The sequence below is a fragment of the Streptomyces sp. NPDC090499 genome, assembly GCF_044769305.1.
In the GTDB taxonomy this organism is placed as follows: Bacteria; Actinomycetota; Actinomycetes; order Streptomycetales; family Streptomycetaceae; genus Streptomyces.
Window position 1 is genome coordinate 172,078 of the sequence record NZ_JBIVXP010000011.1, and the last position, 113,038, is coordinate 285,115.

The 113,038-nt window shown below is 72.0% G+C and carries 99 protein-coding genes, 2 tRNA genes, 4 pseudogenes and 1 riboswitch (2 of these 106 running past the window's edge); of the genes and pseudogenes, 61 read left to right on the forward strand and 44 right to left on the reverse strand.

Translation table 11 applies throughout. The features are described from left to right. Window positions 1-55, forward strand: partial view of a VOC family protein gene (locus ACIQVL_RS34110; RefSeq protein WP_403437209.1) — the end only. 308 nt of this gene lie to the left of the window's left edge; 55 of the gene's 363 nt are visible here — the last part of the coding sequence; its start codon lies off the left edge, out of view; it ends in the stop codon at window positions 53-55. 77 nt (window positions 56-132) lie between these two features. Further along, the gene (locus ACIQVL_RS34115; RefSeq protein WP_403437211.1) at window positions 133-306 is read left to right on the forward strand and encodes a CsbD family protein; all 174 of its coding nucleotides are present in this window, start codon (window positions 133-135) and stop codon (window positions 304-306) included. A gap of 32 nt (window positions 307-338) precedes the next feature. Here the strand turns inward: ACIQVL_RS34115 and ACIQVL_RS34120 are convergent, their stop codons facing one another. Beyond that, window positions 339-1,013, reverse strand: a complete 675-nt coding sequence (locus ACIQVL_RS34120; protein ID WP_351710660.1) for a TetR/AcrR family transcriptional regulator — start codon at window positions 1,011-1,013, stop codon at window positions 339-341. Continuing rightward, window positions 1,010-2,020, reverse strand: a complete 1,011-nt coding sequence (locus ACIQVL_RS34125; RefSeq protein WP_403437212.1) for an acyl-CoA desaturase — start codon at window positions 2,018-2,020, stop codon at window positions 1,010-1,012. Before ACIQVL_RS34125 ends, ACIQVL_RS34120 begins: the two co-directional genes overlap by 4 nt. A 308-nt stretch (window positions 2,021-2,328) precedes the next feature. Between ACIQVL_RS34125 and ppc the strand changes: the two genes are divergently transcribed. After that, window positions 2,329-5,073, forward strand: a complete 2,745-nt coding sequence (gene ppc, locus ACIQVL_RS34130; protein ID WP_403437214.1) for a phosphoenolpyruvate carboxylase — start codon at window positions 2,329-2,331, stop codon at window positions 5,071-5,073. A gap of 73 nt (window positions 5,074-5,146) precedes the next feature. Here ppc and ACIQVL_RS34135 read toward each other — a convergent pair whose 3' ends face one another. The 6 genes from ACIQVL_RS34135 to ACIQVL_RS34160 all read right to left on the reverse strand — a co-directional run bounded on the left by ACIQVL_RS34135 (window position 5,147) and on the right by ACIQVL_RS34160 (window position 10,065). Beyond that, window positions 5,147-5,644: a hypothetical protein gene (locus ACIQVL_RS34135; protein ID WP_403437216.1), complete on the reverse strand. Its 498-nt coding sequence runs from the start codon at window positions 5,642-5,644 to the stop codon at window positions 5,147-5,149. 75 nt (window positions 5,645-5,719) lie between these two features. After that, a complete protein-coding gene (gene pth, locus ACIQVL_RS34140) occupies window positions 5,720-6,322 on the reverse strand; it encodes an aminoacyl-tRNA hydrolase (protein ID WP_382724548.1) in 603 nt (200 codons plus the stop codon). Between the two features lie 180 nt (window positions 6,323-6,502). After that, complete coding sequence (locus tag ACIQVL_RS34145) at window positions 6,503-7,096, reverse strand: 50S ribosomal protein L25/general stress protein Ctc (RefSeq protein ID WP_403437218.1); 594 nt, start codon at window positions 7,094-7,096, stop codon at window positions 6,503-6,505. Between the two features lie 209 nt (window positions 7,097-7,305). Then, the gene (locus ACIQVL_RS34150) at window positions 7,306-8,286 is read right to left on the reverse strand and encodes a ribose-phosphate diphosphokinase (protein WP_362596192.1); all 981 of its coding nucleotides are present in this window, start codon (window positions 8,284-8,286) and stop codon (window positions 7,306-7,308) included. A gap of 141 nt (window positions 8,287-8,427) precedes the next feature. Beyond that, on the reverse strand, window positions 8,428-9,876 hold the full coding sequence (glmU, locus tag ACIQVL_RS34155; RefSeq protein ID WP_403477280.1) for a bifunctional UDP-N-acetylglucosamine diphosphorylase/glucosamine-1-phosphate N-acetyltransferase GlmU: 1,449 nt from the start codon (window positions 9,874-9,876) through the stop codon (window positions 8,428-8,430). A gap of 114 nt (window positions 9,877-9,990) precedes the next feature. Next, window positions 9,991-10,065: transfer RNA gene (locus ACIQVL_RS34160), tRNA-Gln, on the reverse strand. Window positions 10,066-10,352: 287 nt separating this feature from the next. On the opposite strand from ACIQVL_RS34160, the gene ACIQVL_RS34165 reads away from it, so the two are divergent. Beyond that, a complete protein-coding gene (locus ACIQVL_RS34165; RefSeq protein ID WP_403437221.1) occupies window positions 10,353-11,675 on the forward strand; it encodes a sensor histidine kinase in 1,323 nt (440 codons plus the stop codon). 18 nt (window positions 11,676-11,693) lie between these two features. On the opposite strand, the gene ACIQVL_RS34170 is transcribed toward ACIQVL_RS34165, so the two are convergent. Next, the gene (locus ACIQVL_RS34170) at window positions 11,694-12,191 is read right to left on the reverse strand and encodes an SUKH-3 domain-containing protein (protein ID WP_403437223.1); all 498 of its coding nucleotides are present in this window, start codon (window positions 12,189-12,191) and stop codon (window positions 11,694-11,696) included. 79 nt (window positions 12,192-12,270) lie between these two features. Next, complete coding sequence (locus ACIQVL_RS34175; RefSeq protein WP_403477281.1) at window positions 12,271-12,810, reverse strand: YwqJ-related putative deaminase; 540 nt, start codon at window positions 12,808-12,810, stop codon at window positions 12,271-12,273. Window positions 12,811-13,109: 299 nt separating this feature from the next. Here ACIQVL_RS34175 and ACIQVL_RS34180 point away from each other — a divergent pair, with 299 nt between their 5' ends. The 5 genes from ACIQVL_RS34180 (at window position 13,110) to ACIQVL_RS34200 (ending at window position 19,414) form a co-directional block, all read left to right on the forward strand. Continuing rightward, complete coding sequence (locus ACIQVL_RS34180) at window positions 13,110-14,105, forward strand: SMI1/KNR4 family protein (protein ID WP_403437227.1); 996 nt, start codon at window positions 13,110-13,112, stop codon at window positions 14,103-14,105. Between the two features lie 8 nt (window positions 14,106-14,113). Beyond that, window positions 14,114-16,684, forward strand: a complete 2,571-nt coding sequence (locus tag ACIQVL_RS34185; RefSeq protein ID WP_403477282.1) for an SUKH-4 family immunity protein — start codon at window positions 14,114-14,116, stop codon at window positions 16,682-16,684. A 103-nt stretch (window positions 16,685-16,787) separates the two neighbouring features. After that, a complete protein-coding gene (locus tag ACIQVL_RS34190; RefSeq protein ID WP_403477283.1) occupies window positions 16,788-17,711 on the forward strand; it encodes an RNA polymerase subunit sigma-70 in 924 nt (307 codons plus the stop codon). A gap of 91 nt (window positions 17,712-17,802) precedes the next feature. Further along, window positions 17,803-18,369, forward strand: a complete 567-nt coding sequence (locus tag ACIQVL_RS34195) for a dihydrofolate reductase family protein (protein ID WP_403437232.1) — start codon at window positions 17,803-17,805, stop codon at window positions 18,367-18,369. Window positions 18,370-18,526: 157 nt separating this feature from the next. After that, window positions 18,527-19,414, forward strand: coding sequence for a cellulose-binding protein (locus ACIQVL_RS34200; protein WP_403437233.1), 888 nt, complete (start codon window positions 18,527-18,529; stop codon window positions 19,412-19,414). Window positions 19,415-19,429: 15 nt separating this feature from the next. On the opposite strand, the gene ACIQVL_RS34205 is transcribed toward ACIQVL_RS34200, so the two are convergent. Beyond that, window positions 19,430-21,040, reverse strand: a complete 1,611-nt coding sequence (locus tag ACIQVL_RS34205) for a cation acetate symporter (protein WP_403477284.1) — start codon at window positions 21,038-21,040, stop codon at window positions 19,430-19,432. Next, a complete protein-coding gene (locus tag ACIQVL_RS34210; protein ID WP_403477285.1) occupies window positions 21,037-21,501 on the reverse strand; it encodes a DUF485 domain-containing protein in 465 nt (154 codons plus the stop codon). The genes ACIQVL_RS34205 and ACIQVL_RS34210 overlap by 4 nt, the downstream gene beginning before the upstream one ends. Before the next feature lie 333 nt (window positions 21,502-21,834). Here ACIQVL_RS34210 and ACIQVL_RS34215 point away from each other — a divergent pair, with 333 nt between their 5' ends. Next, window positions 21,835-23,001, forward strand: coding sequence for a hypothetical protein (locus tag ACIQVL_RS34215; protein WP_403477286.1), 1,167 nt, complete (start codon window positions 21,835-21,837; stop codon window positions 22,999-23,001). Window positions 23,002-23,119: 118 nt separating this feature from the next. On the opposite strand, the gene ACIQVL_RS34220 is transcribed toward ACIQVL_RS34215, so the two are convergent. Next, the gene (locus ACIQVL_RS34220) at window positions 23,120-24,655 is read right to left on the reverse strand and encodes an MFS transporter (RefSeq protein ID WP_403477287.1); all 1,536 of its coding nucleotides are present in this window, start codon (window positions 24,653-24,655) and stop codon (window positions 23,120-23,122) included. 468 nt (window positions 24,656-25,123) lie between these two features. Here ACIQVL_RS34220 and ACIQVL_RS34225 point away from each other — a divergent pair, with 468 nt between their 5' ends. Together ACIQVL_RS34225 and ACIQVL_RS34230 are read left to right on the forward strand one after the other, a co-directional pair. Further along, a complete protein-coding gene (locus tag ACIQVL_RS34225; RefSeq protein ID WP_403437239.1) occupies window positions 25,124-25,912 on the forward strand; it encodes an ABC transporter ATP-binding protein in 789 nt (262 codons plus the stop codon). Beyond that, window positions 25,909-28,488, forward strand: coding sequence for an ABC transporter permease (locus tag ACIQVL_RS34230; RefSeq protein WP_403477288.1), 2,580 nt, complete (start codon window positions 25,909-25,911; stop codon window positions 28,486-28,488). The genes ACIQVL_RS34225 and ACIQVL_RS34230 overlap by 4 nt, the downstream gene beginning before the upstream one ends. A gap of 125 nt (window positions 28,489-28,613) precedes the next feature. Here the strand turns inward: ACIQVL_RS34230 and ACIQVL_RS34235 are convergent, their stop codons facing one another. Further along, window positions 28,614-29,021: a RidA family protein gene (locus ACIQVL_RS34235; protein WP_403437242.1), complete on the reverse strand. Its 408-nt coding sequence runs from the start codon at window positions 29,019-29,021 to the stop codon at window positions 28,614-28,616. A 106-nt stretch (window positions 29,022-29,127) separates the two neighbouring features. Here ACIQVL_RS34235 and ACIQVL_RS34240 point away from each other — a divergent pair, with 106 nt between their 5' ends. The 4 genes from ACIQVL_RS34240 (at window position 29,128) to ACIQVL_RS34255 (ending at window position 35,245) form a co-directional block, all read left to right on the forward strand. Next, window positions 29,128-29,508, forward strand: a complete 381-nt coding sequence (locus ACIQVL_RS34240; RefSeq protein ID WP_403437243.1) for a winged helix-turn-helix transcriptional regulator — start codon at window positions 29,128-29,130, stop codon at window positions 29,506-29,508. A gap of 209 nt (window positions 29,509-29,717) precedes the next feature. Continuing rightward, the gene (mfd, locus tag ACIQVL_RS34245) at window positions 29,718-33,263 is read left to right on the forward strand and encodes a transcription-repair coupling factor (RefSeq protein WP_403437244.1); all 3,546 of its coding nucleotides are present in this window, start codon (window positions 29,718-29,720) and stop codon (window positions 33,261-33,263) included. A 130-nt stretch (window positions 33,264-33,393) separates the two neighbouring features. Then, window positions 33,394-34,308, forward strand: coding sequence for a hypothetical protein (locus tag ACIQVL_RS34250; RefSeq protein WP_403437245.1), 915 nt, complete (start codon window positions 33,394-33,396; stop codon window positions 34,306-34,308). Between the two features lie 259 nt (window positions 34,309-34,567). After that, window positions 34,568-35,245: an HNH endonuclease family protein gene (locus tag ACIQVL_RS34255; RefSeq protein WP_403477326.1), complete on the forward strand. Its 678-nt coding sequence runs from the start codon at window positions 34,568-34,570 to the stop codon at window positions 35,243-35,245. A 24-nt stretch (window positions 35,246-35,269) separates the two neighbouring features. Here ACIQVL_RS34255 and ACIQVL_RS34260 read toward each other — a convergent pair whose 3' ends face one another. From ACIQVL_RS34260 to ACIQVL_RS34270, 3 genes are all read right to left on the reverse strand, one after another. Then, entirely contained in the window at window positions 35,270-36,394 is a 1,125-nt protein-coding gene (locus ACIQVL_RS34260) for a hypothetical protein (RefSeq protein WP_403477289.1), read from the reverse strand. Continuing rightward, window positions 36,391-38,268, reverse strand: a complete 1,878-nt coding sequence (locus tag ACIQVL_RS34265; protein ID WP_403477290.1) for a M48 family metalloprotease — start codon at window positions 38,266-38,268, stop codon at window positions 36,391-36,393. The genes ACIQVL_RS34260 and ACIQVL_RS34265 overlap by 4 nt, the downstream gene beginning before the upstream one ends. Before the next feature lie 171 nt (window positions 38,269-38,439). Beyond that, entirely contained in the window at window positions 38,440-39,147 is a 708-nt protein-coding gene (locus tag ACIQVL_RS34270; RefSeq protein ID WP_403477291.1) for a hypothetical protein, read from the reverse strand. Window positions 39,148-39,313: 166 nt separating this feature from the next. On the opposite strand from ACIQVL_RS34270, the gene ACIQVL_RS34275 reads away from it, so the two are divergent. The 15 genes and pseudogenes from ACIQVL_RS34275 to ACIQVL_RS34345 all read left to right on the forward strand — a co-directional run bounded on the left by ACIQVL_RS34275 (window position 39,314) and on the right by ACIQVL_RS34345 (window position 57,602). Then, the gene (locus ACIQVL_RS34275) at window positions 39,314-41,548 is read left to right on the forward strand and encodes an N-6 DNA methylase (protein WP_403477292.1); all 2,235 of its coding nucleotides are present in this window, start codon (window positions 39,314-39,316) and stop codon (window positions 41,546-41,548) included. Between the two features lie 231 nt (window positions 41,549-41,779). Then, window positions 41,780-42,391 (forward strand): hypothetical protein, encoded by a 612-nt coding sequence (locus ACIQVL_RS34280; protein WP_403437256.1) that lies wholly within the window; start codon window positions 41,780-41,782, stop codon window positions 42,389-42,391. A gap of 38 nt (window positions 42,392-42,429) precedes the next feature. Next, window positions 42,430-43,917: a protein kinase gene (locus ACIQVL_RS34285; RefSeq protein ID WP_403437388.1), complete on the forward strand. Its 1,488-nt coding sequence runs from the start codon at window positions 42,430-42,432 to the stop codon at window positions 43,915-43,917. Window positions 43,918-44,005: 88 nt separating this feature from the next. After that, window positions 44,006-44,817 (forward strand): annotated as a pseudogene (locus tag ACIQVL_RS34290) (glycoside hydrolase domain-containing protein). 182 nt (window positions 44,818-44,999) lie between these two features. Next, window positions 45,000-45,647 (forward strand): SurA N-terminal domain-containing protein, encoded by a 648-nt coding sequence (locus ACIQVL_RS34295; RefSeq protein WP_403477293.1) that lies wholly within the window; start codon window positions 45,000-45,002, stop codon window positions 45,645-45,647. A gap of 115 nt (window positions 45,648-45,762) precedes the next feature. Continuing rightward, entirely contained in the window at window positions 45,763-46,782 is a 1,020-nt protein-coding gene (locus ACIQVL_RS34300) for a nucleoside triphosphate pyrophosphohydrolase (RefSeq protein ID WP_403477294.1), read from the forward strand. Further along, complete coding sequence (locus tag ACIQVL_RS34305; protein WP_403477295.1) at window positions 46,779-48,035, forward strand: cytochrome P450; 1,257 nt, start codon at window positions 46,779-46,781, stop codon at window positions 48,033-48,035. The genes ACIQVL_RS34300 and ACIQVL_RS34305 overlap by 4 nt, the downstream gene beginning before the upstream one ends. Before the next feature lie 177 nt (window positions 48,036-48,212). Then, window positions 48,213-49,208 (forward strand): transglycosylase family protein, encoded by a 996-nt coding sequence (locus ACIQVL_RS34310; protein WP_403437261.1) that lies wholly within the window; start codon window positions 48,213-48,215, stop codon window positions 49,206-49,208. Window positions 49,209-49,402: 194 nt separating this feature from the next. Continuing rightward, a riboswitch (cyclic di-AMP (ydaO/yuaA leader) is annotated at window positions 49,403-49,576 on the forward strand. A gap of 4 nt (window positions 49,577-49,580) precedes the next feature. Further along, a complete protein-coding gene (locus ACIQVL_RS34315) occupies window positions 49,581-50,267 on the forward strand; it encodes a transglycosylase family protein (RefSeq protein ID WP_403477296.1) in 687 nt (228 codons plus the stop codon). A 446-nt stretch (window positions 50,268-50,713) separates the two neighbouring features. Further along, window positions 50,714-52,000: a phosphopyruvate hydratase gene (gene eno, locus ACIQVL_RS34320; RefSeq protein WP_133045929.1), complete on the forward strand. Its 1,287-nt coding sequence runs from the start codon at window positions 50,714-50,716 to the stop codon at window positions 51,998-52,000. A 108-nt stretch (window positions 52,001-52,108) separates the two neighbouring features. Further along, window positions 52,109-52,585, forward strand: a complete 477-nt coding sequence (locus tag ACIQVL_RS34325) for a septum formation initiator family protein (protein ID WP_403437263.1) — start codon at window positions 52,109-52,111, stop codon at window positions 52,583-52,585. A gap of 29 nt (window positions 52,586-52,614) precedes the next feature. Next, on the forward strand, window positions 52,615-53,139 hold the full coding sequence (locus tag ACIQVL_RS34330; RefSeq protein WP_403477297.1) for a DUF501 domain-containing protein: 525 nt from the start codon (window positions 52,615-52,617) through the stop codon (window positions 53,137-53,139). A 174-nt stretch (window positions 53,140-53,313) separates the two neighbouring features. Beyond that, a complete protein-coding gene (locus ACIQVL_RS34335; protein WP_403477298.1) occupies window positions 53,314-54,255 on the forward strand; it encodes an exopolyphosphatase in 942 nt (313 codons plus the stop codon). A 441-nt stretch (window positions 54,256-54,696) separates the two neighbouring features. Then, the gene (locus ACIQVL_RS34340; RefSeq protein WP_403437266.1) at window positions 54,697-56,076 is read left to right on the forward strand and encodes an NAD(P)/FAD-dependent oxidoreductase; all 1,380 of its coding nucleotides are present in this window, start codon (window positions 54,697-54,699) and stop codon (window positions 56,074-56,076) included. Window positions 56,077-56,312: 236 nt separating this feature from the next. After that, a complete protein-coding gene (locus tag ACIQVL_RS34345) occupies window positions 56,313-57,602 on the forward strand; it encodes a class I SAM-dependent methyltransferase (protein ID WP_403437268.1) in 1,290 nt (429 codons plus the stop codon). 84 nt (window positions 57,603-57,686) lie between these two features. Here ACIQVL_RS34345 and ACIQVL_RS34350 read toward each other — a convergent pair whose 3' ends face one another. Together ACIQVL_RS34350 and ACIQVL_RS34355 are read right to left on the reverse strand one after the other, a co-directional pair. Next, window positions 57,687-60,215, reverse strand: coding sequence for an ABC transporter permease (locus ACIQVL_RS34350; RefSeq protein ID WP_403437269.1), 2,529 nt, complete (start codon window positions 60,213-60,215; stop codon window positions 57,687-57,689). Next, entirely contained in the window at window positions 60,215-60,988 is a 774-nt protein-coding gene (locus tag ACIQVL_RS34355; RefSeq protein WP_403437270.1) for an ABC transporter ATP-binding protein, read from the reverse strand. Before ACIQVL_RS34355 ends, ACIQVL_RS34350 begins: the two co-directional genes overlap by 1 nt. Window positions 60,989-61,400: 412 nt before the next feature. Here ACIQVL_RS34355 and ACIQVL_RS34360 point away from each other — a divergent pair. Both ACIQVL_RS34360 and ACIQVL_RS34365 read left to right on the forward strand, forming a co-directional pair. Further along, window positions 61,401-61,483: transfer RNA gene (locus tag ACIQVL_RS34360), tRNA-Leu, on the forward strand. A 462-nt stretch (window positions 61,484-61,945) separates the two neighbouring features. After that, window positions 61,946-62,941, forward strand: a pseudogene (locus ACIQVL_RS34365) (AMP-binding protein); the annotation flags it as partial. A 58-nt stretch (window positions 62,942-62,999) separates the two neighbouring features. On the opposite strand, the pseudogene ACIQVL_RS34370 reads toward ACIQVL_RS34365, so the two are convergent. Further along, window positions 63,000-63,245: pseudogene (locus ACIQVL_RS34370) on the reverse strand (long-chain fatty acid--CoA ligase); the annotation flags it as partial. Window positions 63,246-63,382: 137 nt separating this feature from the next. On the opposite strand from ACIQVL_RS34370, the gene ACIQVL_RS34375 reads away from it, so the two are divergent. Next, window positions 63,383-64,903 carry an MDR family MFS transporter gene (locus tag ACIQVL_RS34375; RefSeq protein WP_403437271.1) on the forward strand — a complete coding sequence of 507 codons (1,521 nt, stop codon included), beginning with the start codon at window positions 63,383-63,385 and terminating at the stop codon, window positions 64,901-64,903. Between the two features lie 298 nt (window positions 64,904-65,201). Here ACIQVL_RS34375 and ACIQVL_RS34380 read toward each other — a convergent pair whose 3' ends face one another. Continuing rightward, entirely contained in the window at window positions 65,202-65,789 is a 588-nt protein-coding gene (locus ACIQVL_RS34380) for a TetR/AcrR family transcriptional regulator (RefSeq protein WP_403437273.1), read from the reverse strand. A 120-nt stretch (window positions 65,790-65,909) separates the two neighbouring features. On the opposite strand from ACIQVL_RS34380, the pseudogene ACIQVL_RS34385 reads away from it, so the two are divergent. Both ACIQVL_RS34385 and ACIQVL_RS34390 read left to right on the forward strand, forming a co-directional pair. Further along, window positions 65,910-66,436: pseudogene (locus tag ACIQVL_RS34385) on the forward strand (DsbA family protein); the annotation flags it as partial. Between the two features lie 141 nt (window positions 66,437-66,577). Beyond that, a complete protein-coding gene (locus ACIQVL_RS34390) occupies window positions 66,578-66,916 on the forward strand; it encodes a tetratricopeptide repeat protein (RefSeq protein ID WP_403477327.1) in 339 nt (112 codons plus the stop codon). Window positions 66,917-66,970: 54 nt separating this feature from the next. On the opposite strand, the gene ACIQVL_RS34395 is transcribed toward ACIQVL_RS34390, so the two are convergent. The 3 genes from ACIQVL_RS34395 to ACIQVL_RS34405 form a co-directional block, all read right to left on the reverse strand. Beyond that, window positions 66,971-67,192 carry a response regulator transcription factor gene (locus tag ACIQVL_RS34395; protein WP_403437276.1) on the reverse strand — a complete coding sequence of 74 codons (222 nt, stop codon included), beginning with the start codon at window positions 67,190-67,192 and terminating at the stop codon, window positions 66,971-66,973. 153 nt (window positions 67,193-67,345) lie between these two features. Next, window positions 67,346-67,606, reverse strand: a complete 261-nt coding sequence (locus tag ACIQVL_RS34400) for a hypothetical protein (protein ID WP_403437278.1) — start codon at window positions 67,604-67,606, stop codon at window positions 67,346-67,348. Window positions 67,607-67,753: 147 nt separating this feature from the next. Further along, window positions 67,754-68,155: a helix-turn-helix domain-containing protein gene (locus ACIQVL_RS34405; protein WP_403437279.1), complete on the reverse strand. Its 402-nt coding sequence runs from the start codon at window positions 68,153-68,155 to the stop codon at window positions 67,754-67,756. A 231-nt stretch (window positions 68,156-68,386) separates the two neighbouring features. Here ACIQVL_RS34405 and ACIQVL_RS34410 point away from each other — a divergent pair, with 231 nt between their 5' ends. The 6 genes from ACIQVL_RS34410 to ACIQVL_RS34435 all read left to right on the forward strand — a co-directional run bounded on the left by ACIQVL_RS34410 (window position 68,387) and on the right by ACIQVL_RS34435 (window position 74,133). Beyond that, complete coding sequence (locus tag ACIQVL_RS34410) at window positions 68,387-68,602, forward strand: hypothetical protein (RefSeq protein WP_177233064.1); 216 nt, start codon at window positions 68,387-68,389, stop codon at window positions 68,600-68,602. Between the two features lie 75 nt (window positions 68,603-68,677). Then, window positions 68,678-68,896, forward strand: a complete 219-nt coding sequence (locus ACIQVL_RS34415; protein WP_362596268.1) for a hypothetical protein — start codon at window positions 68,678-68,680, stop codon at window positions 68,894-68,896. A gap of 88 nt (window positions 68,897-68,984) precedes the next feature. Then, window positions 68,985-70,895, forward strand: coding sequence for a hypothetical protein (locus tag ACIQVL_RS34420; RefSeq protein ID WP_403437280.1), 1,911 nt, complete (start codon window positions 68,985-68,987; stop codon window positions 70,893-70,895). 89 nt (window positions 70,896-70,984) lie between these two features. Beyond that, window positions 70,985-71,659, forward strand: coding sequence for a hypothetical protein (locus ACIQVL_RS34425; RefSeq protein ID WP_403437282.1), 675 nt, complete (start codon window positions 70,985-70,987; stop codon window positions 71,657-71,659). Between the two features lie 242 nt (window positions 71,660-71,901). After that, window positions 71,902-73,080: a 4-hydroxybenzoate 3-monooxygenase gene (locus ACIQVL_RS34430; RefSeq protein ID WP_403437283.1), complete on the forward strand. Its 1,179-nt coding sequence runs from the start codon at window positions 71,902-71,904 to the stop codon at window positions 73,078-73,080. A gap of 195 nt (window positions 73,081-73,275) precedes the next feature. Next, window positions 73,276-74,133 carry a Bax inhibitor-1/YccA family protein gene (locus ACIQVL_RS34435; RefSeq protein WP_403437285.1) on the forward strand — a complete coding sequence of 286 codons (858 nt, stop codon included), beginning with the start codon at window positions 73,276-73,278 and terminating at the stop codon, window positions 74,131-74,133. Window positions 74,134-74,217: 84 nt separating this feature from the next. On the opposite strand, the gene ACIQVL_RS34440 is transcribed toward ACIQVL_RS34435, so the two are convergent. Next, a complete protein-coding gene (locus ACIQVL_RS34440) occupies window positions 74,218-74,448 on the reverse strand; it encodes a DUF4287 domain-containing protein (protein WP_093502087.1) in 231 nt (76 codons plus the stop codon). A gap of 137 nt (window positions 74,449-74,585) precedes the next feature. Between ACIQVL_RS34440 and ACIQVL_RS34445 the strand changes: the two genes are divergently transcribed. Then, the gene (locus ACIQVL_RS34445; protein ID WP_403437286.1) at window positions 74,586-74,897 is read left to right on the forward strand and encodes a hypothetical protein; all 312 of its coding nucleotides are present in this window, start codon (window positions 74,586-74,588) and stop codon (window positions 74,895-74,897) included. A gap of 154 nt (window positions 74,898-75,051) precedes the next feature. On the opposite strand, the gene ACIQVL_RS34450 is transcribed toward ACIQVL_RS34445, so the two are convergent. The 3 genes from ACIQVL_RS34450 to ACIQVL_RS34460 all read right to left on the reverse strand — a co-directional run bounded on the left by ACIQVL_RS34450 (window position 75,052) and on the right by ACIQVL_RS34460 (window position 78,742). Beyond that, window positions 75,052-75,834 (reverse strand): hypothetical protein, encoded by a 783-nt coding sequence (locus tag ACIQVL_RS34450; protein WP_403437288.1) that lies wholly within the window; start codon window positions 75,832-75,834, stop codon window positions 75,052-75,054. 280 nt (window positions 75,835-76,114) lie between these two features. Next, the gene (locus ACIQVL_RS34455) at window positions 76,115-77,335 is read right to left on the reverse strand and encodes an acetyl-CoA C-acetyltransferase (RefSeq protein WP_403437289.1); all 1,221 of its coding nucleotides are present in this window, start codon (window positions 77,333-77,335) and stop codon (window positions 76,115-76,117) included. A 354-nt stretch (window positions 77,336-77,689) separates the two neighbouring features. After that, window positions 77,690-78,742 carry an SGNH/GDSL hydrolase family protein gene (locus ACIQVL_RS34460; protein WP_403437290.1) on the reverse strand — a complete coding sequence of 351 codons (1,053 nt, stop codon included), beginning with the start codon at window positions 78,740-78,742 and terminating at the stop codon, window positions 77,690-77,692. Between the two features lie 150 nt (window positions 78,743-78,892). Between ACIQVL_RS34460 and ACIQVL_RS34465 the strand changes: the two genes are divergently transcribed. After that, window positions 78,893-80,284 (forward strand): cystathionine beta-synthase, encoded by a 1,392-nt coding sequence (locus ACIQVL_RS34465; protein WP_403437292.1) that lies wholly within the window; start codon window positions 78,893-78,895, stop codon window positions 80,282-80,284. 376 nt (window positions 80,285-80,660) lie between these two features. Here ACIQVL_RS34465 and ACIQVL_RS34470 read toward each other — a convergent pair whose 3' ends face one another. Beyond that, window positions 80,661-81,506 carry a helix-turn-helix transcriptional regulator gene (locus ACIQVL_RS34470; protein WP_403477299.1) on the reverse strand — a complete coding sequence of 282 codons (846 nt, stop codon included), beginning with the start codon at window positions 81,504-81,506 and terminating at the stop codon, window positions 80,661-80,663. A 147-nt stretch (window positions 81,507-81,653) separates the two neighbouring features. On the opposite strand from ACIQVL_RS34470, the gene ACIQVL_RS34475 reads away from it, so the two are divergent. After that, on the forward strand, window positions 81,654-82,415 hold the full coding sequence (locus ACIQVL_RS34475; protein ID WP_403477300.1) for an SDR family oxidoreductase: 762 nt from the start codon (window positions 81,654-81,656) through the stop codon (window positions 82,413-82,415). Between the two features lie 22 nt (window positions 82,416-82,437). Here the strand turns inward: ACIQVL_RS34475 and ACIQVL_RS34480 are convergent, their stop codons facing one another. From ACIQVL_RS34480 to ACIQVL_RS34505, 6 genes are all read right to left on the reverse strand, one after another. Then, entirely contained in the window at window positions 82,438-82,851 is a 414-nt protein-coding gene (locus tag ACIQVL_RS34480) for a hypothetical protein (RefSeq protein WP_403437297.1), read from the reverse strand. 72 nt (window positions 82,852-82,923) lie between these two features. After that, complete coding sequence (locus ACIQVL_RS34485) at window positions 82,924-83,547, reverse strand: carbonic anhydrase (protein ID WP_403477301.1); 624 nt, start codon at window positions 83,545-83,547, stop codon at window positions 82,924-82,926. Between the two features lie 144 nt (window positions 83,548-83,691). Further along, window positions 83,692-84,621, reverse strand: a complete 930-nt coding sequence (locus ACIQVL_RS34490) for an ABC transporter substrate-binding protein (protein ID WP_403437300.1) — start codon at window positions 84,619-84,621, stop codon at window positions 83,692-83,694. 11 nt (window positions 84,622-84,632) lie between these two features. Beyond that, window positions 84,633-85,295, reverse strand: coding sequence for an ABC transporter permease (locus tag ACIQVL_RS34495; protein WP_403437301.1), 663 nt, complete (start codon window positions 85,293-85,295; stop codon window positions 84,633-84,635). 1 nt (window position 85,296) lies between these two features. Next, on the reverse strand, window positions 85,297-85,938 hold the full coding sequence (locus tag ACIQVL_RS34500; RefSeq protein ID WP_362600220.1) for an ABC transporter permease: 642 nt from the start codon (window positions 85,936-85,938) through the stop codon (window positions 85,297-85,299). After that, window positions 85,935-86,972: an ABC transporter ATP-binding protein gene (locus ACIQVL_RS34505; protein ID WP_403477302.1), complete on the reverse strand. Its 1,038-nt coding sequence runs from the start codon at window positions 86,970-86,972 to the stop codon at window positions 85,935-85,937. Before ACIQVL_RS34505 ends, ACIQVL_RS34500 begins: the two co-directional genes overlap by 4 nt. A 141-nt stretch (window positions 86,973-87,113) precedes the next feature. Between ACIQVL_RS34505 and ACIQVL_RS34510 the strand changes: the two genes are divergently transcribed. From ACIQVL_RS34510 to ACIQVL_RS34520, 3 genes are all read left to right on the forward strand, one after another. Continuing rightward, window positions 87,114-88,622 (forward strand): aromatic amino acid ammonia-lyase, encoded by a 1,509-nt coding sequence (locus tag ACIQVL_RS34510; RefSeq protein ID WP_403437304.1) that lies wholly within the window; start codon window positions 87,114-87,116, stop codon window positions 88,620-88,622. Next, on the forward strand, window positions 88,619-89,461 hold the full coding sequence (locus tag ACIQVL_RS34515; RefSeq protein ID WP_403437305.1) for a MurR/RpiR family transcriptional regulator: 843 nt from the start codon (window positions 88,619-88,621) through the stop codon (window positions 89,459-89,461). The genes ACIQVL_RS34510 and ACIQVL_RS34515 overlap by 4 nt, the downstream gene beginning before the upstream one ends. Window positions 89,462-89,556: 95 nt before the next feature. After that, complete coding sequence (locus tag ACIQVL_RS34520; protein WP_403437306.1) at window positions 89,557-90,159, forward strand: hypothetical protein; 603 nt, start codon at window positions 89,557-89,559, stop codon at window positions 90,157-90,159. 7 nt (window positions 90,160-90,166) lie between these two features. Here ACIQVL_RS34520 and ACIQVL_RS34525 read toward each other — a convergent pair whose 3' ends face one another. The 5 genes from ACIQVL_RS34525 to ACIQVL_RS34545 all read right to left on the reverse strand — a co-directional run bounded on the left by ACIQVL_RS34525 (window position 90,167) and on the right by ACIQVL_RS34545 (window position 93,843). Further along, entirely contained in the window at window positions 90,167-90,541 is a 375-nt protein-coding gene (locus tag ACIQVL_RS34525) for a hypothetical protein (protein WP_403437307.1), read from the reverse strand. A 16-nt stretch (window positions 90,542-90,557) separates the two neighbouring features. Next, a complete protein-coding gene (locus ACIQVL_RS34530) occupies window positions 90,558-91,070 on the reverse strand; it encodes a roadblock/LC7 domain-containing protein (RefSeq protein WP_403477303.1) in 513 nt (170 codons plus the stop codon). 31 nt (window positions 91,071-91,101) lie between these two features. After that, entirely contained in the window at window positions 91,102-91,893 is a 792-nt protein-coding gene (locus tag ACIQVL_RS34535; protein ID WP_403437310.1) for a transcriptional regulator, read from the reverse strand. Then, window positions 91,890-92,279, reverse strand: a complete 390-nt coding sequence (locus ACIQVL_RS34540; RefSeq protein ID WP_046731666.1) for a hypothetical protein — start codon at window positions 92,277-92,279, stop codon at window positions 91,890-91,892. The genes ACIQVL_RS34535 and ACIQVL_RS34540 overlap by 4 nt, the downstream gene beginning before the upstream one ends. A 172-nt stretch (window positions 92,280-92,451) precedes the next feature. Then, the gene (locus ACIQVL_RS34545) at window positions 92,452-93,843 is read right to left on the reverse strand and encodes a diaminopimelate decarboxylase (RefSeq protein WP_403477304.1); all 1,392 of its coding nucleotides are present in this window, start codon (window positions 93,841-93,843) and stop codon (window positions 92,452-92,454) included. A 130-nt stretch (window positions 93,844-93,973) separates the two neighbouring features. Between ACIQVL_RS34545 and hutU the strand changes: the two genes are divergently transcribed. The 4 genes from hutU (at window position 93,974) to hutI (ending at window position 99,619) form a co-directional block, all read left to right on the forward strand. After that, window positions 93,974-95,638, forward strand: a complete 1,665-nt coding sequence (gene hutU, locus ACIQVL_RS34550; protein WP_403437313.1) for a urocanate hydratase — start codon at window positions 93,974-93,976, stop codon at window positions 95,636-95,638. Between the two features lie 182 nt (window positions 95,639-95,820). Beyond that, entirely contained in the window at window positions 95,821-97,023 is a 1,203-nt protein-coding gene (locus ACIQVL_RS34555; RefSeq protein WP_403477328.1) for an allantoate amidohydrolase, read from the forward strand. Next, the gene (locus ACIQVL_RS34560) at window positions 97,014-98,360 is read left to right on the forward strand and encodes a formimidoylglutamate deiminase (RefSeq protein WP_403477329.1); all 1,347 of its coding nucleotides are present in this window, start codon (window positions 97,014-97,016) and stop codon (window positions 98,358-98,360) included. Before ACIQVL_RS34555 ends, ACIQVL_RS34560 begins: the two co-directional genes overlap by 10 nt. A 44-nt stretch (window positions 98,361-98,404) precedes the next feature. Next, entirely contained in the window at window positions 98,405-99,619 is a 1,215-nt protein-coding gene (gene hutI, locus ACIQVL_RS34565) for an imidazolonepropionase (RefSeq protein WP_403477305.1), read from the forward strand. 1 nt (window position 99,620) lies between these two features. Here hutI and ACIQVL_RS34570 read toward each other — a convergent pair whose 3' ends face one another. Both ACIQVL_RS34570 and ACIQVL_RS34575 read right to left on the reverse strand, forming a co-directional pair. Next, window positions 99,621-101,141, reverse strand: a complete 1,521-nt coding sequence (locus ACIQVL_RS34570; RefSeq protein ID WP_403477306.1) for an RICIN domain-containing protein — start codon at window positions 101,139-101,141, stop codon at window positions 99,621-99,623. 159 nt (window positions 101,142-101,300) lie between these two features. Continuing rightward, window positions 101,301-102,194 carry an RNA polymerase sigma factor SigF gene (locus tag ACIQVL_RS34575; RefSeq protein ID WP_403437316.1) on the reverse strand — a complete coding sequence of 298 codons (894 nt, stop codon included), beginning with the start codon at window positions 102,192-102,194 and terminating at the stop codon, window positions 101,301-101,303. A gap of 305 nt (window positions 102,195-102,499) precedes the next feature. On the opposite strand from ACIQVL_RS34575, the gene ACIQVL_RS34580 reads away from it, so the two are divergent. From ACIQVL_RS34580 to ACIQVL_RS34605, 6 genes are all read left to right on the forward strand, one after another. Further along, on the forward strand, window positions 102,500-102,910 hold the full coding sequence (locus ACIQVL_RS34580) for an STAS domain-containing protein (protein ID WP_403437317.1): 411 nt from the start codon (window positions 102,500-102,502) through the stop codon (window positions 102,908-102,910). 184 nt (window positions 102,911-103,094) lie between these two features. Further along, window positions 103,095-103,613, forward strand: coding sequence for an ATP-binding protein (locus ACIQVL_RS34585; RefSeq protein ID WP_403477307.1), 519 nt, complete (start codon window positions 103,095-103,097; stop codon window positions 103,611-103,613). Window positions 103,614-103,847: 234 nt separating this feature from the next. After that, window positions 103,848-104,555, forward strand: coding sequence for an LPXTG cell wall anchor domain-containing protein (locus tag ACIQVL_RS34590; RefSeq protein WP_403477308.1), 708 nt, complete (start codon window positions 103,848-103,850; stop codon window positions 104,553-104,555). 28 nt (window positions 104,556-104,583) lie between these two features. Further along, window positions 104,584-105,462 (forward strand): hypothetical protein, encoded by an 879-nt coding sequence (locus ACIQVL_RS34595; RefSeq protein ID WP_403477309.1) that lies wholly within the window; start codon window positions 104,584-104,586, stop codon window positions 105,460-105,462. Window positions 105,463-105,545: 83 nt separating this feature from the next. Then, the gene (locus ACIQVL_RS34600) at window positions 105,546-106,580 is read left to right on the forward strand and encodes a hypothetical protein (protein ID WP_403477330.1); all 1,035 of its coding nucleotides are present in this window, start codon (window positions 105,546-105,548) and stop codon (window positions 106,578-106,580) included. A gap of 2 nt (window positions 106,581-106,582) precedes the next feature. After that, a complete protein-coding gene (locus ACIQVL_RS34605; RefSeq protein ID WP_403437321.1) occupies window positions 106,583-107,896 on the forward strand; it encodes a hypothetical protein in 1,314 nt (437 codons plus the stop codon). A 144-nt stretch (window positions 107,897-108,040) separates the two neighbouring features. Here the strand turns inward: ACIQVL_RS34605 and ACIQVL_RS34610 are convergent, their stop codons facing one another. Next, a complete protein-coding gene (locus tag ACIQVL_RS34610) occupies window positions 108,041-109,537 on the reverse strand; it encodes an oligopeptide:H+ symporter (RefSeq protein WP_403437323.1) in 1,497 nt (498 codons plus the stop codon). A gap of 490 nt (window positions 109,538-110,027) precedes the next feature. Here ACIQVL_RS34610 and ACIQVL_RS34615 point away from each other — a divergent pair, with 490 nt between their 5' ends. Beyond that, complete coding sequence (locus ACIQVL_RS34615) at window positions 110,028-110,705, forward strand: response regulator transcription factor (protein WP_089102314.1); 678 nt, start codon at window positions 110,028-110,030, stop codon at window positions 110,703-110,705. A gap of 127 nt (window positions 110,706-110,832) precedes the next feature. Continuing rightward, window positions 110,833-112,104 (forward strand): ATP-binding protein, encoded by a 1,272-nt coding sequence (locus tag ACIQVL_RS34620; protein ID WP_403437324.1) that lies wholly within the window; start codon window positions 110,833-110,835, stop codon window positions 112,102-112,104. 17 nt (window positions 112,105-112,121) lie between these two features. Here ACIQVL_RS34620 and ACIQVL_RS34625 read toward each other — a convergent pair whose 3' ends face one another. Further along, window positions 112,122-112,625 carry a GtrA family protein gene (locus ACIQVL_RS34625; protein ID WP_403437325.1) on the reverse strand — a complete coding sequence of 168 codons (504 nt, stop codon included), beginning with the start codon at window positions 112,623-112,625 and terminating at the stop codon, window positions 112,122-112,124. A 217-nt stretch (window positions 112,626-112,842) separates the two neighbouring features. On the opposite strand from ACIQVL_RS34625, the gene ACIQVL_RS34630 reads away from it, so the two are divergent. Next, a protein-coding gene (locus tag ACIQVL_RS34630) for a 5-(carboxyamino)imidazole ribonucleotide synthase (RefSeq protein ID WP_403437326.1) crosses the window boundary here: on the forward strand, window positions 112,843-113,038 show its 5' end (the start). 944 nt of this gene lie beyond the right edge of the window; the window shows 196 of its 1,140 coding nt (coding positions 1-196); it begins with the start codon at window positions 112,843-112,845; the stop codon falls past the right edge of the window.

The window sequence follows — 113,038 nt, forward strand, 5'->3', positions numbered from 1 at the left end:
CTTCTCCCAGGACCCGGTCGGCAACCGCCTGGAGTTCCTGGAACCGGCTCCCTGAGCCGCTGTTTGCGCCGACCCGGTCAGGGTTACCCGGAGTGCCGAGATCCGATTACCAGCGGTCAGGAGTGATCGACTGTGGCACGAGAGCAGAAGGCCAAGGCCAAGAAGGAACAGATCAAGGGCAAGGCCAAGGAGGTCGGCGGACGCGTCACGCACGACGCGCCCAAGGAGGCCGAAGGACGCCTGGAGCAGTCGAAGGGCGACGCCCGCCAGGCCAAGGAGAAGATGAAGGACATCTTCAAGCACTGACCCGCACCAGCCCCGAGCACCCGGCTCAGGGCTCACGCCTTGCGGTGCCCTATCAGCCGCGGCTTCTGCTCCAGGCCGTCGAGGCCGTGCCAGGCCAGGTTCACCAGGTGGGCGGCGACCTCCGCCTTCTTCGGGCGGCGCACGTCCAGCCACCACTGGCCGGTCAGCGCGACCATCCCGACCAGCGCCTGCGCGTACAGCGGGGCCAGCTTGGGGTCGAAGCCGCGGCTCTTGAACTCGCGGCCCAGGATGTCCTCCACCTGGGTCGCGATGTCCGAGATGAGAGACGCGAAGGAACCCGTCGACTGCGGGATCGGAGAGTCCCGGACCAGGATCCGGAACCCGTCCGTGTACTCCTCGATGTAGTCGAGCAGCGCGAACGCGGCCTGCTCGCACAGCTCCCGCGGATGGCCGGCGGTCAGCGAGCCGGTCACCATGTCCAGCAGGCGCCGCATCTCCCGGTCGACCACCACCGCGTACAGCCCCTCCTTGCCGCCGAAGTGCTCGTACACCACCGGCTTGGACACCCCGGCCTTCGCCGCGATCTCCTCCACCGACGTGCCCTCGAACCCCTTCGCCGCGAACAGGGTGCGACCGATCTCCAACAGCTGCTGGCGGCGCTCCGCACCGGTCATACGGGTACGACGCGCCCGCCGCTGCTTGTCGGTACTGGGGGTGCTGGAGTCGGTCGCCACGCCGTCAATCATGCCGCCTTCGCGGCCTGAGCCCCCTGCGGGGAGCCGCCTTCCCCGGTGTTACGGCGCGAATCGATACGTGAGCGTGACGGCCAGCGCACGTCGTACGCCCAGCCCAGCTGCTCGCACCAGCGGATGATCCGCGCCGACGAGTCGATCTGGCCGCGCTCCACCCCGTGCCGCGCCGACGTCGGGTCGGCGTGGTGCAGGTTGTGCCAGGACTCGCCGCAGGACAGGACCGCCAGCCACCACACGTTGCCCGACCGGTCCCGCGACCTGAACGGCCGCTTGCCCACCGCGTGACAGATCGAGTTGATCGACCAGGTCACGTGGTGGAGCAGCGCCACCCGCACGAGTGACCCCCAGAAGAACGCCGTGAACGCACCCCACCACGACATCGTCACCAGCCCGCCGATCAGCGGCGGCAGCGCCAGGGAGACGACGGTCCAGTAGATGAACTGGCGGGAGATCGTCCGGATCGCCGGGTCCTTGACCAGATCCGGCGCGTACTTGTCCTGCGGGGTCCGCTCCTCGTCGAACATCCAGGCGATGTGCGCCCACCACAGGCCCTTGATCAACGCCGGCACGGTCTCGCCGTACCGCCACGGCGAATGCGGGTCGCCCTCGGCGTCGGAGAACTTGTGGTGCTTGCGGTGGTCGGCCACCCAGCGCACCAGCGGCCCCTCCACCGCCATCGACCCGGCGATCGCCAGCGCGATCCTGAGCGGCCGCTTCGCCTTGAAGGAACCGTGGGTGAAGTAACGGTGGTAACCGATCGTCACACCGTGACAGCCCAGGTAGTAGAAGAACACCATCAGGCCCAGGTCGAGCCAGCTCACGCCCCATCCCCACGCCAGTGGCACCGCCGCCAGCAGCGCGAGGAACGGCACGACGATGAACAGCAGCAGGGTGATCTGCTCCAGCGAACCCTTCCGCTCACCCCCGAGGGTGGCGGATGTGAGCCCGGTGTCGGCCGCCTTCCGGGGGTCTTCGATCACATCGGAACTAGACGAGGTCATGCGCGTCCCCTGTGGGGTCGAGGGTTGAGAGATGCGCCGATCCGCGGCGACCGAACGGGACGGCAAAGGAGCTTCCCTACGGTTCCGTAACCTACGGCGACGTAAGTATGGCAGTGGGGCGTCTCACGGCAAGAGCCCCAGCACCTGCGCGTCCTCATGGACACCTATCCTTGGAGTCGGTCGGACAGCGCGGTCCGCTCTGTTTCCTTCCCTGATGTCCGGCCGCTATGCGGACAGGCGCCACCTGCCGCTCGGCCGACGGACGGGTTCCCTCCAGACGAGCTTCAACACTGCAAGGAGCCGCACCTGTGAGCAGTGCCGACGACCAGACCACCACGACCGGCAGTGAGCTGCGCGCCGACATCCGCCGGCTGGGCGACCTCCTCGGCGAGACCCTCGTCCGCCAGGAGGGCCCCGAGCTGCTGGAGCTCGTCGAGAAGGTCCGCCGTCTCACCCGCGAGGACGGCGAGGCAGCCGCCGAACTGCTGCGCGGCACCGAACTGGAGACCGCCGCCAAGCTGGTCCGCGCCTTCTCCACCTACTTCCACCTCGCCAACGTCACCGAGCAGGTGCACCGCGGCCGCGAGCTGCGCGCCCGCCGCGCCGCCGAGGGCGGCCTCCTCGCCCGCACCGCCGACCGGCTCAAGGACGCCGACCCCGAGCACCTGCGCGAGACCGTGCAGAACCTCAACGTCCGCCCGGTGTTCACCGCGCACCCCACCGAGGCCGCACGCCGTTCGGTCCTCAACAAGCTCCGGCGCATCGCCGCGCTCCTGGACACCCCGCTCATCGAGGCCGACCGCCGCCGCACCGACATCCGCCTCGCCGAGAACATCGACCTCGTCTGGCAGACCGACGAGCTCCGCGTGGTCCGCCCGGAACCCGCCGACGAGGCCCGCAACGCCATCTACTACCTGGACGAGCTGCACGCCGACGCGGTCGGGGACGTCCTGGAGGACCTCACCGCGGAACTGGAGCGGGTCGGCGTCAAGCTCCCCGACGACACCCGCCCCCTCACCTTCGGCACCTGGATCGGCGGCGACCGCGACGGCAACCCCAACGTCACCCCCCAGGTCACCTGGGACGTCCTGATCCTCCAGCACGAGCACGGCATCAACGACGCCCTGGAGATGATCGACGAACTCCGCGGCTTCCTCTCCAACTCCATCCGCTACACGGGTGCCACGGAAGAGCTGCTGGAGTCCCTGCGGGCCGACCTGGAGCTGCTCCCCGGGATCAGCCCCCGCTACAAGCGCCTCAACGCCGAGGAGCCCTACCGCCTCAAGGCCACCTGCATCCGGCAGAAGCTCACCAACACCAAGCAGCGCCTGGCCACCGGCACCCCGCACGAACCCGGCCGCGACTACCTCGGCACCGCCGAGCTCCTCGGCGACCTGCGGCTGATCCAGACCTCGCTGCGCGCACACCGCGGCGGCCTGTTCGCCGACGGCCGCCTGGCCCGCACGATCCGCACCCTCGCCGCCTTCGGCCTCCAGCTCGCCACCATGGACGTCCGCGAACACGCCGACGCCCACCACCACGCCCTCGGCCAGCTCTTCGACCGCCTCGGCGAGGAGTCCTGGCGCTACGCCGACATGCCCCGCGAGTACCGCGCCAAGCTCCTCGCCAAGGAACTCCGCTCGCGCCGGCCGCTCGCCCCCACCCCGGCCCCCGTCGACGCGGCCGGCGCGAAGACCCTCGGCGTCTTCGAGACCGTGAAGAAGGCCCTGGAGATCTTCGGCCCCGAGGTCGTCGAGTCCTACATCATCTCCATGTGCCAGGGCGCCGACGACGTCTTCGCCGCCGCCGTCCTCGCCCGCGAGGCCGGGCTGATGGACCTGCACGCCGGCTGGGCCAGGATCGGCATCGTGCCGCTCCTGGAGACCACCGACGAGCTCAAGGCCGCCGACACCATCCTGGAGGACATGCTCTCCGACCCGTCGTACCGCCGCCTGGTGGCACTGCGCGGAGACGTCCAGGAGGTCATGCTCGGCTACTCCGACTCCTCCAAGTTCGGCGGCATCACCACCAGCCAGTGGGAGATCCACCGCGCCCAGCGCCGGCTGCGCGACGTCGCCCACCGCTACGGCGTCCGGCTGCGCCTCTTCCACGGCCGCGGCGGCACCGTGGGCCGCGGCGGCGGCCCCTCCCACGACGCGATCCTCGCCCAGCCCTGGGGCACCCTGGAGGGCGAGATCAAGGTGACCGAGCAGGGCGAGGTCATCTCCGACAAGTACCTGATCCCCTCCCTCGCCCGGGAGAACCTGGAACTGACGGTCGCGGCCACCCTCCAGGCCTCCGCCCTGCACACCGCCCCCCGCCAGTCCGTGGAGGCCCTGGCCCGCTGGGACGCCGCCATGGACGTCGTCTCCGACGCCGCCCACGCGGCCTACCGCCGCCTGGTGGAGGACCCCGACCTGCCGACGTACTTCCTCGCGTCGACGCCGGTGGACCAGCTCGCCGACCTGCACCTGGGCTCCCGGCCCTCCCGCCGCCCCGGCTCCGGCGTCTCGCTCGACGGCCTGCGCGCCATCCCGTGGGTGTTCGGCTGGACCCAGTCCCGGCAGATCGTCCCCGGCTGGTTCGGCGTCGGCTCCGGCCTCAAGGCGCTGCGCGAGGCGGGCCTGCGGCAGGAAGGGGACACCGTCCTCGACGAGATGCACGAGCAGTGGCACTTCTTCCGCAACTTCATCTCCAACGTCGAGATGACCCTCGCCAAGACCGACCTGCGGATCGCCCAGCACTACGTCGACACCCTCGTCCCCGACGAGCTCAAGCACGTGTTCGACACCATCCGCGAAGAGCACGCCCTGACCGTCGCCGAGGTCCTGAAGATCACCGGTGAGGCCGAACTCCTCGACGCCACCCCGGTCCTCAAGCAGACCTTCACCATCCGCGACGCCTACCTGGACCCGATCTCCTACCTCCAGGTCACCCTGCTCAAGCGCCAGCGCGACGCGGCAGCGGCGGGCGAACCGGCCGACCCGCTCCTCGCCCGCGCCCTGCTCCTCACCGTCAACGGCGTGGCGGCGGGCCTGCGCAACACCGGCTGACGCCGGCCCGGCCGGACATGACGGTGCCCCCGGGGTCGTACACCCCGGGGGCACCGGCCGTGCTCCGCACGGCTCACTGCAACGCCGCGAACGCCGCCGTGAGCAGCGCGAACCCCGAACCCCCCAGCACCCACGCCACCCGCCTCAGCCGCAGCCCCCCGGCCACCACCACCGACGCCAGCAGCAGCGCACCGCCGAGCGGCACCCAGGCGTACAGGACCCCGGCGGGACCGGACCGCACCACATCACCGGTACCGGGCTTCACGATCACGTCGTACGTCTGCCCCTTGCGCACCCCGACCGACTTGTCGAGGACGACACTCGCGCGCTTCGCCGCACCGGTCGAGGCGGGCGCGAACGGCCCCGTGCAGGTGTCGGCACCGCACGCCGTCACCGTCACCGTGCCCCGCTCCTTGCCCTTCGTCAGCATCACGTCCTGCGCGGTGCCCCACGACCCCCACACCCCGGCGACCAGGATCAGTACGGCGACCGCACCCATCGACAGAACACGCAACGCGTCGACCGGAGCCGTACGGGAGGAAGCGGAGGCAGCAGGCATGGCCGGGATCATTGGCCATGTCCCTACGGCCGGTCAACTTCCGTAGCGGACGGGCAGGGGACAGGCAGGGGAGAAGTGGGGGACAAGTCAGGAGTTGTACGAGCTTTGCGCCCGCTCCAGCCCCTCCGCGACCAGCGCCTCCACCGCGTCGGCGGCCCGGTCCACGAAGTAGTCCAGCTCCTTGCGCTCGGCCGAGGAGAAGTCCTTCAGCACGAAGTCCGCGACCTGCATACGGCCCGGAGGCCGCCCGATCCCGAACCGCACCCGGTGGTAGTCCGGGCCCATCGCCTTCGTCATCGACTTCAGCCCGTTGTGCCCGTTGTCCCCACCGCCCAGCTTCAGACGGAGCACCCCGTAGTCGATGTCCAGCTCGTCGTGGACCGCCACGATGTTGGCGACCGGCACCTTGTAGAAGTCGCGCAGCGCGTTCACCGGGCCGCCGGAGAGATTCATGAACGACATCGGCTTGGCCAGCACCACCCGCCTGCTGCCCGGCCCCGGCGCCCCGAGCCGCCCCTCCACGACCTGCGCCTGAGCCTTCCCGGCCCGCTTGAACTTCCCGCCGATCCGGTCGGCGAGCAGGTCCGCGACCATGAACCCGACGTTGTGCCGGTTCATCGCGTACTCGGGCCCGGGATTACCGAGCCCCACGATCAGCCAGGGGGCGCCTGCGGGGGTCGTCACGTCCATCTCTCCTCACACATGCCACAGCCGCCGCTCCGCTGAAAGGAGCGGCGGCTGGAGCTTAACTGCTGTGGGCGGGCGTTCCGCAGGGCGATGGGGGTCCCCCCGCGCGAGCGAAGCCGAGCGTGGGGGAAGGTGGGCACAGCCACCAGCGCCGGGCGCCTATGAAGCAGACGGCACCTGAACTCAGGCCTCGGCAGCCTCTTCGGCCTCGCCCTCGCCCGCCTCGGCCTCCTCCGCCTGCGCAGCCAGCACCTGGAGGACGACCGTGTCCTCCTCGACGGCCAGCGTCACACCGGACGGCAGCGTGATGTCCTTGGCGAGGACGGAGGCGCCGGCCTCCAGGCCCTCGACGGAGACGGTGACGGCCTGGGGGATGTGAGTGGCCTCGGCCTCGACCGGCAGCGCGTTGAGCACGTGCTCCAGCAGGTTGCCGCCGGGGGCCAGCTCGCCCTCGGTGTGCACCGGGATCTCGACGTTGACCTTCTCGCCGCGCTTGACCAGCAGCAGGTCGACGTGCTCCAGGTAGCCCTTGATCGGGTCGCGGACCACGGACTTCGGGATCGCCAGCTCGTTGGACTTGCCGTCGATGTCCAGGGAGATGAGGACGTTCGAGGTACGCAGGGCGAGCAGCAGCTCGTGACCCGGGAGGGTCAGGTGGATCGGGTCCGAACCGTGGCCGTACAGGACACCGGGGACCTTGTTGTCACGACGGATACGGCGGGCGGCACCCTTGCCGAACTCGGTGCGCGACTCGGCGCTGATCTTCACCTCGGACATGGTGATCACTCCTCGTAGAGGTAGAAACGGACGTGGTCACCCGGCCACGAACGGCCTGCTACGAAGAGCGCGTCGATAACGGAGGCGTGGCCTCCCTCGCCGAGCAACTGGGGAAGTCTACTCGGCGAGGGAGGCCACCGGGAAATCGATCAGCGCCTCCGGGCGCGGACGATCATGCAGAAGCGTTTTTACAGCTCACTGCCCGCTGCTCACTGCTCGTCGAACAGGCTCGTCACCGAACCGTCCTCGAACACCTCACGCACCGCACTCGCGATCGTCGGCGCGATCGACAGCACCGTGATCTTGTCCAGATCCCGGCTCAGCTCACCCGGCGTCGGCAGCGTGTTCGTCAGCACGAACTCGCTCACCCGCGAGTTCTTCAGCCGGTCCGCCGCCGGACCCGAGAGCACACCGTGCGTCGCCGTCACGATGACGTCCTCCGCACCGTGCGCGAACAGCGCGTCCGCCGCCGCACAGATCGTGCCACCCGTGTCGATCATGTCGTCGACCAGGACGCACACCCGGCCCTTGACCTCACCCACGACCTCGTGGACGGTCACCTGGTTCGCCACGTCCTTGTCGCGCCGCTTGTGCACGATCGCCAGCGGCGCACCCAGCCGGTCGCACCACCGGTCCGCCACCCGCACCCGGCCGGCATCCGGGGACACGATCGTCAGCTTGTCCTTGTCCACCTTCGCGCCGACGTAGTCCGCGAGCAGCGGAAGCGCGAACAGGTGGTCCACCGGACCGTCGAAGAAGCCCTGGATCTGGTCCGTGTGCAGATCCACGGTCAGGATCCGGTCGGCACCCGCCGTCTTCATCAGATCCGCGATCAGCCGCGCCGAGATCGGTTCACGGCCCCGGTGCTTCTTGTCCTGCCGCGCGTAACCGTAGAAGGGCACGATCACGGTGATGGACCGCGCCGACGCACGCTTCAGCGCGTCGATCATGATCAACTGCTCCATGATCCACTGGTTGATCGGAGCCGTGTGGCTCTGGATCACGAAGCAGTCGGCACCGCGCGCCGACTCCTGGTAGCGCACATAGATCTCGCCGTTCGCGAAGTCGAAGGCCTTCGTCGGGACGACCCCGACACCCAGCTGGTGGGCGACCTCCTCGGCAAGCTCGGGGTGGGCGCGCCCGGAGAAGAACATCATCTTCTTCTCGCCGGTCGTCTTGAACCCGGTCACAGCACTGTCTCCTCAGAGGTGTCTCAGCCGTACAGCCGGATCCTCCGCGCCCCGAATGCCCGGCGCGGAAGGGCGAAACAGCTGGTTAGGTGCGGGTGTGCACTTATCACGGTACGACGTCTTCGGCGCACCTGTTTCCGGTCAGTCCTCGCTCGCGCCCCGCCGGGAAGCCGCCTCGGCGGCCTTCGCCGCCGCACTCCCCGGACGCTTCCGGGCCACCCAACCCTCGATATTCCGCTGCTGGCCGCGGGCCACGGCCAGCGAACCGGGCGGCACATCCTTCGTGATCACGGACCCGGCAGCGGTGTACGCACCGTCCCCGACCGTGACAGGCGCCACAAACATGTTGTCCGAACCCGTCTTGCAGTGCGACCCGACGGTGGTGTGGTGCTTGCTCTCGCCGTCGTAGTTCACGAACACACTCGCCGCACCGATGTTCGAGTACTCGCCGATCGTCGCATCACCGACGTACGAGAGATGCGGAACCTTCGTCCCCTCCCCGATCGACGCGTTCTTCGTCTCCACGTACGTACCGATCTTGCCCTTCGCCCCGAGCCGGGTTCCCGGCCGCAGATAGGCATACGGTCCCACGCTCGCGTCCGCACCGATATGAGCGGAATCGGACACCGTGTTGTTCACCCGCGCCCCGGCGTCGACCCGGGTGTCCTTCAGCCGGCTGTTCGGCCCGACCTCCGCACCCTGCCCGAGGTGCGTCGCACCGAGCAGCTGCGTGCCCGGATGCACGACGGCGTCCTGTTCGAACGTCACGGTCACGTCCACCCACGTCGTCGCCGGGTCCACGACCGTCACGCCGTCCAGCATCGCCCGCTCCAGCAGCCGGTCGTTGAGGATCCGCCGTGCCTCCGCCAGCTGCACCCGGTTGTTGATCCCGGCGATCTCCCGGTGGTCCACCGCCACCGACGCCCCCACCCGGTGCCCGGCCTCCCGCAGGATCCCCAGCACGTCCGTCAGGTACTCCTCGCCCTGGCTGTTGTCCGTCCGCACCTTCCCCAGCGCGTCCGCCAGCAACTGGCCGTCGAACGCGAACACCCCGGAGTTGATCTCCCGGATCGCCCGCTGCTCGTCCGAGGCGTCCTTGTGCTCCACGATCGCCGTCACGGCCCCCGAAACGGCGTCCCGCACGATACGGCCGTAACCGGTCGCGTCAGGCACCTGCGCCGTCAGCACGGTCACCGCGTTGCCGTCACCGTGATGCGCCTGGGCGAGCCGCTTCAGCGTCTCCCCGGTCAGCAGCGGGGTGTCCCCGCACACCACGACCACGGTCCCCTCGACCGCACCGCCCAGCTCCTCCAGCGCCATCCGCACGGCGTGCCCGGTGCCGTTCTGCTGCTCCTGCACCGCGGTACGGACGCCGGCGTCGACCTGACCGAGATGCGCGGCGACCTGCTCACGCGCGTGCCCGACGACGACGACCAGGTGCTCGGGGTCCAACTCGCGGGAGGCGGCGAGCACATGACCCACCAGGGAACGGCCGCAGATGTCGTGCAGGACCTTGGGTGTGGCCGACTTCATACGGGTGCCCTCACCCGCTGCGAGAACGACGACGGCTGCCGGGCGAATGGCGCTCACGGGGTTGCCCTTCGGCTTTTTGGATGGTGGGGGTGACATCCGCAGGATACCGGGGCGTTTCGTGGGGGACATGGGAGCGGGCCCTGACGGAGCTGTCAGGGCCCGAACCGGGCGTGGCTCCCCCGCCAGGACTCGAACCCGGACAGATGGCACCAAAAGCCACAGTGCTGCCAATTACACCACGGGGGAATATTCTCGACTGAACCGGACATTTGGTCAGGTCGTCGAGTGGCGCCTCCTACTATGCCGTACCAGGCGCCTTCGATGCGACGGTACAAGTCGGCTGCGCCCTGGACCCGGTGGGGCGGCTGTCGGCTCCCGGGGCTCCCGAAGTCCCGTACTCGCCGGATGGATGTGACATACCGTCCGGGCGGAATGACCGGCGCATTTCGGCGTTGTTCGGTTACGGAGTGTGCTGTGGGCGAGTAGACGAAACTCACCGGAAAAGCCCACCCTCGCGCCCGTAGGCTGGAGGCATGACCACGACGGGGGCAGACCACGCGACGGCCTTGAGAGGGCCGTGGTGGTGGTCGCGGTGGCGTAGTGCGGTGCTGGACGTGGGGCTCGCGCTGGTGTCGGCGCTGGAGTGTGCCGCGGAGGGGATTCCGTTCGCGCGGGACGCGGGGATCCCGGTGTCGGCGGGGATCGTGTTCGGTCTGCTGGCCGGTTCGGTGCTGGTGCTGCGCCGGAAGTGGCCGATCGCCGTGGTGCTGGTCGCGATCGCGATCACGCCGGCCCAGATGGGCTTCCTGATGGGCATCGTCGGCCTGTACACGCTGGCCGCGGCGGAGCTGCCGCGGCGGATCATCGTGGCGCTGGCGGGGATGACGTTCCTGGGGACGTTGATCGTGACGTTCGTGCGGGTGCGGCAGAGCATGGCGCGGGGGGATCTGACGCTGGGGGACTGGTTCGTCCCGTTCGCGGCGCTGGCGACCTCGCTGGGGTTGACGGCGCCTCCGGTGCTGCTGGGGTTGTACGTGGGCGCGCGGCGGCGGCTGATGGAGAGCCTGCGGGAGCGGGCGGACAGTCTGGAGCGGGAGCTTCAGCTGCTCGCGGAGCGCGCTGAGGAGCGCGCGGAGTGGGCGCGGGGTGAGGAGCGGACCCGGATCGCGCGGGAGATGCACGACGTGGTGGCGCACCGGGTGTCGTTGATGGTGGTGCATGCGGCGGCGTTGCAGGCGGTGGCGCGGAAGGATCCGGAGAAGGCGGTGAAGAACGCGGCGCTGGTGGGGGACATGGGGCGTCAGGCGTTGACGGAGCTGCGGGAGATGTTGGGGGTGCTGCGATCCGGGGAGGCGGCTCAGCGGCGTTCGGCTGCGGCGTCGGCCCCGGCCTCGGTGCCGTTGGCCGCCGTGGGTGTGGCGGCCGCGGTGGCCGCTTCGCGGGTGGTGGCCGAGGAGGAGGGGCCGTGGCTGTCGGAGCTCGAGGTGCTGGTGGGGCAGTCGGCGGCGGCGGGGATGGTGGTGGATCTGTCGGTGGAGGGGGATGCGCGGTCGTACGCGGCGGTGATCGAGCAGACGGCGTTCCGGGTGGTGCAGGAGGCGCTGACGAACGTGCACAAGCATGCGGCGGGTGCGAAGACGCATGTGCGGTTGGCGCACCGGGTGGCGGAGATCGCGATGCAGGTGGAGAACGAGCCGCCGCCGGAGCCGGCGTCGGCGGCGGCCGTGGGGCTGCCGTCGGGTGGGAACGGTCTGGTGGGGATGCGTGAGCGGGTGCTGGGGCTGGGCGGGGTGTTCGTGTCGGGGCCGACGGATGCCGGGGGTTTCCGGGTGTCGGCGGTGATTCCGGCGACCTGACCTGACCGGGGCCGGGGCTTAGGTCTGGGTGGTGAGGCGTCGGGGTTCGACGCCGGCGATGAGGGCGGTCAGGGCGTGGTCGATGTCGGGGCCGACGTACCAGTCGCCGGTGTGGTCGAGGGTGTAGACGCCGCCCTCGGCGTCGATGGCGAGGACGGAGTGGGTGTCGGTCTCGGCGCCGAGGGGGCAGATCTCGGTGTCGAGGGCGCGGCCGAGGTCGCCGAGGGTGCGGGCGAGGTGGAGGCCGTGCAGGGGGTCGAGGTGGAGGGTGGCGGGCGCGATCTGGCGGCCGGTGCCGGTGGGGTTGATGTGCAGGCCGCCGAACTCGGCCCAGGCCTCCACGGCGGCGGGGAAGACGGCGTGCCGGTGTCCGGCGGGTGAGGCGTGGTCGCGCAGGGCGTCGGCCCAGACCTCGGCCTGTTTTATGTCCCAGCGTCCGGGTTGCCAGCCGGCGGCGCGCAGGGCTGCGTCGACGGGCACGGAGAAGCGCGTGGTGGAGGTGCGGTCGGCGTGCATCTGCCCTTCGATCGTCCTGGTTGGTGTGCGGGTGCGGCGTGTGGCGTGTGGCGTGTGGCGTGCGGGGGTGGGGTGTGCGTCAGGCGTCGGTGGTGGTGGGGTCGACGACGCGGACGCCGAAGTGGGCGGTGAGGGCGGCGCAGGCCCGGCAGGGGGCGGCGAAGCTGCCGTGCAGGGGGTCGCCGTCCTCGCGTATGCGGCGGGCGGTGAGCTTGGCCTGCTTGAGCGACTTGCGGGCTTCGCCGTTGGTCATGGGTTTGCGGGCGGCGCGTCTGCTGCGGGCGTCGTCCGCCGCGCTGATGTGCCGGGAGATGAGGATGGCCTCGGCACAGCGGCCGGTGAAGCGGTCGCGCTGTCCGCTGGGCAGGGTGTCGAGGAACTCCTGGACCAGCGGGTGCAGCGGGGGCGGCTGGTCGCCGCGGGCGGCGGTGCCGGTGAGGGTGGCGCCGCGGACGGAGAGGGCGGCGGCGACGGTGGGCAGGATGCCGTCGCGGCGGTGCTGGAGGGTGGGCGCGGGAGGTATTTCGCTGCTGCTCCAGCCGATGCGGGGGTCGCCGTCGGAGACGCCGTGGACGGCGCCGGACATGGCGGTGTGTGGTCCCGTCTGTGTGGTGTTCATGATCGTCTTCCCCTCCCGGGCATCCCCCCGAAAGTCACAGACTGCCAAATCCCGTGGCGGGTGCGGTAGCTGGGGCGGTGCGACACGCCCGGGTCCGGGCAGGCTGTCACGGCGGGGTGACGGCTGGTCACGGAACCGGAGGCCCGGTGACCGGGGTTCGTGTACCGCATAGGCTGTCGGCAACCGCGACGGGCGCGGTCGACGCGTCTGGGACGTGGGAGAGACAGCCGGATACGGGCCGTGCCGCGCCGCAGGGGCGTGATGCCGGTTCGTACAGAGTGCCGCAGGGGGCAACCGTCATGACGACAGGTCGGCTCGGGCAGCAGGCCGCGCCGCCGAACGCGGCCTATGCCGGGCAGGTCGTGCATTTCCCGGATCCGGTCCGGGCGGCACGTCACCCGAGAGGGGTACGGATCGACGAGCGTGGCTACCCCGACTTCTCGCCCTACGCGCGTGCGGCGGCGGAGATCGCCGATCCGCCGGAGGGTTTCGGCGTCGACGAGTTGCGGCTGACGGACTTCGTGTCCGCGAACGCGGTGCTGGCGGCCTCGGGGCACGAACTGTGGGACACGGTGCCCGCGGTGGCGACGCCGCACGGCTGGACGTGGCACCACGTGGCGGGGTCGCGGCGGCTGGAGCTGGTCCCGGTCGAGGTGAAGGCGTTGCTGCGGCACCACGGCGGGGTGGCGACGGCGCGGGTGGACCACGACAAGCGGGGGACGCGGCCGTTGCAGGAGACGCGGCCGGCGCACTTCGGGCTGCCGAAGTCGGGTGTGGCGGTGTCGGAGTCGCAGGTGCAGGGGGTCGAGGAGGACCTCGGGTACCGGCTGCCGGGTGCCTACCGTTCGTTCCTGAAGGCGGCGGGCGGCTGTGCGCCGGTGGGTACGGCGCTGGACGCGGGCCTCGGACTGCTGGTGGACCAGCCGTTCTTCACGGTCCGCGACGAGGCGGCGGTGAACGACCTGGTGTACGTCAACAAGTGCCTGCGCGACCATCTCACCAAGGACTACCTGGGCGTCGGCTTCGTGCAGGGCGGTCTGCTGGCGGTGAAGGCCAAGGGCGACCGGCTGGGTTCGGTGTGGTTCTGCGCGTACGACGACGCGCGTGACGTGGATCCGGGGTGGCCGCCGGCGGAGCGGGTGGAGCGCCTGCTGCTGCCGTGCGGTGAGGACTTCGACGTGTTCCTGTCGCGGCTGGCGGGGTCCCCGCCGGAGTTGGAGACGGTGGCGAACCTGATGGTCGACGGTGGTTTCGCGCGTGCCGTGCCGGTGTCCTCGACCGGCTCGGGGGAGTGAGGTCCGGCATGGTGACGTTCGCGCAGGCGCAGGAGCGCGCGGAGGAGTGGATCAACGGGGACGTGCCCGCGTACCAGCATCGTGAGGTGCGGGTGCGGGAGTTCGGTCTCGGGTTCGTGGTGTGGGGCGAGGACCGTTCGGAGGGTCCGCGGTCGGACGGGGGCGGGCAGCGGCTGGTGATCGCCCGTGACAGCGGCGATGCCACGCTGTGGCCCGCGCTGCCGGTGGGCGAGGTGATCCGCCGGTACGAGGAGGAGTACGGCCGTGAGGCGGAGGTCGCCGACGCGGTGCCTGCGCCCGCGGCCCGGGTGGACCTGAACCAGACGTCGTTCCTGTTGAGCCCGCCGGAGTGGCTCCAGGAGGCGGCGGACAAGCTGGGTATTCCGGATCGGCGGCCTGGCGGTGACGGCGCCGGCGCCGGTGCCGGTTCGGTTCCTGGCTCCGGCTCCGGCTCCGTTTCCGGTGGGCTCGCCGAGACGCAGGCCGGGGTGCCGGCGGCCTCCGGTGCGGCTTCCTGGGCCGGTACCGACACCAACGCCGATGCCGGTGAGGACCGTTCCGTCCCGTTGCCCGCGACGGTGTTCGCGCCGCCGCTGGGCGATGCCGACGACGGGGCTCTGGGAGAGGCCGAGACCGCGTTGATGGCGGGGGGCAGCCAACTGCCGCGCACCGCGGTGAATCCGGCGCTCGACGAGGCTGGTGCGCAGGGCGGCCCGGGTGCGCAGGGCGTGCCGGGCATCCGGGCCGGTGCGCCGCAGGGCAGCACGCCCCCGCCGCCTCCGGGTGATGTCCCGTCGTACGGCTACCCGCAGGGACCGGCGGCCCCCGGCACGCCCCCGCCGAGCGCGCCGCCGCGCCCGCAGGCGCCCGCCACGCCGCCCGCGCCCTCTTACGGCTACCCGCAGGCTCAGGCTCCGGCCGCTCCGGGGCAGTCGCTCGCGCCGAACGCCAGTGACATAGCGGACGCCGCGACGAGCCGGGCCGCGCCTCCTCCGCGCAGGGCGCGTGGCGGGGCCGGTGCGCCGCCTCCGCCGCCGGGCGTACCGGGAGCGCCGGGCGTCCACCTCGGGGGCGCGTCGCAGCCGCCCGCGGGTGGCTATGCGCCGACGCAGATGGTGTCGGCGCCGGGTCCCAAGGGGCCCGAGGGTCCGGCGCAGGTGCCGGGCGCGCAGACCCCGCCGGGCGCCCCCAACCCGCCTGGTGCGCCGGGTGCTCCGGGCGGCCCGCCGCCGGGCGACGTTCATCGTGCGGCCACGATGCTGGCCGACCCGGGCGGGATGGGCGCGGGAGTGCAGCAGCCTCCGGGCGCCCCCGGCGCACCTTTCGCCCCCGGCGCGGCGCAGCCTCCGGGCGCCCCCGCCACGCCTCCGGTGTCTCCCGCGCAGGGTTCTGCCGGTGGTACGGGCGGCGCGGCGGTTCACCACGCGGAGACCGTGCTGGCGGGGCCCCCGGTGGGTGCTCCGCCGGCCCCCGGCAGGCCGCCGGGCGCCCCGCAGATGCCGCCGCCGATGCCGGCCGGGGCGATGCCGCCGCCCGGTCAGCCCGTTCCCGGTCAGCCCGTGCCGGGGCAGCAGCCGCCGGCGTACGGCTACCCGCAGCAGGGGCAGCCGACGGTCGGGCCGGGATACCAGGCGGTGCTGCGCTACCGGGCGCAGGACGGTTCGGAGCAGCAGCTGATCCGGCGTTCGGCGCCGGGCACGCCGCACCCGGAGTGGCAGATCTTCCACGAGCTGCGGGCCATGAACGTGCCGCCGGACCAGGTGCTGGAGCTGCACACGGAGCTGGAGTCGTGCGAGCTGCCGGGTGCGTACTGCGCGCGGATGATCCGGGAGCAGTGGCCGCAGGCGCGGCTGGCGAGCATCGCGCCGTACGGCACGGATCACGCGAGCCGGCAGCAGGGGATGCGGCAGTTGCTGGCGCATCAGGGCGAGTTGCACCAGGTGGCGGCGGGTCCCGCGCGGCCCGCGCCGGTGCGGGCGCCGTTGCCGCAGGTGCAGGCGGCGCCGCCGATCCCGCCGGAGGCGGTCGCGCAGGAGCTGGCGGCGGCCTTCGGACCCGGCGTGTTCCGGTTCGAGCAGGCGGCGGTGTCGCGCCAGGGCGTGCCGCCGGTCGTGGCGCACACGCTGGTGGCGGCGGGGCTGCCGCTGGACATGGGGCCGTTCTTCTGGGCGCAGGCGCAGCCGGGCCGGCCGGTGCCGACGCTGGCGGAGCTGGCGCAGGAGCGCGGGCTGCGGCCGGCGTCGGACGCGGCGTCGTACCTCGTGATGGGGACCGACTTCGGCAAGGCGCTCTGTGTGCAGTACGGCACCGCGAACATCGTGGCCGTGCCGGTGGAGGCGGGGCCGGGCGGGGCGTCGGTGCCGCCGCAGTTCGTGAACACGGGGCTGCCGGAGTTCGCCCGCTGCCTGGCGCTGCTGGGCCGGATGTGGCGGCTCAGGTTCGGCCTGAACCAGGAGCAGGCGGGCCGCTGGACCGTCGACTTCCAGGCGCAGCTGGCCTCCCTGGACCCGGCGGCGCTCGGTTCGCCGGAGAGCTGGTGGTCGGTGCTGCTGGAGCAGATGTGGGACGGGTTGCTGTAGGGCGGGGGTAGGACGGCCGTACCGGGGCCGGTCGGGTCGGGAGACCGGACCGGCCCCCACGCGCGCGTGCCCGGCTGTCGTACCGCGCGGGCATGATGGGCGGATGGACTTCGAGCCGTACCGGGGCGAGTTGGTGGCGTACTGCTATCGGATGCTGGGCTCGTTCCACGAGGCCGAGGACCTGGTGCAGGAGACCATGCTGCGGGCCTGGAAGGCCCGTGAGCGCTACGACCCCGCCCGCGCCTCGGTGCGGACCTGGCTGTACCGGATCGCGACGAACGTGTGCCTGACGGCGCTCCAGGGGCGCGGGCGGCGGCCGTTGCCTTCGGGGCTCGGGGCGCCCGGCACGGACCCGGAGGCGCCGCTCACGCCCGCGCCGGACGTGCCGTGGCTGGAGCCGTTCCCCGACGCGCGCTTCGACGTGGAGGCGCGTGCGGATCTGCGGCTCGCGCTGGTGGCGGCGCTGCAGCTGCTGCCCGCGCGGCAGCGTGCGGTGCTGGTGCTGCGTGAGGTGCTGGAGTTCAGTGCCGCGGAGGTCGCCGATCAGCTGGAGACCTCGGTGCCGGCCGTGAACAGCGCGCTGCAGCGGGCGCGTGCCGCGCTCGCGGAGGCGGCCGGGGCGGACGAGGTGAGCGAGCCGGACGATCCCGTTGTGCGGGCGGCGGTCCTGAGGTACCAGCAGGCGTTCGAGGCGGCCGATGTGCCGGCGCTGGTGCGGCTGCTCACCGACGACGCGGTGCTGGAGATGCCGCCGGTGCCGCTGTGGTACCGGGGCCGCGGCGACTACGGCCTGTTCATGGAGCGGGTGTTCCGGCTCCGTGGCACCGGCTGGCGCGTGCGTTCCCTCACCGCGGGCGGCCAGCCTGCCCTCGCCGCGTACGCCCCCGGTCCGGGCGGTGCGCACCGGCCGCACTCCGTGCAGGTCCTCACGGTCACCGGTGACGGCCGGATCGCGCGCAACGTGGTGTTCACCGACCCGCGCGTGCTGGCGGCGTGCGCGCCGGCGCGGCCCTTTGCCGCCGGCTGAGAGACGGCCGGAAGAAACGTCCGACGCGGCGATGAGTCCGCCCGGTGCCGCCGGTACGTACCGGTGACCATCGAGCGAAGGGACAACCGTCATGAGCGTTGTCGTCATCGAGTTCACCACCCTGGACGGGATCGTGTCCGACCCCGACGGCTCCGGGGGCACGCCGTACGGCGGCTGGATCTTCCGGTTCGGCCGGGAGGAGATCTCCGGGGACAGGTTCGGTCTGGGCCGCACCCTGGACGAGGGGGTCGTCCTGCTCGGGCGTGCCACCTGGCAGGCCTTCGCCCGGGTGTGGCCGGGCCGGGACGACCCTTTCTCCACGCGCCTGAACGCCGCGCCGAAGCTGGTCGCCTCCCGCTCCCTGTCCGACGCGTCCGACCTGTCCGCGTGGTCGAACTCCCGTCTCCTCGACGGGGATCTCCTGGACGCCGTCAGGACCGAGCGGCGGGACGTGATCGTCATGGGCAGCATCGGGGTCGTCCATGCCCTGGCGGCGGCCGACCTGGTCGACGAGTACCGGCTGCTGGCCTTCCCCACAGTCCTCGGCACCGGCCGGCCGCTCTTCCCGGCCGGCGGCCCGCCTGCCGAACTCGAGTACCTGTCCGCGGAACGCGCGGGCGCGACGGTGCTGACCCGCTACCGAAGGGCGCGCGGCTGAGTCTTCGCGCCCCCTGACGCGCTTCCCACCGCCTGGTGCGGCGTGCGGTGTTTCCGGCGCGGCATGCGGAGTGTCGCGTTATGAACACTTACGTCCGATCCATCAAGATATCCGCGAAATCATCATTTCGTGCGGGTCCGGCGGAGAGGGGTTCCAGGTGAGCAGCGCATCGATGTCGCCGTACGAGTTCGTGACCGTCCGGGGGCGTGGCTACCGCCCCGACCAGGTCGACACGTTCATGGTGGAACTCGGTGAGGACCGGGACGCGGCGTGGGAGCGTGCCGCGCGGCTCACCGTGCTCGCCAAGGAGATGGAGGCGGAGGCCGGGCGGATGCGCGCCGTGCTCGAGGAGCTTCCGCCGCAGACCTACGAGGCGCTCGGGGACCGCGCGCACCGGATCTTCCGGCTCGTGGTGGAGGAGGCGAAGACCCTGCGCGAGGGCGCCCGTCGCGAGTTGACGGAGGGGGTCGGGGAGGCCGCGGCGCGCGCCGACGGTGAGTGCGACGCGGTGCGGGAGCGGGCCGACGCGCTCCGCGCGGACACCGAGGAACGCGCCCGCCAGATGCTCCTCGCGGCGAGCGCCGAGGCGGACGCCATCCGCATCGGCGCCCGTCTGGAGGTCAAGGAGCAGCGGGGCGAGGCTCTTTCGGCCCTGCGCGAGGTGCGGCAGCGCACCACCGGGATGCTCGCCGAGCAGGCCAAGGAGCACGCCGAACGCTGGGCCGAGGAGGAGCGTGAGGAGGCGGCGCGCGCCGCCGCGGTCGACGCGCACAACGCCGAACGCATCGCGCGCGCCGAGGCCGCCCTCGCGGAGGCGGAACGGGCCCTGGAGGAGGCCGGGGAGTCGGCGCGCCGCTCCGAGGAGGAGGCACAGGTGCGGGCCGAGGAGGTCCTCGCGGAGGCCAAGGTCAGTGAGGAGCGCATCGCGCGGGAGACCGAGCGGGTGCTGCGCGAGCACGGCGAGACCTGGGACGACGTGCAGGCGCACATGGACCACATGCGGGACAGCCTCGTGACGCTGACGGGGCGCGCGGCGGCGGAATAGCGCCCCGCCGCGTCCTCAGTCGCCCCTGCGTACCGCCCCCGCCAGGATCCACCCCTCCACCGCCTCGTACTGCCGGCGCTGTTCCGCGGCCCGGCGCCGGCCGGAGGCCACCGTCCCCAGCCAGCCCAGGAGGAACCCGGCGGGGATGGAGACGAGGCCGGTGGTGGTGAAGGGGAACCAGTTGAAGTCGGCGTGCGGGAAGGCGGCGCCCGGCGAGCCCGAGACCAGGTTGGTGCCGGGCATCAGGAGCAGCACGGTGAGGGTGCCGCCGAGCAGGGTGCACAGCAGGCCGGTGCGGGTGTAGCGGCGCCAGAAGAGGCCGTAGACCAGGGCGGGGGCGAGGGCGGAGGCGCCGACGCAGAAGGAGAGGGTGATCAGGGGCTGCAGGCTGTGGTGCTGGACCAGGGTCGCCAGCAGGATCGTGGGGACTCCTATGGCGAGCGCGGAGACGCGGGCCAGGGTCATCTCGCGGCGGGGCGGCATCTCCTGGACGCGGGTCGCGAAGACGTCGTGGGCGAGGGAGTTGGCGCAGGCGAGGATCATGCCGGCGACGGAGGCGAGCAGGGTCAGGAAGACCGCCGTGGTGACGGTGGTGAAGAGCAGGGTCTCCGCCGTCGAGACGTCGGTGCCGAAGGCCGCGCGGGAGCCCAGCAGGTAGGCGGTGTTGCCCTGCGGGTCGGCGGCGGTGACGGCGGCGCGGCCGAGAAGGGCGGTGGCGCCGAAGCCGACGACGCTGACCACCAGCACGAACAGGGCCACGCACGACACCGCCCAGGACATCGACCGGCGGACCTGGCGGGCGCCGGCGGCGGTGTACATGCGCATGGTGATGTGCGGCAGGCAGGCGCCGCCGAGGACGACGGTCAGCTCCGAGCTGATCATGTCCAGGCGGGGGGCGGGGCCGCCGGTGAACTGGAGGCCGGAGCGCAGGTACGCGGTTCCGGCGCCGCTGCCCCGGGCCGCCGCGGTGAGCAGGGCGCCCGGGTCCCAGCCGAAGCGGTGCAGGACCAGCAGGGCGACCACGGTGCCGGAACCGAGCAGCATCACGATCTTCAGGATCTGGATGAGGGCGGTGCCCTTCATGCCGCCGATGGCCGCGTAGCTGATCATCAGGGCGCCGAGGCCGATGACGCAGCCGGTCTGCACGGACTCGTCGGAGAAGCCGAGGACGAAGGCCATCAGCTGTCCGGCGCCGGCGAGCTGGACCAGCATCAGCGGCAGCAGCGCGGCGACGGTCACCGCGCAGGCCGCGATCCGCACGCTACGGCCGGGCATCCGGCGGGCCAGCGCGTCACCCATGGTGAACCGGCCCGCGTTGCGCAGCGGTTCGGCCAGCAGGAACATCAGCAGCAGTAGCGACAGGGCCGTGCTGAGGGCGAGGACGACGCCGTCGTAGCCGCACAGGGCGATCACGCCGCCGGTGGCGAGGACGCCGGCCCCGGAGATGTAGTCGCCGGCGATCGCCAGGCCGTTGCGGAGCGGGGAGAGGGAGCCGTAGCCGGTGTAGAACTCGTCGAGGTCGTCGCGGTCCGGGCCGGTCATCACGCACAGCAGGAGGGTGAGCGTCGCGACGACGGTGAAGGCGACCAGCGACATGGACTGGGCGGAGCCGCTGAAGCCGGTCACCGCAGGGCCCCGCGCCTGGCGTCCAGTTCCGCGGTGCGGCGGATGCGGTCGGCGAGCGGGTCGACGTGGCGGCTCGCGGAGTGCTCGTAGAGGGCGATCGCCAGCCAGGTGACGGGAAGCTGGAGGAGGGCGAGGAGCAGGCCCGTGGGCACGCCGTCGGCGACCGTACTCGTCATCAGGCCCGGGGCGAACGCCGACAGCGCCAGGAACAGGGTGAAGTAGCCGAGCGCGGTGAGGGTCGCGGTGCGCCGCCGGAGGCGGTAGGCGCCGCGCAGCATCCGCAGGTCGCTGTGGTGGCCGACCGGCTCCCGGTGCGGCACGTGGCGGGGTCTCGGCGGTTCGGGCGGCAGCGGCTGCCAGGGGTAGGCGAGGCGCGACGGGTCGTGCGGGAACAGGCCGGAAGGGGCTGCGGAGTCGGCTGGTTCGGCTGGGTCGGCTGGGCCGGAAAGGTCGTGGGACATCCCGGTGCTCCTTGCGTGGCTCGGGTCCGTGGCGGCGGACCGCAGGGAGAGGAGGGAGCGGGGGACGCACGTTACTCGCAGGTATCCGGACCGTGCGGGCATTTTCGGCAACTGACCGGCCGGTACGCGCTTACTGCACTCGAACGTGTCTGACCTCGGGTGTTACCCGCGTTAACTCGGGTTCTCCCGCGCCCCTGGAGCCACGGCGGCTCGGGCGGTGCTCCCGCCCGTCGCCGGCCGCTACAACTGTTCGGCGGCGGCGGGAGTATGACGGGCGGGCGCGCCTTGGCCCGCCGTTCGCCCGTCCGTCGCCGACGCTTCATCTGGGGCCCCGTGTTCAAGACGTCTTCCGGCCTTCGCGTCCTCGGGCGGGCCGGCGGCGCGATCGGCGCCCTCTGCCTGGTCGCGCTGGGCGCCATGCCCGCCGCGTCGGCCGCGCCCGCCTCGGCCGCCTCGGCCGACGATCCGTCGGCCGGGGTGGTCCTGGGCAGGATGGCCTCGGTCGACGGGGTCGAGCCGGGCGGCACCGTCCAGGTGCCCGTCGGCTTCACCAACACGGGCACGGAGGCGCTCCGCAAGGTCTGGCTGACGTACACGCTCAGCCATGGACTGGCCCGTCCGGACCGGGCCGAACCCCCGTCCAACTGCACGTACTCGACGATCGCCGTGGTGGACGGGGAGTCGGACAGGACCGAGGTGATCTGCGAGTTCGACCGGACGGTGCGGCCCGGTGTCGTCCACGCGCCCGGGAGGCAACTCGCCTTCCCCGTGCGCGACAGCGCGTTGTACGAGGTGGTCGCGGTGAAGGCCGAGATCGCCGGACACCCCTACCCCGGAGACAACTTCACCCCGGAGGTGCCCGGAACCGCGCCCGCGGTCGAGCCGGCCGAGCGGCCCGACGCCACCCCGGCCCCCGCCGGCAGCGCGGAGAACAGCCGCTGGGACGTGGCCGACGTGCCGGTGACCGCCGTGAACACGGCCGACTTCAGGGTCACCGGGGCACGGTTGCGGGGAGGCGTCGGGGACACCGTCCCCCTGACCGTGAGCTTCACCGACGCCGGACCCGGCTGGGTGCAGCGGCGCGACCGGGCCGATGCCGCCCGGATCGTGGTCAAAATGCCCTCCGGCACGACGGTGACCAGGGCCGACCCCTACTGCCACAGCACAGGGTCGGGTGAGTACGTCTGCGGCGTCGACTTCCCCTGGGTCGAGGAGGGTTACGAGCGGAGCTACGCCTTCCGCCTGAGGATCGACAAGGCGGTGCCGGGGGCCCGGGGCTCGGTCGGACTGACCGGCGCGTCCCGGCCGTTCGACACCGACGCGGGGAACGACGAGGCCGGCATCCGGCTCGACGTCACCGGCACTGCCGGGGCGTCCGGCGGCGGCACGGCCAACAGCGGTGCCGGTACGGCCCTCCCGCTCGTCGGCGCCGCCGCGGCGACCCTCGCCCTCGGCGCGGGCGCGGTCCTGGTGGTGCGCCGCCGGGCGAGCGGGCGGTAGCGGGGGCGGGCTTTCGGGCGCAGGGGGCGGGCCTTCGGGCGCAGGCGGTCGCCTGTGGCGGGCGGTGGCGGTCGCCTGTGGTGGGCAGCGGCGGTCGCCCGTGGCGAAGGGACCGCCCTCAGCGCTCCGCCAGGACCGGAAAGCGCCGGGGCGCCAGCACCAGGAGCACCAGGAACGCCAGCGCCGACGCGCACGCCGCCCCGAAGTACACCGCGTGGACGGCGTCCGCGATGGCGTGCCGGGTGGCCTCGGGGGCCGTTCCGTCGTCCAGCGCGCGCGTGACGGAGTCGAGGTCGCCCGCGCCGCCCAGCCGGGCCGCAAGGACCCCGTTGGCGACCGCGCCGAACACCGACGCCCCGATCGTCTGGCCGGTCTGCCGGCAGAACAGCACCGACGCGGTCGTCGTGCCCCGCTCCTCCCAGCCCACCGTCGACTGCACGCCCACGATCAGCGGCAGCTGGAACAGGCCCAGGGCGGCGCCGAGCAGGAGCATGAGCAGCGTCGGCTGCCAGGCCGACCCCGGGTAGGGCAGGAACGGGAACGCGAACAGGATCAGCGCGGCCGCGCCGATGCCGAGCAGCGCGGTGTCGCGGAAGCCGATCCGCCGGTACACGTGCTGGCTGAGGGCTGCCGAGACCGGCCAGCTCAGCGTCCACACCGACAGCACGAACCCGGCGGCCACCGGCGCGAGTCCGAGCACCGACTGCGCGTACGTCGGCAGGAACACCGTGGGCGCCACCATCAGCAGGCCGAGCGCGCCGAGCGCGAGGTTGACGGCCGCGATCGTGCGGCGCCGCCACACCCAGCCCGGGATGATCGGCTCGGCCGCCCGGCGCTCGATCCACACCACGAGCCCCACCAGCGCGAACCCGCCGGCGAACAGCGCGCAGGACGGCGCGGACCACCACGGCCACGCCACCCCGCCCTGCACGAGCGCCGTCAGCAGCACGCCGCCGCACGCGAACACCGCCAGCGCACCCGCCCAGTCCACCCGCGGGGGCGTGCGCGGCGCGCGCTTCGGCTCATGGAGGTGACGCACTATCAGCCAGAGCGCCGCCACGCCGATCGGCAGGTTGATGAGGAAGATCCACCGCCAGTCCGCGTAGGCGGCCAGCACCCCGCCGAGCCCCGGCCCGGCGACCGCCGACACCGCCCACACCGTGGACAGCTTCGACTGGATCTTCGGGCGGTCCCTGAGCGGGTAGAGGTCGGCCGCGAGGGTCTGCACGGTGCCCTGCAGGGCACCGCCGCCGAGGCCCTGCACGATCCGGAACGCGATCAGCGCGGCCATGTTCCAGGCGGCCGCGCAGAGCAGCGACCCCAGCAGGAACACCGCGGCGCCCGCGACCAGCACCGGCTTGCGGCCGAAGGTGTCGGAGAGCTTGCCGTACACCGGCAGCGTCACGGTGACGGCGAGCAGGTAGCCGGAGAAGAGCCAGGAGAAGACCGAGAAGCCGCCGAGGTCGCCGACGATCTGGGGTACGGCGGTGGAGACGACGGTGGAGTCCAGCGCCGCCAGTGCCATGGCGAGCATCAGGGCGGCCACCACGGCCCCCCGCCGGTCCGTCCCGGCCGCGCGTGCCGCCGCGCGTATCGCGGGTTCCGGGTTCTCCTTCTTCTCCCTCTCCTTCTTCTCCGCGTCCTCCCGCTCCACGCCGGATCCCCTCCCCGTGCCTACGTCATGTATCTATGTCGCGCACAACAGCTTCCCACCCGTCCCGGCGCGGCGGGAGTCCGCGTCCACCTGGTGAGAGGGTGCGGCCGCTTGACCCTCACGCGGCGGGAGGGTGGACGCTTCCTGGGGCGGCGGGTGGAGGCCGACCCCGAGACGGGCTCCACCCGGCGGTGGACGTCCCCTAGGGGCTTCTCCGTACTACGGCTCGGGGCGGGTTCGTACCGCCGGAGGACGAGACGGCACCCCGCCCGTCCTTAACCTGGCTTTACGCCGCCGGGGGGCGGTTGAGCGAACCGGCGGGGGTGGGGTTTTCCCCCGGGCAAGACGGGGCTCCGCACCAGCGCGGAGCGACCCCGCCGGCCGCGAGACTCATCGTCGTACCGAACCACCGCGCAGCAACGCACAGCACAGCGCTGTTCATTTGCTGACCGACTTAGGAGACATACCGTGACATCGGCTGTGACCATTCCCAGGCACGGGGGTACTGGAGGGCGTACGGCCGTTGCCGCGCGGGCGCGGCAGGTCGTCAAGGCGTACGGGGCCGGAGAGACCCGGGTCGTCGCCCTGGACCACGTCGACGTGGACATCATGCGGGGGCAGTTCACCGCGATCATGGGCCCCTCGGGGTCCGGGAAGTCCACCCTGATGCACTGCCTCGCCGGGCTCGACACCGTGACGAGCGGTCAGATCTACCTGGACGAGACCGAGATCACCGGCCTGAAGGACAAGAAGCTCACCCAGCTGCGCCGGGACCGGATCGGCTTCATCTTCCAGGCCTTCAACCTGCTGCCGACGCTGAACGCGCTGGAGAACATCACCCTCCCCATGGACATCGCCGGGCGCAGGCCCGACCGGGAGTGGCTGCAGCGCGTGGTCGACACCGTGGGGCTCGCGGACCGGCTCAAGCACCGCCCCACCCAGCTCTCGGGAGGCCAGCAGCAGCGCGTGGCCGTGGCGCGCGCCCTCGCCGCCCGCCCCGAGATCATCTTCGGTGACGAGCCGACCGGAAACCTCGACTCCCGCGCGGGCGCGGAGGTCCTCGGCTTCCTGCGCAGCTCCGTCGACGACCTGGGCCAGACCATCGTGATGGTCACGCACGACCCGGTCGCCGCCTCCTACGCGGACCGCGTGCTCTACCTCGCCGACGGCCGGATCGTCGACGAGATGTTCAAGCCGACCGCGGACACCGTCCTCGACCGCATGAAGGACTTCGACGCGCGGGGGCGTACGTCATGACCGTCCTGAAGACCTCGATGCGCAACTTCTTCGCGCACAAGGGACGCATGGCCCTCTCCGCCGTCGCGGTCCTGCTGTCGGTGGCGTTCGTGTGCGGCACGCTGGTGTTCACCGACACCATGAACACGACGTTCGACAAGCTGTTCGCGGCCACCTCGTCCGACGTGACGGTCAGCGCCAAGGGTGCCTCCGACACCGGGGCGACCACCTCCGACAACGGCAGGCCGCCGGTCATGCCGGCCGCGGTGGTCGGCAAGGTCCGCGCCGCGACCGGCGTCAAGGCGGCGGAGGGCACGGTCTTCTCGACCTCCGTGACCGTCGTGGACGCCGAGAAGGAGAGCCTGTCCCCGTCCAGCGGCGCGCCGACCATCGTCGGCAGCTGGAACTCCAACGACGCCCGCACCATGAAGATCACCTCCGGTGCGGCGCCGCGGAACTCCGGCCAGGTCATGGTGGACGCCGACACCGCCGACAAGCACCACCTGAAGCTGGGCGACGAGATCGGCGTGATCAGCGCGGTCGGCACGCACACCGCGAAGATCTCCGGCATCGCCGACTTCACGGTCACCAACCCCGGTGCCGCGATCTTCTACCTGGACACGAAGACCGCCCAGCGCACCCTCGTCGGACGGGCCGGCGTCTTCACGAACGTCAACGTGACGGCCGCGCCGGGGGTGACGGACGCCCAGCTGAAGAAGAACGTCGTCGGCGAACTCGGCACCGCCTACAAGGTGCAGACCGCCAAGGAGACCGCCGACGCCAACCAGAAGGACGTCGAGAGCTTCCTGGACGTCATGAAGTACGCGATGCTCGGCTTCGCCGGGATCGCCTTCCTGGTCGGCATCTTCCTGATCATCAACACCTTCTCGATGCTGGTCGCCCAGCGCACCCGCGAGATCGGCCTGATGCGGGCCATCGGCGCCGGCCGCCGCCAGGTCAACCGGTCCGTGCTCGTCGAGGCCCTGCTGCTCGGCGTGGTCGGTTCCGTCCTGGGCGTCGGCGCGGGCGTCGGCATCGCGGTCGGCCTCATGAAGCTCATGGGCTCCATGGGCATGCACCTGTCGACCAGTGACCTGACGGTCGCCTGGACCACCCCGGTGCTCGGCCTGGTCCTCGGCGTCGTCGTCACCGTCCTCGCCGCCTACCTGCCCGCACGCCGCGCCGGCAAGGTCTCCCCGATGGCCGCGCTGCGCGACGCAGGTGCCCCCGCCGACGCCAGGGCGGGCCGCATACGCGCTCTGATCGGCCTCGTGCTGACCGGCGCGGGCGGCTACGGCCTCTACCTCGCCTCGGCCGCCGACAAGGCCAAGGAGGGCTCGGCCTGGCTCGGCCTCGGCATCGTCCTCTCCCTCCTCGGGTTCGTCGTCATCGGCCCGCTGCTCGCCGGCGGTGTCGTACGGGTCCTCGGCGCCGTCCTGCTGCGGATGTTCGGCCCGGTCGGGCGCATGGCCGAGCGCAACGCACTGCGCAACCCGCGCCGCACCGGCGCCACCGGCGCCGCCCTGATGATCGGCCTGGCGCTGGTCGCCTGCCTCTCGGTGGTCGGCTCCTCCATGGTCGCCTCCGCCTCCGACCAGCTCGACAAGACCGTCGGCACGGACTTCATCATCCAGTCCGACAGCGGGCAGCGGATCACCCCGCAGGCGGTCAAGGCCGTCAAGGACGTCCCCGGCCTCGCGCGGGTCACCGAGTACCGCACCACCACAGCCGACTACACCACGCCCGACGGCAAGACCCTCAAGGACACCGACATCACGGCGGCCGACCCCACCTACGCGACCGACCTGCGCACCAAGACCGTCGCCGGTGACCTCAAGGACGCCTACCTGCCCGACTCGATGTCCGTGTACGACAAGTTCGCCACGGCGCACGGCATCCACCTCGGCTCGAAGATCACCCTCAGCTTCAAGGACGGCCGCACCGCCCACCTCACGGTCCGGGCGATCACCAGCAGCGACGGCCTCATCGACGCCGGCTCCAAGTACACGAACATCACCACGCTCGCCAAGTACGTGCCGGCCGCCAAGATGCCCCTCGACGACCTGGTCTTCGCCACCGCCAGGGACGGACAGCAGGCCGCCGCGTACACGGCGCTCAAGTCCGCGCTGCACGACTACCCGCAGTACACCGTGCGCGACCAGACCGACTACAAGAAGGCGCTCAAGGACCAGATCGGCCAGCTGCTGAACCTGATCTACGGCCTGCTCGCCCTCGCGATCATCGTCGCGGTTCTCGGTGTCGTGAACACCCTGGCCCTGTCGGTGGTCGAACGCACCCGCGAGATCGGCCTCATGCGGGCCATCGGCCTCTCCCGCCGCCAGCTGCGCCGCATGATCCGCATGGAGTCCGTGGTGATCGCCCTGTTCGGCGCCCTGCTGGGCCTCGGCCTGGGCATGGGCTGGGGCGCCACCGCCCAGAAGCTGCTCGCCCTGCAGGGCCTGAAGGTCCTGGAGATCCCCTGGCCGACGATCATCGGGGTCTTCGTCGGCTCGGCCTTCGTGGGCCTGTTCGCCGCCCTGGTCCCGGCGTTCCGCGCGGGCCGCATGAACGTCCTGAACGCGATCGCGACCGACTGACCGCGACCGCCCGGGAGACCACCGCACACGGGGGTTGCGGGGGACGTCCGGCGCCGAGCAGCCACGGGGGCTGCTCGGCGCCGGACGCGTTGCCGCCGCCGTCCGCCTCGCGCCGCCGGGCTCGTTCAGTCGAGTACGGCGACGGCCTCGATCTCGACCAGGTGCTCGGGTACGTCCAGCGCCGCGACGCCGATCAGCGTGGCCGGGGGCACCGGGGTGACCCCCAGGGCCGTGGCCGCCCGGGAGACGCCGTCCAGGAGCGCGGGCATCCTGTCCGGGGTCCAGTCGACGACGTAGAAGGTCAGCTTCGCCACGTCGCCGAAGGACGCGCCGGCCCCGGACAGGGCGGTGGCGACGTTCAGGTAGCACCGCTCGACCTGGGCGGCGAGATCGCCCGCGCCGACCGTGCCCCCCGCGGCGTCCCAGGCGACCTGCCCGGCGACGAAGACCAGCCTCGAACCCGACGCGACCGCCACCTGCCGGTAGACGTCGACCGTGGGCAATCCGCTCGGGTTCACCAGGGTGATGGACATGCCGTACCGCCTCCGTGCTCGCCGTGCTCTCTTGTGGTTACTCAGGAACCGTAGGAGAGTTGTCGCTGACGTGGAAGAACGCACTTTTCGGTGACTGGGGAACCTGATGGTGACCAAGCAGTTCAAGGGCTCGGCCGAGGACGCGGACCTCAGGCGCGCGGACTCGCTGGCGCGGGAGATCTTCGCGGACATCGCCAACAAGTGGGCGTTCCTGATCATCGAGGCGCTCGGCGCGGGCACCCTGCGGTTCAGCGGGCTGCGGGCCGAGGTCGAGGGCATCAGCCACAAGATGCTCACCCAGAACCTGCGCATGCTGGAGCGCAACGGCATGGTCGAGCGGACCGTGCACCCCACCGTGCCGCCCCGCGTCGAGTACACCCTCACCGAAGCCGGCCACGGGCTGCGGGCGACGGTCGACGGCATGTGCGCATGGACCCAGCGGTACCTCGGCCACATCGAGGAGGCCCGGGGGCGCTTCGACGGCTGACAGCACCGCTCGGGTCGGCGCGACCGGCGCGGCCCCCACCGCCGGCGGCGGTGGGCGATTCGCGCGGCATATGTGACCTGAGGTGTTCGCGACGGAGCTTGTCCACAGCCCCGGCACACGCCGACGCGTCGTCGTACGCTGGAGACCCCCCGGTCGCAGCCCGCGCCGGGTACTTCGTGTTGCCCACCCCCCGACGAAAGCCGCCCTGAATGAGCCTGCACGGTCTGCTCGACGCCGTAGTCAAGGACCCCGCCCTCGCGGAAGCGATCAAGGCGGCCGCGGACGGCAACCGCATGCACGTCGACCTGGTCGGCCCGCCCGCGGCCCGCCCCCTCGCGGTCGCCGCCCTGGCCCGCGAGGCCGGCCGCCCCGTCCTCGCCGTCACCGCCACCGGCCGGGAGGCCGAGGACCTGGCGTCGGCGCTGCGCACCCTGCTGCCGTCCGAGGGCGTCGCCGAGTACCCCTCCTGGGAGACGCTTCCGCACGAGCGGCTCAGCCCGCGCAGCGACACCGTCGGCCGCCGCCTCGCCGTCCTGCGCCGCCTCGCCCACCCCAGCCCCGACGACCCCGAGACCGGCCCGGTCTCCGTCGTCGTCGCCCCCGTACGATCCGTGCTCCAGCCGCAGGTCAAGGGCCTCGGCGATCTGGAGCCGGTGGCGCTGCGCACCGGGCAGAGCGCCGACCTGAACGAGGTGGTGGAAGCCCTTGCGGCCGCCGCCTACGCGCGCGTGGAGCTCGTCGAGAAGCGCGGCGAGTTCGCCGTGCGCGGCGGCATCCTGGACGTCTTCCCGCCCACCGAGGAACACCCCCTGCGCGTCGAGTTCTGGGGTGACGACGTCGAGGAGATCCGCTACTTCAAGGTCGCCGACCAGCGCTCCCTGGAAGTCGCCGAGCACGGGCTGTGGGCGCCGCCCTGCCGCGAGCTGCTGCTGACCGAGGACGTCCGGGCACGCGCGCGTGCCCTCGCCGAGGAGCACCCGGAGCTGGGCGAGCTGCTCAACAAGATCGCCGAGGGGATCGCGGTCGAGGGCATGGAGTCCCTCGCCCCGGTCCTGGTCGACGACATGGAGCTGCTGCTCGACGTGCTCCCCAAGGGCGCGATGGCCGTCGTGTGCGACCCGGAGCGGGTGCGCACGCGCGCCGCCGACCTGGTGGCCACGAGTCAGGAGTTCCTGCAGGCGTCCTGGGCGGCCACCGCGGGCGGCGGCGAGGCGCCCATCGACGTCGGCGCGGCCTCCCTGTGGTCGATCGCGGACGTCCGCGACCGCGCGCGCGAGCTGGACATGATGTGGTGGTCGGTGTCGCCGTTCGCCGCCGACGAGGAGCTTGCGGCCGACACCCTCAAGCTGGGCATGCACGCCACGGAGACCTACCGCGGCGACACCGCGAAGGCGCTCGCCGACACCAAGGGCTGGCTGGCCGACGGCTGGCGCACGGTGTACGTCACCGAGGGCCACGGCACCGCCTCCCGCACGGTCGAGGTGCTCGGCGGCGAGGGCATCGCGGCCCGCCTCGACGTCGACCTGGGCGAGTTCGGCCCCTCGGTCGTGCACGTGTCGTGCGGCTCCATCGACTACGGCTTCGTCGACCCGGCGCTCCGGCTCGCCGTCCTCACCGAGACCGATCTGTCCGGGCAGAAGGCGGCCGGCAAGGACGGTGCCCGGATGCCGGCCCGCCGCCGCAAGACCATCGACCCGCTCACCCTGGAGCCGGGCGACTACATCGTCCACGAGCAGCACGGCGTCGGCCGCTACATCGAGATGGTCCAGCGCACCGTGCAGGGTGCCACCCGCGAGTACCTGGTCGTGGAGTACGCCCCGGCCAAGCGCGGCCAGCCCGGCGACCGGCTGTACATCCCCACCGACCAGCTGGAGCAGATCACCAAGTACGTCGGCGGCGAGGCCCCCACCCTGCACCGGCTCGGCGGCGCGGACTGGACGAAGACCAAGGCGCGCGCCAAGAAGGCCGTCAAGGAGATCGCCGCCGACCTGATCAAGCTCTACAGCGCGCGCATGGCCGCCCCCGGCCACGCCTTCGGCGGGGACACGCCGTGGCAGCGCGAGCTGGAGGACGCGTTCCCCTACGTCGAGACCCCCGACCAGCTGACCACCATCGCCGAGGTCAAGGACGACATGGAGAAGTCGGTCCCGATGGACCGCCTGATCTGCGGCGACGTCGGCTACGGCAAGACCGAGATCGCGGTCCGTGCCGCCTTCAAGGCGGTCCAGGACGGCAAGCAGGTCGCCGTCCTCGTGCCCACCACCCTGCTGGTGCAGCAGCACTTCGGCACGTTCTCCGAGCGGTACTCGCAGTTCCCGGTGAGCGTGAAGGCGCTCTCCCGGTTCCAGACCGACACCGAGGCGAAGGGAACCCTGGAGGGCCTGCGCGAGGGCGCCGTCGACGTCGTCATCGGCACCCATCGCCTCTTCTCCTCGGAGACCAAGTTCAAGGACCTCGGCCTGGTCATCGTCGACGAGGAGCAGCGCTTCGGCGTCGAGCACAAGGAGCAGCTGAAGAAGCTCCGCGCCAACGTCGACGTGCTCACCATGTCGGCCACGCCCATCCCGCGCACCCTGGAGATGGCGGTCACCGGCATCCGCGAGATGTCCACGATCACCACGCCCCCGGAGGAGCGGCACCCGGTGCTCACCTTCGTCGGGCCGTACGAGGAGAAGCAGATCGGCGCCGCCATCCGCCGCGAACTGCTGCGCGAGGGCCAGGTCTTCTACATCCACAACCGGGTCGAGTCGATCGACCGCGCCGCGGCCAGACTTCGCGACATCGTCCCCGAGGCCCGCATCGCGACCGCCCACGGCCAGATGTCGGAGTCGGCCCTCGAACAGGTTGTCGTCGACTTCTGGGAGAAGAAGTTCGACGTGCTCGTCTCGACCACGATCGTCGAGTCCGGCATCGACATCTCCAACGCCAACACGCTCATCGTCGAACGCGGCGACACCTTCGGCCTGTCCCAGCTGCACCAGCTGCGCGGCCGCGTCGGCCGTGGCCGGGAACGCGGCTACGCGTACTTCCTGTACCCGCCGGAGAAGCCGCTGACGGAGACGGCCCACGAGCGCCTCGCGACCATCGCCCAGCACACCGAGATGGGCGCCGGCATGTACGTCGCGATGAAGGACCTGGAGATCCGCGGCGCCGGCAACCTGCTCGGCGGCGAGCAGTCCGGGCACATCGCGGGCGTCGGCTTCGACCTGTACGTCCGCATGGTCGGCGAGGCCGTCGCGGACTACCGGCGGCAGCTGGAGGCAGGGGAGCCCTCGGCGGAAGGATGGGAGGAGCCGCCGCTGGAGGTCAAGATCGAGCTGCCCGTCGACGCGCACGTCCCGCACGACTACGCGCCCGGCGAGCGGCTGCGCCTCCAGGCGTACCGTTCCATCGCCTCCGCCAACTCCGAGGACGACATCAGGGCGGTACGCGAGGAACTCACCGACCGCTACGGCAAGTTGCCCGAGCCGGTGGAGAACCTGCTGCTCGTCGCCGGGCTGCGGATGCTCGCCCGCGCGTGCGGGGTCGGCGAGGTCGTCCTCCAGGGCACCAACATCCGGTTCGCTCCCGTGGAGTTGCGCGAGTCGCAGGAGCTGCGCGTCAAGCGCCTGTACCCGGGGACCGTCATCAAGCCGGCTGTCCACCAGCTGCTGGTGCCCCGCCCCAAGACCGCGAAGGTGGGCGGCAAGCCGCTCGTCGGGCGGGAACTGCTGAGCTGGGTCGGGGAGTTCCTCGCCTCGATCCTGGGGTCGTAGCACCGGCGGGCGCGGCCCGGTCCCTTGACACCGGCCGGGCCCCTCCCCATCGTGGGCGCCTGCCGTCAAGTCCGCCCGGTCCGGGCGGACTTGACGTTCGGGGCGGTCGTTCGCGAGGGGGAGTTGCGGCATGGGCGAGTACGTCGGAGAGCCGGCCGGGGACGGGGCGGCGCGGGTCGGGCAGGTGCCGCCGCTGCGGGCCCGCCAGCTCTGGCACCTGCTGGAACCGCTGCACGCGGTGCTGTACTACGCGCCGGAGACCCTTGAGGAGGCGGCCGCCCTCGGCTACCCCGTGCAGGACAGGTGGCCGAGCTACTTCCCGTTCCGTGCCGCGCCGCTGGGCCGGGCCGGGGCCGAGCGGGTCGCCTCGGCCTTCTACAGCTTCAGTCCGCGCATGGTCGCCGAGCACGTCGATCCGGCCTGGACCGTCGCGAGCCCGGAGCGGGTACTCGCGGCGCGCGAGCGCGCGATCGACCGCGCCTACCGCGCGCTGTTCGGCGACCGCGTCGCGAGCCCCGAGCTGGCCGAGGCCGCGGCGCTGGCCCGGCGCGCGGCCGAGGCGGCGGACACCGCGGGCCGCCCGCTGGCCGCGGCCAACGCCGAACTGCCCTGGCCCGACGCCCCGCACCTGCAGCTGTGGCAGGCGGCGACGATCCTGCGCGAACACCGCGGCGACGGCCACCTCGCCGCCCTCCTGGTCGCGCGCCTCGACCCGGTCGAGACCCTGGTGTCCTTCGCCGCGGTCGGGGCCGCCTCCGTCGAGCGCTTCGAGAGTCGCGGCTGGAGCCCCGGGGAGTGGGCGGCGGCCCGCGAGCGCCTGACCGCGCGCGATCTGGTCGCCGCGGACGGCGCGGCCACGGAGGCGGGCCGTGGGCTGCGCCGCGGTATCGAGCAACGTACCGACCTGCTCGCCGTCGCCCCCTGGCAGGCCCTCGGCCCTGCCGGGACCGACCGGCTCGCCGAACTCCTCGGCGACTACTGGGTCGCGGTGCTGTCCTCCGGGCTGCTGCCCACGGAGTCGACGCTGGGCATCGGCAAGGTGTGAGGCGTGCCATCGGGGGCATTCGTTCGCCGCGGGGAGTGAGCGGGCGCGAAGCCGTACGGTCCGAGCTTCGTCCCGGCCGCCAACCGGCTGTCGATAAGGGCCGGTTGTGGGTATGTGTCGTTTTGTGCCCCGTCTGGGGCGAACCGTGCGGCAGTTACCGTGGGACCAGCGGAAATCCGCCCGTGCGGAGGCGGACCGGGGTAAGGAAGAGGGGGCGCACGTGGCGCGTCTGAGGGGCGGGGCGGTCGTGGCCGTCGTCATGGTCTTCGCCGTGGCCGGCTGCAAGGACCTGCAGGACAAGGGGGCTTCGGGAGCCCCGGGCGCGACAGGCGGGGGAGCGGCCCTGACGGCCGCCGACTCGCTGACCGTCAAGGGGCGGGCGCCGAAGACCGGTTACTCCCGGGAGAGGTTCGGCTCCGCCTGGGCGGACACCGACTCCAACTCCTGCGACACCCGGGACGACATACTGAAGCGCGACCTGAAGGACGTGAAGTACACCGGCGGCGACTGCAAGGTCTCCTCCGGCGTGCTGGAGCCAGACCCCTACTCCGGCAAGGAGGTCACCTACAAGCGCGGCCGCAGCCTGGTCGACATCGACCACCTCGTCGCCCTCTCGGACGCCTGGCAGACGGGCGCCAAGTACTGGGACGCCAGCAAGCGGATAGCCCTCGCCAACGACCCGCTCAACCTCCTGGCCGTCGACGCGAGCGCCAACCGCGGCAAGGGCGACGGCGACACCGCCACCTGGCTGCCGCCTGACAAGTCCTACCGCTGCACCTACGTCGCCGCGCAGGTCGCCGTGAAGAAGAAGTACGGCCTGTGGGTCACCGCCGCCGAGAAGGCCGCGATGAAGAAGGTGCTCGCCGCCTGTCCGGGCCAGAAACTCCCCGGCGGCGGCAACCCGACCAAGGCGCCGTCCCGCTTCAAGGCGCGCTGAACCGTTCCGCCCCCGCCGCGTGCGTCAGTACCCCAGGGCGCGACCGCGCGGCGGGGCGGCGGGGCGGCCCGCCTTCTCCCAGGCGACGAAGGTGTTGGTGCGGGCGAAGACGAACGCCTTGACCGGGTTGCCGGAGTACGACCACGGCGGGCTGCCGACGTATTCGCCGACCGCCCGGAACTGCTCGACCGCCTCCGCGTACCGATCCGTCTGGAACAGGGCCTCCGCCAGCAGGTGCCGCACCATCGGCAGCCGGTGGTGCCCGGCCGGTGTCCACTCCACGGCGTCCAGGGTGGCGTCCACGGCCGCCTGCACGAACGGCTGGCGGTACACCGGCTCCCCCGGTTCCCGGAACGCGTGCTCCATCAGCCCGTACAGGCGCAGTACGGGCAGCAGGCTGCCCTGCGGCGCGGTGGCCGAGGCCTGCTCGGCGAACGCGTACATCAGCTCGTGCGAACCCCGCCACTTGGCGCACCAGTACTGCAGGGCGCTCATGTGGGCCCCGAAGTGGTGAGGGTCGCGCGCGGCGATCTCGGCCCACAGCGCCCGGAAGTCGTCGTGCGACCAGCCGAGCCCCAGAGCGATGCTGATCTGTGCGATCCAGGGGCAGGGGTCCTCGGGCGCCATCCAGGCGGCCTCCTGGCAGGCGGGCAGCGCCTCGGCCAGCAGCCGGTGGAAGCCCTCGAACTGCTCCGCCGTGGTGTGTTTCGCCAGCTTCGCGCCGCGGACTTCGCCCGCGAGCACGACCAGCGCGTCGGCGTGCACCAGCGCGGCGGACGGGTCGCCGGGGTACTCGGTCCGCCATGCCTTGAGCCAGGCGTCGTTCTCGGCGGCGGCGTGCACCAGGATGCCGAGCCGGTACCACCGCAGGTCCCAGTCCCGGCCCGCCCCGGCCAGGTAGGCGGCGGCCCGCCGCCAGTCACCGGCGAGGGCGGCCTGCGCGACCGCGTCGGCCTCGGGATCGGGGCCGGCGAAACGGCTGTCGAGCTGAGCGGCGGGCACCAGCCCGTACTTGGCGGGGTCGATGTTGACCGGCGCCTTGGCCTTCGCCTCCGCCCGGAGCGCCCGCGCCTTGCGGGCGTTGCGCGGGACGGTGACGGCGGAGTAGGCGAGGACGCCGGCGCCGGCTATCTCGATGAGGACGTTCATACCGGGTCTTTCGGGTAGGCGCCGCCGGAAGAGGCGGGCGGGCAGGCGGGCGGACTGGCGGCCCAAGGGGCGGTGGAGGGCGCGGTCCAGGAGGCCGTCGGAGCACGGCCGCCGCCGGACAGCAGGGCCCGCAGGGGACCCGTACCGGGCGGATCGGCGACCGCCTGGCGCACGGCCTCCTCCAGCGCCTCGGTGAACTGTACGGGCGCCACCGTCCGGACCGGGGGCCCGGACCAGCACAGCTCCCACCGGCACAGCCCGGTGTCCAGTGCGGTGAGCAGGGCCAGCCCGCGCAGGGCCGAGCGGAAGGCCGTCCGGGCGAACTCGCGTGCCGCGCGGCCACTGCTCCGGCCGGCCTGCTCCGACCTGGGCAGCCGGGCGGCGATGTCGTCCAGCAGGCCCTGGTCGACCAGGTCCAGAAGGCGACCGAGGCGACCGAGGCGACCGAGGTGGTCGTGGTGGTCGTGGTGGTCGTGGTGGTCCAGGAATGTCGCCCCGGATACGGCGGCGCCCCTCGCGCCGGCCACCTCGGCCATGGCCCCCAGCAGCGGCTCCGCTTCCCGCGCCCAGCTCTCGCGCCGGGCCAGCGCGGGCAGTTCCGCCCAGGGCACCCGCCGCCAGGACAGCGTCTCCCGGCTCAGCACGGCTCGTTCCAGTCCGGCGAGGAGGCGGTCCGGCTCCCGGAGCAGCGCGAGGGCGGGGCGCCGGGGGAACGTGGCGGTGCGTCCGTCGTCGGGGAGTGCCTCCAGCACCGCGATGCGGTCGGCCGTGGGCGGGTGGCTGTCGTACGGGGACCTCTCCTCGGGAGCCACCTCCGGGAGCGGCCTGCGGGCCCACGCGTCCAGCTCCGCCCGGCGGGCGGGGTCCGCGAGCAGGAGGGCGAGCCCGCCGTGGAACTGCCCTTCCGGCGGCAGCAGGCCGGCGTCCCGGCCCATCAGCGCGTACTCGCGCAGGTAGAGATCGTCGGCGGTGTCGAGCACGGGGATGCGGCGCAGCGCGGCGGCCGTGGTGTCCCGTCCGGCGATCCGGGCGGCCACCAGGTCGGCCGCGTACTCCTGCCGGCGGCTTACGGCCTCGGTCAGGCGCAGACACAGCATTGCGTACCCGGAGAAGACGAAGGCCAGATAGTGGTCCGGGCCCCGCGTCGGCTCCCGTTTCACCGGTGGCGGCTTGCCGGCCGCCCGGCGCCGTGCGGCCCGTGCGGCGGCCCTCGCCTGCTCCTCGGCCTCCTCACGCGCGGCCCGCTGCCGCAGCGTGTGCACGGTGTGCAGCACCCTGCCGTGCAGTGCCCAGAGCAGGCCGCCCAGCCGAGTGTCGTCGTGCGCGTAGTGGCCCAGTTCGTGCCCGAGCACGGCGTCCAGTTCGTCGTCCGGCAGACCGATCAGCAGCGTGACGCCGAGGAAGAGCCGCCGTTCGCCCGCGACCAGCCCGAGCCACCGGGCGTCCTCCCGCACCATGGCATTGGCCCCCGGGATCACCCGGATCTCCGTGGGCGGCCGGGTGCCCGCCCGCTCGGCCAGGTTCCGCACCTGCCGCCACAGCTCCGGCTGCTCAGCCGGTGTCAGCGACACTCCGGGCACCTCGGCCTGCCCGTCGCCGGGGCCGCGGCTGAGCAGGACGACCCGCACCACGCACCAGGCGACCGCCAGCGAGCCGAGGTAGCCCTCGACGGCCATGACCGTGAAGCTCCCGTCTCGCGCCAGGAAGACGTCCAGGGCTGCCAGCGCGACGAGGAGGAGCAGGGCCAGCACGTAGAACCCGAGCAGCAGGCCGAGGACGAGCCCGGCGCGCAGCGGTGTTCCGGGCACGCCCCGTTCTCGTACGGCGGTCTCCCCGGCGGCCGCCCGGCCGGCGGGGCGGGACGTCAGACGCATCGGCATCCTTCACGGGAACGGAACGGAACGGAACGGGACGGGACGGGGCGGGGCGGTGGTGGGGCGGTGGTGGGGCGTGGGTGCCGGGCTCGGACCAGCCGCCCGCGCCGCCTGCTTCTCTGCCTGCTTCTCTGCGTGTTTCTCCGGCTGTTTCTCCGGCTGTTTCTCCGGCTACTTCCTCAGCGCCGAAAGGATCGTCGTCGTCACCTTCTTCGCGGACGCGGCTCCGTTGTCGCCGCCCGCCGTGGACAGCACGGTGACCACGGAGGAGCCGGAGCGGGCCGCGATCAGGGTGGTGCCGTTCTCCCAGTAGCCGCTCGTCAGCGTCATCGTGTAGGCCTCGTCGCCGAGCCCGGCCGTGTCGCTGCCGGTGAGCTTCACCTTGGCGTGCGCGTCGGTGTCCGTGTACGTGGCGCACTCGGCGGCCACCGTCCGCAGCGCCTTCATCACCGCGGCCGCCGTGCTGCCCTGGAAGGCGTCGATCTCCTGGTCGACTTCCTCCGTCTTGCTCGCGTAGCCGTTCTGCGCGAACGACACCCCGCCCTTGTAGCCGGACACCTGGATCCAGGACGTGGTCTCCAGTCTCGTGCAGTCCGGCTTCCCCGCCTTCCGGGCGGCCGGGGACAGGAACTGGCCGCCGCTGTCCGCGGAGCCGTCGGATTCGAGGGCGAGCCCGGACGGGAAGGCCGATGCGGGCGCCAGCGCCGTCTTCAGCCGGGTACCCGTGTACAGGCCGGAGTTGGGGTCCTTCGCCTTGGCGGGCTGGGCGCTCGTGCCGGTGCCGGTGCCGGCGTCGGTGGATCCGGTGGAGCAGGCGGTCAGAGCCAGCGGGAGGGCCGCGGCGGCCAGCAGCATCACGGCACGGGACGGGAGGCGCATCGGGAGTCCTTCGGGAGTTGTTGAAGCGGTAGGTCAATAACAGCAGAGGCTGTGAACCGAGTCAACATGATGCAGTCATGGCGAGGTGTACACGTCCGTGAAGCGGGGGATCTTGTGTGCGTCGGTATGCTCGGTGCACACATGGGACGAGGGGAGCGGAAGCCGCGTGCAGGACAACACCACAGAGGTGACCGCGGCCGGCATCGCACGGCTCGCCGGGGTGGGCCGCGCCGCCGTCAGCAACTGGCGCCGCCGGCACGCCGACTTCCCCAAACCGGTCGGCGGTACCGAGACCAGCCCGTCCTTCGCGCTCGCCGAGGTCGAGTCCTGGCTGCGCGAACAGGGCAAACTCGCCCAGGTCCCGCTGCGCGAGCGGGTCTGGCAGCAACTCGCCGGGCACCCCGGCGGCGCGCTGACGGCGCTGGTGCACGCGGGCTGCGTGCTGCTGCTGATCCACGAGCGCCCCACCGTCTGGCTGCACGCGAGCGCCGGCTCGGACGAGCGGCTGGCCGCGCTGCTGCCGGCCGCGCTGGACGAGGTGCTGACCGCGCGTCTCGGCGGAGCGGGTGAGCGGGCGGTTCACAGCGGCCGGGACGCGGACGCCTCCGAAGCTGTGAACACGCCAGGCGCCGCATGGGGTGTGAACAGGCCAGGCGCCACAGGAGGTGTGAACAGGTCCGGCGGTACGAAAGGTGTGAACACGGCACACCCCGCCGCTGCCTCCGCCGCGTCCGCTGCCACCTCCGCTCCCTCCGCCGCCATCGCCGCCGCCACCCCCGCCGTCCGCACCCCCACCGGCCCCCAGCTGCTCCCCTCCGCCCCCCTCCTGCGCGGCGCGGCCGAGCTGGCCGCCGAGGCCGGGGCCCGGCAGGCCTTCGAGTTCCTGCTGGGGCGGCACCTGGACGCCAACCCGCGCCAGTACACGCTCACCCCGTCCGAACTCGCCGGTCTCATGGCCGACCTGGCCGGCCCCGCCCGCTCCGTGCTGGACCCGGCCTGCGGAACCGGCGCCCTGCTGCGGGCCGTCGGCGTCCGCCCCGACCAGGAGCTGTACGCCCAGGACAGCGCCCCCGACCTCGCCGCGCTCACCGCGCTGCGGCTCGCCCTGCACTCCCGGGCCGGCGTGCACGGCGCCGCCGGCGACACCCTGCGCGCCGACGCCTTCCCGGAGCTGCGCGCGGACGCGGTGCTGTGCCATCCGCCGTTCAACGAGCGCAACTGGGGCCACGACGAGCTGGCGTACGACGCGCGCTGGGAGTACGGCTTCCCCGCGCGCACCGAGTCCGAACTGGCCTGGGTGCAGCACGCCCTGGCCCGGCTCGCCGACGGCGGCACCGCGGTCCTGCTGATGCCGCCGGCCGTCGCGTCCCGCCGTTCCGGACGCCGGATCCGAGCCGACCTGCTGCGCCGGGGCGCGCTGCGGGCGCTCGTCGCACTGCCGGCCGGGGCGGCGGCGCCGCACAGCATCCCCCTGCACCTGTGGGTGCTGCGCCGGCCGGACCGGACGCCGGCCACGCCCGAGGTACTGCTCATGGACACCGGGAGGTTCACCGGGGACGGGCGGGGCGGCCCCGACCTGGCGGCGGTGCGGGACGCCGTCCTGGACGCCTGGCGTGCCTTCGAGCGCGACGGGGAGCCGGTGGAACGGCCGGGGCTGGCCCGTTCGGTGCCGGTCATCGAGCTCCTCGACGACGACGTGGACCTCGCGCCCGCCCGCCACCTGCCCCCGGCCGCCGCGGCCGACGGCGCGGAGGAGCTCACGGCGGTCCGCGAACGGCTCGGCGCGACCCTGCGCCTGACCGTCGACCTCACCCCGCCGCCCGCCGACCAGGCGCCGCCCGCGCGGTGGCCGCTCACCACCGTCGGCGAACTCGCCCGCGGGGGTGCGCTGGTGCTGCGTACCGGAGGCAACGGCGGCCACGCGCGCGTGCCCGTGCTCACCGACCACGACGTCCTCGCCGCGACGGCTCCCTCGGGCACGCTTCCCCAGAGCGACGAGGAGGCCGTGCTGACCGAGCCGGGCGACGTCGTCGTACCGGTCCTCGGCGGCGGCTCGGTGGCGCGCGTGATCGACGACGCGACGGCGGGCGCCGCCCTGGGGCGCAACCTGGTGCTGCTGCGTCCCGACCGCACGGCCCTCGACCCGTGGTTCCTCGCCGGCTTCCTGCGCGGCACCGCCAACAACCGGCAGGCGAGCAGCTACGCCTCCACGGCGACCCGGCTGGACGTGCGTCGGCTGCAGCTGCCCCGGCTGCCCCTGGAGGAACAGCGGCGCTACGGCGCGCGGTTCCGCGCACTCGACGAGTTCGAGCGGGCGCTGCGCCACGCGAGCCGGCTCGGGGAGCACCTCGTGCGCGGGATGTACGACGGCCTCACCGACGGGACCGTCGCACCCGGCTGACCGCCGAACGGGACTCGCCGGGACTCGGCGGGACCCCGCCTGGACCCCGTCCGGACCCCGCCGGGATCGGCCGGCAGTCGGTCCGACAACGGTTCGGTACAACCCGAACCGGTTGTCCGCGCCGGGCCATATGCTCGATCCGACCATCGCACGACCGGTGTCGTCCGCGGGCGGACGGCGCCGGACGGGCACGTACGCCCTTTTCCAGGCACCAGGCACACAGGAGCGACCATGCAAGGCCAGGGCCATGCGCAGCCGGTGCGGCGGCCGCCGCACGACGCGGTACTGGTCCTGCTGCGTGTGGTGTTCGTGGCGCTCGGGGTGTTCAGCGCCGGCTTCCTGGCGTGGGCGATGCTGCTGCGGCTGGCCGTCGTGACCCGCAGGCCGGTCGACGTCGGCGTACTGGTGACGGCGGTGGCGGCCGACGTCCTCAGCATCGTGCTGCTGGGCAGCGAACCCGGTGACGACGTGCACACCACCGGCGGCTACCTGGGGATCACCCTGCTGTTCGGCACGCTCCTGGGCGCCGTCGTCTACTACCTGGCGGCCGACGTACGCCACTTCCAGCGGCAGCGCGAGGCCTACACGGCGCAGCGGTACGCCTACGCGCCGCCCGCCTCGCCGTACACCACGGGGACGATGCCCCCGCACACCCCGGCCCCGCCCGCGCACTCCGTTCCGCCGATGCCCCGGCCGCCGCTCCCGCAGCCACCGATACCCGCGCCGCCCCAGCGCCCGGCGCCCGCCCGGATCGAGCAGGTGCGCGCCGAACTCGACGAGCTCAGTGACTACCTGCGCAAGCACGACGGGCACCGCGAGGGCGACCACGAAGGCGGACGGTGACCGTGGCGGCAGGACGGGTCGTCGCCGGCCGCTACGAGCTGTCCACGCTCATCGGACAGGGCGGCATGGGCCAGGTGTGGACGGCCTACGACCAGCGGCTCGACCGGCGGGTGGCGGTGAAGCTGCTGCGCCCCGACAAGGTGGCGGGCGCGGAGGCGGAGGAGCTGCGCCGGCGGTTCCTGCGGGAGTGCCGGGTCACCGCGCAGGTCGACCACCCCGGCCTGGTCACCGTGCACGACGCGGGCAGCGAGGGCGAGGAGCTCTTCCTCGTCATGCAGTACGTGGACGGCGCCGACCTCTCCGACCACCTGGCCGAGCACGACCCGTACCCGTGGCAGTGGGCGGTGGCGGTGGCCGCGCAGCTGTGCGCCGTGCTGAGCGCCGTGCACGCGGTGCCGATCGTCCACCGCGACCTCAAGCCGCGCAACGTGATGGTGAAGCAGGACGGCACGGTCACCGTCCTCGACCTGGGCGTCGCCTCCGTCATGGACACGGACACCACCCGTCTCACCCACACCGGCTCCCCGATCGGCTCGCCCGCCTACATGGCGCCCGAGCAGGCGATGGGCGGCGCGGTCGGCCCGTACACCGACCTGTACGCGCTCGGCGTGCTGCTGCACGAACTGCTCAGCGGCGAGGTGCCGTTCGCGGGTTCCACGGCGCTCGGCGTGCTGCACCGGCACCTGTACGAGCCGCCGGTGCCGGTACGCCGGACCCGCCCCGAGGTCCCGGAGCCGCTGGAGAGCCTCGTGCTGCGCCTGCTCGCCAAGGACCCGCAGCACCGCCCGGCGTCCGCGCAGGAGGTCTACGAGGATCTGGCGTCGCTCCTGCCGGCGCGCGGCACGCCGTCCGGGTCGCCACTGGACCCCACACGCCCCTTCCTGCGCCCGCACGCCCCCTGGCCGGACCGGGCGCGGACCCCCGCGCCGCAGCCCGCCGCCCCCGTGGCCGCCGTACCGGACAAGCCGGACGTCGCCGCCGCCGTCGACGAGGTCAAGCGACTGCTCGGGGAGGGGCGCATCACCCAGGCCGTCGACATCCTGGGCGCGATCCTGCCCGTCGCCGCCGACCAGCACGGCGAGCGCTCCACGGTCGTACGCACGCTGCGCAAGCAGTACGCGGCCACGCTGATGGACGACGGGCAGTACCGGCGCGCGCTGCCCGAACTGCGCCGGCTCGCCGACGAACGCGCCGCCGAGGCGGGCCAGGCCGACCCGCAGGTGCTGCGCTTCCGCTACGAGACCGCCCAGTGCCTGGAACAGCTCGGCGAACCGGCGGCGGCGCTCGCGGAGTACCGGGCGCTGCTGCCCTACTACGAGAACCAGTACGTGGCCGGCGACCCGCAGCTCGCGCACGAGGTGCGCCGCCGGATCGGGCACCTGCTGCTCGCGCTCGGCGACCGGCCGGCCGCCCACGACACGCTCACCCGGCTGCTGTTCGACGTGGAACGGCTGCACGGGCCCGGCCATCCCCTGGCGGGCGAGGTACGGCGGACGCTGCACTGGCTGGGGCAGATGCGCGGCTAGTTCCCGCGCAGTGCATACTGCACCTGCTTTTCGTACAACCTGTCGCACAGCAGTGGCGCAGGTGGAGACACAGGGGTGGGGTTCCGGCATGTCCAGCCATCGGCAGTCGAAGAAGCGCAGATACATCACCTGGGGCGTCGCGGGCGCCGCCGTGGTGGCCGGGGCCGGGATCGCCGCGCAGACCTCGATGGCGGCCACCGCCTGGCCCGCCCAGAAGACGTTCACCGGCCGCGCGTTCGACACCTGCGCAGCGCCCTCCCTCGCGGCGATGAAGGCCTGGCACGGCGGCCTCTACGGCGCCGCCGCCGTCTACATCGGCGGCAAGAACCGCGGCTGTGCCCAGCCCAACCTCACCGCCTCCTGGGTCAAGTCCGTCTCCGCGGTCGGCTGGAAGCTCATCCCGCTCTACGTCGGCGCCCAGCCGTCCTGCGGATCCGGCGGCTCGGTGAAGATCAGCGCCTCCACCGCCGCCTCCGTCGGCAAGTCCGAGGCGGACGACGCCGTGGCCAAGGCCGCCGCGCTCGGCATGAAGGCGGGCAGCCCGATCTACCTCGACATGGAGGCGTACGACACGATGAACACGTCGTGCTGACGTACGTCCGCGCCTTCGACAAGGAACTGCGCGCGAAGACGTACCGCGCGGGCTACTACGGCTTCACCAGCTCCAGCGCCAAGGCGATCGCGAACGCCACGGACAAGACGGACCTGCCGGGCAACCTCTGGTACGCGCTGTGGGACAAGCAGAACACCACGACCGCGGACTGGCCGTTCGGCTCGACCCAGTACACCGGGCACAGCCGGGCCCACCAGTACATGGTGAACAGCAAGGAGACGCGCGGCGGTTACACGATCACCGTGGACCGCGACGCGTGGGACGCCCCGGTGGCGATCACGGGCTGAGCCGGGTCCGCAGGGGATCCGCACGGGATCAGTACCGCAAACCCTTCCGGAGGGTGGTGCGGCGGTGCCGGAAGTGCGTGTGAATCGTTGGTCGAATGGGTTGGCCAGAGCCTGCCCACTGCCTACCATCGATCACCGCAAGACTTTGTGCACCGTCGCACAATCTCCTCGGGAGGTCCCCCTTGCACCGCCGCCGTCGCACCGCGCTCCTCCTCTCCGCCGCGATCGCCGCCGCGGCCCCCTTCCTGACCGCCTGCGGCAGCGACGCGCACCCGGGCGCGGCGGCCGTCGTGGGCGGCCAGCGGATCACCGTCTCGCAGCTGGAGAACCGCGTGAACGAGGTGCGCCGGGCGCAGCGCGCCGCGGTGCCGGACGAGACGCAGTACCAGCAGGTCCTCGCCTCCACCAGCAGCCTCACCCGGGACACCCTGTACAACATGGTGCTCGACAAGGTGCTGCACCGGGCCGCCCAGGACGCGGGTGTCGACGTCACCCGTGCGGAGGTCGAGCAGATGCGCTCCGGCCTCGAACAGCAGGCCGGCGGTTCCGCGGCGCTGCAGACGGCATGGCTGCAGAAGTACGGCATCGCCCCCAAGCGGCTGGACGACAACCTCCGCTTCCAGGTGGAGGCCAAGAAGCTCGCCGAGGCCCTCGGTACCGACACCTCGCAGCCCGCCTTCTGGAAGGCCCTGGCCGGCGCCTCCAAGGAACTCCACGTCGACCTCAACCCGCGCTACGGCGCCTGGGACGTCCAGAAGAGCAGCCGGGTGGACGCCAAGACGCCGTGGGTACGGGAGGTCACCTCGGCCGGGACGCAGGTGTCGGCGTAGGGCAGGCCCGGGTCTCCGGGGTAGTCGCCTCCGCTGCGGTCATACGATCACTTGATCGCCCCCGCCCTGTGGACAAACCGCGAGGTGGGCGGCGGCGGTGCGTTACGTTCGGAGCGTGAACACCACCAGGCCCGAACCCACCACCCCGGACCCCTCTCCTGCGCCTGTGCCTGCGGTCGCCGACGTCGGCCGGGTCGTCCTGCTCACCACCAGCCACCGGGTCGCCCCCGGCCTGCTGTCCTGGCCCGCCTGGCAGGCGCTGCGGACGGCGGACCGCGTGCTGTGTGCGGACGGCGCGCATCCGCAGCTGCCGTACCTGCGGGAGGCCGGGACCGCCGTGGACGAGGCCGCCCCCACCGCCGAGGAGCTGGTCGACGCCTGCGCCGGCGGCCGGACCGTGGTGGTCGTGGCGACGGGCGAGGGCGAGTCCGCCCTCACCGACGGCCTGGCCCGTCTGGCCGGCTCCGGCCGGGTCCGGATGCCCGAGCTGGAGCTGCTCCCCGCCTCCTACGACCTGCCCGGCGCCCGCCTCCTCGACCTCGTCCAGGTCATGGACCGGATCCGCGCGGAGTGCCCCTGGTCGTCCCGGCAGACCCACCAGGGCCTCGCGAAGTACGGCATCGAGGAGGCCTACGAGCTCGTCGAGGCGATCGAGGAGGGCGACCGCGACGAACTCCGGGAGGAACTGGGCGACGTGCTCCTCCAGGTCGTCTTCCACGCGCGGATCGCGGAGGAGGACCCGGACGCCCCCTTCTCCGTCGACGACGTCGCGGGAGGCATCGTCGCCAAGCTCATCCACCGCCACCCGCACGTCTTCGGCGACGAGACCGCGTCGACGCCGGAGGAGGTCAAGGAGCACTGGCTGCGGACCAAGGCGGTGGAGAAGCGGCGCGAGTCGGTGACGGACGGGATACCCCTCGCGCAGCCGGGCCTCGCACTGGCGGCGAAGCTGGCCTCGCGGGTGCGCACGGCCGGTCTTGACGTGCCGCTGCCGCAGGCGCCGGGCATCGGGTACGAGCTGCTCGCCCTGGCGGCCCGTGCGGAGGCCGACGGCGTCGACCCGGAGGCCGCGCTGCGGGCGGCGGCCCGGTCCTACCGGGACGCGGTGCGCGCGGCGGAGGGAGTGGCGAAGTGACCGCCTCCGCCCCCGACCTGTTCACCTGGGAGTTCGCCGCCGACCCCTACCCCGCCTACGCCTGGCTGCGGGAGCACGAGCCGGTGCAGCGGACCCGGCTGCCCAGCGGGGTGGAGGCCTGGCTGGTCACGCGGTACGGGGATGCCAGGCAGGCACTGGCCGACCCGAGGCTCTCCAAGAACCCGGCGCACCACGACGAGCCCGCGCACGCCAAGGGGAAGACCGGTATCCCCGGGGAGCGCAAGGCCGAGCTGATGACGCATCTGCTGAACATCGACCCGCCGGACCACACCCGGCTGCGGCGGCTGGTGAGCAAGGCGTTCACCCCGCGCCGGGTGGCCGAGTTCGCGCCGCGGGTGCGGGAGCTGACCGACCGGCTCATCGACGGGTTCGCGGAGCGGGGCGAGGCCGACCTCATCCACGAGTTCGCCTTCCCGCTCCCCATCTACGCCATCTGCGACCTGCTCGGCGTCCCGCCCGAGGACCAGGACGACTTCCGGGACTGGGCCGGAATGATGATCCGGCACGGGGGCGGGCCGCGGGGCGGGGTCGCGCGGTCCGTGAAGAAGATGCGGGGGTATCTGGCCGAGCTGATCCACCGGAAGCGGGAGGCGCTGCCCGCCGAGGCCGGTCCCGGCGAGGACCTCATCTCGGGGCTCATCCGGGCCTCGGACCACGGGGAGCACCTCACCGAGAACGAGGCCGCGGCCATGGCGTTCATCCTGCTGTTCGCCGGCTTCGAGACCACCGTCAACCTGATCGGGAACGGCACGTACGCGCTGCTCACCCACCCCGGGCAGCGGGTGCGTCTGCAGGAGTCCCTGGCCGCCGGCGAGCGCGGGCTGCTGGAGACCGGTGTCGAGGAACTGCTCCGCTACGACGGGCCGGTGGAGCTGGCCACCTGGCGGTTCGCCACCGAGCCGGTCGTGCTCGGCGGGCAGCACATCGCGCCCGGCGACCCGGTCCTGGTCGTCCTGGCCGCGGCGGACCGGGACCCGGAGCGGTTCGCGGAGCCGGACACCCTCGACCTCGCCCGGCGGGACAACCAGCACCTCGGTTACGGCCACGGCATCCACTACTGCCTCGGCGCCCCGCTCGCCCGGCTGGAGGGCCAGACCGCGCTCGCCGGCCTCCTCGCCCGTCTTCCCGACCTGCGACTCGCGGTGGACGAGAGCGAGTTGCGGTGGCGCGGCGGGCTCATCATGCGCGGGCTGCGCACGCTCCCGGTGGAGTTCACGCCGACCGGCCGCTGAAGCCTCCACCTGCCCCTACGGGCAAAAGATGACCAGCGTTCAAGTCTGTGATCTTCACGTGATCTGCGCGGCATTAACTTGTGACAAGTGATCGTCTGCCGATACGTTCACCCATCAGCACGGCGCCCTTGCGGGACCCGCCGTGCCGGTCACCGCTGTCGCTCGAAAGGTTTCCGCATGCTCTCCGGGAACGGTCGTCACCGTCGCCCCCGCCAGGCTCCGGCACTCCTCGTCGCGGCCGGGGTGACCGGCTCCGCCATTGCCCTCCCCCTCCTCGGCGCGGTGAACGCCAGCGCGGCCGACGGCTCCACCTGGGACCAGGTGGCCGAGTGCGAGAGCGGCGGCTCCTGGAGCGCCGACAACGGCACTGGCTACTACGGCGGCCTCCAGATGTCCCTGGACGACTGGAGCAAGTACGGGGGCCTGGAGTACGCCAGTACGCCGGACCAGGCGAGCCGTTCGCAGCAGATCGCGGTCGCCGAGAAGATACTCGCCGACCAGGGCACCAAGCCCTGGCGGACGTGCGCGCTGATCGCTGGGCTCTCGTCCGACGACGCCTCGGTGAACGTCGACACGGGACTCGGCGGTTCGGATGATTCGTCCGGTTCCTCCGACTCGTCGGACTCGTCCTCCGGCCTGTCCGACTCGTCCTCCTCCGGTTCCGACTCCTCTTCGGGCACCGCGGACTCCGGGAGCGACTCCGCCACCCCCTCCCCGGGCGCAAGCACCGACAGCGACTCCAAGGCCGACACCTCCGGCAAATCCAGCAAGACGGACAAGTCGGAATCCTCCGGCTCCGATTCCGGCTCCGGCACCTCGAAGGCGAGTGAGAGTCCCGCCACTTCCGGGGCCGATGACTCGGACAATTCATGGCAGACCGGGGGGTCCTGGAGCCTGGTCGACACGGGGGCCGTCAGCGGCGGCGGCAAGCACCGCGGTGGCTCGGCGGACGAAAGCGTGACAAAGGGTCAGAGCGCCACCTCCTCCGGCCGGCACGCCTCCGACGGCGGCGGCACCTATACCGTCCACGACGGCGACACCCTCGCCTCCATCGCCGACTCCCTTGGCCTCGACGGCGGATGGCGCGCGCTCTACGACGCGAACAAGGCCGACATCGGCACCGACCCGAATGCCATCACCCCCGGTCAGACCCTGAAACTCGGCACCGAATAGGACGAAACGCGGCGGGAGTTGACGCCCCGCTTCGAGTTGAATGTCCGTTTTGGTGAAAGTGTGGGATGAGTCTCAGAAGCCCTGATCATCTTTGAAATTCACCTGATGGCCTGTTTACGGTCAAGGCCGCTCGTCACCACGAGCCCCGGCCGTCGCAACGCCGAGTCCTGCCAGCGGCCGCCCGGGAACAGTCGTCGCGTCATGCGCCGTAGGCAGGAGCGGGGGACCCAAGGTAAGTGCCGGGACCGGTAGTTGAGGCTGCCGATCCGGCTCGGGGTGAAGTCGCGCACCGACATGCGGTGTGCGGCCGGGCAACTCAACCGGCCCGAACCCGACAGCTCACCTCGCAGGCGTCGGTGAGGGGATCGATCCATGCTGTTCTCCGGCAAGGGCAAGCATCGCCGTCCGTCCAAGGCCGTCCGCGCCATCGCCGTCGCCGGTGTCACCGGCGTCGCCGTCGCCGCCCCGCTGATGGCGGCCGGCAGCGCCTCCGCCGCCACCGCCTCCGAGTGGGACACGGTCGCCCAGTGCGAGTCCGGCGGCAACTGGGCCATCAACACCGGCAACGGCTACTACGGCGGTCTGCAGTTCTCCGCCTCGACCTGGGCCGCGTACGGCGGTACGCAGTACGCCGCGCAGGCCAACCAGGCCACCAAGGCGCAGCAGATCACGATCGCCGAGAAGGTCCTCGCCGCCCAGGGCAAGGGTGCCTGGCCGGTCTGCGGCACGGGCCTGTCCGGCGCCACCTACACCGGCAGCAGCTCCAGCAGTTCCAGCTCGTCGAGCAGCAGCGCCGGCACGAGCACCCGCTCGACCGACACCCAGGCCGCCTCCCGCTCCGCCGAGCGTCCGGCCGCCAAGAAGACCGTCACCACCCCGACCGGCAAGAAGGTCAAGAAGGGCGACGGCGAGTACAAGGTCGTCAAGGGCGACACCCTCAGCTCGATCGCCGAGAAGCACAAGGTCAAGGGCGGCTGGCAGGCGCTGTTCAAGCTGAACAAGGACATCGTCGAGGACGCCGACTTCATCTACCCGGGCCAGCAGCTGCACCTGAAGTAGGGCACCTGACGCAGCCCGCGGGGCGGCCGCCGAAAGTACTAAGCGGTGCCCAGCTGAACCACAGCTCCCCCACAACCGTGGTCCCCATAGTGGAGACCACGTGAGGGTCACCCCCGTCCCCCACGGACCCCCGCCCCGGTGCGTTTTCCCCCGAACGCACCGGGGCGGGGTTTCTCTTTGCCGCCGCCGCCGCCGCCGCCCCGCCGCCCCGCCGCCCCGCCGCCCCGCCGCCCCGCCGTCCCCTTCTTGGCCCGCTCTTCTTCCGTTCTTCATCGGGACCCCCTTTGTTCCGCACGTGAACAATGAGTACCGTCTGTGTGTCCACGGGCCGGTCGGTCGTGCCGGCCGACGGCCCTTGGACGGTTAGGCTCTAGTCGCAAGGCTGAGCAAGGGCCGACGAGGCCCGCGTGCGCCCCGCACAACCAGCGTCACATCCCAAGAAGGAGATGCTCGTGCCGTCCATCGACGTCGTCGTAGCCCGGGAAATCCTGGACTCCCGAGGCAACCCCACGGTCGAGGTCGAGGTCGGCCTCGACGACGGCAGCACGGGTCGTGCCGCCGTCCCGTCCGGTGCCTCCACCGGTGCCTTCGAGGCCATCGAGCTCCGTGACGGCGACCCCAACCGCTACCAGGGCAAGGGCGTCGAGAAGGCCGTCCTCGCCGTCATCGAGCAGATCGGCCCGGAGCTGGTCGGCTACGACGCCACCGAGCAGCGCCTGATCGACCAGGCCATGTTCGACCTGGACGCCACCGACAACAAGGGCTCGCTGGGCGCCAACGCCATCCTCGGCGTCTCCCTCGCCGTCGCGCACGCCGCCTCCGAGGCGTCCGACCTGCCGCTGTTCCGCTACCTCGGCGGCCCGAACGCGCACCTGCTGCCCGTCCCGATGATGAACATCCTCAACGGCGGCTCGCACGCGGACTCCAACGTCGACATCCAGGAGTTCATGATCGCCCCGATCGGCGCGGAGTCCTTCTCCGAGGCGCTGCGCTGGGGTGCCGAGGTCTACCACACGCTGAAGAAGGTCCTGAAGGGCAAGGGCCTGGCCACCGGCCTCGGCGACGAGGGCGGCTTCGCCCCGAACCTGGAGTCGAACCGCGCCGCGCTCGACCTCATCCTGGAGGCCATCAAGCAGGCCGGTTACGTCCCCGGCGAGCAGATCGCGCTCGCGCTCGACGTCGCCGCGTCCGAGTTCTACAAGGACGGCAAGTACGAGTTCGAGGGCAAGTCCCGCTCGGCCGCCGAGATGACCGAGTACTACGAGGAGCTCGTCGCCGCCTACCCGCTGGTCTCCATCGAGGACCCGCTGTTCGAGGACGACTGGGCCGGCTGGAAGGTCCTCACCGACAAGCTCGGCGACAAGGTGCAGATCGTCGGCGACGACCTGTTCGTCACCAACCCGGAGCGCCTCGCCCGCGGCATCGAGGAGGGCACCGCCAACGCCCTGCTGGTGAAGGTGAACCAGATCGGTTCGCTCACCGAGACCCTGGACGCCGTCGAGCTCGCCCAGCGCAACGGCTTCAAGTGCATGATGTCGCACCGCTCCGGCGAGACCGAGGACGTCACCATCGCCGACCTCGCCGTCGCCACCAACTGCGGCCAGATCAAGACCGGCGCCCCGGCCCGCTCCGAGCGCGTCGCCAAGTACAACCAGCTGCTGCGCATCGAGGAGATCCTCGACGACGCGGCGGTGTACGCGGGCCGCAGCGCCTTCCCGCGCTTCAAGGGCTGAGCCCGCTAGAGGGTAAGGCTTAGCCAGTCGTACGTACGTCCCCGTACCCGGTCCCGTACCGTGTCCGGGGACGTACGCACGTATCAGGGCGACCAGGGAGGCGGGGACATGGCCGCGAAGGACCGGGACCGGTTCTCCACCGCGACCAGGCTCAAGCTGCTCGGCGAGCAGACGGCGGCCCGGGTCTACCGCTCCCAGACCAGGCGCCAGGCCCGCCGCTCCCGGCTCACCGGCCGCGCCGCGCTGCTCGCGATCGTGCTGTGCACGATGGTCGTCGCGCTCGCCTATCCGATGCGGCAGTACGTCTCCCAGGGCGCCGAGATCTCCGACCTCGAACGGCAGCAGGAGCAGGCCAGGCAGCGGGTCGAGCAGCTGCGGGACCTCAAGGCGCGGTGGCAGGACGACGCGTACGCCGAGCAGCAGATCCGCGAGCGGCTGCACTACGTGATGCCGGGGGAGACCGGGTTCGTGGTCATCGACCCCGGTGCCGCCAGGCAGGCGCACGCCTACCTCGGGGCGGCCGACCGGCCCTGGTACGCGAACGTCTGGGACGGCGTCGACAAGTCCGACGCGTCCGACCAGTGAACCGACAGAAAGCCACGCAGAACACAGTCATGCAAACGCCACCGCCCTCCACCCCGCGCACCGAGCCGACCGACGCGGACGTCGAGGCCTTCAAGCAGCAGCTCGGCCGGCCGCCGCGCGGGCTGCGGGCGATCGCGCACCGGTGCCCGTGCGGGCAGCCGGACGTCGTGGAGACCGCGCCGCGGCTGCCGGACGGGACGCCCTTCCCGACGCTGTACTACCTGACCTGCCCGAAGGCCGCGTCCGCGATCGGGACCCTCGAGGCCAACGGCGTCATGAAGGAGATGACGGCACGGCTGGAGAGCGACCCGGAGCTGGCGGCGGCGTACCGGGCCGCGCACGAGGACTACATCGCGCGCCGCGACGAGATCGAGGAGCTCACGGGCTTCCCGAGCGCGGGCGGGATGCCGGACCGCGTGAAGTGCCTCCACGTCCTGGTGGCCCACTCGCTGGCCGCCGGACCCGGCGTGAACCCGCTCGGCGACGAGGCGATCGCCATGCTGCCGGAGTGGTGGGCCAAGGGGACGTGCGTGGTGCCCTCGGCCGAGCACTGACCGCCGGACACGCCGCCGTCCCGGGGCCCCCGGACCCCCGGGCCCCCGGACCCCCGGGCCCCCGGGCCCCCGGGGCCCTCGCCCACCCACCACCCGACTCGGTCCGCCGAGCAGGTGCCGCCCGGCTCGGTTCGGTCTGCCGACAAGCCACGAACAGACAAGGAACCCACCGCCATGACCCGCGTCGCCGCCATCGATTGCGGTACCAACTCCATCCGCCTCCTCGTCGCCGACGCGGACCCGGAGACCGGGGAGCTCGTCGATCTGGACCGGCGGATGGTGATCGTGAGGCTCGGGCAGGGGGTGGACCGGACCGGGCGGCTGGCGCCGGAGGCGCTGCAGCGGACGTTCGCGGCCTGCCGGGAGTACGCGGCGGTCATCAAGGAGTACGGGGCGGAGCGGCTGCGGTTCGTGGCCACCTCCGCCTCCCGGGACGCCCAGAACCGGGACGAGTTCGTGCGCGGTGTGCTGGACATCCTCGGTGTCGAGCCGGAGGTGATCAGCGGCGACCAGGAGGCCGAGTTCTCCTTCACGGGGGCGACCAGGGAGCTGACCGGGCGCGAGGACCTCGCAAAGCCGTTCCTCGTCGTGGACATCGGCGGCGGGTCGACCGAGTTCGTGGTCGGCGAGGAGCACGTGCGGGCCGCGCGGTCCGTGGACGTCGGGTGCGTGCGGATGACCGAGCGGCACCTCGTGCACGAGGGGCACGTCAGCGACCCGCCCACCGAGGCCGAGACCGCCGCCATGCGGGCCGACATCGAGCGCGCCCTCGACCTCGCGGAGGAGACCGTACCGCTGCGCGAGGCGCGGACCCTCGTCGGTCTGGCCGGGTCCGTGACGACCCTCTCCGCCATCCACCAGGACCTGCAGGAGTACGACTCCGCCGCCATCCACCACTCCCGCATCCCCTACGCCCGGGTCCGGGAGATCACCGAGCGGCTGCTGCGCTCGACGCACGCCGAGCGGGCGGCGATCCCCTCCATGCACCCCGGGCGCGTCGACGTCATCGGCGCCGGCGCCCTCGTCCTCCTGTCGATCATGGAACGGGTGGGTGCCGAGGAGGTCGTGGTGAGCGAGCACGACATTCTGGACGGCATCGCCTGGTCCGTCGCCTGACCCACAGGTCGGCGTGATCCATCCTCGGATGAGCATGCGAATCGACGGGTGAGCGTCCCGAACGGCCTGTGACACGCCGTGCCACGACACCCTGGCGGAAAACTTCGTGAAGTTCTTCACAAGGAATTCGGTGCAGGTGGGGGGTCCGGCGGGAGCTCTTGGGCCGTTCGGGGGCTCAACAGGCCCGAGCGCGTGCTCAGGAGAGCGATCCGGGGGTGTTCCGGGAGGTGCTCGTGAGGGTGACATCGGGTGCCCTCACGGTGCCCCCGGAAGCCTGGAGAGGCAGCTCACGCGGCATTGACAACGGGTCGTATCGGAAGTGGGTTCCCGCTGTTGACCATGACCTGTGTCACGTGGGCGGCGGAGTGTAGCACGACCCCTGTGGAAGCTTGTGAAGGGGCGCACGAGCGGCCCCCCTGAGGCGGGTGGATACTCGATGCCATGAGCACCACGGAGCGTCCCAGGATCCTCGTAGTAGGCGGTGGGTACGTAGGCCTGTACGCAGCTCGGCGCATCCTCAAGAAGATGCGCTACGGCGAGGCGACCGTCACGGTCGTCGACCCCCGGTCGTACATGACCTACCAGCCCTTCCTCCCCGAAGCCGCCGCCGGCAGCATCTCCCCTCGGCACGTCGTCGTCCCGCTGCGACGCGTGCTGCCGAAGGCGGAGGTCCTCACCGGCCGGGTCACCACCATCGACCAGGACCGCAAGGTCGCCACGATCGCGCCGCTCGTCGGCGAGGCGTACGAGCTGCCTTTCGACTACCTCGTCATCGCGCTCGGCGCGGTCTCCCGCACCTTCCCGATCCCCGGCCTCGCCGAGCAGGGCATCGGCATGAAGGGCATCGAGGAGTCCATCGGCCTGCGCAACCACGTCCTCGAGCAGCTGGACAAGGCCGACTCGACGACCGACGAGGAGATCCGCCGCAAGGCGCTCACCTTCGTCTTCATCGGCGGCGGCTTCGCGGGCGCGGAGACCATCGGCGAGGTCGAGGACATGGCCCGCGACGCGGCGAAGTACTACAAGAACGTGTCCCGCGAGGACATGCGCTTCGTCCTCGTCGACGCCGCCGACAAGATCCTGCCCGAGGTCGGCCCCAAGCTCGGCCTGTACGGCAAGGAGCACCTGGAGAGCCGCGGTGTGGAGATCTACCTCTCCACCTCGATGGACTCCTGCGTCGACGGCCACGTGGTGCTGAAGAACGGCCTGGAGGTCGACTCCAACACGATCGTGTGGACGGCCGGCGTGAAGCCGAACCCGGCGCTCGCCCGCTTCGGTCTGCCGCTCGGCCCCCGCGGCCACGTCGACACCGCGCCGACCCTCCAGGTGCAGGGCACCGACTACATCTGGGCCGCGGGCGACAACGCCCAGGTGCCGGACGTCGCCGCCCGCAAGGCCGGCGTCGAGAACGCCTGGTGCCCGCCGAACGCGCAGCACGCGCTGCGTCAGGCCAAGGTCCTCGGCGACAACGTGGTCTCCGGCATGCGGGGCTTCCCGCAGAAGGAGTACAGCCACGCCAACAAGGGCGCGGTCGCCGGTCTGGGTCTGCACAAGGGCGTCGCGATGATCGTCCTGGGCAAGACGAAGATCAAGGTCAAGGGCCGTCTGGCCTGGTACATGCACCGCGGCTACCACGGTCTGGCCATGCCGACCTGGAACCGCAAGATCCGCATCTTCGCCGACTGGACGCTCGGCATGTTCCTCAAGCGCGAGGTCGTGTCCCTGGGTGCCATGGAGAACCCCCGCGAGGAGTTCTACGAGGCCGCCAAGCCCGCTCCGGTCGCCGCCCCGAAGTCCGAGGAGAAGGCCAAGGCCTCCTGACCCCGGTCCCCGGTCGCGGAACCAGCTGAAGCAAACTGAACCAACCGAAGGGCCTCCCGCCATCCGTGGTGCGGGAGGCCCTTCGGCGTTCCCGGGCGGCCCCGGGAGCCCGCGCAACTACATGCTGGCTACATCTTTTTTGCCCACTCGTAACTCCTTTGCGGGACTGCGCTGCTGCCCTCACGGTGTTTACGTGGTAACCGGCATCCGGGATCGATGTCTTGGAGGTGTGCGCCATGGCCGAAGCCGCGTCGCGGCTGAGGAGTGTTGCCGAGCAGGTGCTGGGAGCCCCGCTCCCGGTACGGCTGCGGGCCTGGGACGGATCGGAGGCCGGGCCGCCGGGCGCGCCGACGCTCGTCGTGCGCAACCGCCGTGCCCTGCGCCGCATGTTGTTCAAGCCGGGCGAACTGGGCCTGGCCCGCGCCTGGGTCGCCGGCGACCTGGACATCGAGGGCGACCTCTACGGCGCCCTCGCGGTGATGTCCGGGCTGATCTGGGAGCGCGACGAGGACGGCCGTACCCTCGCGCAGGCGCTGCGCGACCCCGCCGTACGGGCCGCCGTCCGGGAGTTGGTGAAGCTCGCCGGGCCGCCCGTCCCGCCCGCCCCGCCCCGCGAGGAGGTGCGCAGACGGAGCCATCTGCACACCCGCCGCAGCGACAGACAGGCCATCAGCCACCACTACGACGTGGGGAACGACTTCTACGAGCTCGTCCTCGGGCCGTCGATGGTGTACTCGTGCGCCTACTGGGAGGCCGACGGGACCCTGGAGACCGCCCAGCGCGACAAGCTGGAACTCGTCTGCGCCAAGCTCGGCCTGAGACCCGGTCAGCGGCTGCTCGACGTCGGCTGCGGCTGGGGCTCCATGGCGATCCACGCGGCCCGCGAGCACGGCGTGAGCGTCGTCGGGGTCACCCTCTCCCAGGAGCAGGCCGCGTTCGCCCGTAAACGGGTCGCGGACGAGGGTCTGACGGACCGGGTGGAGATCAGGGTCCAGGACTACCGGGACGTCCGGGACGGGCCGTACGACGCGATCTCGTCGATCGGGATGGCGGAGCACGTCGGGGCCGAACGGTACCTGGAGTACGCGCAGGAGCTGTACCGGCTCCTCAAGCCCGGCGGGCGGCTGCTCAACCACCAGATCGCGCGGCGGCCGCAGCGCGACGAGTCGGCCTACCACGTCGACGAGTTCATCGACGCCTACGTCTTCCCGGACGGCGAGCTCGCCCCGCTCGGCACCACCGTCACCCAGCTGGAGCGGGCCGGGTTCGAGGTGCGGGACGTGGAGTCCATCCGCGAGCACTACGCCCGCACCCTGCGCCGCTGGGTGGTCAACCTGGAGGCCGAGTGGCCGCGGGCCATGCGGCTGACCAGTCCGGGCCGGGCCCGCGTCTGGCGGCTCTACATGGCCGCCTCCGCCCTCGCCTTCGAACACAACCGCATCGGCGTCAACCAGGTGCTGGCCGTCCGGACCCCGGAGTCCGGCGCCTCCGGGCTGCCGCTGCGCACCCGTACCTGGAACACCTGACACCTGGACAACCGACGGCACGCGAAAGGGGCCCCACGCTCGCCGTGGGGCCCCTTCGCCGTACCCGGTGCCGTGCGCTGCCCGCTACTCGGCCTTGATCGCCGCCAGCACGTTCAGCTTCGCCGCGCGGCGGGCCGGCCACAGGGCCGCCAGGACGCCGACCGTGCCGGCCAGCAGCAGGAAGACCGCCATCCGGGTCCAGGGCAGCACCAGTTCGTACGTCGGCATCCGTGAGCCGACCAGCCGGCCGGCCGCCCAGCCGAAGAACACGCCCAGGCCGAGGCCCAGCACCCCGCCGAAGAGGGAGATGACCAGGGACTCCAGGCGGACCATCCGCTTGACCGCCTTGCGGTCCAGGCCGATCGCGCGGAGCATGCCGATCTCCTGGGAGCGTTCGAACACCGACATGGCCAGGGTGTTGATGACACCCAGGACCGCGACGATCACCGCCATCGCGAGCAGGCCGTAGACCATGTTCAGGATCAGCGTGAACGCCTGTGCGATGGAGTCGGACAGGTCCTGCTTGTCCTGGACCTTGATCGCCGGGTTGGAGCCGAGCGCCTTCTCCAGCTTGTCCTTGGTCGCACTGGACGCGCCGTCCGCCGTCTTGACCATGACCTGCATGTCGGCGGGGTCGGTCACGTGCGGGGTGAGCGTGGCGCTGTCGAGCATGATCCCGTTGACCACCTGGTTGCCCTGGTAGACCCCGGCGACCGTCAGCTGCTGCGACTTCCCGTCCTCGTAGTGGACGGTGAAGACGGAACCGGCCTTCCAGCCGTGCTGCTTGGCGGTGTCGTCGTCCACGGTGACGTCCGAGCCGCCGACCCTGAAGGTGCCGCTGTCCACCGTGAGGTCGGTGAGCTTCCCGATCGACGATCCGTCGACGCCGGTCAGGAACTCGGTCTCGCCGTCGATCCGGGAGGCCGCGTTGCTGAGCGGGCTGGAGTCGGTCACGCCGTCGGTGGCCGCGACCTTCTTGGCGACGTCGGGGGAGAGGGCGTTGCCGTTGGCCATCGAGACGATGTAGTCGGCGCGGATCGCCGAGCTCGCCATCTTGTCGATCGACTTCTGCAGGCTGCCCGCCATCACCGTCATGCCGGTGATCAGGGTCAGGCCGATCATCAGCGCGGAGGCGGTGGCGGCGGTACGGCGCGGGTTGCGCACCGAGTTCTGGCGGGCGAGCTTGCCGGAGACGCCGAACCCGCGCAGCAGCGGGGCCGCCGCCGCGATCAGCGGACGGGACAGCAGCGGGGTCAGGACGAAGACGCCGATGATGAGCAGGACCGCGCCGAGGCCCATCGGGGCCTGGCCGTCGCTGCCGCTCATCGTGGTCGCCGCCAGGATCACCACCACGCCGGCCGCCGAGAACAGGGCGCCGATCGTGTTGCGCAGCACCAGCGACTTGGTGGTCGGGGCGGCGTGCAGGGCGCTCATCGCGGCCACCGGCGGGATCTTCGCGGCGCGGCGGCCGGGCAGCCAGGCGGCCAGCATGGTGATGACGACGCCGACCGCGAGGGCGGCGGCCACCGTGCCGGGGCTGACGACCAGGGGGCCGCCCGGGACGGTCGCGCCGAACGAGCCCAGCAGCGAGCGCAGTCCGGCGCCGATGCCGATACCGGCGACCAGACCGGTGACGCCGGCCACCGCGCCGACCACGAACGCCTCGATCAGCACCGAACGGGTGACCTGGCGGCGGGAGGCGCCCACCGCGCGCAGCAGCGCCAGCTCCTTGGTGCGCTGGGCGACCAGCATGGTGAAGGTGTTGGCGATGATGAACGTGCCGACGAACAGGGCGATGCCGGCGAAGACCAGCAGGCCCGAGCGCAGGCCGCTCATGCTGCTGGAGATCTGCTCCGCCTGGTCGTCGGCGAGCTTCTTGCCGGTGGTGGTCTCCACGAGCTTCTTCGGCAGCGCCTGGTCCAGCTGGGACTTGAGGGCGGCCTGCCCGGTGCCCGCCTTCGCCGTCACGTCGATCTCGTCGTACGCGCCCTTCTTGCCGAACAGCTGCTGCGCGGTCGCCGTGTCGAACAGGGCGAGGCTGCCGCCGGCCGCGACGTTGCCGTCGTCGGTGGTGAAGATGCCGGCGACGGTGGGGGTGAGGACCGGGCCGTTCACCGAGATGCGCACGGTGTCGCCGACCTTGTAGCCGGCCCGCCCGGCGGTCCTGGAGTCGATCAGGACCTCGTTCTTCCCGCGGGGCGCGTGGCCGCTCACGAGCGGGTAGCGGGCGTCCCTGGTGCCCCAGTAGTTGCCGCCCTCGGACTGCCAGCCGCCGCCGATCAGCTTGCCGTCCTTGTCGGCGATCGCGGTGAAGCCGGAGACGACCCCGGTGGCGGAGGCGGCCCCGGGGACCTTCGCCGCCTTGTCGAGCAGGGCCTGGGTGAGGTCGGGCGTGCTGCCGACCTTGTCGCCCTTGGAGTCCTGGTACTTGGCCTGGACGGCCACGTCGACGCCGTCGAAGCCCTTGGCGGAGCTGTTCTGGTAGGCGTCCGAGATGGTGTTGGTGAAGACCAGGGTGCCGGAGACGAACGCGACGCCGAGCATGACGGCGAGCACGGTCATCAGCAGCCGGGCCTTGTGCGCGAGGACGTTGCGCAGGGCGGTGCGGAACATCAGCTGGTCCGGCCCTTCGCGTCGAACTGCTTCATGAAGTCGAGGACGCCCTCGGCCGTCGGCCGGTACATCTCGTCGACGATCCGGCCGTCGGCCAGGAAGACCACGCGGTCGGCGTAGGCGGCCGCCACCGGGTCGTGGGTGACCATGACGACGGTCTGGCCCAGCTCCCGCACCGAGTTGCGCAGGAAGCCCAGCACCTCCGCGCCGGAGCGGGAGTCGAGGTTTCCGGTCGGCTCGTCACCGAAGATGATCTCCGGCCGGGAGGCGAGGGCGCGGGCCACGGCGACGCGCTGCTGCTGGCCGCCGGAGAGCTGCGAGGGGCGGTGGCCGAGCCGGTCCCGGAGACCGACCATCTCGATCACGCTGTCGAGCCACTGCTTGTCCGGTTTCCGACCCGCGATGTCCATCGGGAGGGTGATGTTCTCCAGCGCGGTCAGCGTCGGCAGCAGGTTGAACGCCTGGAAGATGAACCCGATCTTGTCCCGGCGCAGCTTGGTCAGCTGCTTGTCCTTCAGGGAGCCCAGCTCGGTGTCGCCGATCCGCACGGAACCGGAGGAGAAGGTGTCGAGGCCGGCCACGCAGTGCATCAGCGTGGACTTGCCGGAGCCGGACGGCCCCATGATCGCGGTGAACTCGGCCTGCCGGAACTCGACGGTGACCCGGTCCAGGGCGACCACCTGGGTCTCGCCCTGGCCGTAGATCTTCGAGAGGTCCGTGGCACGTGCGGCCACGGAAGTGGTCCGCCGCTCGGCGATAGGTGTGGTGGACACGGAAGGGCGCTCCTGTCGGGACGACGGCGTTTCATGGGGACCGCACCATCGTCTCGGCCGAACCGGCCCGTGTAGTCAGCCGCAGTTCCGGTTCCGGGGGGCGACCAGGGGGGGACCGGCGGGGCTCCGGGTCATACCTGGGGATGACCCGGACCCCGAGACCAGGATCCGGAACCGGGCGCTCCCAATCGTCGAGAACAGGTGGAGCCACCTTGTTCGGACGGTGAAATTCCGTCATTCCGTGTACGCGTGCACCCACCGCGCGTAACGCTATTGGCAAGTGCGGATGGCTCGTTCCGGGTGCTGATGCTCCCTCAGACGTCAATAAAATAAGACAACATCGGGTCGTCCGTCCGCTGTTCGGGGGACGCCTCCCGATAGGGTCGGAGCCTCGTAGCGGAGCCCATGGCCTGCCCGGATGGTGGAATGCAGACACGGCGAGCTTAAACCTCGCTGCCCCTCGCGGGCGTACCGGTTCAAGTCCGGTTCCGGGCACTTTCGCTGCCATTGCGCCGTGCCTGCCGATTCGGCAGGGCGGCGCCGTCGCTCCGGTGCCTCGTAATAGCACCGGTTCGAGGACCTGGAAACGGCACGCCTGCCGCGGGGCCGGTGCCCCGCGACCACGGTGCGGCGCCGAGACCGGGCCGAAGCCACCGAGGACCATCAGAACCCGCACGGCCCGCCGCCGGTCATCCCGCAGGAATGCGCCGCCGCCGAAGGCCGCCCCCCGGACCGCCCCACCGTGCACTGGCGGGGGGCGGGTCGTCACGGCCGGGGAGTTCGCCGGGGCCGTGGCCGGCGCGACCCGCGCCCTGCACGAACTCGGCGCGGGCCCCGGCAGCTCGCACAGGCGCTGTCCGAGCGGATGAACCGCCGTCCGCCGGTCACCGGATTCGGTGTCGGGACGCCCGGAGCCGTACCCCTCGGCCCCGGGGACCGCCGGGACCTCCAGGTCTGGGGGTCGGCCCGGGCGGCCGGGTGGCGCTGCTGCTCGGCAACTCGCCCGAGTTCCCCATGGTCTACTTCGGCGTGCAGGCGCTCGGCGCGGCGGTGGTGCCCGTGCATGCGCTGCTCAAGGCGTCCGAGGTCGCGTACGTCCTGCGCGACAGCGGCGCCACGGCCCTGGTCTGCGCCGGACCGCTGCTGGCGGAGGGGGAGCGGGGCGCCGAGGATGCCGGGGTGCCACTGGTGACGGTCCTGGCCGACGACGACCGTGCCGGCGTACCGCGCCTCGACGCGCTCGCCCGGCAGGCGGTCCCGGTCGACGGTTACGCGCTCCGCGAGCCGGGCGACCTCGCGGTGGTCCTCTACACGTCCGGGACCACCGGGCGCCCCAAGGGGGCGATGCTGACGCACCGCAACATCACGATGAACGTCGACGTCGGCATGGTCTCCCCGTTCGACTTCCGCGCCGACGACGTGCTGCTCGGCTGCCTGACGCTGTTCCACACCTTCGGGCAGATCTGCGGGATGAGCACCTGCTTCCGGGCCGGCGGCACCATGGTGCTGGTGGAGCGGTTCGACGCCGGAGGTGCTCTCGATCTCATGGTCGAGCACCGGTGCTCGGTGTTCATGGGAGTCCCCACCATGTACATCGCGCTCCTCGAAGCCGCCGCGCGGGATCCCCGCCGGCCGCCGCTCGACCGCGCCTTCTCCGGCGGCTCGGCGCTACCGGTCAAGGTGCTCGACGAGCTCCAGCAGGTGTTCGACTGCCCCATCTACGAGGGGTACGGCCTCACCGAGACGTCCCCGGTGGTCGCGTACAACCAGAAGGCCTGGCCGCGCAGGCCGGGCACGGTGGGGCGGCCGATCCGGGGCGTCGACGTCGAGATCGCCAGGCCAGACCTGGAGGGCCGGATCGAGCTGGTGCCGGCGGGCACGGTGGGCGAGATCGTCGTCCGCGGCCACAACGTGATGGCCGGGTATCTCAACCGGCCCGAGGCGACCGCCGAGAGCCGTCCTGGTCCTTCACGCCCAGATCGCCCGACCGGAACCAGCCGTCCACCAGCACCTTGTACGCGGCGAGCCGCTCCTTGCTCCAGGCCACGATCTCCGCACCGAGCCCCGGCTCCGGCCGGACGCCGGGCCGCACCACCACCACGGCGCAGACCTCCTCGCCGTGGACGTCGTGCGGCAGGCCGACGACGGCGACCTGCGCGACGCCGGGGTGGCGCACGAGCACTTCCTGGACCTCGCGCGGGTACACGTTGTACCCGCCCCGCACGACCATGTCCTTCTTCCGGTCCACCACGGACAGATGAGCTGACGGCCCTGCTCGGCGCCCGGTCCTGATCTTCCGACCGCCGGCTCCCACCTTTCGCGACACATGTTGTAAAGACAACACGTGTCGTGGAAGGATCTGGAGCTGGAATCCTCGGAAGGGAAGAGACACCCATGAGCATGGACAATGCGGCGCCGCCGACGGCCGCGGCCGACGCCGAGCGCATCGGCCCGGATCTCTGGTGGCTCACCGGAATCCTGGTGCTCGGCGGCTTCGCCACCCTGCTGGACAGCACGATCGTCAACGTCGCCGTCGGCACGCTCGCCAAGGAGTTCGACGCCGGGCTGTCCGCCGTCCAGTGGTCCGTGACCGGCTATCTGCTGGCCCTCTGCATGACCATCCCGCTCAGCGGATGGGCGGTCGAGCGCTTCGGCGCCAAGCAGGTCTGGCTGTTCTCACAAGTGGTGTTCCTTGCCGGATCGTTGCTCGCCGGGCTGTCGTGGTCGGTCCAGAGCCTGATCGTCTTCCGCGTGCTCCAGGGCGTAGGCGGCGGTCTGGTGATGCCGGTCGGCCAGTCACTGCTGGCCCAGGCGGCGGGTACCAAGCGGCTCGGCCGGCTGATGGGCGTCGTCTCGATCCCCGCGATGTTCGCCCCGGTCGTCGGACCGACGCTCGGCGGAGTCGTCATCGACCACATCGGCTGGCGGTGGATCTTCTACCTCAACCTGCCGCTCGGCCTCGTGACCATCGTGCTGTCCCTCATGAAGATCAGCAACGTGGTCGCCCCGGGCCGGTCCCGGCTCGACCTCCTGGGCCTCGTGCTGCTCGCGCCCGGCCTGGGCGCCTTCCTGTACGGCCTGTCCGAGGTGGGCGGCGAGGGCGGCTTCGACAACGACGGGACGATCGCCGGACTCGTCGCCGGGGCGGTACTGATCCTCGCCTTCTGCGTTCACGCGCTGCGTACCCGCTTCGCGCCCCTGATGGACCTGCGGCTGTTCAAGGAGCGCAACTTCAGGAGCGGTACGTCGGCGACCTTCTTCCTGAGCATGGCGATGTTCGGGGCGATGATCCCGCTTCCCCTGTACTTCCAGCTCGTGCGCGGAGCGGACGTCATGGAGTCCGGCCTGCTGCTGATGCCGCAGAGCATCGGCTACTTCCTCGCCATCGTGGTGGTCGGGAAGCTCACGGCCGCGCTCGGCGCCCGCTCGGTCAGCATCGCGGGTGTCTTCCTGGCCGTGCTCGGCACCGTTCCGTTCGGGCTGATCACGGCCGACAGCAGCAAGGTCCTGCTCTGCTCGGCCATGGTCGTACGCGGCTTCGGATTCGGCGCCGCCATGCTTCCGTGCATGACCACGGCCTATTCGGGCCTGCAATCCGCCTCAGTGCCGCACGCGACCAGCGCCTTCAACATCTTCCAGCGGATCGGCGCGTCCCTGGGCACGGCCGCCCTCGCCGTGGTGCTCCAGCAGCGGGCGACGGACGAACTGGACGGCCGGGCCGCGGGGCTGACCCAGGTCCTGCCGGGCAGCGGCATCGCCCACTCGCTGGCGGGCGCCTTCTCGGTCACCTTCTGGTGGGCCCTCGGACTGACCGTGCTCGCGCTCCTGCCGTGCGTCACGCTGCCGGGCCGGATGCCGCGCAACGACTCGTCGCCCGCCCCGCAGACCGCGCAGCTCACCGAACCCGCGGTCTGACCCGGAACGGACCCGGGCCGGCGGGCGGATCCCTGGCCGCCGCCCGCTCGCAGGCCCGGTCCGGCCCGAGGAGCAGCAGCGCCGGCGAGGCGCCGGACCGGCCGAGCGCCGAGTGGTAGAGCCGCAGCACGGCTCTCTCCCGGGAGAGAGCGGCGCCGGTGCACCGAGTTCCCGGACCAGGGAGGCGAGTTCGGCCGCCACCTCGGTCCGCTGGAGGATCAGAACGCGGTGCGGGCGGTGGAGGAGGGCATGCGGGCCGCGCATGCGCTGGCCGACGAGGCGGAACGGGTCGGCGCCTTCAGGAGGCGTGCCGCAGCCCCTCCCACGCCGCGGCCGCCACGGCCTCGGCGGACAGCCGGTCCGGCCTCGTCAGCCATCGGATGATCAGGCCGACGAAGGCGCCGGCGACGTAGTGCGCGCGCAGGTCGTTCGGCGGCGCGTCGCCGGACCGGGCACCCGCTGCGTCCAACTGGGCCGTGACCTCGTCGGCGAGCAGGTCCCGGAGGTGGTTGACGAACCTGGCCGTGCCGTTCGGCCCCAGCATCTGCCGGTAGAGCCTGTCGTTCGACTCCACGTGCCGGAAGAGCTCGACGAGTTCGGTGGGCATCCGGTCCGGCGGGTAGGCGAGCGGGCAGCACGCGGCCGCCCGGGCGAGAGCGGTGATCTCGCTCTCCATGGCGGCGAGCAGCAGTTCGTCCCGGTCCTTGTAGTGCTGATAGACAGTGGCCCGGTTCACCGTGGCCCGTTCGGCGATGTCGGCCATCGTGATGGTGTCGGCATCGCGCTCGGACGCCAGTTCCAACGCGGCTGTCCGTAGCAGTGCACGCGTCCTGAGCACCCGAGGGTCGACGCGGCCGCCCGAGGTCTCTGCAGTGGGTTCCAGCACCGCTCCAGACTACCGCCTGAACGACACCGAATGGATAAGCGACACATGTTGCACAGTGGGCCGGTGGTCCGCTGCCGTACTACCCGGAGGCCGACGGTGCACATCAACGCCTGAGCCGACTTGACCTGTCCCTGGTGCTACCTGGGCAGGCACCGGCTGGGACGGGCCCTGGAGCTCTGGGAGGCCGACGGCCGGGAGCGGCCCGAGGTGATCTGGCATCCCTACCAGGTCGACCCGATGGCTCCGCGCGTCGCCGTACCGCGCGACGAGGAGGCGGCCCGGCGCCGCGAGGAACTGCACAGTGCCGAGGCGCGCGAGACCTTTCTGGCGGAACTGGCGCAGGCGGAGGGCCCCGGATTCGCCTGGCGGCCGCGGTGGCGGGTCAACACCTTCGACGCCACCGGCTGGAGGTCCTGGCACGCCGGCACGGCGGGGCCGCCCTGCAGGACGCCGTGAAGTCCGAGCTGCTGAGGGCGCACTTCGCGCGCGGGGAGAACCTGGGGGACCACACCGTCCTGGTTGCCGCGGCGGAGGTCGCCGGCTTCCGCGAGGCCGGCGAGGCCCTGGCGACGGGGGAGGGCGGGGCGCAGGTGCGCGCGGAGTCCGCGCGGGCAACGGCCGTCGGGGTCACCGCGGTACCCACGTTCGTGGTCGGGCGGCGGGCACTCGCCGGGGCGCAGGACCCGGACGCGATCCTCGACTTCCTCCGCGAGGCCGCCGAGGTACGGCCCGCGGACGTGCCCGTGGCCGTGGCGCCGCCGCTCGGGACCGGGCCGGCACCGGACCCGATGGCCGCGTACCGGGAGGCGGACCGGCTGCTGGAGGCGCGCGAGCCGCTGGAGGCGCTGCGGGTGCTGCAGCCGCTGTCCGGCGAGTTCGCCGAGGACTCCGCCGTACTCCTGCTGACCGCACGGTGCTATTTCGCTTCGGCGCAGCTGCGGAAGGCCGAGGAAGTGCTGCGCCGGATCGTCGAGGCCGACCCGGCCGACGACTACGCCAGGTTCATGCTCGGCCGGTGCCTGCAGCGCCAGAGCCGCCCGGACGATGCCAGGGTGCACCTGCGGATCGCCGTCTCCCTGAACCCGAGCCCCGACTACGCCGACGCACTCGCCCGGGTGGGCGGGTGACCGCGGCCGACCGGGCCGTGCGGGCCCGGCCGGCGGACGCCGGGTGGCGGACGGTCACACCGCCAGCAGGCCGTCCTCCATGGCCCGGACGACGGCGAGCGTGCGATTCGGGCAGTTCAGCTTCGCCAGTACGTTGCCGACGAGCTGCTTCACACCGTGCTCCGAAATCTGCAGCTGGCGCGAGACCTGCTTGTTGCTCAGCCCCTGCGCCACCAGCCGGAGAACCTGGAGCTCACGTGGTGTCAGGGTGGCGCCGGCCGGGCCCCAGGGCTGCACGCTGTCCAGCGAGTTCTCACTTCGGCGCCGCGACTCAACCGTGTGCGGACCGGTTCACGGCGGCCGGCGTGAGAACCGGTGGTGTTCCGTCGGGTGGTGCGGCCTTTCGAATTCCCGCGGCCCGCGTGACCCGTCGGTCGCGCGTCATGTGACTCATCCCTCGTAGACGGTCAGGACCGCCCCGTCGACCTGGACGCGGCGGCCCGCGCGCATGCCGTTGCGGCGCAGGGTGCGCAGGCACTCCTCGAAGAGGGCGAGTTCGGCCGGGTCCAGGATGGCCGCGGCCAGGTCCAGCAGCTCGGTGACCGAGGTGTCGGTCAGGACCTCGGGCAGTTCCCCGGAGAGCAGGACGACGGACTCGCCGTCGGGTTTGCGGACCACGGCCGTCGCCGGTCCGCCGTGCACGAACAACACATGTCCCCCTGAGAGCCCGTGGTCGTGCGGCTCTCGCGTTTCCCGGGCAGTGAGGCAGAGACTAGCGCCGGATCTTGACGCATTCGTGCGGAGTTGGATTCTTTTTCCGACTTGACGGAAGAGCGTCCGGGAAAGGCCCGGCGGCGCTCACTTCTCGCGGGGTGCGCGGTCCAGCAGCGACTCGACGAGCGCGGTGACGTGCCGGCGGTCGTCGGCCGACAGTTTCTGGACGCTGGCGATGAGCAGCGCGACCTCGGGGTCGGCGGGGCCGGCGTCCGCGGGGCCGTTCGGGCCGGCGGCCGGCGAGGTGTCGTACACGTGGATCCCGCAGGCCTCGGCGGCCGCGCGGCGCACCGCCTCCAGCGGGACCTCCAGACCCTTGGCCAGGCCCTCCAGGGTGGTCGCCTGGGGCATGCGGACCACGCGTTCGGTGGTGGCCAGGTGGTGGACGGTGGAGCGGGGGATGCCGCCGCGCCGTGCCACGTCGCCGTAGGACCAGCCCTTGCGGTCGAGGTGCTCACGGATCAACTGCTGCAGTGCGTTGGCCACTGACCGTCACTTCCTGCTCGCCGCCTGCGGGGTTCTGCCATGTCACGGCCGATTCTACGGGCGGGTAGGCGATCGGCCGAGTGGGTGATTTTCCGAAGGGGTTGCGCGGCGGGTTCCCGAGCCCGTAGTGTCCAATCTCGTTGGACAGCACGTCCGACCAGATTGGACAGAGTCCGGGGGGAACCTGACTCGTTCCGATCGGAAATGTCTATCCCTGAGGGGGAAATGATCATGATGGACGCCCATGAGCTCGAGGCCGAGTCCGCGGAGCTGCTGCCGGGTCGTGAGGCCCTGGGCAAGCTGAAGTTCGGCTTCGGCAAGACGGTCAACGTCACCAAGCACGTCGCCAACATCAGCGCCGCCAACGAGTCCGCCGCGCTGAACGACCACTCGTCGTGGTCGGTGGCCGACTCCGGCGCCGCCCAGACCATCAGCGTCCACCAGTAGTACCGCCCTGGCGCACGGCGCCGGCACCGAGATCGACCTCAACCTCACCGCACACGAAACGAAGGGACATCCGTCATGAGCATGGACATGAACGAGCTGGAGAACGAGTCCGCCGAGCTGCTCCCGGGTCGTGAGGCCCTGGGCAAGCTGAAGTTCAGCTTCGGCAAGACGGTCAACGTCACCAAGCACGTCGCCAACATCGAGGCGTCCAACCAGTCCGCCGCGCTGAACGACCACAGCGCCTGGTCGTCCGCCGAGTCGTCGGCCGCCCAGACGATCAGCGTCACCCAGTAGTCCCCAGGAGCGCCACCGCCGTCGCCCCGGCGGTGGCGCTCCCGGCAGTTCGGGGGGAACACATCGGGGATCCGGGGGGAGACCACACATGACGGTGCTCGGGGACGGAGCCGCCGCACTCTACGACACGGGCCCGGTGCCCGGACCCGGCGGCTGGCCGGTGACCTACGAGCAGGTGGCGACGGGCAACCTGCCGGTGGTCGACCCGCCCTCGCCGGTGCCGAGGCTCAGCGCGGGGCTGCGGCTGCATGGCGAGTACCAGGGGTCGGGATTCACAGAGCCCAAGTACATCGCCCGTCGGGGGGACGGGCAGGTCGTGCAGCTGTCCAGGCTGCTGTACCTGGTGGCGTCGTCGGTCGACGGCGTCCGCGATGCCGAGGCCATCGCCCACCGGGTCAGCGCCCGCTTCGGACGCGAGGTCAGCGGGGAGAACATCCGCTACCTCGTCGAGAAGAAGCTGGAACCGCTGGGCGTGACGGTCCCGGAGGGCCAGGAGGACGACGAGGTCGACGCCCCGCGCTCCGACCTGCTGCTCGCCCTCAAGGGCCACCGGGTGGTCTTCAACGAGAAGCGGACCACGAAGATCGCGCGTTCGCTGGCGTGGCTGCACCGGCCGGCCGTGGTCGCGCTGGTGCTGGGCTCGGCCGTCGCCATGGACGTCTGGCTGTTCGGGTACTTCGGGGCGATCGAGCCCGTCCTGGAGGTGCTCGACCAGCCGGTCCTGATCCTCGTCGTCTTCGTGCTCACCGTGGCCTCCCTCGTCTTCCACGAGTTCGGACACGCCTCCGCGTGCAGATACGGAGGGGCCCGGCCCGGCTGCATCGGGTGCGGGCTCTTCCTCATCTGGCCCTCGATGTACACCGACGTCACCGACGTCTACCGGATCGGACGGGGCGGCCGGCTCCGCACCGACCTGGGCGGCGTCTACTTCAACGTCGTCTTCATGCTGGCGATGGCCGGCGCCTACTTCGCCACCGGGGCCCAGTTCTTCCTGGCCACGGTGTATCTCGGGCACTTCGAGATCATGGAACAGCTGATGCCGGCCGTACGGCTGGACGGCTACTACATCCTCGGCGACCTGGCCGGGGTCCCGGACCTGTACGGCAAGATCAAGCCGATCCTGCTGGGCCTGGTGCCGGGGCCGAGGGGGGACCGGGCACGTCAGGAGGTCGCCGGGCTGAAGAAGTCGGCGCGGGCCATCGTCGCCACCTGGGTGCTGACGATGGTCCCGCTGATCATCGGCGAACTCGGGTACGCGCTGTGGAACCTGCCGCGCATCCTCACCACGATGACCCGCTCGCTGACCGAGCAACTCCTCGGCACCGGCGGCGCGTTCATGCACGGCCAGGTGGTCGAGGGGCTGGTCGGGACGATCGGCTGCGTGATGCTGCTGTGCCCGATGGCCGGTGTCGTCTACCTGTCCGTGAAGATCGGCGGCCGGATCTTCCGGGCCGCGCAGCGCTCCACGGCGGGTCGCCCGAGGCTCCGGCTGGCGATCTGCGCCCTCGTCCTCGCCGGGCTCACCGGGCTCAGCTACGCCTGGATGTCCGGGGTGACCCCGAAGCCGCTGCCCAAGCAGCCGCCGATCGCGCCGATCCTCCAGCCGGGGGTGCCGACCACGGAACCGCCGCCGGCGCGGCAGGCCTCGACCCCGGACCGGCCGGCGGACTCCGGTGCCCCCTCGGACACCGTGTCCGGCGAGCCGTCCGGCCAGGCCGGAGCGAGCGCCGGGCCCTCGGCCGGGGAGCCGTCGCGCGGGGCGTCGGCCTCGGCGTCGCCCTCCGCCTCGGTGCCCGGCAGCCCCGGGCAGGTCGGCCCCACCAAGTCGCAGGCGCCGGCCAGCGGGGGACCGGTCAGCGAACCGGTGTCCTCGCCGCCGGAGAGCGTCCCGGCGACCCCGACGCCCACTCCGTCGGAGAGCGTCCCGGTCTCCCCGACCCCCAGCCCGTCCCCGCCGCCGGCCACCGACTCGCCGAGCCCGGCCCCGGCCACGTCCTGACACCCGGCCGCCGGACTGCTGGGCCACGTCCCGACGGGGGCGGCCCCAGAACCATCTTCCGCAGCAGCACAGGAGCACAGGAGCACTCCATGAGCAGTCACCGAAAAACCCGTACCACCCCAGGTCCGCTCACCCGGCGGGCCGTCCGGATCGGCCTGTTCGCCGCCGGGGTCGCAGGGGCGGCCACCGCCGTACCCGCGCAGGCGGCCACCGCGGCCCCGCACGCCGCGGTCGTCTCCGACCACGTCTTCAGCCACGCCGACCGCGGGCACCACACCCAGGTCCGGGACTCCTTCACGGTCCGCCAGTTCGGCACGGTGAACGCCGCCGGCGTCCGCAACCAGGCCAACGCCGTCTCGGCCGGCTGCTCGGCGGACGACCACTGCCGCTCGGTGGCCCTCTCCTTCCAGATCGTCACGATCGCCGGGGAGCACACCCACCTGAACGCCGTGAACCTCAGCGACGCCGCGAACAAGGAGTGCACGGGCTGTCAGACCCTCGCCGGGGCCTACCAGTTCGTGGTCTCCACGCCGACCGAGCTGCGCTTCGACAAGACCACCCAGAACAAGCTCGCCGACATCCACCACCGGCTCGACGCGCTGACCCGCTCCACGCTGCCCGCCGACGAACTGCGGACGAAGGCCGACGGGCTCGCCGCCGAGGTCACCGCAGTCCTGCACGACGCGGTCGCGAACGCCCCGAAGGGCGACCCGCAGAAGGACGTCACCCTCCACCGTCACCTGGACGGCTGGCCGGGTCACTGACCCGTCCCACACGTCCCGCACACCGGCCGCCGGGCCCACGACCGCCTTCCGCGGGCCCGGCGGCCGGCCGCGTGCGCCGCGTCCACATCGGGTGTCTCCATTGACACGGGGTATGGCCGGACGGAAACTCGGAGGAACAAGGTGAAGTAATTTTCACCAGACGAACAACAGGCGAACATCCTGGCAAGCGTCCGGACGAACACCGGGACGAACACCGGGACGACCATCGAAGGGAACGACCGATGCGCACCACCGTCGGCATCATCGGAGCCGGACCCGCCGGGCTCCTCCTCGCCCGGCTGCTGCACAACGCGGGCATCGACTCGGTCGTCCTGGAGAGCCGCGACCGCTCCTACGTCGAGCACCGCCAGCGCGCCGGGATCCTCGAACAGGGCACGGTGGACGTGCTGCGCGCGGCCGGCGCCGGGGAGCGCATGGACCGCGAGGGGCTGCGCCACGACGGCATCGAGCTGCGGTTCGCGAAACAGCGCCACCGCGTCGACTTCCCCGGCCTCACCGGCGGCCGGTCCGTGACGGTCTACGCCCAGACCGAGGTCTGCAAGGACCTCATCGCCCTCCAGCTCAAGGAGGGCGGTCCGCTGCTCTTCGAGGCGGAGGCGCTGGCGGTGGAGGGCGCCGAGAGCGGGCGGCCGCGGATCCGGTTCCGGCACGAGGGCCGCGAGGACGTCCTGGAGTGCGACTACGTGGCCGGCTGCGACGGCTTCTGGGGCGTCGCCCGCGCCGCCTTCCCCGCGCCGCTCTCCCGGGTGTTCGAACGCACCTACCCCTACGCCTGGCTGGGCATCCTCGCCGACGTCGCCCCCTCCCACGACGAACTCGTCTACGCCCGCCACGAGCGGGGCTTCGCCCTCCTGTCGATGCGCTCCCCGTCCGTCTCCCGCCTCTACCTCCAGGTCCCCGCCGACACGGATGCCGAGGACTGGACCGACGAGGCGATCTGGGACGAGCTGGACCGGCGCTTCGAGACCGACGACGACTGGCGCCTGGAGCGCGGCCCGATCACCCAGAAGTCGGTCACGCCCATGCGGTCGTACGTCCACGAGCCCATGCGGCACGGCCGGCTCCTCCTCGCCGGGGACGCCGCCCACATCGTGCCGCCGACCGGCGCCAAGGGGCTGAACCTGGCGGTGGGCGACGTCGTGACCCTCGCCCGCGCCCTGGTCCACGAGAAGGAGACGGGCTCCCCGGAACTGCTCGACGCCTACTCGGCGACCTGCCTGCGCCGCGTCTGGCAGGCCGAGCGGTTCTCGTACGACATGACGAGCATGCTTCACCCGGGCCCCGGCGACACCCCCTTCGACGCCCGGCTCCAGCTGGCCCGGCTCGGCCGGATCGCCTCCTCCCGGGCCGCCGGGACCGACCTGGCGGAGGCCTACACCGGCTTCCCCCTGGACGCCTGAGGGATCTCCGGCCGGTTCCGGTCGTGTTCCGGCTTCGTCATGGAACGAAGCCCTCCATGGCCGGGAATCAGGGCTCCGCGTAGCGTGTTGCGCAGCACGGTGAGGGAAAGATCCTCCGCAGGTAGTAGGGTCAGTCTTTTGCCAATCCATTACTCTTGATGCCAAGGCCGCTCAGGGTGGCCATGGAGGAGTGAAATGAGGAGCAGCAACCCGGTCTTCTCGCGACGGGGGTTCAGCCGCGACAACGGCTACGCGGGCTTCAACACCGCGCCGCAGGCCGGGTACGCCCAGGGCAACCCGTACGCGCAGAACCCCTACGCGAACAACCCGTACGCCCAGCAGGACCTCCAGCAGGGCGCCCCGCCGCAGGCCCCGGCCACCACCGGCCGGATGACGATGGACGACGTCGTCATGCGCTCGGGCATGACGCTCGGCACGGTCGCCGTCGGCGCGATCCTCGCCTGGGCGCTGCTGCCGATCTCGACCACCAGCTACGGCCTGGCCGTCGGCTCCGCGATCGTCGCCTTCGTCCTGGCGATGATCCAGAGCTTCAAGCGCACCCCGGTGCCCGCGCTGATCCTGGGATACGCCGCCTTCGAGGGCGTCTTCCTCGGCGTCATCAGCGAGATGTACAACAGCCAGTGGAGCGGTGCCCCGTTCCAGGCGGTGCTCGGCACCCTGGCGGTCTCGGCCGCGACGCTGCTGGTCTACAAGGCCGGCTGGATCCGCGTCACCGCCCGCTACGCCCGCATCGGCATGGCCATCGCCATCGCCTTCGTGCTGGTCATGGCGGTCAACCTGCTGCTGGTCGCGTTCGGCGTCGCCGAGAACGGCGGACTGCGCAGCTTCGGCCCGCTCGGCGCGATCGTCGGCATCATCGCGATCCTGCTCGGTGCGTTCTTCCTGACCCTCGACTTCAAGCAGATCGAGGACGGCATCGCCTACGGCGCCCCGAAGAACGAGGCCTGGCTGGCCGCGTTCGGCCTCACCATGACGCTGGTGTGGATCTACGTCGAGATGCTGCGCCTGGTGGCGATCTTCAGCAGGGACTAGCCGCGCCAGAAGAAGTGAGACTTCAGAAGTGAGAAGGGCCCCGGGGCATCCCCGGGGCCCTTCGCCGTCTGTGTGCGTGCGCGCCTAGAGAAGTTTGCGCGCGGCCCTCCTCAGGTCGTACTCGTGGATCAACGCCTTCGCGTGGCCGTACGCGAGGTTGTGCTCGTGGCGGAGCCAGCTGACCTTTTCCTCGAAGCGGAAGAGGGCCGGGCCTTCGTCGACGGTGCGCAGCCAGTCGGACACTTCACGACCGGTGCAGTGGGGGATGCGGGCGAGCATGTTGCGATGGGTCTCCTCGGAGAAGACTTGGGACATCGGCGCCTCCGGTGCGCAAAGGGGGTTGTAGCCGGTCCTTCACGTCACCGTGCCTGAGTGTTGGCGTGTTGGCAACAGTCGTGACAGGACAGCCGGGTCCTGCCGGGAGAGCCCACGGGAGGCGTTACGCTCGCGGCGTGGTTGATACGACGCCTCTTACCCGTGCAGTGGAGCATTTCGCCGACAAGCTGAGGGCGGCACCGCAGAGCCGGCTGCAGCGGGGGGCCGCCGCGGAGGCGCTGGGGCTGGCACGGGAGTTGGCCCGGTGGGCGCAGGCGGTGGAGGAGCCGGGCGCCGAGAGCCGGGAGATGCCGGACGCGGGGATGTTCGCGGTGGCCGACCAGATCACCGTGGCCGGGAACGACTTGGCGGTGGTGCTGAAGAGCGACGCCGAGGTCGGGGACGCGGTGCGGCTGGTGGAGGAGGCGCAGAAGAGGGCGGGTGTGTGAGGGCCGGGGATGGTCGGGTGCGGCGCCGTCGTGGTTGCCCGCGCAGTTCCCCGCGCCCCTAGAAGAAAGGGCGCTGCGGTGCGCCCCGTCAGGGGCGCGGGGAACTGCGCGACCGGCCCCCACGCACCCGCACCCGACGACGCACCCCGAAAGGTCAGAGCGACGCTATGACCCGGTCCGCCAGGATGTAGACGTTCTCCTCGCCGCACGCGAACGTCAGCGTGTACGCGCCGGAGATCCCGGAACCGCCCAGCAGATACGGCGTCTCACCGGCGCTCAGGGCGGCAGCCAGCCGCTCCGCCGTCTCCCGGTGACCCGGCGTCATGCACAGCGTCGTGCCGTCGGCGAACACGTACACGTCCAGCGTGCCCAGCGGCCCCGGACGGACGTCGGAGAGTTCGACCTGCGACTCGGCCAGCTGCTCCAGCGTCGCGACCGTACGCTCGTGGTCGTTCACCACCGGCGACTGCACGGGTACGAAGTCCGGGTGGGACGGGTGACGGCGGCGGGCCGCCGCCAGTTCCGCGGACTCCCCGGCGAACTCGTCGCTCTCCGCCGTCGGCTCGGCGACCGGTTCCAGGCCCACGAAGTCCGTCTGCCGGGGCAGGAACGGCTCGCCGTCCGCCAGACCCAGCAGCGACGGCGCGTCGGAGGCGTCACGCGACTCCTGCGCGGCCCAGAAGGCACGTGCCTCGGCCAGCTCCCGCTCCCGCTCCTCGGCCAGCGCCTCCGCCACGGCGGCGCGTATCTCCTCGGCGTCGGCATGGCTGCGGGCCGCCGGCATGAGGGCGCGCAGGGTCGCGGCCTGGTTCTGGGCAAGCTGGGTGTGCAGCTCGGCGACCTGGCGGCGCAGCTTCAGTACGGTGCGCAGGACAGCGACGCCCACGGCGCCCGTGGCGGCCGTGGTGAGCAGCAAGGCGATCGGCATGGCGCTCACTGACGTACTCCCGGTTCAAAGTCGACCCCCGACTTCCTACATCAGCTTGAAGGGTGGACTATCAAGCTGTCAGTGCGTAACGTCACGAAGTGGACAGGACTTTGGTCCTGGGGTTTACCGGGACAGCGGCGTTGACCTGCGGCGATATCCCCCCGGAGGGAGATAGGTCACATCCTGGGGGAGATTGGATCACAAATCGGCCCGGTGTTCGGAGATTTCTCGAACACCGGGCCGGGTCGTCACGTTGGGTCCCGTGACGGTCACTCAGGGGCTCAGGAACTCAGCTGAGACGCTCGATGACCATGGCCATGCCCTGGCCGCCACCGACGCACATCGTCTCCAGGCCGAACTGCTTGTCGTGGAACTGGAGGGAATTGATGAGCGTGCCGGTGATGCGGGCGCCGGTCATGCCGAAGGGGTGGCCGACGGCGATGGCGCCGCCGTTCACGTTCAGCTTCTCCAGCGGGATGTTCAGGTCGCGGTAGGAGGGGATCACCTGGGCGGCGAACGCCTCGTTGATCTCGACCAGGTCGATGTCGTCGATGGTCAGACCGGCGCGCTGCAGCGCCTGCTTGCTCGCCTCCACCGGGCCCAGGCCCATGATCTCGGGGGAGAGGCCGGTGACACCGGTGGACACGATCCGGGCGAGCGGGGTCAGGCCCAGCTCGCGGGCCTTGGTGTCGCTCATGATGACGACCGCGGCGGCGCCGTCGTTCAGCGGGCAGCAGTTGCCGGCGGTGACCAGGCCGTCGGGGCGGAAGACCGGCTTCAGGCCCGCGACGCCCTCCAGGGTGACGCCGGCCCGCGGACCGTCGTCCTTGCTGACGACCGTGCCGTCGGGGAGGGTGACCGGGGTGATCTCGCGCTCCCAGAAGCCGTTCTTGATGGCTTCCTCGGCGAGGTTCTGGGAGCGGACGCCGAACTCGTCCATGTCCTGGCGGGTGACGCCCTTGATCCGGGCCAGGTTCTCGGCGGTCTGGCCCATCGCGATGTACGGGTCGGGGAGCAGGCCGTCCTCGCGCGGGTCGTGCCAGCTGGAGCCGGTCGACGCGGCGGTGGCGGCGGTACGGGCCTGGGCCTCGGCGAAGATCGGGTTCGTGGTGTCCGGGAGGCCGTCGGAGCTGCCCTTGGCGTAGCGGGAGACCATCTCGACACCGGCCGAGATGAAGACGTCGCCCTCGCCGGCCTTGATGGCGTGCAGGGCCATGCGGCTGGTCTGCAGGGACGAGGAGCAGTAGCGGGTGATCGTGGTGCCGGGCAGGAAGTCCATGCCCATCTGCACGGCGACGATCCGGCCGAGGTTGTAGCCCTGCTCGCCGCCGGGGAGACCGCAGCCGAGCATCAGGTCGTCGATGTCCCGCGGGTCCAGCTCGGGGACCTTGGCGAGGGCGGCCTGGATGATCGTCGCGGTGAGGTCGTCGGGGCGCAGGTCCTTCAGGGAGCCCTTGACGGCACGGCCGATCGGGGAACGGGCGGTCGAGACGATGACGGCTTCGGGCATCACGGCTCCAATGAGGGGGTTGGCAGGGCCGCTTCGGAAGTTACCCGTACGTATGTCATCGGTCACCGGTGTCGGAGTGTGACACTGGCCGCACTTTCTAAGCGCTTGCTTGGCTGGTGTGGGGGTGCGTCGTCGGGTGCGGGCCGGTGGGGGCTGGTCGCGCAGTTCCTCCCCCTGCCTTCGGCCGGGGGGACCCCCAGCGCCCTTTACGGGGAGCTTCGCCCGCCGCTTCTTCGTAGCCGCGGCAGGCGTCGCAGCTCTTCAGCCGCGGGGCGGCACGGGTGGGCGCGGGCGGGTGCCTCGGCAAGCGCCGGTGGGCGTTCCGGCCCTCGCCCGACCCCGCCCGCCGTCGCCCTACTCGGTCGTACCCGCTCTCGACCTCGCCTCTTCGGAGGCGGAGTCGGACGGGAGGGGCTCCATCGGCTGGCGCCGGCGGCGTTTCAGGAGGGCCCACGGTCCACGCGGGCCCGTCGGCATCGCCGCCGTGACCTCCGTGCCGGCCTCGGCCGCCGCCTCCGCCGCGGCCCGTGCGACCGGCAGGAAGCCCTCGCGGCGGGTGACGTCGGGGCGCTCCTCCTCCGCCGGCCACAGGCCGAGGGCCGCGCAGACCGTCGGCAGCACCGCCATCGCCGCCGTGGCGTAGCCCTCCGCCGAGGGGTGGAAGTTGTCGGGGCCGAACAGCTCGCGCGGGTTGGCCGCGAACTCGGGGCCGAGCAGGTCGCCCAGCGACACCGTGCGGCCGCCCTGCTCCACCGTCCCGATGGTCTGGGCCGCCGCCAGCTGCCGGGACGCCCGCCGGGCCAGCCAGCGCAGCGGCTGCCGTACCGGCTCGATCGTGCCCAGGTCGGGGCAGGTGCCGACCACCACCTCGGCGCCCGCCGTGCGCAGCCGGCGGACGGCCGCCGAGAGGTGGCGGACCGAGCGGGTCGGCGGCATGCGGCGGGTGACGTCGTTGGCGCCGATCATGATCACGCAGACGTCGGGGACCGGCGAGGCCGTGCCCAGGACCAGCGCCACCTGGCGGTCCAGGTCGTCGGACTGGGCGCCGGGGAGGGCCACGTTGCTGAGCTCCACCGGGCGTTCCGCGACCGCGGCGAGGCCGGACGCCAGCAGCGCGCCCGGCGTCTGGGCGGCCCGGTGCACGCCCTGCCCGGCCGCCGTGGAGTCGCCGAGCATGGTCAGGCGGATGGGCGGCTCACCACAGGCGTCGTATCCGGCGCCGTAACGGCCGTCCGCCACCGGCACCCGGCCGCCGCTGTTGCCGTTGTGCACCGCCGTCCTGGCCATCCGCACCTCGGCCAGCACCACGCCCACCGCGGCCGCGCCGACCAGCCCGACCCCGCCGCCGCCGTACGCCGCCCCGGCCGCGATCCGCCGGGCCACCCGCGCCCTCGACATGTTCGTCATGCGTCGCCGCCACCTCCTCGTTGCCGCTCATCCACTCCTTGCCCCGTACAGCCCGTGCGTCAATCTCAACGGGGAGTGAACCTCCGGAACGGGGCCTTAGGCTGGCGGCACAAACAGGACCACACCTTTTGCAAGCAACCGGAGACAACGGTGCGATTCCACGACTCGATGATCAGCCTCGTCGGCAACACCCCGCTGGTGAGACTCAACAGCGTCACCCAGGGCATCCAGGCCACCGTGCTCGCCAAGGTCGAGTACTTCAACCCGGGCGGTTCCGTGAAGGACCGCATCGCGCTGCGGATGATCGAGGCCGCGGAGAAGAGCGGGGAACTGCAGCCCGGCGGCACGATCGTCGAGCCGACCAGCGGGAACACCGGCGTGGGGCTCGCGATCGTGGCCCAGCAGAAGGGGTACAAGTGCATCTTCGTGTGCCCCGACAAGGTGAGCACCGACAAGATCAACGTGCTGCGGGCGTACGGCGCCGAGGTCGTGGTCTGCCCCACCGCCGTCGACCCGGAGCACCCGGACTCGTACTACAACGTCTCCGACCGGCTGGTCCGTGAGACGCCCGGCGCGTGGAAGCCGGACCAGTACTCCAACCCGAACAACCCGCTTTCGCACTATCACTCGACCGGCCCCGAGCTGTGGGAGCAGACGGAGGGTCGGATCACCCATTTCGTGGCGGGCGTCGGGACCGGGGGGACCATCTCCGGTACCGGGCGGTACCTGAAGGACGCCAGCGACGGCCGGGTGCAGGTCGTCGGCGCCGACCCCGAGGGGTCCGTGTACTCGGGCGGCTCCGGGCGGCCGTACCTCGTCGAGGGCGTGGGTGAGGACTTCTGGCCGACCGCCTACGACCGGACCGTCGCCGACGAGATCGTCGCGGTGTCGGACAAGGACTCTTTCCAGATGACGCGGCGCCTCGCGAAGGAGGAGGGCCTGCTGGTCGGCGGCTCCTGTGGGATGGCCGTCGTGGCCGCGCTGCGGGTGGCCGAGCGGCTCGGCCCGGACGACGTGGTCGTCGTGCTGCTGCCGGACAGCGGCCGCGGCTACCTCAGCAAGATCTTCAACGACGAGTGGATGGCCGACTACGGGTTCCTGGAGGACGAGGGCCCCAGCGCCCGCGTCGGCGACGTGCTCAGCGACAAGGCCGGCGGCTCCATCCCCTCCCTCGTCCACATGCACCCGGACGAGACGGTCGGGCAGGCCATCGAGGTGCTGCGCGAGTACGGCGTCTCGCAGATGCCCGTCGTCAAGCCGGGCGCCGGCCACCCGGACGTGATGGCCGCCGAGGTCGTCGGCTCGGTCGTCGAACGCGAGCTGCTCGACGCGCTGTTCAGCAAGCGTGCCTCCCTGGAGGACCCGCTGGAGAAGCACATGTGCGCCCCGCTGCCCCAGGTCGGCTCCGGCGAACCGGTCGGGGACCTGATGACGGTGCTGGGCGCGGCCGACGCCGCGATCGTCCTCGTCGAGGGCAAGCCCACCGGTGTGGTCAGCCGGCAGGACCTGCTGGCCTTCCTGGCCAAGGGCGGCAAGCAGTAGCGAACGTCCGGTGAACGGCCCGTGACCCCGGGGAACTTGCTGTTTCCTGTCCAAGTGGTGGACTTCGCGGAAGTGGTACGAGCGTGTCACGTGCGCGCAGCACCCGCTTAACACGGGTCCGGCACATTAGTGGATGTCGGCAGGGCGGGAGCGGCTCCCCGCCCCGGCCGGCACCGAACGTCCAAGGACCTCCGGAGCGGCTCCCGGACCTCCATGGACGCCCGGACGTGAGACCCGGCCCTGACCCGGTCCATGTCCCTCGCGGGGACCGCCGTCGTCCCGCCCCCCTTTTAGGGGGTGCGGCGGTCCCCGCGCACCTCTTTGCGGCTGAACCGCCGCCGCTCTCGCGGAGGTGGTTGCTCGCCGTCGTGGTTCCTCAGTTATTGGTTGCGGTCGTCGTCGCTTTCCAACTACCCAGCAGTGCCAGCCGCTCCGCCGTCTCCGAGTCCGGTTCCGGCGTGTACGCCACGATCGTCTGGTCCGGGTCGGTCGGGACCGTGAGGGTCTCGTAGGGGAGGGTCAGCAGGCCCGCCACCGGATGCTGGATGCGCTTGGTGCCGTACGCGCACTCCTTGACCTCGTGGTCCGCCCACAGCCGACGGAAGTCCGCGCTCTTCAGGGAGAGTTCGCCGACCAGCGCGGCCATGCGGGGGTCGTCGGGGTGGCGGCCCGCGTCGATGCGCAGGTTGGCGACGGCCTGGGCGGCGACGGCGGCCCAGTCCGGGTAGAAGCCCGCGGCCGCGGGGTCGAGGAAGACCTGGCGCGGGATGTTCCGCTCGGCCGGGGCCAGTGCGCTGAACCCGTTCACCGCGTCGCCGAGCGCGTTCCAGGCCAGCACGTCCATCCGGCGGCCCAGCACGAACGCGGGTGTCCGCTCCATGCCGTCCAGCAGCAGCTGTACGCCGGGGCGGATGCGGGGGCCGGCCGGGGGGCGTGCGGTGCTCTTCCGGTGCGGGCGGGCCACCGTCAGCAGGTACGCGTGCTCGGTCTCGTCCAGGCGCAGGACGCGGGCGATCGCGTCGAGCACCGCGTCCGAGACTCCCCCGGGACCTCTGCCCTGTTCCAGGCGGATGTAGTAGTCGACGCTCACTCCCGCCAGCTGCGCAACCTCCTCGCGGCGCAGCCCCGGTACGCGGCGCCGCCCGTGCGAGGGCAGCCCCACCTCCTCGGGCTGGATGCGGGCGCGGCGCGAGCGCAGGAAGTCTCCGAGTTCCCCGTCCATGGGTTCGATCGTAGGGGAGCCGCGTCCCGCCAACCTGGTTCTGCCAGACCCAGGAAAAGCTCAGCCCTGGGTAGGCCGCCCGGCCCCGGCGAGGGTGGAGACACGCCACCGGGGCGGTCCCGGCGGCACTTCACCAGGGAGTACCCCATGTCGTACGACAACCTGTCCGGCCGTACCGCCGTCGTCACCGGCGCCGCCAGCGGGATCGGGGCGGCCGTCGCCCTGCGGCTCGCCGGGTCGGGCGCCCGGGTGGCGCTGCTCGCCCGGCGGGCGGACCGGCTGGAGACGGTCGTGGCGAAGATCCGGGCGAACGGCGGCGAGGCCCTCGCCGTGGTCGCCGACGTCACCGACGACGCCTCCGTGCAGGCGGCGGCCGACGCCGTGCACACGGCCTACGGGCGCGTCGACCTCGTCGTCAACAACGCCGGCGTCATGCTGCCCAACCCGGTCGACGACGGCCGGATCGACGAGTGGCAGCGCATGCTCGACACCAACGTGACCGGTGTGCTGCGGGTGCTGCGGGCCTTCACCGGGGACCTGGTGGCGGCCGCGGCCGAGGGCCGTACCGCCGACCTCGTCAACGTGTCGTCCATCGGCGCGCACGTCGTCTTCCCCACCTTCGCGGTGTACGGCGCCACCAAGGCCGCCATCACCTTCCTCTCGCAGTCCCTGCGCGCCGAGTTCGGGCCGCGTGACGTGCGGGTCACCAATGTCGAACCCGGTCTGACGGACACCGAGCTCGGCAGCCACATCGACGGCGAGGAGCTGCGCGAGCAGGTGGCGGGCATGTTCGACGGGATGGGCGCGCTGGCCGCCGAGGACCTCGCCGACCTGGTCGGCTACGTGGTGAGCCGCCCTCGCAACGTCAACCTGCGGCAGGTCGTCGTCCAGCCGACCCGGCAGGTGTGAGGCGGGCGCGGTGCGACGCCGGTCAGTCCCCCTGGCCGCGGTCGGCCGGGTGGAACAGGCCGGGGTTGAGGCGGACGGCCTGGGTCACGTTGACCCCGACGATGCCGATCCAGGTGACGATCACGCCCGTCACGCCGCCGAACGCGCCGCTGATCGCCGAGAGCGGGATCGCCAGCACCAGCGACACGATCCCGAAGCCGAAGCGCTCGCCCCAGGAGTCGGTGCCCTTGCTCCTGCCCGCCCCCCGGGCGGCCTGCATCTGCTGCTCGGCCAGGCCCCGGCGCAGCCCGCGCTCCACCGCGGTGTCGATGCGCTGGTCGATCTTCTCCAGGAAGGAGTCGACCAGTTCCGACTCGTACTCCGGCCCCAGGTCCCTGCGGGCGTGCAGGGTGGCGGCGAGGTCCTTCTTCAGCTCGGTGTCGTGAACATCCGTCATGGCGTCCACGGTAGGGGCCGGGACGGCCCGTCGCACTGGGGAAATCCCCCGCATCCGGCGGGGGGACCGCCCTCAGGGCAGCAGCGACACCAGCCCGCTGGCGGCGTCGAGCCGGGCCGCGACCACCGACGCCGCTGCGAACCCGGGGTCCGCCCGGATCGCGTCCCGCGCCCACATCGTCTGGGCCCGCATGGTGTGCTCGGCCCAGTCACCGGGCAGCGCCCTGGTGCGGCGGGCGGCCGGTGCGATCTCGTCGACGAGGAGTTCCAGGTGACCGGGGACGGGTGTGCCGGTGCGCAGCCGGGCGAGGGTGGCGGCGACGGCCCCGCAGCCCTCGTGGCCGAGGACCACCACCAGCGGGACGCGCAGATGCTGCACGCCGTACTGGAGGGAGCCGAGCACCGCCTCGTCCAGCACCTGCCCGGCCGTCCTCATGGTCAGCAGGTCGCCGAGGCCCTGGTCGAAGACCAGTTCCGGGGCGGCCGCGCAGTCCACGCAGCCGAGCACCACCGCGAACGGGTGCGGTGCGGCGGTCCGGCCGCGGCGGGCACGGCCGGTGGCGTACCGCCGGTTGCCCTGGAGCAGTTCGTCGAGGGCCGCGCTCGCCGAGTCGGGGACGACGGCCGCCGGTACGAGGGCGACGGCCGGCGCGCCGACGGCGGTGGCCGTCGGAAGGGCCGTGGGGTTCGGGGCCATGACGCTTCCTCAGGTGCTGGCGCTGATGGTTCTCATCACTGTACGCGGCGGAAACGTCACCCTCGGTGTTCGTTTAACGGCTCTTGGCCGGATCATCGCCCGCGCGATACCGAGCGCCGGGGGCCGGGGGCCGACAGCGGGCGGTCAGGCCAGCCCGTGCTGCTTCGCGTACGCGGCCGCCACGTCCTCCGGGTCCTTCTTGTCGTTGTCGACCTGGCTGTTGAGCTGGGTGAGCTGCTCGGTGGTGAGGACGTTGCCGAGCTGGGCGAGGGCCTTGCGGACGGTGTCGTCGGCCTTGCGGTCGGCGATCAGCGGGACGATGTGCTGACTGGGGATGAGGTTCTTCGGGTCGGCCAGCACCACCCAGTCGTTGGCGGCGATGTCGGTGTCGGTGGTGAACAGGTTCGCCACGTCCACGTCGCCCTTCTTCAGCGCGCCCTTGACCAGCGGCCCGTCCGAGTCCAGCGACTTGAACTCCTTGAACTCGACGCCGTACACCTCCTGCAGCCCGATCGCGCCCACCCGGCGCTTCTTCACCTCGGGTGCGGCCCCGATGACCAGCCTGCCGTTCTGTTTGGCGAGGTCGGCGAGGGAGGTGAGGCCGTACTTCTGCGCGGTGGCCCGGGTGACGACGAAGCAGTCGGAGTCGGCGGCCTGTCCGTACGGCAGCACCTGGAGGCCGGCGGGCAGCGCCAGGGTGAGGGCGTTCTGCATGGTGCCCGGCTCGGCGGAGGCGTCCTTGGGGGCGAGGTAGTTGAGGAGGGCGCCCTGGTACTCGGGCAGCAGGTCGATGTCGCCGGCCTTGAGGGCGGGGATCACGATCTCGCGGGTGCCGAGGTTCGGGCGGACCTTGACCTTCACGCCGGCCTTCTCCAGCACGGCCGCGTAGAGGTAGCCGAGCACCTGGTTCTCGGTGAAGTTGGCGGTGCCGATGGTGATGCCGCCCTTGCTGGAGCCGCCGCCGGCGGTCGAGCCGCTGCTCTCGTCCAGGGAGGTGATGCCGCTGGAGCAGGCGGCGAGGGCGGGGACGGAACCGGCGGCGAGCAGGCCACCGAGGAGGGTACGACGGTTCATGGGCGGGTTCCCTAGGCGGTGCGGTGGCGGAAGAGGAAGCGCTGCAGGCTGCTCAGCAGCAGGTCGAGGACGACGGCGACGAGCGCGACCAGCACCGCGCCGCCGAGCACCTGGACGAGGTCGCGCTGGGCGAGTCCGTCGAAGACGTAGCGGCCGAGGCCGCCGAAGGAGACGTACGCGGCGATGGTGGCGGTGGCCACGACCTGGATGAGCGCGAGGCGCAGGCCCGTCATGATCAGGGGGAGCGCGAGCGGCAGTTCGACCTGGAACAGGACCTGGTGGCCGCGCATGCCCTGGCCGCGGGCCGCGTCCTTCACGTCCGGGTCGACGGCGGTCATGCCGGCGTAGGTGTTGGTGACGATCGCGGGGACCGCGAGGGCGACCAGCGCCACGTACACCGGCAGCATCGACAGGCCGCCCGCGAGGAAGACCAGCACCACCAGGCCGACGGTCGGCAGGGCGCGGCCGAAGGACGCCAGGTTGATGGCGACGAACGCGCCCTTGCCGGTGTGGCCGATCAGCAGGCCGAGCGGGAGTCCGATCGCGGCCGCGATGAGGGTGGCGAGCAGCGAGTACTGGAGGTGCTCGGCGAGCCGGTGGGCGATGCCGTCCTGCCCGGCCCACTGGGACCCGCTGGTCAGCCAGGTGCCGAGGTTCTTGAAGAGTTCGAACATGTCAGGCTCGCCTCCGCCGCCACGGGGTCAGTACGTACTGGAGCGCCACCAGCAGGGCGTCGGCGACCACCGCGAGCAGGATCGTGAGGACCACGCCCACGATCACCGGGGTCGGGAAGTCGCGCTGGAAGCCGTCGGTGAAGAGCTGGCCGAGGCCGCCGTCGCCGATGTAGGTGGCGACGCTCACCAGCGAGATGGACATGACCGTGGCGATCCGGACGCCCGCCATGATCACGGGGAGGGCCAGCGGGAGTTCGACGGTGAGGAGGGTGCGCAGCGGGCGGGTGCCCATCGCCTTCGCCGCCTCCTTGGTCTTCGCGGGGACCGAGTCCAGGCCCTCGACCGTGTTCCGGAGCAGCACGACCAGGGTGTAGACGGTCAGGCCGATGACCGTGGTGGTGCGGGTCAGGCCGCTGATCGGGAGCAGCAGCACGAAGATCGCGATCGAGGGGATCGTGAAGAGCACGTTGGACAGGCCGAGCAGGAAGCCGCGCAGCGGGCGGACCCGGTGGGCGACCACCGCGAGCGGCAGCGAGATCACCAGGCCGAAGAAGACGGCGGTCATCGCCGCCTGGAGATGGGAGAGGGTGAGGCTGGTGAGGTCGTCGGTGTGGTCGCCGATCCACGACCAGTCGACGGTCATGCCGTCACCACCCGGGCCGCGCTGTGCGCCTGGCCGGCGTGCACGTGGATGTCGTCGCGGGACGAGACGCCGGTGAGCCTGCCCTCGGCGTCGACGCGGGCGACGAGTCCGGTCGGGGAGGCGATCGACTCGTCGAGCGCCGCGAGCAGGGAGTCGCCGTCGGCCAGCGGCCGGACGGGCAGTTCGGCGTCCTTCGAGGCCCAGTGCAGGGGCTTGCCCGCCGCGTCCAGGACGAGGGTCCAGGCGCCGCCCTGGGGTGCCGGGCCCTGCGGGACGTCGGCGAGGGTCTTCAGGGAGAGCAGTTTCAGGCCGCGCTCGGCGCCGAGGAAGTCGGCCACGAAGTCGTCGGCCGGACGGGCCAGGAGCTCCTCGGGCGGGGCGCACTGGACCAGGTGGCCGCCGGTGCGGAAGATCGCGATCCGGTCGCCGAGCCGGACCGCCTCGTCGACGTCGTGCGTGACGAAGACGATGGTCTTGTTCAACTCCTTCTGCAGCCGCAGCAGTTCGTCCTGGAGCTGGGTGCGCACCACCGGGTCGACGGCGCCGAACGGCTCGTCCATCAGCAGGACGGGCGGGTCGGCGGCGAGCGCGCGGGCCACGCCGACGCGCTGTTGCTGGCCGCCGGAGAGCTGGTGCGGGTAGCGCTTGCCGGCGTCGGCGGCGAGGCCGACGGTCTCCAGGAGTTCGGCGGCGCGGGCGCGGGCCTTCTTCCGGTTCCAGCCGAGCAGCAGCGGGACGGTGGCGACGTTGTCCAGCACCGTGCGGTGCGGGAAGAGGCCGGCCTGCTGGATGACGTACCCGATGGACCGGCGCAGTTCGGCGGCGTCCTGCTCGGTGACGTCCTTGCCGTTCACCTTGATCGTGCCGGAGGTCGGCTCGACCATCCGGTTGATCATCCGCAGGGTGGTGGTCTTGCCGCAACCGGAGGAGCCGACCAGGACGGTGACCCCGCCCTCCGGCATCTCCAGGGAGAGATCGTGAACTGCTGTGGTGCCGTTGGGGAAGCGCTTGTGGACCGCGTCGAACTGGATCATGAGATGTCCCTTGCCCGGCTGTATAACGTCATGCAGAGTTCTCGGTAGGTGAATAGGTTGTCAACGGTCTCGCGTTAATCCGAGGTAACGGATGGCCGGTGCGCAAGATCGAGTGTCCGGATTGAGGGAGGTTTGGGCGTAATGTCGTCTCATATCTTGGACGCTCCCGGAATTGCGCATTCCGGCCTGGTGGTACTCGACGGCATCGGGATGGGCGTCGAGGACGTCGTGCGCCTCGCCGACGGCACCGCCCGCCCGGTCCCGGGCACCGAGGCGATGCGCCGCGCGGAGGAGTCCTGGAACGCCGCCCGGCAGATCGCCGCGACCGGCCGCGTCTACGGCCGTTCCACCGGCGTCGGCGCCAACCGGAACGAGGACGTCCCCACCGAGGCCGCCGCCGGACACGGGCTGCGGCTGCTGCGCAGCCACGCCGGGGCGATCGGCGACGAACTCCCCGCCCGGCAGGTCCGCGCGATGCTCGCGGTGCGCGCCAACCAGCTGCTGGCGGGCGGCGCGGGCCTCAGGCCGACCGTGGTCACGGCCCTGTGCGAGGCGCTGGAGTCCGGCGCGTATCCGGTTGTCAACGAGTTCGGGTCGGTCGGCACCGGGGACATCGCGGCCCTCGCCCAGGTGGGCCTCGCGCTGGTGGGGGAGCACCCCTGGCGGGGCACCGGAGCGCCGGCGGCCCAGCCGCTGGACAACAACGACGCCCTCGCCCTGATCAGCAGCAACGCCCTCACCCTCGGCCAGTCGGCGCTCGCCCTGCACGAACTGCGCGGGCTGATCGAGGCCACCCAGGTGGTGGCCGCCCTGTCGCTGCTCGCCGTCGACGGCTCCCACGAGGCCTTCGCGGCGCCCGTGCACGCGGCCCGCCCGCACCGGGGCAGCGTCGAGGTCGCCCGCCGGATGCGGGAGCTGATCGGCGCCGCCGACCGGCCGACCCCGCCGCTCGGCCGGATCCAGGACCCCTACGGCTTCCGCTGCCTGCCCCAGATCCACGGCCCGGCCCACGACGCGGCCGACGCCCTGGAGGGTGTGCTGGCGATCGAGATCAACGCGGCCGCCGAGAACCCCCTGATCTCACCCGAGGACCTGGCCGCCTACCACCACGGCGGCTTCTACCAGGCCCAACTGGCCCTCGCCCTCGACCACTTCCGGCTCGCCGTCACCCAGGTCGCGCGCCTGTCCACCTCCCGCCTCTCCTCCCTCAACGAGCCCGCCTTCACCCGCCTGCGCCCCTTCCTCGCCGACCAGGAGCCCGCCTCCTCCGGCGTGATGATCCTGGAGTACGCCGCCGGCGCCGCCCTCGGCGACCTGCGCGCCTTCTCCGCGCCCGCCTCCCTCGGGCACGCTGTACTCTCCCGAGGCGTCGAGGAGCAGGCCAGTTTCGCCTCGCTCGCCGCCCGTCAAACGCTGCGCGCCTGCCGTGCGTACCGTCTGGTGGTCGGCTGCGAACTCGTCGCCGCCGTACGGGCGCTGCGCCAGCGTGAGCTGCGTCCCGACCCCGGGCTCGGGGCGGGGCGGGCGCTGGAGCTCGCCGAGGCGGCGCTGGAGGCGGACCCGGCCGACCGGCCGCTCACGGACGACGTCACCGCGGCGGCCGGGCTGCTCGACCGGTTCACGGACATCTGGAGGGGGAGCACGTCATGAACGTGACCGACAGCCCTGCGACTCGCTTGCAGGCGCTCTTCGAGGGGCACCGGCTCACGCCGACCCAGCGGCGCATCGCGCACAGCATGGTGCGGCGCGCCGCCGACGTGCCCTTCCTGTCCAGCGTGGAGCTGGCCGAACTGGCCGGGGTCAGCCAGCCCTCGGTCACCCGGTTCGCGGTCGCCCTCGGCTTCGACGGCTACCCGGCGCTGCGCAGGCACCTGCGCGAGGTCGTGCCCCCCGAGCAGGCGGCGGGCAACGGGTCGTACAACGAGTACCAGCAGGCCGTCGAGGCCGAGATCGAGAACCTGAGGCACCTCGCCGAGGTGCTCGCCGACCCGCGCCCGGTGCAGCAGGCGGGCCGGCTGCTTGCCGCCTCCCGGCCGCTGCCGGTGCTCGGCCTGCGCGCCGCCGCCTCGCAGGCGTACGGCTTCGCCTACTTCGCCGCCAAGGTGCATCCCGACGTACGGCTGCTCGACGAGGGCGGCACCATGATCCACGACCGCATCGACGCGGCCGTCCTCGCCGGCGCCTCGGCGCTGCTGTGCTTCGCGCTGCCCCGGCACCCGCGCGAGGTCGTCGACACCCTGGGCTATGCCAAGGAGTCCGGGCTGACCGTGGTGACCGTCGCCGACTCGGCCTTCGCGCCCGTCGCCAAGGTCTCCGACCTGCTGCTGCCGGCCGCCGTCGGCACCGGGCTCGCCTTCGACACGGCGTGCGCGCCGATGCTGCTCGGCCGGGTGCTCCTGGAGGCCATGTGCGACGACCTGCCGGACGCACAGGCCCGCCTGGAGGAGTTCGACACCCGGGCGGCGGCGCGGGGCCTGTTCGTGGAGTGAACCCGCGCCGAAGGCTTCTTTAAGACTCGTCTCACGTTCGCTGGTTAGCGTCCCGCCATACGGACTGGCCCGACACCGGCGAGGAGGCTGCGGACATGGCGCGTGCGGGACGAGAGGGGCGCGGCGGACAGGGCCTGGCCCGGGTGGCCGTGGTCGTGCGGGCCGGGGCCGCGCCGCTGTGGTGGTGCGGAGTGTTCGCCGCGGGTGTCGGGGTGCTGCCGCCGGGGTTCACCGGACGCCGCATCGGCGTCATGGCCGGGGCAGCACTGTTCATCGTCGGCGCCGCCGTCGTGGCACTCACCCGCCGCAAGCGGTACACCGCCCTGCTGCACGGGGCCGCCCGGGCCGGTAAGCACGACGTGCTCCAGGACCGGGCGGTGACCGTGCGGAACTGGCGCCGGGGGCACCGCTGGTTGCTGCTGCTGGCCTTCGCCGTCGCCCTCGGCTCGGCCTTCGTGGTGCCCGCGGCCGGCGGCATGCTGCTGGCCGGGACCGGCACCGGGCTGCGCCTGAAGGCGGCCTGGCTGGGCCGCCGGGAGCGGGCCGGCGAACAGCTGGTGTGGCTGCGCGTCGACTGGCTCGACAGGCGCGGCGGCCGCCCGGCCGGCAAGGCCGTCAAGGCGTACCGCGGTACCGGCATCGCGGCGGGCGACGCGGCCCCGGGCGGGGCCCGCCGCCGCACCGCGGCGCTGGTGTGAGGTCCGGTCAGACCTCCAGGTCCTCCTCGATCTTCTTCAGCTGGTGCCGGGCCATCGCCAGGTTGGCCCGGGACTGGTCGAGCACCAGGTAGAGGAAGAGGCCGTTGCCGCCCCGGCCCTTGAGCAGCCGGATCAGGTGGTACTGGTTGGAGAGCGTGATCAGGATGTCCTCGATCTCGCCCTTGAGGCCGAGGTGCTCCATGGTGCGCATCTTCGCGCGGATCACGTCGGTGTTGCCGGCCGCGGCCACGTTCAGGTCGAAGGTCTTGCTGCCGCCCATCGTGCCCAGCGCCATCCCGCTGGTGTAGTCGACGAGCGCGACGCCGGTCGTGCCCTCGATGGAGGTGAGGCACTCTTTCAGGGCGGTTTCGGTGTTGGCCATGACTTTCTGGTTCCTTTCAACTGTCGGTTGCGGTGCGCGCGTCGGTGGTGGTGCTGGTCCGTGGCGTGCGCGTGGTTCTGGTCCGTGTGGCTGGGGCGCGGGCCGGGCGCAGGGCCTTGGCGGCGGCCTCGGCGGCGGCCTCGGCGGCGTCGACCACCTCGCCGATCCGGGCGGCGGCCCGGCGGCCCTCCAGGTGGAGGCGGCCGACGTTCACCCGGTCCTCGGCGAGCAGGGTGAGCACGGCGCTGCGGCCGGCGGCGTAGGTGGCGACATAGCCGTCGTCGCCGCGCACCAGCAGCTCCCTGAGCTCGCCCTTGCCGGTGGCGTCGGAGACCCGGACGGCGACGCCGAGTTCGGCCGCGGTGAGGGCGGCGAGGCCCTCGGGATCGACGCCCGGACAGTCGTGGGCGACGACCAGGCCGTCGACACCGGCCGCGAGGGCGCCGGTGAGCTGGGGCATCCGGGTGCGTAACCGGCGCAGTTCGTCGAGGACGGCCTCTCTGTCGGAGCTGCCGGGTTCTGCCGCCATCAGCTGTCTCCTCTCGGCGGGGCGGTGCCGTTCAAAGGGCCTCCAGCGCATCCCTGAGCCTCTTCAGCAGCGCGATGTCGGGGTCGGTGACGGGGGGCAGCGGAGGCGGGACGGGCGCGGTGTTCCTCGGGGCGAGGAGTCCGGCCGCCGCCAGCCGCCGTACGTCCACCAGCGTGTGGAAGGCCGGTCTGCCCAGCTCCCGGGCGATCTGCGGGGCCGTGCGGACGCCGTCCACCCGGTCCAGGACCGCCCGCTGCCGGGGGGTGACCGGTGGTGGTGCGAGGGGGTCGGCGCGGATCAGCGGGGCGCCGTCCGCCGACGGGTCGGGCCAGATGCGGTGCAGCAGCTCGCGACGGCGCAGGGTCTCGCGCTCCAGCGCGGTGACGGGGACCGCGGACAGCGGTCCTGCGGCGGCCGTGGTGCCGTACCGGAACCGGCCCGGGGTGCTGCTGGGGGCCAGCGCGAAGTAACCGGCGTCGTACAGGGCGCCGAGCCGGCACACCTCCAGCGCGCCGCGCGGGAGCAGTCCGGCGGCGAGCACCCGGTGGGCGGCGGCGGGTATGTCGTCGGTCCAGGGCCAGACCGCCGCGTCGAGCGTGCCGCGGGCCGTGAGGAGCACGTCGAGACCGGGTGCAAGGGGGCTCTCGGCGTGCACCACGCGGCCCTCGGCCAGGTGCAGGGCGCCGTGCTCGCGGACCAGGACACCGGTGGCCCGCTCCTCGGCGAGGCGTATCAGCATCGGGGAGAGCGCGCCGGGCGCTCTCTCGTGCAGGGCCGTCCGGTCGCGGACCGGCAACGGCGGGGGTGTCTCGACCACGGTCATCCCAGCACCAGCCGCTCGGCCATCTCGCCGAGCCGGATCCGGGCGAGGGCGAGATTGCCGTCCTCGCGGGTCAGCCACAGGTGCAGGAACACGGTGGCGTCGAAGGACGTGACCACGAACCGCAGCAGGTGGTAGCTGTCCCGGTTGCTGACGATCAGGTCCTCCACCGGGGGGCTCACCTCGGTGTCGTCCTCCGTGCTGAACGCCCCGTGCTCGGCGGCCAGCCGGGCCAGCTCGGCGGCCTCCGCGGCGGTGGTCTCGTGGTCACCGCCGGGCGCCTCCCCGACCGTGCCCAGGGCCAGCCCGCTGGTCCAGTCGACCAGCGCGGCGCCCCGGGCACCGGGCAGTCGCATGGCTTCCAGTAAGCACTCGTCGATTCCGGGCACCGAGGCTCCCCTCCCGCCGCGTGGCTCTCCGGTTGAGTGACGCAGACACTACGCAACGTGTGCGTGAGGGGTGAGGCGTTTGGCATTTTCCAGTGGAACATGCATCCGGCAGACTAGTGTTGGTCAACTGAGCTGCTTTTCACACCAGTTGATCCCTGCTGTCCGAGGTGTCTCAACGGCTTCCGGTTGCGCGCAGGGTGGTGAGGGCGTCGGCGTGCGCCCCTCCGGATTCGGCCACGACCTCGGCGACCGTCTGCGGCTCCCGTGCCACGGCGAACGCCACGCTCCCGTCGCCGTCCGGAGCGAAGCCGTAAACCCCCGGCCGTGCAAGGGAGTTGTAGGAGTAGTGGCTGCCGAAGTAGTACGCCCCGGTGTCCAGCGCCGCGGCGAAGTCCCCTTGCTCCAGCGGCGGCAGCAGGCGCCCCTCGGCGAGCAGGTCGCCCGCGAAACAGGCCGGCCCCGCCACGTCCTGCTCCACCGGCGCCCCCTCCTTGGGCCGCCCCTTCGCGTCGTACGCGGCGATCCTCAGCGGCCACGCCCCCGGCACGTACACCGTCCGCGGCGCCACCTGCACCCCCGCGTGCGTCACCGCGATGCGCCGCCCGCCGGAGCTCTTCGCGTACTCCACCCGCGCCACCACCGTGCCGTGCCGGGCCAGCAGCGACCGCCCGAACTCCGTCACCAGCCCGTACCGCCCGTCGAACAGCCCCGGCACCGCCTCCGCCAGCAGCCGCGCGTACTGCGCGAACGTCGGCTCCGTCGCCTCGGAGGCGAAGTTGACCGAGAGCCCGCCCCCGATGTCCAGGGTGTCGACCTGCCGCCGCCCGACCCGCGCGTTGATCTCCTCGGCCAGCGCGTACGTCTCCGCCACGCCCCGCGCCAGCAGCGACAGCGAGATCCCCTGCGACCCGGTGTGCGCGTGCAGCCGCGTCAGCCAGGGCCGCTCCGCGAACGCCTGGACGATCCACTCCCGGGCCCCCTCGTCCCGCAGCCCCACCCCGAACTTCGAGGTCGCGGTCGCGGTGGAGGTGGCCCCGATGGTGCCCGCGCCGATCTGCGGGTTCACCCGGATCCCGAGCGGCGGGGAGGCGGTGCCGCCCGTGCTCACCAGGGCGTCCAGGCGCCGCAGCTCCTGCGGGTTGTCCGCGTTCACGGCGACGCCCAGCGCCAGCGCCTCGCGCAGCTCCGCCGCCGTCTTCGCGGGCGCGTCGAACACGGTCCGCTCCGCCGGCACCCCGGCCGCCCGCGCCAGCGCCAGCTCGCCCGCGCTGGCCACCTCGGCGCCCAGGCCGGTCCCGGCCAGCAGCCGCACCAGCGGGACCAGCGGGTTCGCCTTCACCGCGAAGGCGTGCAGGATCGCGGTGCCGGGCGCCGCGACCGCCTCGAACGCCCGGCGCAGCTCCGCGGCGGACGCGCGGATGCCCGCTACGTCCAGCAGGCCTACGATCGGCGCGTCCGGCCCCAGCAGTCCCTGCTCCACCGCCGCCCGCACGGCGTCGTCCCGCCGCCCGGCCCGCTCGCCGTCGTCCCCCGACATGTCATTGTCCACACCCTTAAGACCCATAAGTCCAGCCAAACATCCGGAACGCGGCCGTGCTGGCGGACCGGACGTATTGACTAGCTCTATTCAGAGAGCCAGGATGTGAATAACAACAGGAACACCACACTGGCCGGCATTCGCTAGGAGGCAGACCATGTCAGGACCCCGCCCCGTACGAGCTCCGCGCGGTACGGAACTGAGCGCCCTGGGATGGCAGCAGGAAGCCGCCCTGCGCATGCTGCAGAACAACCTGGACCCCGAGGTCGCCGAGCACCCCGACAAGCTCGTCGTCTACGGCGGCACCGGCAAGGCCGCCCGCGACTGGCGCTCCTTCGACGCCATGGTCCGCACCCTGCGCACCCTCAAGCAGGACGAGACCATGCTGGTCCAGTCCGGCCGCCCGGTCGGCGTCATGCAGACCCACGAGTGGGCCCCGCGCGTCCTCATCGCCAACTCCAACCTCGTCGGCGACTGGGCCAACTGGGAGGAGTTCCGCCGCCTGGAGGCCCTCGGCCTGACCATGTACGGCCAGATGACCGCCGGCTCCTGGATCTACATCGGCACCCAGGGCATCCTCCAGGGCACCTACGAGACCTTCGCCGCCGTCGCCGCCAAGAAGTTCAACGGCACCCTCGCCGGGACCATCACCCTCACCGCCGGCCTCGGCGGCATGGGCGGCGCCCAGCCCCTCGCGGTCACCATGAACGACGGCGTCGCGATCTGCATCGACGTCGACCCGCGCGCCATCGAGCGCCGGATCGAGCACCGGTACCTGGACGTGAAGGCAGACTCGCTCGACCACGCGCTCCAGCTGGCCACCGAGGCCCGCGACGCCCGCCGCCCGCTCTCCATCGGCGTCCTCGGCAACGCGGCCGAACTGGTCCCGCAGCTGCTCGCGATGGACGCGCCGATCGACATCGTCACCGACCAGACCTCCGCCCACGACCCGCTGGCCTACCTGCCGGTGGGGGTCCCCTTCGAGGACATGGCGGACGCGGCGGCCAAGGACCCGGCGGGCTTCACCACCCGCGCCCGCGAGTCCATGGCCCGCCACGTCGAGGCCATGGTCGGCTTCATGGACGCCGGCGCCGAGGTCTTCGACTACGGCAACTCCATCCGCGGCGAGGCCCAGCTCGCGGGCTACGAGCGGGCGTTCGCCTTCCCCGGCTTCGTCCCGGCCTACATCCGCCCGCTGTTCAGCGAGGGCAAGGGCCCCTTCCGCTGGGCGGCCCTGTCCGGCGAGGCCTCCGACATCGCCAAGACCGACAAGGCGATCCTGGAGCTGTTCCCGGAGAACGAGTCCCTCGCCCGCTGGATCAAGCTGGCCGGCGAGCGGGTCCACTTCCAGGGCCTTCCGGCGCGCATCTGCTGGCTCGGCTACGGCGAGCGGGACAAGGCCGGCGAGCGGTTCAACGACATGGTCGCGAGCGGCGAGCTGGCCGCGCCGCTGGCGATCGGCCGCGACCACCTCGACTGCGGCTCCGTCGCCTCCCCCTACCGCGAGACCGAGGCCATGCTGGACGGCTCGGACGCGATCGCCGACTGGCCGCTGCTGAACGCGATGGTCAACGTGGCGTCGGGCGCGTCCTGGGTCTCCATCCACCACGGCGGCGGGGTCGGCATGGGGCGCTCCATCCACGCCGGGCAGGTGACCGTCGCCGACGGTACGAAGCTCGCCGGCGAGAAGATCCGCCGGGTGCTGACCAACGACCCCGGCATGGGTGTCATCCGGCACGTGGACGCCGGGTACGACATCGCGGAGTCGGTCGCCGAGGAGCGGGGCGTCCGCGTCCCGATGCGTGAAGGTGAGTCCGCGTGACGAAGAGCGGGGACTCTTCGGCGGGCGCTGAGCTCTCGTCGCCGTCCGCCGGTGCTGCTGTGCCCGCCCTCCCCCACTCTCAGCTTCGTTCGAGCGGGGGGACCCCCATCGCCCCGCGGAACGACTGCCCACAGCCTGGTGGTCACCCACAACCTGTGCCCGGCGGCAGCTCGTTCCACGAGATGTGGCGGGAGCTGCTTCCCGTCGGGCGGCACGCCGGCTCCCGGGGCTACCGGCGCTTCGCCTGGACCGCGGCCGACGCCGAGTGCCGGGCCTGGTTCCGGGAGCAGGCCGAGGCGCGCGGGCTGGCGTACGAGGTCGACCGGAACGGGAACCAGTGGGCCTGGCTCGGTGATCCGGCGGCCGGGAACGCGGTCGTCACCGGGTCGCACCTGGACTCCGTGCCGGACGGCGGCGCCTTCGACGGCCCCCTCGGCGTCGTGTCCTCCTTCGCCGCGTTCGACGAGCTCCGGGGGAGGGGAGCCCGGTTCACCCGGCCCCTCGCCCTCGTCAACTTCGGCGACGAGGAGGGCGCCCGGTTCGGGCTCGCCTGCGTCGGGTCCCGGCTGACCGCGGGGCACCTGACCGTCGAGCAGGCCCACCGGCTCACCGACGGAGACGGCGTCACGCTGCCGCAGGCGATGGAGGCCGCCGGCCACGACCCCGACGCCATCGGCCCCGACCCGGAGCGGCTCGCCCGCATCGGCGCCTTCGTCGAGCTGCACGTCGAACAGGGCCGGGCCCTTGACCTGTCCGGTGACCGGGTCGGCATCGCCAGCGCCATCTGGCCGCACGGACGCTGGCGGTTCGACTTCCGCGGCGAGGCCAACCACGCCGGCACCACCCGGCTGGTGGACCGGCGCGACCCCATGCTGTCGTACGCCGAGACCGTGCTCGCCGCCCGCCGCGAGGCCGAACTCGCCGGTGCCGTCGCCACCTTCGGCAAGATCGCCGTCGAGCCGAACGGCGTCAACGCCATCCCCTCCCTGGTGCGCGGCTGGCTCGACTCCCGCGCCGCCGACCAGGCCACCCTCGACACCGTCGTCGGCGGCATCGAGAAGGCGGCCCGGGAGTACGCGGAGGCGCACGGCATCGACCTGGACGTGGTCCGCGAGTCGTTCACGCCGGTCGTGGAGTTCGACCACGCCCTGCGCGACGAGCTGGGCCGCATCCTCGGCCGTGACACCGGCCTCACCGTGCCCGTCCTCGGCACCGGCGCCGGACACGACGCCGGGATCCTCTCCGGGAGCATCCCGACCGCCATGCTGTTCGTGCGCAACCCCACCGGCGTCTCGCACTCCCCGGCCGAGTTCGCGGCCGAGGACGACTGCGTGGCCGGGGTGAGCGCACTCGCCGACGTACTGGAAGGGCTGGCCTGCGCGTGACGACACGGACGACGTACTGGTTGGAGCACGCCTGGCTGGACACGCACGTCGAGCCGGGCGTCGCCGTGGAGGTGGCCGACGGCCGGATCACGGCGGTGCGCACCGAGGTGCCCGCGCCGCCGCCCGGTGCCGAGGTGCTGCGCGGCCTCACCCTCCCCGGCCTGGCCAACGCCCACTCGCACGCCTTCCACCGCGCCCTGCGCGGCACCGTCCAGGTCGGCTCCGGGACCTTCTGGACCTGGCGCGAGCTGATGTACGGCTTCGCCGACCAGCTGACCCCGGAGACCTACCACGCGCTCGCCCGCGCGGTGTACGCCGAGATGGCGCTGGCGGGCGTCTCCTGCGTCGGCGAGTTCCACTACGTCCACCACGCCCCCGGCGGCACCCGGTACGCCGACCCCAACGCCATGGGCGAGGCGCTGATCGCGGCGGCCGCCGACGCCGGCATCCGGATCACCCTCCTCGACACCGCCTACCTGTCCAGCGGCTTCGGCGAGCCGCCCAACGCCCACCAGCTGCGCTTCTCCGACGGCAGCGCGGAGGCCTGGGCCGAACGCTGTTCAGTTCTCAAGGAACGGGATCACGCACGGATCGGGGCGGCGATCCACTCGGTGCGGGCCGTGCCCGCCGGGCAGCTGGCGACCGTGGCCGGCTGGGCCGAGGCGCGCCGGGCCCCGCTGCACGTCCACCTGTCCGAGCAGACGGCGGAGAACGACGCCTGCCTGGCCGCCCACGGCCGCACCCCCACCCGGCTGCTCGCCGACCACGGCGTCCTCGGCCCGCGCACCACGGGCGTCCACAACACCCACCTCACGGACGAGGACATCGCCCTGCTCGGCGGCTCCGGCACCGGCACCTGCATGTGCCCGACCACCGAGCGCGACCTGGCCGACGGCATCGGACCGGCCGTCGCCCTGCAGCGCGCGGGCTCGCCGCTCTCCCTCGGCTCCGACAGCCACGCCGTCATCGACCTGCTCGAAGAGGCGCGCGCGATGGAGCTGAACGAACGGCTGCGCACCCGCACCCGGGGCCACTGGACGGCCGCCGCCCTGCTGCGCGCCGCCTCCGCCGACGGGCACGCCGCCCTCGGCTGGGACGACGCGGGCGCCATCGAGACCGGCATGCTCGCCGACCTCACGACGATCGCGCTCGACTCCGTCAGAACCGCGGGGCCGCTGCCGCGACTGGGCGCCGAGACGGCCGTATTCGCGGCGACCGCGGCGGACGTACGGCACACGGTCGTCGCCGGCCGGCACGTCGTACGGGACGGCGTGCACACCCTCGTGCCCGATGTGCCGCAGGCCCTCGCGCGGGCCGTCGAAGCCCTTCGCGCCTGACGACCAGCCCCCACCGGGAATCCAAGGACTCCGACGAGGACACCATGAGCAGCAGCACCGCCATCACCAACATCGCCACGCTGGTCACCAACGACCCCTCCCTCGGATGGGGGTCCCCCCGCTCGAGCAAATTCGAGAGTGGGGGAAACTCCCCTCTCGGTCTGATCCAGGACGCGGCCGTCGTCATCGACGGCGACCGTGTCGTGTGGACCGGTGAATCCAGCAAAGCACCCGCCACTGACAATCGGGTCGACGCGGGCGGCCGGGCGGTGCTGCCGGGCTTCGTGGACTCGCACTCCCACCTGGTCTTCGCGGGCGACCGCACCCAGGAGTTCAACGCCCGCATGTCCGGCCGCTCCTACACGGCGGGCGGCATCCGCACGACCGTCGCGGCCACCCGCGCCGCCACGGACGAGGAGCTGGAGCGGAACCTCACGCACTACCTCGCCGAGGCCCTCCGCCAGGGCACCACTACCTTCGAGACGAAGTCCGGCTACGGCCTGACGGTCGCCGACGAGTCCCGCGCCCTGCGCGTCGCCGCCCGGCACACCGACGAGGTGACCTACCTCGGCGCCCACATCGTCCCGCCCGACCACGCCGACGACCCGGCCGCCTACGTCGACCTCGTCACCGGCGAGATGCTCGACGCCTGCGCCCCCCACGCCCGCTGGATCGACGTCTTCTGCGAGAAGGGCGCCTTCGACGGCGACCAGGCCCGGACCATCCTCACCGCGGGCAAGGCCAAGGGGCTGACCCCGCGCATCCACGCCAACCAGCTCTCCTACGGCCCCGGCGTCCAGCTCGCCGTGGAACTCGACGCGGCCAGCGCCGACCACTGCACCCACCTCACGGCGGCGGACGTGGACGCCCTCGCCAACAGCCGGACCGTCGCCACCCTGCTGCCCGGCGCCGAGTTCTCCACCCGCGCCGACTGGCCCGACGCCCGCCGCCTGCTCGACGCCGGCGTGACGGTCGCCCTCTCCACCGACTGCAACCCCGGCTCGTCCTTCACCTCCTCCGTCCCCTTCTGCATCGCCCTGGCCGTACGGGACATGCGGATGACCCCCGACGAGGCGGTCTGGTCGGCCACGGCCGGCGGCGCGGCGGCCCTGCGCCGGACCGACATCGGCCGCCTGACCCCGGGCGCCCACGCCGACCTGCTCCTGCTCGACGCCCCGAGCCACGTCCACCTGGCGTACCGGCCGGGGGTGCCGCTGGTCAGCGGGGTGTGGCGGAAGGGCGTACGGGTCGTCGGCTGAGTCAGCCCGCCCCCGCCCGCCAGTGCTGGGACGTTTCGTCGTTCACCCGGTCCAGGGCGAGGCCGTCGTCGCCGGTCGGGGTGAGGGCCGTTTCGAGGGCTATTTCCGGGCGGATCTCGCCGTCGGGGGTGACGGTGAAGCGGAGGTTGTCGCCGTGGTCGCCGTCCACCGAGTCGCAGTTCCAGATGCCGACGCCCTTGTCGACCGAACCCCGGCTGTCCAGGCAGAAGTCGGGGTCCGCGGCGGACTGCAGGACGTCCCGGTCCGGGTCGACCCGCCAGCGCTGGGTGGCGGAGCCGGAGCAGGGGGCCGTGATCACGTCGGTGCCGTTGCCGAAGTCGCCGTCGCGGACGTCCAGGCAGCGGGCGGTGGCGAGGTTCACGACCTGGGCGTAGGCCGTTCCCGGGGGTTCGGGGGTGGGGCTGGGGGAGGAGGGGGTCGGGGTGGGGCGCCGGGACGGGGTCGGGGTGGAGGTATGTGACATACCACTGGTACTCGCCGTCGGGGAGGCACCCGACGGCACCGGGGACACCGTCGCCGTCGCCGTCACGGTCACCTGCGGACTCGGTGCCGGCGGGGTGGCCGCGGCCGGGTCGGGGGTGTGGGTGTCCCGGTGCGCCAGGAGGACGAGGAGCAGCGGGACGAGGGCCACGCCCAGTGCCGTGGAGGTCAGGAGCAGGCGCCGGGACGGCTGGCGGCGCTGCCGGGGTGGGGCGGGGTCGGGGCCGGCGGGCGGGGCCGGCGGGGTCTCGTGGCGTGCGTACGCCGTTCCGGCCCACGGCAGCAGGCCCTCCGCCAGGGTCTCGCGCGGGGTGTCGCGGAGCGCGCCGAGGTCCTCGAACGCGGCCGTGCAGTGCGGGCAGTGGGTCATGTGCGCGTGCAGGTCGGGGCTGTGCCGGGGGTTCTCCGGGCGCACCGACTCCTCGATCAGGCGGCGGAAGTCCGCGCAGCGCGGGTCGTCCGAGGCGGCCAGGCGGGCGCGCAGGCAGGCCTGGGCCAGGGACTGGAGGGCGGGCGGGATGCCGTACCGGACGTCCTCGGGGGTCAGGCCGAGGTACGTCGCGGTGTGCTCGTCGGGTTCCCGGTCCAGCACGCCGTACCAGAGCAGGCCCTGGGTGCGGGACGGCAGGGACTGGAACGCCGGGAGCAGGGGCGGGGTCGGGCCGCCGGAGGCGCCGGAGGAGTTCAGGACGAGCAGGAAGGTGGGGTCCAGGGCGGCGGAGTGTTCGCCGCCGGACCAGTCGGCCGCCAGCCGGGCGGTGAGCAGGAGCAGGTGGTGGCGCAGGGGTACGACCGGCTCGGCGCCGCGCGCGATGTCGCGGGCGGCGGTGGTGAAGGTCTGCGCGGCGAGCCGGCGGGCCGCCGCGTCGCCGGCCGTGCAGAGGCGGGCGTAGGCGAGGACCGCGGGGTGATGGCGGGCGCGGAGTTCCTGGAGGGCCGGGTAGGCGGTGGCCGTGGAGGTGCGCAGGAGTTCGGTCAGGCGTGCGTCCGAGGGCGGGTCGCCCTGGATGTCCTGGACCATCGTGCACCCCTTCTCGCGGGCCGTCCTTCCTGACGTACCGGCCAGTTTGGGGTGTGACTCGCGGTAGCGGGGCAGCTTTGGCCAAAGACGCAGCGGGCCGGGGCGGGGGCCGGCGGGGGGATCCCCGTCGCCCCAGCGGCGCGGCGGTCGGGCCGGGGCCTATTCCTCCAGGGTCAGCGCCCTGCGCAGCTGCACGAGCGTGCGGGACAGCAGGCGGGAGACGTGCATCTGGGAGATCCCGAGTTCGTCGCCGATCTCCGACTGGGTCATGCCCGCGACGAAGCGGAGGGAGAGGATGGTGCGGTCCCTGGCCGGGAGTCCGGCGATGAGGGGCTTCAGGGACTCGATGTACTCGATGCCCTCCAGGCCGTGGTCCTCGTAGCCGATGCGGTCCGCGAGGGCGCCCTCGGACTCGTCCTCGTCGGGCTGGGCGTCCAGGGAGGAGGCGGTGTAGGCGTTGGACGCCGCCATGCCCTCGACGACCTCCTCGTTGGAGAGGCCGAGGCGTTCCGCGAGTTCGGCGACGGTGGGGGCGCGGTCCAGCTTCTGGGCCAGTTCGTCGCCCGCCTTGGCGAGGTCGAGGCGGAGTTCCTGGAGGCGGCGCGGGACGCGTACCGACCACGACGTGTCGCGGAAGAAACGCTTGATCTCACCGATGATGGTGGGCATCGCGAAGGTGGGGAACTCGACGCCGCGGGAGAGTTCGAAGCGGTCGATCGCCTTGATCAGGCCGATGGTGCCGACCTGGATGATGTCCTCCATCGGCTCGCTGCGGGAGCGGAAGCGGGAGGCGGCGAACTTGACCAGCGCGAGGTTCAGTTCCACCAGGGTGTTGCGGACGTACGAGTATGCGTGGGTGCCTTCCTCCAGCGACTCCAGCCGCTCGAAGAGGGTCTTGGACATGGCTCGCGCGTCGACCGCGTCGACCTCGTCGTACGGGGGGATCTCCGGGAGTCCGAGGTCGGCGAAGAATCCCTCGATGGCATCCAGTGGTTCCGGTGGGGGAGTCGACGTCGCCGTGTGGGCGTGCGAGGCGTCGAGCCGGGGTGACATGGTGTCCTCCATCGTTCTCGGCAATGAGGCTGCCGGAGCCGTGCGTGCACTGCGGTGTGCGGCGCCTCCAAAGCCGGCCGTGTCGGTTACGTGTCCCTACTAGCCCTACCCGCTCCGCCGAGTCACTCGCAAGTCCGTTCTATTGTGGTTTGTCCGGTTCTGAGAGGTAGTTCGGGTGTCGGGTTGCGTGCAGAAGGCGTAATGTTCGAGGGCGTCGACACGGCGTTCGGCGGACATCGGTGGGCATCGTCGGACAACGGTCAGACGGTGACAGAAGCGGTCACGACCTCGGGAGAGAGACGGCAATGGACCACGGGACGGTCGGCAGCGCACAGTCGGGCCGGCTTCTGGTGGAAGTGCGGGAAGCGGGCTCCAGCGCCGTCGTGACTCCGGCGGGTGAGCTCGATCACCACACGGCCGACCTGTTGCGCGAGCCGCTCGACGATCTCCTCGACAAGGGGTTCTCACGCCTTGTCGTCGACTGCTCACGCCTTGAGTTCTGCGACTCCACCGGGCTGAACGTGCTGCTCGGCGCCCGGCTGCGGGCCGAGGCCGCCGGGGGTGGGGTGCACCTCGCCGGGATGCTGCCCGTCGTCGCCCGGGTCTTCGAGATCACCGGCGCCGAGGCGGTCTTCACCGTCCACGACTCCGTCGAGGCGGCGCTGGCCGACGAGAACGGCAGGGGCGGGACCGGCAGCACCGGCGGCGAGGGCTGAGCCCCGGCCGGCCCGGCGTCCGGAACCGGGGGGTGTTCCCGTGGATCGCTCGGGCAGGAGAGATTCTGGATCTGTCACCGCCCGGCCCGGCCCCGTTCGAGTCGATCGCACCGGCAGGCCCGTACCAACTGCAGCAACCTGAAATTTTCCATGTGAACCGGTGAATCGGTGAGGTGAAGCGCTGATGAGCACGACCCGGCCTTACCCGCCGGGCGACCGCGGCCCGGAGCCCAGCGGCGCTTCGGGAGTGTCCGAGGGGGCGGCGTCCGACGAGCTGCCGGCCTCGGCGGGGGGTCGTCAGGTCCGCAGGCTGCGCCTCCACGGCGAGAGCGGGGTGGTACCGCTCGCCCGCGATTTCACCCGCCAGGCGCTGCACGCGTGGGGGTGGCTGCCGGCCGCGACGGCCGACCGCAGGGCCGCCGCCGAGGACGTACTGCTCGTCGTCTCCGAGCTCGTCACCAACGCGTGCCTGCATGCGGAGGGGCCGGACGAGCTGTTCCTGGCCTGCGACCGGAAGGTGATCCGGGTGGAGGTGTCCGACCGGGGGGCCGGACAGCCGGCGCCGCGGACGCCGCACCGGGCGGGGCGGCCGGGGGGACACGGGATGTTCATCGTGCAACGGCTGTGTCTGGACTGGGGGGTTGTAAGGACGCAGGGGGCGGCCGGGAAGACGGTGTGGGCGGAGTTGGGGGCGCCGGCGTAAGAGGCGCCGCGCTCTCGTTTTCGGCTGACGGCCGGTTGGGGCTGGTCGCGCAGTTTCCTCCCCCAGCCTTCGGCCGGGGGACCCCCAGCGCCCCTTGAGGGGCGCTGAAGCGCACGGGGCGCTTCGGCATCCCCACACTTCCGCCACGCCCTTTCTCTTCCCTCCTCATGGGCCCCGGCGTACCTTGACGGCCGAATCTGATACCTCGTCAGTAACGAATGGGGTGGACCGACCGTGTCGTCGTACCCGAAACGTACCGCCGTGCTCGCGTCCGCCGCCGCCCTGGCCGGATCGGCGGTGCTGCTCGCCGCCCCCGCGGCGCACGCCACCGTCGTCAACGTCAACTACCAGTGCAAGACGCCGATCGGCGACAAGAGCGCCGTCTCCCCGATCGACATCAAGGGCGTCAAGAGCGGCAGCGGATACAAGATCACGATGTCCTGGCAGAAGGGCGTCTCCTCCAGCCCCGTCGAACTCGGCAAGGGCGCGATGAACCCGAGCGCCACCATCAGGCTCGGCGGCGCCGACAGCGGCACCCTGAGCGTCACCGGCGCCGCCAACCAGGCCGCGATCCCCGCCAACACCCCCATCAAGATCAACGACTTGAGCGGCACCTACACCCCGGAGAAGTCCGGCAAGGTGACGTTCACGGCGGGCACGCTCACCATCAAGGCGCTCGGTACGACGACCACCTGCAACCCCACCAACAACCCCGGCCCGTCCCTGACCCTGGACGTGACCGCGGCGGGCGGCGGGTCGAGCAGTTCCGGCGGGTCCGGCTCGTCGTCCGGCGGCACCGGCACCGACTCCGGAGGCACCCTCCCGAAGACCGGCCCCGAGGACTCGTTCGTCGCCCTCGGCACCCTCGGCGGCACCGTGCTGCTCGCCGGCGCGGCCGGCACCCTCTGGCTGACCCGGCGGAACCAGACCGCACGCCGCTGACCTCCGGGTCCGACCGCTGGAGCCGCCCATGCCGTCCGCCCCGTCCGCAGCCCGGTCCGCAGCCCGGTCCGCCGTCCGCGTCCTCGGCCTCGCCGCGCTGACCCTGCTCGCCCCGGCCCCGCACGCCTCGGCCGCCGCGGGCTGGTCCTTCGCGCCCGCGGGCGGCGGCCGCCCCGCCTTCTACGCCGAGGGCACCCCCGGATCGGTCCTCCAGGACACCGTGTCGGTGACCAACTCCGGCGGCCACCCCGTCACGGTACGGCTGACCGGCACCGGCACCGGCGCCCCCGTGACCTTCGCCGAGCCGACCGTCCGGGTCCCCGCCCGGACCCGCGCCGACGTCCCCTTCACGGTGACCGTCCCGGCGGGCGCGGCCCCCGGCGACCGCACCGGCACGCTCGTGGCGAAGGACGCCGACGGCCGCACCGCAACCGCCCGCATCCGCCTGCGCGTCGGCGGCCCCGCGCTCTGCGCCCTGACCGTCGAACACGTCGCCGTCCACGCTGACCGCATCACGTACGAGCTGGTCAACCGGGGTACGACCGTGCTCGCACCGAAGCTGGCGGTGCGCGCCCACGGCCTGTTCGGCCGGGTCCTCCTGGACCGGGCCGCGCGCACCCTCCCGGTCCGCCTCGCCCCCGGCACCCGCACCGAACTCAGCGAGCCCTGGCCCGGCCACCCTGCCCTGGACGCGGTCGACGTCCGGCTGACGGCGACGGCGGCGGACGGCGCGCACGACACGGCGGACACCGAGGCACGGTTCGTGCCCTGGGGCGCGGTCGCGGGCGTCGCGGCCGCGCTCGTGGCGGGGGCGGCGGTGACGGTCGTACGACTGCGCGGGCGGCGAGTCGCCCGCACGGCCGAACCCGTGTCCATGGACGTCGAGTTGACGGGAGCAGCGAGGTGAGGGTGCGTGCGGTCCCGAGACCGGTCCCGGTACTGGCGGCACTGACGGCGCTGGCGGCGGTGTTCTCGCTGCTCCTCGTGCCCATGGCGGCAGCCGCCGCCGGGCCGGCCGTCAAGGTCTCCGAGTCCCAGGCCGGCACCGGTGGTTCGGTCACCGTCAGCGGCACCGGGTGGCGGCCGCACACCCTGCTGATGATGCTGGTCTGCGGCCAGTCCAGCCCGTCCCGGGGCGTACTCGGCGGCACCAACTCCTGCGCCAACGCCGACGGCCGGGCCGTCACCACCGACGCGAACGGCTCCTTCAGCAAGCAGCTCCCGGTCGCCGAACCGCCGGTCCCCTGCCCCTGCGTGGTGCACGTGGCCACCGTGACCGGTGCCAGTGCCGACGCGGACGTCGCCTTCCAGGTCGCCGGACACCCCGTCAAGGCGCTGCCCGCCGAGTCCACCGGCGGCCGCCTGTCGATGCTCACCGACACCCGCCTCGACGGCTCCTCGGGCCTGCTGACCTGGTTCGGCGCACCCCCCTCCCGCACCCTCGTCTTCACCATCGGCAACGCGGGCACCTCCACCCTGAAGGACCCCGTCTTCCAGGTCGGCACCGCGCACGGCGTGTTCGCCCCCCAGTGGGACGAGCAGCAGTGGCGCGGCACCCTCGCACCCGGCAGGAAGGCGCAGGTCAAACTGCCCGTCGAACTCTCCGCCGGGGCACACGGCGACTACAACGTCTCCCTGAGGTACGACGGCAAGGTCCTCGCCGAACAGCCCTGGGGCGTCGGCCGCCCCTGGGGCGTGACCCTCTTCTGGCTCCTGCTCTGCGTGGTCGTACCGGCGGCCGTCTTCCGCATCGGCATGGCGGTGGTGGACCGGGTACGGCCGCCCCGCGCCGGCGGCATCCGGCACCGGGGAGTGCCCCGCCCGGTCCTCCGCGTGCCGCGCCTGCGCGCCGCCCCGGAGCCCGCGCCCTCGGCGGCCTCCACCACCTCGACCCTGCCGTGGTTCACCCCGGACTCCGGTCCGGGCACGACGGCCGGCCGGCTCTCCGCACCGCACGACGACAGTTCCACGAGTCCGACGACTCCCACGACTCCGACGACTCCGACGACGAAAGGACCGACGTGATCATGCGAAGGAGAGTGACACCGGTACCGGCCAGAGCGGGCGCGGCGGCGGCCGCCCTGGTCCTCGCCGGGGCGGGCGCCCTGCTCGGCACGGCCGCGGGGACCGCCCAGGCGGCCGAGGTGTCGTACGCCACCCACTGCGTACCGCCCGCCGGGGTCGCCGACCCGATCGACGGGACCACCAAGGTCGAGGTCACCGCGCCCGCCACGGCGAAGGTCGGTGACACCGTGGACGTCACCTGGAAGTTCGTGCAGGCCGCGTCCAAGAACCCGGACATCATCGACCTGCCCGCGAACACGGTCCAGCCGTCCGGCACGGTCAAGGCGGCCGGTGCGCAGAGCGCCGACATCGCCATGCAGGGGCCGCGCGAGAACCCGGCGATCCCCAAGGGCGGCGACATGGTGCTGTCCGACATGACGGGCTCGCTGAAACTGACGTCGCCCGGCGAGGTGACGCTCACGCCGGACGCGTACACCGTCAACGCGTACGGGACGAACACCGTGTGCACCCCGACGGGCACGGTGGAGAAGGCGGCGACGATCGAGGTGACGGCCGGCGACGGTTCGTCGAGCGGATCGGCGTCGCCCTCGGACACCGGATCGGCTTCCCCGTCGGGCTCGGCGAGCCCCTCCGACTCGGCATCCCCTTCCGATTCGGCGTCGGCCTCCGCGTCCGCCTCCGACGGCACGGGCAGCGGCCAGACCGACTTCACCGGCAAGGAGGTCGACATCCCCTACGCCTGCAAGACACCGATCGGCGACAAGAGCGCGACCTCGCCGGTGCAGATCAACGCCAAGAAGAACGGCGGCAGTTTCGACCTGACCGTGCAGTTCAACGGTTCGGTGATGGACAGCCCCGCCGACATCCCGGCGGACTCGGTGAAGCCGTCGATGGAGGTGGTCCTGGGCGGCGCCGACAAGGGCACGGTCCATGTGGAGGGCCCCACCAACTCCTCCGCCATCAAGTCCGGCGACCCGATCGAGATCCCGGACCTGACGGGCACGTACAAGCCGGGGGCGAGCGGGTCGTCGACGCTGTCACCGGGCGTCCTGACGGTCGAGGCACTGGGCACGACCACGACCTGCACCCCGACGAAGACCGAGGTCTCCCTGACCCTGGACACCACGGAACAGGCGAGCGGCGCGTCGGGCAGCACGACGACCTCCGGCGGCTCCTCGACATCGAGCAGCGGCGGCCTCGCGGAGACCGGCGACAGCAGCAACGGCGCACTGAAGGCGCTGGGCCTGGTAGCAGGAACGGCGATCCTGCTGGGCGGCGCTGTGTTCACCTTCATGCCCCGAAAGAGGACGAGGTGAGCAACCTGCTTTAAAGGGGCGCGGGGCTGTATCTGATGTGCGGCTCCGCCGCGTGGGCGCGAGCAACCCCCACCGACCGTCAGCCGAAACACGACGAGGGCCACCCGGATCCCAAGATCCCGGTGGCCCTCCGTCAGAGGACGATCAGTGAACGTCGCCCATGAGCTCACGTACCTTCTTCCGGTACATCCACACGGCCACACCGGCCAGCACCGCCAGCGCCGCCTGCAACGCCACGATCCCCGTCTTGTTCAGGTCGACACCCGCGATGGACAGCAGACCGGTCGTCGCGTCACCCGCGGTGACCGCGAGGAACCACACGCCCATCATCTGGGACGCGTACTTCGCCGGCGCCATCTTGGTCGTCACGGACAGACCCACCGGAGAGAGCATCAGCTCACCCACGGTCTGCACGAAGTAGATCCCGACCAGCCACATCGCCGCGGCCTTGTGACCGCCGTCGGCGATCGACAGCGGCGCGAGGAACAGGAAGAACGACGCACCGATCAGCACCAGACCGCCGGCGAACTTCACGGCGGTGCTCGGCTCCTTGCCGCGTCGCGCCATCGCCAGCCACGCCCAGGCGAAGACCGGCGCGAACGCCATGATCATGACCGGGTTGACGGACTGGTACCAGGAGACCGGGAAGTTCCAGCCGAAGATCGTGTTCTTGGCGGACGCGTCGGCGAACAGCGAGACGGTCGAGCCGCCCTGGTCGTAGATCATCCAGAAGACGGCGGCGGCCACGAAGAACCAGATGTACGCGCTCATCTTGGACTGCTCGGCGCGGTCCAGGTCCTTGTCGCGCTTGATGCGGGCGATGACGACGACCGGGATCAGCAGACCGGCGATCGTGATCGGGACCAGCAGCCAGTTCAGCGTGTAGACGCCGGAGACACCCACGACGACGTAGAAGACGGCGGCGACGGCGGCCCAGAACGCGGCCTTCGTCAGCGTCGACTTCTTCTCCGCGGCGGACAGCGGGGTCGGCACGATGTCCGAGCGCGAGCTCAGGTGGCGGGTGCCGAGCAGGAACTGGGCGAGACCCAGCGCCATGCCGACCGCGGCCAGGGCGAAGCCCAGGTGCCAGTTGTAGTTCTCGCCGACCGTGCCGATGACCAGCGGCGCGGCGAACGCGCCCACGTTGATGCCGATGTAGAAGAGCGTGAAGCCACCGTCACGGCGCGGGTCGTCCGGGCCCTCGTACAGGTGGCCGACCATCGTGGAGATGTTGGCCTTCAGCAGGCCGGAACCTATGGCGACCAGGCCGAGGCCGGCGAAGAAGGTGCCGGAACTGGGCAGCGCCAGCGTCAGGTGGCCGATCATGATGATCGTGCCCGCGACGGCGACCGTCTTGCGGGGGCCGAGGACACGGTCGGCGAACCAGCCGCCCGGCAGGGCGAGCAGGTACACGAGCGACAGGTACACGGAGTAGATCGCCGTCGCCGTGGCCGCACTCATGTGCAGGCCGCCGGGAGCGACCAGGTACAGCGGGAGCAGGGCCTTCATGCCGTAGTAGGAGAACCGCTCCCACATCTCGGTCATGAAGAGAGTGGCCAGTCCGCGGGGGTGGCCGAAGAAGGTCTTCTCGGAACCGGGGGTGCCCGGTCGGACCGAGTCCTTCGTCAGGCTGGACGCCATGGTCGTTCCTTGCTGGTCGGAGCGCGCGGTGGGGCTGTGCGCGCCCGTGGGGGGAGCGGCCGGCACCGGCGGGTCGTACCGTCCACCCCACGCCCAGGGGGAGTCCGCCCCGGATCACGGAGCGGCGGACGGCGACCACCGGGATCCACGCCCCGTGACGCTGTGTCGCATCCGGAGCCCGGCCAGAGGTCATTCCTTTCGAGGCTGGCAGGCCAGCCCGCACACAAAAGAGACCTTCAGCGTCAAGATGCCCACCAAAGGTCACCGGGTGTACTACAGGCGTTCACGTCACTTTACGTCAGGACACTGCCGGATATGGAAGGACTTGAGACGCGGATCACAGGTGTCGAGGGAACCTCGCACCCGGTTTCGAAGGTCCCTCCTACGATCGCACCTTTCGCCCACAGGTTCGTACCACTGTGCCCCAAGGTAAGAATCCCTGGCGCCGATCACACTCCAGTACTGCGCGTAATCGGACTACCATCACCCCATGACCCGTGTACTGCTCGCCGAGGACGACGCGTCCATCTCGGAGCCGCTGGCCCGCGCACTGCGCCGGGAAGGTTACGAGGTGGAGGTGCGCGAGGACGGACCCGCCGCGCTCGACGCCGGAATGCAGGGCGGCGTCGACCTGGTCGTGCTGGACCTCGGGCTGCCCGGCATGGACGGCCTGGAGGTGGCGCGCCGGCTGCGTGCCGAGGGCCACGCCGTGCCGATCCTCATCCTGACCGCGCGGGCCGACGAGGTGGACACCGTCGTCGGCCTGGACGCGGGCGCCGACGACTACGTCACCAAGCCGTTCCGGCTCGCCGAACTGCTCGCCCGGGTCCGGGCGCTGCTCCGGCGCGGCGCCGCGGAGCCCGCGCAGCCGCCGGCCACGCACGGGGTGCGGATCGACGTCGAGTCGCACCGGGCGTGGATGGGCGACGAGGAACTCCAGCTCACCGCGAAGGAGTTCGACCTGCTGCGGGTGCTGGTGCGGGACGCGGGGCGAGTCGTCACACGGGACCAGCTGATGCGGGAGGTCTGGGACACCACGTGGTGGTCGTCGACCAAGACGCTCGACATGCACATCTCGTGGCTGCGCAAGAAGCTCGGCGACGATGCGGCGAACCCCCGGTACATCGCTACCGTGCGTGGTGTCGGGTTCCGTTTCGAAAAGAGCTAGGTCGGCTACGCGCGTCGCGCCGTGGGTGGCTGGTGTGATGTGCGCGACCGGCCGTCGCCGTGGGCTGGTCGCGCAGTTCCCCGCGCCCCTGAAGGGGCGCTGAAGTCGCCGTTCCTCGGAGAGTGCTGTGCGTCGTCGTCTGATCCAGTCCACCCTCGCCGTCGTGCTCGTCGTCATCGCCGTGTTCGGTGTCTCTCTGGTCATCGTCGAGTCGCGGACCATCAGCAACAGCGCGCAGGAACGCGTCGACTCCGAGGCGCTGCGCCTCGCCAGCATCGTCGACAGCCGGATCCTCGGGGACGAGGACGTCACCGCCGAGATACTGCGCAGCCAGGTCGGCAAGGAGCAGTACGCCGTCATCCGGATCCCGGGCAAGCCGCCGATCGAGCTGGGTGTGAAGCCCGAGGGCGACGTCATCCACTACACGGCCGACGGTGAGGAAGGCGAGACCGTCACCGTCCAGGAGCCGCGGTCGACGGTGACCCGGGAGGTCGGCCGGACGCTGCTGATCATCGGGGCCGTCGCGCTGCTCGCCGTGATCGCCGCCGTGCTGCTCGCGATCCGCCAGGCCAACCGGCTGGCGTCCCCGCTCACCGACCTCGCGGAGACCGCGGAGCGGCTCGGGTCCGGTGATCCGCGCCCGCGGCACAAGCGGTACGGCGTACCCGAGCTGGACCGGGTCGCCGACGTGCTGGACTCCTCCGCCGAGCGGATCGGGCGGATGCTCACCGCCGAGCGGCGGCTCGCCGCCGACGCCTCCCACCAGCTGCGCACGCCGCTGACCGCGCTGTCCATGCGTCTTGAGGAGATCACCCTCACCGACGACCCGGACATCGTGAAGGAGGAGGCGAACGTGGCGCTCACGCAGGTGGAGCGGCTCACCGACGTCGTGGAGCGGCTGCTGACGAACTCCCGGGACCCGCGCACCGGCTCCGCCGTCTCCTTCGACCTGGACGAGGTCATCCAGCAGCAGCTCGCCGAGTGGCGGCCCGCCTACCGCAGCGTGGGCCGGGCGATCGTCAGCTCCGGCAAGCGCCACCTGCGCGCGGTCGGCACGCCGGGCGCGGTGGCACAGGTGCTGGCCGCGCTGATCGAGAACTCGCTGATGCACGGCGGCGGCACCGTGGCCCTGCGGACCAGGGTGACCGGCAACCAGGCGGTGGTCGAGGTGACCGACGAGGGCTCCGGCGTCCCCGCCGACCTGGGCAACCGCATCTTCGAGCGGACCATCAGCGGCCGCAACTCCACCGGGATCGGGCTGGCCGTCGCACGCGACCTCGCGGAGGCCGACGGCGGCCGCCTGGAACTGCTCCAGGCCCAGCCGCCGGTGTTCGGCCTGTTCCTGTCCCGCACCCCGCCGCAGCACAAGCTGGACGACGACCTGCCGATGGTCCGCTAGGACCTGCCCGGGACGGCCTACCGGACCCGCTGCGCGGGCTGCTCGGTGTCCGCGGCCCGCTCCAGCATGGCCTCCGCGTCGGCGACCGCCTCACGCGCCGGCAGCGTCTTGAACACCCACGTGCGGTACGACCAGAAACGGAACAGCGTCGCCACGCCGATGCCGACGAACTTGAAGACGTTGCTCTGCAGCGGGCTGTCCCAGCCGAAGCCGTAGGTGGCCAGGTACAGCAGACCGTTCTCGATCACCAGGCCGACGGCGCTGAACAGCAGGAACAGGGTGAGTTCCTTGGTGCGGCCGCTCTTCTCGCGGTCCCGGTACGTCCAGTAGCGGAAGCCGAGGTAGTTGAAGGCGATCGCGACCACCGTCGCTATGACACTCGCCCGCACCACCGGCAGGTCGGTGATGTGCCGGACCAGGTTGAAGACGCCGAGATTGACGAGAATGCCGGCCCCGCCGACCGCGCCGAATTTGGCGACTTCGCGTACGAGCCGTTGCAGCCCCGAGGAACCACGTTCCATGGTTGTGCGGGCTCCCGTCCGTAGGTATTGCGACCCAGCCACTCTAACGACCCAGTATCTCCGATGGCTGTGGATGGCGACACAGGTCGGGAAAGGCTTGGGAAGAGCTCCGGAAAGGCGCGGGAAAAGCGGGGCAAGAGACGCCGAAGCGGCGGGTAAGAGCCCAGGTCGCGGCGGCGGAAACCGGCCACCCCGGCGCGGCCGATACCCTAGGGGCGTGACGTTCCCGGTAGTCGGCATGGTCGGCGGGGGTCAGCTCGCGCGTATGACGCACGAGGCGGGCATCCCGCTGGGCATCAGGTTCAAGCTCCTCAGTGACACCCCCCAGGATTCCGCGGCCCAGGTGGTGAGCGATGTCGTCGTCGGCGACTACCGCGACCTGGAGACGCTGCGCGCGTTCGCGCGCGGCTGCG

What these genes read in the sequence shown, in the direction of transcription:
- ACIQVL_RS34530 (WP_403477303.1), bottom strand. Translation starts at nt 91,070, where the DNA reads ATGGCGGCAGAACCCGGCAGCTCCGACAGAGAGGCCGTCCTCGACGAA.
- ACIQVL_RS34545 (WP_403477304.1), bottom strand. Translation starts at nt 93,843, where the DNA reads ATGGGTCTTAAGGGTGTGGACAATGACATGTCGGGGGACGACGGCGAG.
- ACIQVL_RS34315 (WP_403477296.1), top strand. Translation starts at nt 49,581, where the DNA reads ATGCTGTTCTCCGGCAAGGGCAAGCATCGCCGTCCGTCCAAGGCCGTC.
- ACIQVL_RS34430 (WP_403437283.1), top strand. Translation starts at nt 71,902, where the DNA reads ATGCGCACCACCGTCGGCATCATCGGAGCCGGACCCGCCGGGCTCCTC.
- ACIQVL_RS34435 (WP_403437285.1), top strand. Translation starts at nt 73,276, where the DNA reads ATGAGGAGCAGCAACCCGGTCTTCTCGCGACGGGGGTTCAGCCGCGAC.
- eno (WP_133045929.1), top strand. Translation starts at nt 50,714, where the DNA reads ATGCTCGTGCCGTCCATCGACGTCGTCGTAGCCCGGGAAATCCTGGAC.
- ACIQVL_RS34500 (WP_362600220.1), bottom strand. Translation starts at nt 85,938, where the DNA reads ATGACCGTCGACTGGTCGTGGATCGGCGACCACACCGACGACCTCACC.
- ACIQVL_RS34510 (WP_403437304.1), top strand. Translation starts at nt 87,114, where the DNA reads ATGTCGTCTCATATCTTGGACGCTCCCGGAATTGCGCATTCCGGCCTG.
- ACIQVL_RS34240 (WP_403437243.1), top strand. Translation starts at nt 29,128, where the DNA reads ATGGTGACCAAGCAGTTCAAGGGCTCGGCCGAGGACGCGGACCTCAGG.
- ACIQVL_RS34340 (WP_403437266.1), top strand. Translation starts at nt 54,697, where the DNA reads ATGAGCACCACGGAGCGTCCCAGGATCCTCGTAGTAGGCGGTGGGTAC.
- ACIQVL_RS34180 (WP_403437227.1), top strand. Translation starts at nt 13,110, where the DNA reads ATGACGACAGGTCGGCTCGGGCAGCAGGCCGCGCCGCCGAACGCGGCC.
- ACIQVL_RS34425 (WP_403437282.1), top strand. Translation starts at nt 70,985, where the DNA reads ATGAGCAGTCACCGAAAAACCCGTACCACCCCAGGTCCGCTCACCCGG.
- ACIQVL_RS34280 (WP_403437256.1), top strand. Translation starts at nt 41,780, where the DNA reads ATGCAAGGCCAGGGCCATGCGCAGCCGGTGCGGCGGCCGCCGCACGAC.
- ACIQVL_RS34190 (WP_403477283.1), top strand. Translation starts at nt 16,788, where the DNA reads ATGGACTTCGAGCCGTACCGGGGCGAGTTGGTGGCGTACTGCTATCGG.
- ACIQVL_RS34195 (WP_403437232.1), top strand. Translation starts at nt 17,803, where the DNA reads ATGAGCGTTGTCGTCATCGAGTTCACCACCCTGGACGGGATCGTGTCC.
- ACIQVL_RS34335 (WP_403477298.1), top strand. Translation starts at nt 53,314, where the DNA reads ATGACCCGCGTCGCCGCCATCGATTGCGGTACCAACTCCATCCGCCTC.
- ACIQVL_RS34260 (WP_403477289.1), bottom strand. Translation starts at nt 36,394, where the DNA reads ATGAACGTCCTCATCGAGATAGCCGGCGCCGGCGTCCTCGCCTACTCC.
- ACIQVL_RS34270 (WP_403477291.1), bottom strand. Translation starts at nt 39,147, where the DNA reads ATGCGCCTCCCGTCCCGTGCCGTGATGCTGCTGGCCGCCGCGGCCCTC.
- ACIQVL_RS34175 (WP_403477281.1), bottom strand. Translation starts at nt 12,810, where the DNA reads ATGAACACCACACAGACGGGACCACACACCGCCATGTCCGGCGCCGTC.
- ACIQVL_RS34595 (WP_403477309.1), top strand. Translation starts at nt 104,584, where the DNA reads ATGCCGTCCGCCCCGTCCGCAGCCCGGTCCGCAGCCCGGTCCGCCGTC.
- ACIQVL_RS34610 (WP_403437323.1), bottom strand. Translation starts at nt 109,537, where the DNA reads ATGGCGTCCAGCCTGACGAAGGACTCGGTCCGACCGGGCACCCCCGGT.
- ACIQVL_RS34490 (WP_403437300.1), bottom strand. Translation starts at nt 84,621, where the DNA reads ATGAACCGTCGTACCCTCCTCGGTGGCCTGCTCGCCGCCGGTTCCGTC.
- ACIQVL_RS34410 (WP_177233064.1), top strand. Translation starts at nt 68,387, where the DNA reads ATGATGGACGCCCATGAGCTCGAGGCCGAGTCCGCGGAGCTGCTGCCG.
- ACIQVL_RS34585 (WP_403477307.1), top strand. Translation starts at nt 103,095, where the DNA reads ATGAGCACGACCCGGCCTTACCCGCCGGGCGACCGCGGCCCGGAGCCC.
- ACIQVL_RS34420 (WP_403437280.1), top strand. Translation starts at nt 68,985, where the DNA reads ATGACGGTGCTCGGGGACGGAGCCGCCGCACTCTACGACACGGGCCCG.
- ACIQVL_RS34350 (WP_403437269.1), bottom strand. Translation starts at nt 60,215, where the DNA reads ATGTTCCGCACCGCCCTGCGCAACGTCCTCGCGCACAAGGCCCGGCTG.
- ACIQVL_RS34460 (WP_403437290.1), bottom strand. Translation starts at nt 78,742, where the DNA reads ATGACGAACATGTCGAGGGCGCGGGTGGCCCGGCGGATCGCGGCCGGG.
- ACIQVL_RS34165 (WP_403437221.1), top strand. Translation starts at nt 10,353, where the DNA reads ATGACCACGACGGGGGCAGACCACGCGACGGCCTTGAGAGGGCCGTGG.
- ACIQVL_RS34415 (WP_362596268.1), top strand. Translation starts at nt 68,678, where the DNA reads ATGAGCATGGACATGAACGAGCTGGAGAACGAGTCCGCCGAGCTGCTC.
- ACIQVL_RS34600 (WP_403477330.1), top strand. Translation starts at nt 105,546, where the DNA reads ATGGCGGCAGCCGCCGCCGGGCCGGCCGTCAAGGTCTCCGAGTCCCAG.
- ACIQVL_RS34575 (WP_403437316.1), bottom strand. Translation starts at nt 102,194, where the DNA reads ATGTCACCCCGGCTCGACGCCTCGCACGCCCACACGGCGACGTCGACT.
- ACIQVL_RS34475 (WP_403477300.1), top strand. Translation starts at nt 81,654, where the DNA reads ATGTCGTACGACAACCTGTCCGGCCGTACCGCCGTCGTCACCGGCGCC.
- hutU (WP_403437313.1), top strand. Translation starts at nt 93,974, where the DNA reads ATGTCAGGACCCCGCCCCGTACGAGCTCCGCGCGGTACGGAACTGAGC.
- ACIQVL_RS34230 (WP_403477288.1), top strand. Translation starts at nt 25,909, where the DNA reads ATGACCGTCCTGAAGACCTCGATGCGCAACTTCTTCGCGCACAAGGGA.
- ACIQVL_RS34235 (WP_403437242.1), bottom strand. Translation starts at nt 29,021, where the DNA reads ATGTCCATCACCCTGGTGAACCCGAGCGGATTGCCCACGGTCGACGTC.
- pth (WP_382724548.1), bottom strand. Translation starts at nt 6,322, where the DNA reads ATGGACGTGACGACCCCCGCAGGCGCCCCCTGGCTGATCGTGGGGCTC.
- ACIQVL_RS34615 (WP_089102314.1), top strand. Translation starts at nt 110,028, where the DNA reads ATGACCCGTGTACTGCTCGCCGAGGACGACGCGTCCATCTCGGAGCCG.
- ACIQVL_RS34515 (WP_403437305.1), top strand. Translation starts at nt 88,619, where the DNA reads ATGAACGTGACCGACAGCCCTGCGACTCGCTTGCAGGCGCTCTTCGAG.
- ACIQVL_RS34555 (WP_403477328.1), top strand. Translation starts at nt 95,821, where the DNA reads ATGTGGCGGGAGCTGCTTCCCGTCGGGCGGCACGCCGGCTCCCGGGGC.
- ACIQVL_RS34250 (WP_403437245.1), top strand. Translation starts at nt 33,394, where the DNA reads ATGGGCGAGTACGTCGGAGAGCCGGCCGGGGACGGGGCGGCGCGGGTC.
- ACIQVL_RS34135 (WP_403437216.1), bottom strand. Translation starts at nt 5,644, where the DNA reads ATGATCCCGGCCATGCCTGCTGCCTCCGCTTCCTCCCGTACGGCTCCG.
- ACIQVL_RS34330 (WP_403477297.1), top strand. Translation starts at nt 52,615, where the DNA reads ATGCAAACGCCACCGCCCTCCACCCCGCGCACCGAGCCGACCGACGCG.
- ACIQVL_RS34185 (WP_403477282.1), top strand. Translation starts at nt 14,114, where the DNA reads ATGGTGACGTTCGCGCAGGCGCAGGAGCGCGCGGAGGAGTGGATCAAC.
- ACIQVL_RS34605 (WP_403437321.1), top strand. Translation starts at nt 106,583, where the DNA reads ATGCGAAGGAGAGTGACACCGGTACCGGCCAGAGCGGGCGCGGCGGCG.
- ACIQVL_RS34495 (WP_403437301.1), bottom strand. Translation starts at nt 85,295, where the DNA reads ATGTTCGAACTCTTCAAGAACCTCGGCACCTGGCTGACCAGCGGGTCC.
- ACIQVL_RS34525 (WP_403437307.1), bottom strand. Translation starts at nt 90,541, where the DNA reads ATGGCCAACACCGAAACCGCCCTGAAAGAGTGCCTCACCTCCATCGAG.
- ACIQVL_RS34535 (WP_403437310.1), bottom strand. Translation starts at nt 91,893, where the DNA reads ATGACCGTGGTCGAGACACCCCCGCCGTTGCCGGTCCGCGACCGGACG.
- ACIQVL_RS34120 (WP_351710660.1), bottom strand. Translation starts at nt 1,013, where the DNA reads ATGATTGACGGCGTGGCGACCGACTCCAGCACCCCCAGTACCGACAAG.
- hutI (WP_403477305.1), top strand. Translation starts at nt 98,405, where the DNA reads ATGAGCAGCAGCACCGCCATCACCAACATCGCCACGCTGGTCACCAAC.
- ACIQVL_RS34390 (WP_403477327.1), top strand. Translation starts at nt 66,578, where the DNA reads ATGGCCGCGTACCGGGAGGCGGACCGGCTGCTGGAGGCGCGCGAGCCG.
- ACIQVL_RS34625 (WP_403437325.1), bottom strand. Translation starts at nt 112,625, where the DNA reads ATGGAACGTGGTTCCTCGGGGCTGCAACGGCTCGTACGCGAAGTCGCC.
- ACIQVL_RS34520 (WP_403437306.1), top strand. Translation starts at nt 89,557, where the DNA reads ATGGCGCGTGCGGGACGAGAGGGGCGCGGCGGACAGGGCCTGGCCCGG.
- ACIQVL_RS34580 (WP_403437317.1), top strand. Translation starts at nt 102,500, where the DNA reads ATGGACCACGGGACGGTCGGCAGCGCACAGTCGGGCCGGCTTCTGGTG.
- ACIQVL_RS34480 (WP_403437297.1), bottom strand. Translation starts at nt 82,851, where the DNA reads ATGACGGATGTTCACGACACCGAGCTGAAGAAGGACCTCGCCGCCACC.
- ACIQVL_RS34440 (WP_093502087.1), bottom strand. Translation starts at nt 74,448, where the DNA reads ATGTCCCAAGTCTTCTCCGAGGAGACCCATCGCAACATGCTCGCCCGC.
- ACIQVL_RS34125 (WP_403437212.1), bottom strand. Translation starts at nt 2,020, where the DNA reads ATGACCTCGTCTAGTTCCGATGTGATCGAAGACCCCCGGAAGGCGGCC.
- ACIQVL_RS34455 (WP_403437289.1), bottom strand. Translation starts at nt 77,335, where the DNA reads ATGCCCGAAGCCGTCATCGTCTCGACCGCCCGTTCCCCGATCGGCCGT.
- ACIQVL_RS34375 (WP_403437271.1), top strand. Translation starts at nt 63,383, where the DNA reads ATGAGCATGGACAATGCGGCGCCGCCGACGGCCGCGGCCGACGCCGAG.
- ACIQVL_RS34570 (WP_403477306.1), bottom strand. Translation starts at nt 101,141, where the DNA reads ATGGTCCAGGACATCCAGGGCGACCCGCCCTCGGACGCACGCCTGACC.
- ACIQVL_RS34170 (WP_403437223.1), bottom strand. Translation starts at nt 12,191, where the DNA reads ATGCACGCCGACCGCACCTCCACCACGCGCTTCTCCGTGCCCGTCGAC.
- ACIQVL_RS34325 (WP_403437263.1), top strand. Translation starts at nt 52,109, where the DNA reads ATGGCCGCGAAGGACCGGGACCGGTTCTCCACCGCGACCAGGCTCAAG.
- ACIQVL_RS34345 (WP_403437268.1), top strand. Translation starts at nt 56,313, where the DNA reads ATGGCCGAAGCCGCGTCGCGGCTGAGGAGTGTTGCCGAGCAGGTGCTG.
- mfd (WP_403437244.1), top strand. Translation starts at nt 29,718, where the DNA reads ATGAGCCTGCACGGTCTGCTCGACGCCGTAGTCAAGGACCCCGCCCTC.
- ACIQVL_RS34310 (WP_403437261.1), top strand. Translation starts at nt 48,213, where the DNA reads ATGCTCTCCGGGAACGGTCGTCACCGTCGCCCCCGCCAGGCTCCGGCA.
- ACIQVL_RS34265 (WP_403477290.1), bottom strand. Translation starts at nt 38,268, where the DNA reads ATGCGTCTGACGTCCCGCCCCGCCGGCCGGGCGGCCGCCGGGGAGACC.
- ACIQVL_RS34255 (WP_403477326.1), top strand. Translation starts at nt 34,568, where the DNA reads ATGGTCTTCGCCGTGGCCGGCTGCAAGGACCTGCAGGACAAGGGGGCT.
- ACIQVL_RS34470 (WP_403477299.1), bottom strand. Translation starts at nt 81,506, where the DNA reads ATGGACGGGGAACTCGGAGACTTCCTGCGCTCGCGCCGCGCCCGCATC.
- ACIQVL_RS34210 (WP_403477285.1), bottom strand. Translation starts at nt 21,501, where the DNA reads ATGTCCCACGACCTTTCCGGCCCAGCCGACCCAGCCGAACCAGCCGAC.
- ACIQVL_RS34505 (WP_403477302.1), bottom strand. Translation starts at nt 86,972, where the DNA reads ATGATCCAGTTCGACGCGGTCCACAAGCGCTTCCCCAACGGCACCACA.
- ACIQVL_RS34485 (WP_403477301.1), bottom strand. Translation starts at nt 83,547, where the DNA reads ATGGCCCCGAACCCCACGGCCCTTCCGACGGCCACCGCCGTCGGCGCG.
- ACIQVL_RS34145 (WP_403437218.1), bottom strand. Translation starts at nt 7,096, where the DNA reads ATGTCCGAGGTGAAGATCAGCGCCGAGTCGCGCACCGAGTTCGGCAAG.